Origin of the sequence: Paenibacillus sp. JNUCC-31 (assembly GCF_014844075.1) — a bacterium.
Classification (GTDB): Bacteria; Bacillota; Bacilli; order Paenibacillales; family Paenibacillaceae; genus Paenibacillus.
In genome coordinates, this window is record NZ_CP062165.1 from 4,150,216 (window position 1) to 4,265,558 (window position 115,343).

Here is a 115,343-nt window from a genome sequence, read left to right on the forward strand (position 1 = left end):
TTGAATATACATAGATATCTATGTATAATGAACTCATGCCAAATTACAACGCAATTGCACTGATCGCAAGAATCAGAGATCACATTCACAAACAGATTGTTCAGCAGTTGGAGCAACAAGATGTTACAGGGATAGTTCCGTCCCACGGTGATATCCTGATGTTCCTGTACCGTGAAGATGCACTATCCATCAAGATGCTGGCGGAGCGAGTACATCGGACCCAACCAACTGTAACAGTACTGGTGAACAAGTTGGAGAAGTTGGGATATGTAGAACGCAGTAAGAGTGCCGAAGACAGCCGAGTGACGATGATTCGTTTGACAGAACAGGGCCGGCAACTTGAACCTGTATTCCAACAGGTATCACAACAGATTAATGGAATGGTATATGGTCATTTGACAGACGATCAGGCAGATCAGCTGGAAAGTTTGTTGACCAGTATCGTTCGCAAGTTATAACCATAAAACCATAAGCATTTTGCATGAATCAACAACCGAGACGATCGGATGATCAAAAATGCAAAATGCTCCAACTCCCTTTTTTTACTCATATACATAGATGTCTATGTATATGAAGAGAATTATTCACGATTTGGCAGCAAAATTTAATATAAACTTGGAGGGATTTATTTATGAAACAGCTAATCGTATATGCGCACCCGCACACAGACAGCTTGAACCATGCTATTTTGAACACCGCAGTGGAAACACTTGAGGCTCAAGGCCACGAAGTCGTTGTACGCGATCTGTACGCACTTGGATTCCAGCCCGTATTGAGCGCGGCGGATAAAGCATCCATGCGTGCAGGACAGACGCCTGAGGATATCGCAACCGAGCAGCAATATGTCACGGATGCAGAGGCCATCACCTTTATTTATCCGATCTGGTGGACAGGTCTTCCTGCTATCATGAAAGGGTATGTCGATCGTGTATTCGCCTACGGTTTCGCTTATGCTTCAGGTGAAGCCGGCATTGAGAAATTGCTGACAGGCAAAAAAGGTCTGATCATTAACACACATGGCACGCCAAGTGAAATTTACGATCAAATCGGCATGATTGCCAGTATGAAAATGACTTCCGATGTGGGTATCTTCGATTTTGTAGGCATTGAAGCGGTAGATCACTTGCTCTTTGGCAGTATCGGATATTTGGAAGCTGCGGATTATCAGTCCATGCTGGAACAAGTAAAAGAAACGGTCAGCACCAAATTCTAAACGTAGATACATGTATTTATTGGCAGGCCGGTTCGTTCGTCGAATCGGTCTGTTTGGTTTGCAAAATGAAAGAAAGGCGGTATAATCTTACCCATGGAACCTATACTCATATTCAAAGCATTATCCAACGAGACACGTCGACAGATTCTGTTGTGGCTCAAAAACCCGGAGCAGCACTTTCCACCACTGGAGTTATCCCAGCATCCGGATGCTGGAAAGAGCGGCATATGTGTTGGAACGATTCAGGTGAAGGCCGGACTGGCTCAATCCGTCATATCCAGCTATCTGCTGACCATGCTCAAAGCCGGGTTGCTGATCTCTGAACGCAGGGGACAGTGGACGTATTATCGCCGCAACGAAGAAACCATTCGTCAATTTGCCGAGTACGTACAGCACGAGCTATAAGCCGGACGCCGAGACGGAAGCAAGAATGCAGGTGCAGGCGGGTATTCCGTCCGGATGTAAACGGCTGAGGAGCAGCTCTGTCACATCATTTTTTTGTGCTTATACATCTATATATCTGGATATACAAAAATAAAAATATAATACAGAGGAGAACTATATATCATGTCTACCGAAAACACAGCGTCATCCCCAAAAAAACATATTAACGATGTTAAATTGTCCATTCTGGACTTGGCTCCTGTCGTTGTGGGTGCCACTCCTGCGGATGCGCTTCGCAACAGTCTGGATCTCGCTCAGCACGCGGAGCGTTGGGGATATCACCGTTACTGGGTAGCGGAACACCATAACATGCCGGGTATCGCTTCTTCCGCGACTTCGGTTGTGATTGGTTACCTCGCGGGTGGAACGAAGACCATTCGTCTCGGTTCAGGCGGAATCATGCTGCCTAACCATGCGCCGCTTGTGATCGCCGAGCAATTTGGTACACTGGAGTCCCTGTATCCTGGCCGTATTGATCTTGGACTGGGCCGTGCACCGGGAAGTGACCGTCGAACATCACTTGCACTACGCAAAGATCTGAACAGTGGTGAAGATTTCCCTGAATTACTGGCCGAGCTCAGAGCATACTTCGATGCTTCTGCTACATCGTACCATGCGCCCGTTCGCGCTGTACCCGGTGAAGGGTTAAATATCCCGATTTACCTGCTCGGGTCCAGTGATTTCAGTGCTCGTCTGGCCGGACAGCTGGGATTGCCGTTTGCTTTTGCCAGCCACTTCTCACCGGATTACACCCGGATTGCACTTGAAACGTATCGCAGCAGCTTCCAGCCATCCGATCATTTGAAAGAGCCCCATGTTATTGTGGGTGTAAATGCAGTCGTTGCGGATACCGACGAAGAAGCTGCATGGTTGGGTACAACGATGCAGCAGCAGTTCCTGAACATTATTCGTGGGACAACCGGATTGGTGCAGCCACCAGCCGATATGGAAGGCAAATGGACGGATCGCGAGAAAGCTGGTGTAGAGCAGACGTTGAAAGCAGCTGTGAACGGTTCTCCGGAGACCGTGCGTGGTCAACTGGAATCGTTTATCGCTCAGACCCAAGCAGATGAGCTGATTATTACGTCGATGATCTATGATCACCAGGCGCGCCTGCACTCGTATGAGCTGATTGCACAACTGGCGGGAAAAGCATAAACAAAAGCATAAGCGCAACAGCGGACGTGAACATAAGGCTCGAATGCCGCTGACATATTAACGGTTGGTCTCTTCGGAGGCGAGCCGTTTTTTGGTAGTCTATTTTTCATAAAAGTTTGTATGAGGCAGATGGTTCTTTTTAGGGTAAAATAATCTTATTGGTCTAATTTGAAACGGTTAAACAGCGCCATACGTATAAATTCAGTGTGTTATACATATGTTGGCTTGTACAAGCCACTTTATGCGCAGTCAAGAAACATGCAGATTTCCAGCTTATTCGTTGAATTAAGGATACATAAGAGAGGAAGACATGCCTATGGAGCAACCCGAGCAACCCCGCATTTGGCCGGATCGGTTTAAACGATTTTTTCTGAATAACAAGTTCGTCCTTTTTCTGTTAATTCTGCTGCTGGTAGGACTGAACGTGATGGTTCTTACCAAGGTATCCTTTGTTCTGCATCCGCTCGCGGTGCTGATCAAGACGATCGTGCTGCCGATTATTCTGTCGGGTATCCTCTATTATCTGCTGAATCCGATTGTGGATGTCATGGAAAAGTGGAAGATCAAGCGTGGCTGGTCCATTCTGATCTTATATCTCGCCATCGGAGGCATCCTGACAGTCGTCGTGCTGGCAGTCATTCCGGTTGTGCGCAACCAGATTACGGGGCTGATCGAAAATTTCCCAACGTACAGTGAGACGGTAAAGCATCAGTTTGAGGAACTTACGGGCAGCCAGCTGTTCAGCCAATTCCAGGAAGCGGTGAATCTGAACTCCCAGGACTGGTGGGGCACGATCTCCCAGAAAGCCACTGAGATTCTGAATTCGACCTGGACCAAACTGGGTGGATTCCTTGGGGCATTCACCGAGACGGTGCTGTCCATTGTAACAGTCCCGTTTATCCTGTTTTATCTGCTCAAAGACGGCAAGAAACTTCCAGCGAAAATTCTGTCTTTCCTGCCAATCAAGAGCCGTACGGGTGCAATGCATGTACTGGAAGATATCAATCACCAGATCAGCTCGTTTATTCGTGGACAGATTATCGTCAGTTTCTGCATCGGCATTCTGCTCTACATCGGTTATATGATTATTGGTCTGGATTACGCGCTGATTCTTGCCATTATCGCATCGTTTACCAGTGTTGTTCCGTACCTGGGACCTGCAATCGCGATAACGCCTGCGTTAATCGTGGCCCTGGTCACTTCTCCGGTGATGCTGCTGAAGATGGTAGCGGTGTGGACGATCGTGCAATTAATTGAGGGTAAATTCATCTCACCTCAGATTATGGGCAAAACGCTCAAGATTCACCCGATCACGATTATCTTCGTCATTCTGACTTCAGGCAATCTGTTCGGTGTAGTGGGCATTCTGTTGGCCGTTCCGGGATACGCTGTGCTGAAAGTATGTGTGTCGCATATCTTCAACTGGTTCAAGGATCGATCCGGTCTATATGATCCGAAGAATAACAATCTACTGTAACCGGAGTGGGCAAGCCCTTAGCTTAACCTGTAATAAACTTCCTTTTTGGCAAAATGGTGCCCTTATTCAACAGAACCCCCGTCCATCGGCGAACAGCCGAGAGGCGGGGGTTCTGTTGTGTGAACAGGCAGGCTCATGCCTAGCCATGTTTAATATGCTGGAGCGTTTGCAGGAAGATCTCCTCAATATGTGCATCATCCAGAGAATAATACACGGTCTTGCCTTCTTTGCGCCGCTTGACGATCCGCATGTTGCGAAGCGACCGCAGCTGGTGCGAAATGGCCGACTGTCCCATATCGAGCAGCACCGTTAGATCGTGCACACATAATTCCTTCTGCAACAGCGCATCAATAATACGAAGCCGTGTCGGGTCGCTGAATGCCTTGAACCAATCCGCCATCTCGGAAGAGGTCTCGCGATCCATGAGAGAAGCACGAATCGTCTGCACGTCAGCCTCTGTTCCGGAGCACGCCGCGTCGCATTCGGCTGGAGCCTTAACCGGTTGTTCCATTTCCTATCACCACCTATATGAACTCAACCTTTGATGAAGTGTTGTTCTTCGATAAGCCTATTATATCCAAAAAACGTCTAAAGCGAAATGATTACTATTAGCATATTCTGTATGGAAAATCAACTGGAATTGTTGACACTCCTGTTTAGGCGTGCATATAATAGGGTTAACTAGACATATGAATGATTGCTCATATATTGATTGAAAAATCAAAAAAATTACGGATAACCATCATGTTTTACGTACTGCAAAGGGGAGAGTTCACATGGGAACCGGACAGGAACAGGTGAAAAGGGAACTGCTGCTGGATGGATTGGATTGCGCCAACTGCGCATTGAAGATTGAGAATGGCGTCAAAAAGATTAAAGGCATTACCGATTGCTCGGTCAATTTTGTAACCAAAACCTTATCCATGCACACCACATCCGATATGGATGAGCAGGTGGTGGAAGAAGCGAAACGCAAAGTGCTCCGACTGGAGCCGCATATTCGCATCTCGGAAAAAGGTAAACCTTCGCACGGAAGTCGTGCTACTGCCGCGCCAGAAGGCTCGACATCCGGCAACATGCACGCACATGCAGGTAGCAGAGTCCACACGCATGAGCATATGTCGAGTGGGCACGATCATGATGGTCATGACCATGACCATCAACATGGAGTGCATGATCATGCCCATGACCACGGCCATCATCATGGCATTCAAGGGCAAGCGCATGATCATGGAAGTCATGCCGGGCACGATCACGGACATGCGGACGGTCACAACCATGACGCGCACGCCGGACACTCACATGAACATGGCGCTGGGCAGACGAAGGTGCTGCTGGCACGTCTGGCGGCGGGTTCCATTCTGGTGGCAGCCGCGATCTGGTCTCCGCTGGAAGGATGGGCGCAGCTTGCTCTCTATGTTGTCGCTTATCTGATCGCAGGGGGAGATATCGTCCTTCAGGCATTCAAAAATATCATTCGCGGTCAGGTATTCGATGAATACTTCCTGATGTCTGTGGCTACCATCGGTGCTTTTGCTATTGGTCAATACCCCGAAGGTGTTGCGGTCATGCTCTTCTATCAGCTCGGTGAGCTGTTTCAGGGAATGGCGGTTAATCGCTCAAGGAAGTCGATTCAGTCGCTTATGGATATTCGCCCGGACTATGCCAATATGCTGATCGGTACGGGAGAAGAGACCAAGCGGGTTACTCCGGAAGAAGTACGTATTGGTGATCGCATTATAGTGAAAGCGGGTGAGCGGGTACCTCTGGACGGGATCGTCAAGGCAGGTCGTTCCATGGTGGATACGTCTGCTCTGACGGGTGAATCGGTGCCTCGTGAACTGGAACCCGGCAGTGATGTGCTGAGTGGATTCGTGAACAAAAACGGGATGTTAACCGTTGAGGTAACGAAGACCTTTGGTGAATCCACGGTATCCAAAATTCTGGACCTGGTGCAGAATGCGAGCAGCCGCAAAGCCAAAACGGAGCATTTTATTAGCAAATTCGCCCGTTATTACACCCCGGTTGTTGTCATTCTGGCCGCATTGATTGCGCTTGTTCCACCGCTGGTGCTCAGTGGAGCAACGTTCGCCGATTGGATCTATCGAGCACTGGTGTTCCTCGTGATCTCTTGTCCGTGTGCGCTGGTCGTTTCTATTCCACTTGGTTTCTTCGGCGGCATCGGAGCTGCCTCACGTAACGGTATACTCATCAAAGGAAGTAACTACCTTGAAGCATTGAACGATGTCAAAGTCGTTGTTTTTGATAAAACGGGTACACTAACCAAAGGTGTTTTCAAAGTAACAGCCATTCGCCCTGAAGGGGGACGCACGGAAGATGAATTGATGGAGCTTGCTGCGATTGCTGAAGCCCATTCAAACCATCCAATTGCTGAATCCATTCGCGCAGCTTGGGCAAAAGATATCCGGACTCAAGGTGTGGACGATTACGATGAGGTAGCCGGACATGGCATCAAGGTCAGTGTAGATGGACGTAAAGTGCTTGCTGGTAACGCCAAATTGATGGAACAGGCGGGTATCTCCTACACGCCTCCACAAACCGTAGGTACGGTGGTGCACGTTGCCGAATCAGGTTCGTATGTCGGTCACCTGATCATTGCCGATGAGGTGAAGGATGACGCAGCGGCAGCCATTCAGGCACTCAAGAAGCTCGGTATCCGCAAAACGGTCATGCTGACAGGGGATGCCAAGGCTGTTGGTGAAGCTGTAGGTCGTGAGCTGGGTGTCGATGAAGTATACGCTGAGCTGCTGCCACAGCATAAAGTCGAACAGCTGGAGCGTCTCGAAGCTTCCAAATCTCCAAAAGAGAAAATGGTGTTTGTCGGTGATGGCATTAACGATACGCCAGTGCTCGCACGCGCCGATGTAGGCGTAGCGATGGGCGGACTCGGTTCGGATGCTGCAATTGAAGCGGCCGACGTGGTCATCATGACGGATGAGCCATCCAGACTGGCAAGTGCGATCCGGATTGCAAAACGAACACGAACTATTGTTTGGCAAAATATCGGTTTTGCATTGGGTGTCAAAGCGATCTTCCTGCTGCTGGGTGTGTTCGGCATTGCGACCATGTGGGAAGCCGTATTCTCTGATGTAGGAGTGACCGTGCTGGCTGTCCTGAACGCCATGCGAGTACTGCGGGTAAAGGACATCTAAGATTTACGAAACGATCCGTACGGCTCTTCGTATATACGTAGAGCCGTTTTTTGTTTTTATATCTGTGGTTTATTTTTAATGGAGTTAGGGGAGGACATGGTGGCAGGAGCAATTGTTGGTCTGATATGTGGCATATGTTATTTCGTACTGGGGTTAATGGTTTACAAAAAACCGCCTAAAAAAATCAATGGCATATATGGATACCGTACCCCGCGCGCGATGAGTAACCCGGAATTGTGGGAAGAAGCACAACGATACAGCGCCAATTTGATGATGCAGTTTGGTGTCATTATCACGGTGTTTGGCATTCTCGGTTTCTGGTTTACCGATGTACAAGCATTGGTTCTGAGTCTTTTCGCTGTCGTGTTCTATACGGTACGGCTGTTTACCAAGGTTGAAGGTCGCTTGAAGGAAATGCAGCGTGTTCAGCAGCAGGGACAGAAGAAGCAAGGCGCTTAGAAGCATGATGTGAATTCGACCTGAACAAGAGATCCGCGAGAGCGGATCTTTTTTGCGTCTTATAGAGGTAGAGAAGAGAGGGAATTACATTTAACAATATATTGGAAAGCTTTTATTGAGATATTCAGTTGATGTTTGAGACATACTATATATTCCGGTCAAAAATCTAACGTTGACGTTAACGTTAATAATATATATAATTATGTACATAACATTACAGACATATAAAAGTGAGGTGAAGGAAATGAGTTTATATAAAATCGACGACGTAGCGAAGGAATGCGGTTTGACCAAGCGTACCATTCGGTATTACGAAGAGATCGGTGTTATGCCTTCACCTCAGCGGACGGACGGCGGTACACGGTTGTACACCCGGGAAGATATCGATTATCTGAAAAAGGTGGTCCGGGCGAAGGAAGTGTTGGGTTTCTCGCTTCAGGAGCTGCATACCTATGTGGCAACGGCCGATGCGCTGAACGAACAGCGTTTTGATTATCAGCAGACCACTGAAGTGAGGGAACGGATCGAGAAGCTCACCAAGATAGAAGCGACGCTGGATGACCAACTGCAACTCATTGAGCAGAAACTTCAGAGCATTCATGCCGTACAGGAGGAACTGGAGCAATTGCGTGAACGGGTTCAGAACGGCATTCGACGGTTGGAAGGGCACGAGGATGACACATAAATGAGCATTTTGCATAAATCCAAAGAGCGTGTTCCAATCAGCATGATATAGATCGAAATGCTTTTATCCGTCTATATCATGTACCCGAAGCGAATGCATCGAATGATGCAAAATGCTCAATAAGTATTCCACAACAAGCACCGGGAGATCCGGTGTCATTTGTGCCGTTTTGTTTCCTTTATTTCTGAAAATAAAGATGATTATTTCACTATTTTCACAACGTTTCACAATTTGTTTCACAACATAAATCATGAACCAGGAGGAATTACGTATGAAAAGAGAACCCTCATTACCTGACGAATTGCCGTCATCCCGTGGTGGTCTATTATCCCAGCCCAGAGCGGTATGGGCAGTAGCCTTCGCCTGTATCATCTCCTTTATGGGACTGGGATTGGTTGACCCTATTCTGCCTGCCATTGCGGATCAACTGCATGCTTCCAAAAGCCAGGTATCTTTATTGTTTACAAGTTATAACGCAGTTACCGGGGTAGCCATGCTGATTACCGGGGTAGTATCCAGCCGGATTGGTGTGAAGTGGACACTGCTCAGCGGGATATTGCTGATCATTGTTTTCTCTTTCCTGGGCGGAACCTCTGATACCGTAGGTGCACTGGTCGGTTACCGTGGCGGTTGGGGACTGGGGAATGCCCTGTTCATCGCAACTGCATTATCCGCTATTGTAGGACTGTCCACTTCGGGGACAGCCAAAGCGATTATTTTGTACGAAGCAGCGCTTGGTCTGGGGATTGCCGTGGGTCCATTGCTCGGTGGTGAACTGGGTTCCATCTCATGGCGTGGTCCGTTCTATGGGGTAGCTGTTCTGATGGCGATTGCTTTTATCAGTATTACGTTTATGCTGCCTAAGATGGCCAAACCCAAAACTCGCAGTTCCTTGTCCGATCCGTTCAAGGCTCTGGGTTATCCTTCATTGAAAACATTGGCGATTACGGCATTCCTGTATAACTTTGGTTTCTTTACCTTGATGGCTTATTCACCTTATGTCATGAATCTGGATGAACACGGACTCGGTTATGTATTCTTCGGTTGGGGTCTGATGCTGGCAATTACGTCTGTATTTGTCGCTCCAAGACTGCAACGTCGATTCGGATCGGTTCCTTCCATGAGCGTTATGCTGACCCTGTTCGCCATTGATTTGCTGGTGATGGCTGTCGGTACGGTGATGGGATCATCCACAACGGTTATTGTGGCCGTTATCGTGGCCGGGGTTTTCCTTGGGATCAACAACACGTTAATTACAACGGCAGTCATGGAAGCTGCGCCCGTGGAACGTTCTGTGGCATCGGCTGCATACAGCTTTGTCCGCTTCCTTGGAGGTGCGCTGGCACCTTGGCTTGCTGGTAAATTGTCCGAGTGGTTCCTGCCGGAGACACCGTTTTATTTTGGCGCATTGATGGTTCTGATCGGGGTCGTTGTGCTTCTGGTACGCCGCAGACATCTACGCGATATCGATGCTGCTATTACGAACCATTAATGAACAGGAGGAATGGAACATGCTGAAACAAATATTGGTTGCGGTCGATGGGTCGGATCATGCACATAAGGCTCTGGAGCAAGCTGTTGATCTGGCAGAAAGTTTGAAACAACCGGCTTCCTTGATTATCATACATGTCAATCCTTCGATCTCGCTGAATGAGCCCGCACTGGGTGTGGACCTGGAAGCAAGGATCGCTGAAGAAGGACAGCATATCATACAACCTGTTAATGACTTGTTATCCGGTCGTTCGGTTCATTCTGAAACTTTGCTGATTGCCGGTGATCCTGTGAATGAGATCTGCCGGGTAGCGAAGGATAGGGACTGTGATCTCATTGTGATGGGTACGGCCGGGAAAAGCATGCTCGCCGAAATTGTGGTGGGAAGTGTCAGCCACGGTGTCCTGAAACAGGCAGGATGTCCGGTGATGACTGTGAAATAGTGGTATGACCTTCTTGTGTGGATGTTGCTAAAGTAGTGTATAAATAGGTATAGGGAAACTCTGCGGTAAACATGAATGGAGGATACAGCAATGAAAAAACAACATCTGTTCATCTGGGGCAAGCCCACCGAATCAGTAGACTATAAAGCACTTCAAGCACCATACTCTGGAGAAACGCTGGCAGAAGTATCCACAGCGTCGCCTGAGGAAGTCGAAGCGGCGATTGCCGCTGCAATTCAGGCGGGTCAAGAGATGCGCAGAATGCCTGCCCATCAGCGTGCGGACATCCTTTACAAGCTGTCAGCCATGCTGGAAGAACGGAAGGAAGAAGCGGCACGGATTATTGCGTTGGAGGCAGCGAAGCCGATTACGGCGGCGCTCGCGGAGGTTGATCGTACGGTGGAAACGTATCGTTTCGCCGCAGAGGAAGCCAAGAGGCTCACTGGAGAGACGGTCCCCATGGACGCAGCAAAAGGCGGAGAAGGACGGATCGGGTATACGATGCGACAGCCCTTGGGCGTTATCGGAGCCATTACACCGTTTAATTTTCCGATGAACCTGGTGGCTCACAAGGTAGGCCCAGCACTGGCGGCAGGCAACACAATTGTGCTGAAACCGGCGGAACAGACGCCGCTGTCTGCCTATTATATCGCCAGCTTGCTTCGGGAAGCCGGATTACCGGATGGAGCATTGAATATCGTGAGTGGTGACGGCAAAACGATTGGTGATGTGCTTGTAGAGCATCCCGATGTGGCTCATATTACATTTACAGGCAGCCCTGCTGTAGGCCGAAGCATTCGCAGCAAAGCCGGGCTGAAACGGGTAACATTGGAGCTTGGGTCCAATGCGGCAGTTATTATAGACCGGGATGCCAATCTGGACAGTGTGGTGCCGAGATGTGTGACCGGAGCTTTTACGTACCAAGGACAGGTGTGCATTTCATTGCAGCGGATTTATGTGCACAGCGAGATTGCGGATGAGTTTATTCGCCGCTTCGCTGAAGCCGCAAAACAAGTCGTAGTAGGAGATCCGCTGAACCCGGAAACTGTCGTCTCTGCGCTCATTACATCCAAAGACGTGCAGCGTACAATGGATTGGATTGATGAAGCGAAGCAGGCAGGCGCTGAGGTTGCAGCAGGCGGCGTAGCCGAGGGAGGCATATTGCGTCCAACGGTGCTGGTTAACGTTCCTCGGGATGCCAAGGTATCTTGTCAGGAGGTATTCGCCCCCATCGTTGTCATTGATACAGTGGAATCGGTTGAAGAAGGCATCGAACATGTGAATGATTCCATCTATGGGCTTCAGGCGGGTGTGTTCACGAATAATATTCATACCGCATTGCATGCAGCGGACCACATTGAAGCAGGCGGCGTGATGATTAACGATATTCCCACATTCCGTGTGGACCATATGCCTTATGGCGGTGTGAAGCAGAGCGGCATGGGACGTGAAGGGGTCAAGTATGCCGTGGAGGAAATGACGGAATTGAAGTTTGTCATGTTTAACAAGAACTGAAGACATTTTAGGGCGAGCGGATAATTTGAGGTGAAAACAAAATAGGTAATCCTGTGCCCAAGTTAACGGGTGCAGGATTTTTTTGCTTTTTCTGCATCGATCCATTCCGTCAAAAAAATACATAGCCTTTCTTCAATGACCCAGGGTTCACATCTGATGAGAAGGGTATAAATACTTATCATACCGCAAATCTACCCATTAGATGCCTATCATATCACCGAAACATTTTGTATCCATTCAGAGAAATGAACGGAATTTTGGGGTACAGAATGGTTGGAAGTCTTATAATCTCACACTTGAATTTAAATACAATGCAGTATGAATAAGCCTGAACCTAGAAGTTACAGGCCAGACAGGAGGTGTATTCAAATGGCATATTCCATGGCTGATGTATCCGGGATGTCCGGTGTAAGTCTGAGTGAATTGGGACAGTACGCTGAGACGGGGCTGCTGAATCCTGCCTTCGTGGGTCCAGATGAGGATATTTACTATGAGGAACCCGAGTTGCTGAGACTGCAGCAGATTCTCTTCTGTAAAGAAGTAGGCATGGAGGAAGAAGAGATAGGACCCATGCTCAGGGACACCCCTCGAGACATGATCCGTATTATGCAGCAGCATCGGATCGAGATACTGGAGAAGGCACTTCATTTGCATGGATTGATTCAGACACTGGACAAAACCATCTCCTATTTACGTGGCGAGCAGGAACTGAGTCAGGACGAACTGTATGCTGGGTTTTCGAATAAGGGGCGTCATCGGCTTTTGAATGAAGCGGCCTCTGACCATGCAACCAAGAATTATTCTGAACAGAAGCAGACAGAGGCCAGTCAGAAGTACAACATTTCCCCGGAGCCATCCACCCTGCCTGAGGTTCAGGAGATGAAGTCGAAGGAAGATTTTCTCGATTCCCAGGCGAAGCTTGACCGCATTCATCTGGATTTGCAGAGGGCTATCGAGAATGGGTTAGAACCCGGAAGCCCCGAAGTGCAACAGATTATCGGCAGACATCTCGAATGGATCAAGGATTATTACACCCCTACGGCAGAGATCTACCGGGATCTGGGCAATCTGTACGTCGAACACAAAAACTTTCGTCAGATGTATGATGGGTACCACCCCAAGTTGGCCGAGTTTTTGCGAGACGGGATGATGATAAAAGCGGAACAGGATTTATCCTAGATGCATAAAGTATCATGGGCGAGCGGAACATGGGTGTGAGATAAGAATGATAACAAAGAGCGCAGTCCTTTGGGAGGATGCGCTCTTTGTTATGGACATCATCGTAAGGCCGATGAACTCTCCATCGGCTTATTTGCCGTACTTGAGGTCCTTAGGATAATTCCAACTGCTCTGTAATCAGGCTTACCGCCTTTTCCAGGAAAATGCGGTCTTCATCGTCAAAACGGTTCTTGAGCGGACTGTCGATGTCGAGCACGCCGTACAATTCGCCGTTTTTGATAATCGGCACAACAATTTCACTGTTCGATGCGGCATCACAGGCGATATGGCCTGGAAAAGCATGAACATCTTCAACGACCAGTGTACGTCTTTCCGCAGCAGATGTGCCGCACACACCGCGTCCAAGCGGAATACGGATGCAGGCAGGCAACCCCTGAAAGGGACCGAGTACAAGTTCTTTTCCATCATACAGATAGAAGCCGACCCAGTTGGTATCGGTCAAAAATACATTGAGCAGCGCCGCAGCGTTTGCCAGATTGGCAATGGCGCTAGGTTCATCACGGATCAGAGCACTTAACTGTCCCAGGACGGCGGTGTGCTGCTCGCTTCGTGTTCCTTCATAGGAAACAGCTTGAAACATGGTAAATCACCCTCCCGAGCAAAAATGGTACTTATTTTCAAGATAGTGCAGAGCCTCCGGTTAGTCAAGCGGAGGATTTCGGAAAAGGAGGCCAATCCCCGAGTATCCCCCTGTTTCTCATCTTCCTGCGTGGGGTAATTACTTAGCAATCACGGAGGGCTACAACCCGGGAAGGAGCTTGGCTTATGCATGCAGAGGTACAGAATCTTTTTGTACGAATTCATCTTTTATATTTCGCTCAGAATCAGGACTTAACCATTGGCGACGCGTTGCCTCTATTGGAAGAACGGGGATATCGTGTTGGAGAGCGAGAGATCAAGCAGGAGCTTGAGCATCTGACACAGGAGAACTTCCTGACTGCCCATGGAGATCAATGGAGCCTCACGGGGACAGGCATTGAGGAGTTTAAAGAAATCATAGCTGTCTTTGGCCGAGTAAGCGAAGAATTACTTGCGACAGGCAAGAAAACGTCTAACGTCTGAACTTGAATTGGACAGGCATGCCCGGGCATACTTCAAACTGGAATGGATTCATACGTAACAACAAGACCGGGGGCGGAAGAGACCCGGTTTTTTTGATGTGATTATGATGACTGAACAGTTGCCATTCAGCGCAGGTTATGGTTAGATGGCTATTGAATCTTATGGTCTTAGAGATAGTTCGGATCGGAGTGTCTTTATATGTATAAATGCAAAGGGAGAATTCCCGAACTAGAGACAGGGCGTCTGCGCCTGCGCAAAATGCGTCGTAGGGACGCAGCCCAGATGTTCGCTTGCTGGTCAGACCGGGACGTGACCCGTTATATGAATTTGGCGCCCATGATTGGGACAAGCGAAGCTGCGGACATGATTGGGCTGCTGAACCACATGGCAGGAGAGGAGGAGGCGATTCGCTGGGGAATCGAACTCAAGGAGACGGGACAGCTTATCGGCAGCTGTGGTTATAACACATGGCAGCTTGAAGGTGCATTCCGGGGCGAAATCGGATATGAGTTGGGCCGTGAACACTGGCGTCACGGGTACATGACGGAGGCATTTTCGGTCTTGCTGCCTTTCGGGTATGAAACGATGGGTCTCAATCGGATCGAGGCGCTGGTAGACCCGCGTAATTTGGCTTCCGGTGAGTTTCTGACGAACTGCGGCTTCACGCGGGAAGGCCTGTTGCGTCAAGTGCAGCATACGTCCACCGGATATAAGGACATGGTGATGTATTCCCTGCTGTACGATGAGTTTTTGCGTAAGAGAGATAAATAAAAGAAAGCAATATATAATTTTTCACATTGAAATTTACACAATAACGAAGGGGCAGAACAAAGCTGGAGAAGCGGAGCGTTCGCATTTATCACCGGATTTCCCCTTTTGGAGGGGATGGAAAAAATCTGGGGATAACAGCGATCGAAAGATTGTTCTGGTCCGTAGTGGGCTGTGTAAATCAATGTTCCAATTATATAGAGAATTGAAGAGAGAAGGGTTTGAGTGAATACAACCGGAGGTTTGAACCGCAGTTTCATCTTGGCAGGATTACTGCTGGCAACCTTTTTGTCAGCGATTGAAGGTACGGTGATTGGACCAGCCGGACCAACCATTGTTAGTGAATTAGGTAGTGTGCAGCTTCTCAGCTGGATCTTTACCGCATATCTTCTGACGATGGCTGTGAGTACGCCGATCTTTGGCAAAATCAGTGACCTGTACGGGCGTAAGCCGGTATTTCTGATTGGCTGTGCCTTATTTTTACTGGGTTCACTTCTGTGCTGCCTTTCGCAGAACATGGAGCAACTGATTATTTTTCGCGCGATTCAAGGGATTGGCGCAGGTGCGGTGGTCCCCGTTACGTTTACAATCATTGGTGACATTTACCGGATTGAAGAACGAGGCAAAATACAAGGCTGGATCAGCTCGGTGTGGGGCATTTCATCTTTGGCCGGACCGCTGCTGGGCGGTTACTTTGTAGATAATCTGGGCTGGCAGTGGATTTTTGGATTCAATGTGCCGTTCGGGCTGCTGGCGATGTGGTTTGTGTTTCGTTATTTGAAGGAAGAAATGTCTCCGCGTACCGCCAAAATTGACTATATGGGTGCATTGACCTTTACCGTTGGTATTACCGCATTGCTCTTTGTATTGTCCGCAGGTGGACAGTATTATGCCTGGAGTTCTCCGATTATTGTGGGACTGAGCATTGTGGCTGTTGTTTTTATGATTTTATTTTTTGTGGTGGAAAAAAGGGCCCAGGCCCCGATGGTTCCTCTCCATCTCTTCCGTATTCGGGACATTCGGGTGGCGAATATCGCCGGACTGTTAACCAGTACCCTGATGATTGGCCTGACCAGTTATTTGCCTCTTTGGGTGCAGGGGGTTCGGGGCGGTAATGCGACTGAATCGGGGTTGCTGCTTGCACCGATGTCGGTTGGTTGGCTGATCGGTAGTGTTCTTGCTGGCCGTCTGTTGATGAAGATTGGATCACGCTTAACAGCGGTGATTGGATTAACCGGGATCGCCATTGGATCGGGAGGACTCTTCCTGGTCGGTGGAACGTCTCCTCAGGCGGTACTGTTTATATTAACCTTTATTTACGGACTCGGCTTCGGATTTGCTTTTACCATATTCACCATTATTGCGCAGTCGTCGGTCGGCTATAAGGAACGTGGATCTTCTACGGCGCTGCATACCTTCATGCGTACGCTGGGACAGACCATCGGGGCTGCAGCGTTTGGTACATGGTTGAATTACCGAATTTCAACGTTGTCGGACGAACAGCATCTTGCAGATGCAGGCATTTCGGAAGGGGATCTGAATCAGCTGCTTGCTCCACATACAGAAGCTGCGCTGTCGGATGACAAATGGGCGCTTCTTCGTAACGTATTGGAAGGAAGTCTGCATTCCTTGTTTGTCATCATGTTTGTCATTGCCATTATCTCATGGATAACGACACTGGCCTTGCGCAAACGGCTAATCGTTCCTGAGAAAGCAGCAGATGCTCCGCCAAAGGCCCAAGCTTCCGGGCAGTGACGGGAAAAGAATTAAGGCAGCTGTTCCTCGGCGGCCTTTTTTGGTTTATTATTTTCTAAAAGGAGCTTGCAATAAATGGGAGGCAGGTTGAAATGACAAATCAATGGACCAGATCGATCTGGGTAGTACCTTTCCCAATCAAATGTCTGGCAGCCATATTGACCAGCACTTCAATTTCTCTGATTGTCGGGATCATGGAATATGTCCCCTTGGCGGAACGAGCGGAACATACATATTACTATCCCTTCTGGTATACATTGATCATAAGCGTTCTTATCAGCTCGGCTATTCTTCTGTTTCTGATACTGCCTTTATCGTTATTTGCGGATCATGTGCTTGCTTCCCGAAGAATGAATAGAATTGTAACCAAGGTGATATTTGCAATCTTAACGTATTTGCTCCTTGGAGTGGGGAGTGGAGTGTTGTTCTCGATCTTTGTATTCAAGTTGGATGCCTTTGAGTATACAGGTCATTATCAGTACATCGTTATAATGACCTTTGTCTTTCTGTTGTGGCAACTAGGGCTGAGCGGGTTATTAAGCAGGGGCCGTGATGAGAACAGATCAGATAGCATCATTGATAAATAGCCAACTCATGCTGAATGGAGGCGCGGATGATGTTTCCCAATAATCTAAATTCGTCCAAGGAAGATGAAGCCAAACGCAAGTACGAAGAGAATCAAAGAGAGATTGAGGGTCACAGCCGCTCGGGTCTGTCCAGTTACATTGTCGATTTGCTGATTGCAGGTGGGTTGGTCGTCGCTGCCCTAACGTTATTGATGTGGATTCTGTATCTTTGATGAACAACTACGAACAACCGGTACTGCCTCTATAGGCAAACCGGTTATTTGTAGTGGAACAGGTGATACAGTTCTGGTCGTCTTAGCCGTTTGCAGATAAACGATCCGCACCGTGTGCAAGCCTTTCCAACAGCTCAGAGAGCAATGTTTTATCATCCTCGCTAAGGCCGCTGACCGCACGATCTATTTTGTGTGCGTAACCCGGATAGATGTCATCCATCGTACGCTGGCCTTCCTCGGTCAATTCTACGAAAATAATGCGTCTGTCCTGCGGACAGTGTTTTCGAAGTAAAAGTCCCTTTTGCTCCAGCTTGTCAATGACATAGGTGACATTTCCGCTTTGCAGCAGAAGCTGCGCACCGACTTGTTGAATGGGCTGTGCTCCTTTCATATATAACACTTCGAGCACCCCGTAAGCGGTGGGGTTGAAGCCATGCGCTTTGCTTCCGGATACAGCGTGTTCATTCACGCTCTTGAATGTCTGGGCCAAGGTGCGGTACAGATGAAGAGAACGTTCGGTTCCGATTTCCTGTAATTCCAGCATGCTGATCCCGCCTTTTCAGATTATTGGAGTTGATGTGAATTTACATTTGACGATTCAGAGGTTCGCCATGTTTTTATTGTAAGTGTCTGTTTCCACGAAAAACATGCGATATGTCACAAGATTTGCATTTTTAGCAATTAAAATTTAATCATTTTCCATCTTTTCTGCTCTCAGGCATTATTTTGCTATGGATTCCTGGAGCACGGGTGAATTCATTATACAAATGCCCCAAATGATCAAACATTTCCTCATTAACTCGATTACAATAACAATAATGAATCAAACAAGCACCTGACAGGACAGGGAGTGAATGATATGCAAATCGAAAACAAAGATACAGTCGGACAGGAGTCCATATTGGACGTACATATTACGGAAGCAGGGTATACTGCGGGGCAATCGATAATACGAAACATCCGAATTCATGTGGCGCCGGGGGAACTGGTGGGCATTATCGGACCGAACGGGGCTGGTAAAAGCACCACTATCAAAACGTTGCTTGGCCTGATGGAGCATGCCCAGTACGAAGTAACTATTGGAGGAGACGGGCGCTATGCCTATATCCCGGAACAACCTGTTTTTTACGAATATATGACGCTGTGGGAACATCTCGATCTGGCTGCAGCTGCTTATGAGATGGAAGATGACATCTTTATAACCAGAGCGGAGGAGCTGCTGGTTCGTTTCGGAATGGACCATGTGCGCAACGATCTTCCGGCGAGTTTTTCCAAAGGCATGCGGCAGAAAATGATGCTGATGATCGGTTTTCTGTCCTCGCCGGATGTATATATTGTGGACGAGCCTTTCATCGGTCTGGACCCGCGGGCAACCAAGGATTTTCTGAAATTGCTGGATGATGAACGCCGCCGTGGTGCAGGTGTGCTCATGTCTACGCATGTATTGGATACTGCTGAGCGAATCTGTGATCGCTTTATACTCATTCACTCTGGACGTTCTGCTGCCGAGGGAACGCTGGACGAAATTCGTGCAGCCGCAGATTTGCCGGAAGCCTCGTTATTTGACTGTTTTGATACACTGACATCCTGACCGGAAAGGGGGAAGATGAGATGGAAACCTTCCAGCGTTACACACCACTTGGTTTATACCGACGCAGACGCAGAGAGCACTTCAAAGAACAGTTGAAAAACCTGAAACTGGTGGTCGATTGGACGGTATGGGTATACCTGCTTGTTCCCGGTCTGTTATATCTTGGTGGGTGGTATGTGAGTTCATGGACCAAACCGCTGCCCTCATGGGCGACTGGCATAACGCTGCCTACACTGACCGGATTGATCGACATCGTTATACTTACAGGCGGCGTGCTGATATTTGTAGAGGAAGCGGACGTGTTATTCCTGAAATCGAGGCCGTTGTGGATGCGAACATTGATGAAACAGGGGATGTACCGGGCTTGTTTGCAGCATCTGGGCAAAATGATTGCGATTATGGCTCTGACGGCACCACTTTGGTCCCGTGTCTATGACATGTCTTTTATCCAGATGGCTCTTATAGCAGTCTGGTTCGGGGCAGTTGCTTCATTTCAGGCTATTGTCCTGCATATGACGAAAGTGCGTCATACCGGGTGGAGACGCTGGATTCGAATGATCCCTTTGGCTGCTGCAATGGGCATCATGACGGTGATTGCAACATCATGGATGCATACACAGACCTGGAGAATGATGCTGGGTACTGTGCTGGTAATGCTTCTAGTAATTACGGTTGGCCAGATGAGGCTGATCATGAAGGGAACATTTGAAGGCGATGTGCGTGAGGATCTACGAGGAAGACTAAAGCTCACGGCACTTTTACTTAGTCGATCTGTGACCAAGCCCAAAGCACCGCGCACACGGACGATGATCTTTCGCAAGCCGCGCAAGTTGCTGCGTAATCGTTCCATCGCTAATCGGACAGCAGAGACGGCATTCAAGGCATTTTTTCGGAACTCATCAACCATGAAGTTGTATTTGCAGCTTGGTGGCTTATCGATCGTTGCCGTTGCGCTGCCGCCTTTTCCGGTCAATGCGATTGTGTGTGTATTGTTGATGATCATGCTGAGTGTACTCTTTTACCGTTCATGGGATGTATTTGCTACCTCCGATTATATTCAGCTCGTATCATACGATACCGAGGCGTTGAACCAGGCAGCGCAGACCATGGTAAGGATGTTGTTCATACCACTGGGGATTCTGATGGGATTTTCATTGGGAGCAGCATGGTTGGGCTGGTTGGAGGGCGTTGTTACAGCTGCTGCTGTCGTGGCATTGGGGTTATTTATCCTGTCTATAACGGGCTGGATTCGTTCTCTCCGTTCCGATTGATTGATATTCTTCCTCGCATCGTAGCATATCCGGTCGTGTAACTGACCATGCTATATAAGGGCAGCTCCTAACGTTTTGAAGGTAAGAGATGAGCTAGCAAGGAGGAAGAGATTATGTTGGAAGATCGTGAACTTCAGGTTCATTTCTCAGACCGTACAGATCTGCTTGCCGCTCAGGCGACACTGGAGGAACTGGGTTATAAGCCGTATCAATCAGGTCCGCTGGAATTGTACATTCCTACAGATCGTCAGGACCCGCAGTCTGCTGTGGAAATCGTACAATCCCATGGAGGGAGTGCGGTGTTTGCATCTTCTGTAGAGGATCTGGATCAGTTTCAGAATATATCCATACCGGCTCATCTTGTGAACGAAGATTGGGATGAAGCATATACGAACGGAAGCCAGACAGAGAGTCCCGAGAAGGGTCTGCATAACCGGGACGATGACCCGACATATGATGATTCCGTTGATGGATTTTCCGGTAGTGTCAAAGCGTAAGGATCACTTAAGCGATACCCTCGCTGCTGAAAAAACCTCGAACACCACAGATCGTGGAATGTCGAGGTTTTTCATGTTTTTATTACGGAATTCGTACGGGATTTTGTTATACATCATGAAATGTTTGCATCATACACGAGCGTTTTTATACGCTGCTGCATGCATACCAGCCGTGTATCCTGTAGAGAAGGCAGCGGTAATATTATAGCCTCCTGTGTATCCGTGAATGTCCAGAACTTCGCCGCAAAAGAATAGTCCCGGCAGCAGCTTGGATTCCATGGTTTTTGGGTATATCTCCTTTAAGTGGATCCCTCCACCAGTTACAAAGGCTTCTTTGAGAGAGCGTGTTCCGTCTGCGCGGAAGGTAAAAGCCTTCATTAGCCCAACCAATGTAGTTAACATACCTTTGGGAAAATGGTGGAATGTGAGGTCTTCGCTAATCTCCGCACGTTTCATCAATAATGGAATCATGCGTTCAGGAACCCATGTTTTCAGTATGTTTTTAACCGCTTTGCGGGATTCGTGTTCCAGCACCTGCTGAACCTGGTTTTCCAGTGCACCAGCGGACAGATCCGGGAACAGATCAATACTCATCGTGACCTGAGGATTTCCTGATTTCATCTGTACCTTGCGAATGAACTGGCTGCAACGCAGCGCGATGGGTCCTGACACGCCAAAATGGGTAAAGATCATATCTCCGCGATGGGAAATGACCGATTTTCCTTTGGCATCCAGAACAGATAACCCAACATCACGCAAGGAGAGGCCTTGCAGTTCTTTGGATTGAATCCAGCTCTCGCCAGACACAATCGGTACTTCCGTCGGATACAGCTCTGTAATCGTATGTCCAGCTGCTTCCGCCCAAGGATAGCCATCTCCGGTTGATCCGGTTTGAGGAACGGATTTGCCTCCTGTAGCGATGATGACAGATCGCCCAAGCACTGTTGTACCGGAAGCCAGTTTAACGCCCTGCACATGTTGACCGTTCTGAATTAAATCCTTAACCGGCTGTTTGGTGCGGATCTCTACCCCGAGGGAAACGATTTTGCCTACCAACGCATCAACGACCGTTTTCGCTTTATCGGTGACCGGGAACATTCTTCCGTTATCCTCTTCTTTCAGGGCAATACCGAGATTCTCAAAGAAACGCATAATACCCTGATTGTCCAGATTCTGAAATGAACTATATAAAAAGCGTCCATTGCCTGGAATATGTCTGATCAGTTCATCCGTCTCCTTGGCATTGGTCACATTACAGCGACCTCCCCCAGAGATTCCAAGCTTGCGGCCGAGTTGATCTCCTTTATCCAACAGAAGTACGGAGGCTCCATACTCGGCAGCAGCCACACAAGCCATTAAGCCCGCCGACCCGCCGCCAATTACAATGACATCATACATATTTTATTACCCTCTTTTTTTATTAATTTTATCGGTATACCGCATTTGTATCCAATCTGGGGATTGAAAATCAATCATCTATATATAGATTGGGGTTTTTATTTTAATCTATATATAGTGTGTTCAAGCATTTATTATCGAATTATGCAGGATTATGTTTAAATGGTACATATTTTTGACCATTTATGGGAAATCAATCGTTCTATTATGCTGTCTTAAGGGATATATTGTAATATACTGTCGCCTATGTTTTAATCAGAAATACATAAGGGATGTGCAGGCGAGGAGGGAGATGGCATTGTGGTTGCGTTAAAGGATATTCTTATACAGGTTCTGCTTGCAGGATCTGCAGTATTCCTGATTCCCTTATTCCATCTGGGGCTCACAAGACAGGCTGCCGCCAAGTTGGAACGTGCTGGAATGACGCAGATCAGTTTTGCTGCAACCAGCATGGTAAGCATGCTGCTGTGTTTGCTTTTTGCCTACTATGCGAGTTCAGTGTCCGTCCCCATTTCCATGGGTATTGTGCCTTTGACCCTCGTCATATTGTATTGCAAACCCCGCATCGGTATCATGTTGTCTCTTCTCCACATATTCTTCTATTTTCTCTTTGCGCATCCCTATAATCTGTTCGAATTTCTACTTCAAACGGGCGTTCTTCTGTATCCTATTGTATGGTTGTCAGCCAAACGATTCAAGCATTATACACGTTCACGCAAAATGGGAACGATTATCGCCTTGATTACGGCTGAACTGGCTGTGGCCAGTGTACTGTACATCCTATCAGTTGAAAGCGAGCCCATCTTCTTCACAGTGGAGTGGGTGATGATCTTCCTGGGATACTTGATAGGCGCAATCATTGCCGGCAGTCTTAGTATGCTCTGGATTGAACATATGCAGCATCATCGGGGACTGGAGCAGCATCTATCCGAAGTTCATCACAGATACATAGCAGAAACGGAAAAGCTTAACCAAATTCTGAATGCCGTGCCTTTATCTATCGCTACTGTAGATAAGGAAGGGACCGTACAGTTTGTCAACGACACCATGGAGCAAACAGCACGGGATCAATTGCCCTGCACCACGACACCGGATTTGATAGGACATCCGGCAAGTCAGTTTGTCGAACAAGCTCAGGCAGACAAGATGGAGAGCGGTATTCAAAAAGCCATTGTTCATGGAGAAGTGAGCGGACTGACTGTACGATACGGCTCCCATGTGTTCCAGTCCCGAACAGTGCCTCTTTATTCTTTTTCCAAAGAGTTTCCAAGAGAGGTTACAGGAGCCATGTTGATCATTCAGGATATCACTGAGCTTGAAATGCTGCGAAGTGAGCTGGATAATGTGGATCGCCTCAGTCTGGTGGGCCAAATGGCCGCAAGCATTACCCATGAAGTAAGGAATCCGATGGCGGTTGTGCGTGGTTTTCTTCAATTAATGCAGGAAAAAAGCCCGCAGTCCCTGGATCATTATTACCGGATCGTTCTGGAAGAGCTGGATCGCGCCAACAGCATTATTAATGATTTTCTTTCATTGGCACAAAATCGGATTGCCGAGAAAGAAGAATCCCAGCTGCATGACATTATTCATGAATTAAGTCCATTGTTATGGGCGGATGCAAATTTGCGCGGTCAAAGTATCGAATTCAATCTTGCTCATAATGTACCCAAGCTGCATCTGAATTCCAAAGAAATCAAGCAAGTCGTCCTTAATCTGGCCCGTAACGGAATGGAGGCCATGAATGAAAAGGGGGTACTTACGCTGGAGACCCGATTGGTGGATGACACTGTAGAGCTCTGTGTACGAGACACAGGGCCGGGTATACCTCCAGGAAAACATGAGAAGCTATTCGAACCTTTTTTTACAACCAAGGCAAAAGGAACCGGATTGGGTCTATCCATGTGTCTGAGCATTGTGGAGAGGCATAACGGAAGCATCACTGTAGAATCGGAGGAGAATCAAGGGACGACGTTCAAGGTGACATTTCAACGCTGAAGCCTTAAGCATATTTTGCCAAGAATGAAGACATCATATTGAAGAAGAAGCCTTTCCGCAGGCGGTGTCTGATCCTTGCTTTCATTGCTTAGGGATGTATAATAGGAATAGCATAAAAGCATTTAATTTTTGAAATAATAGAACCTACATGTTTAAGGAGTGAAACTGAATGTCGATGTCATTTGATCAATACATGAAAGATATGGTTCAGCCAATGCGGGATGAGTTGACTCGTTTGGGAATTCAGGAGCTTCGTACACCGGAAGAAGTTGAAGCAAGTTTGCCGGATGCGAAAGGTACTGCTCTGGTTGTCATTAACTCTGTCTGCGGATGTGCGGCAGGTCAGTGCCGTCCGGGTGTATCTCAGGCACTTCAGCATGACATTACGCCAGACCACCTGTACACGGTATTTGCTGGTCAGGATAAGGAAGCTACCGCAAAAGCACGTGAATTCTTTGCACCGTACCCTCCATCTTCACCGTCTATCGCCTTGATGAAAGACGGAGAACTCGTTCACTTTATCGAGCGTCACCAAGTGGAAGACCGTTCTGCGGAGGAAATTGCGGCTGAACTTACAAGTGCGTTTGACCGTTACTGCCGTTAATCAGCTCCAACAGCGCCCCGCCCTTCGGATGACCGATGCCGGGGCGTTTCATTTTGAGTGGATAAGGTTATTGAACCATTCAGACCTTTCAAAGTGGACATCAAATTTCATTATTGTAGAAACGGGGTGTGTGAACGATGAGTTTGCAACAACAGATCATCGCTGAATTGAAGGTTAAACCAAGCATTAATGAAGAAGAGGAAGTGCGCAAACGCGTTGATTTTCTCAAAACGTATGTAAAAAACGCAGGTTCCAAAGGATTGTTGATTGCGATTAGTGGGGGTATAGACAGCGCTGTAGCTGCTGCGCTCTGCAAAAAAGCGACGGACGAGCTGACTGCCGAGAACAATCAGGAATACAAGACGCTGGGTGTGTTCCAGCCTTACGGGGAGCAATCGGATATCGGCGATAGCTATGCTGTTGCGAAAGCTTTTGACCTGAAGCATGTCGTGGAAACAAACATTGAAGATGCCGTTAACGAGATTGCTCTTGAAGTGGAGCAAGGCTTCAAATCCATGGGCAGTCCGCGTCATATGACTCACCAGGGCAAAGGGAACGTGAAAGCGAGAACCCGCATGGTGATGCAATATGCTCTGTCTTTTGAGGAAAATTTGCTGGTGGTAGGTACAGACCATGCTTCCGAAGCCATTACGGGCTTTTACACCAAATGGGGTGACGGTGCTGTCGATATCACACCATTGAGCAGTCTGAACAAACGTCAGGTGCGTCAGCTGGCTGCCTACCTTAACGTACCGCAGTCCATTTTGGACAAAGCTCCTTCGGCGGGATTATGGGAAGGCCAGACAGATGAGGATGAACTGGGTATTTCGTATGAAGCGAACAGTGACTATCTGGAAGGCAAACCAATCGACCCGGCTGCACAGGAACGTCTTGAAGCATTCTACAAGCGTACACATCACAAACGCAATGCCATTCCTGGCATCTAATAACGATGCAGGCGTGCCAGCCGTGAATGGTTAAGACCCGTATCTGAACAGGGTGAACAAGCAAAGAGTCTCTGCATAAGCAGCGACTCTTTTTTGTTATGTGGATAGGATGTACTCGCTTCTGCGCCCCCCTCCTGCTACAATAGAATACGTGTTCGGAGAGTTACGGATAATGCGACGGAATGGAGATCTTTTACAATGCATTTTCAAAAAGGGGTTTTCAGTACCAAGAAGATGGGATGAAGGTAGAAATGGAGTAGCGGAGCGTAGGGAAAACTACGTGAGCAACTACAATGTTTCCGAAGGAAACATCCTTCGTAAGCATATGCTTATTCGGCTGAATTCCATGTTCGAAGCTGATGATGCCATTAGGCATCCTTCGTAATCAAAAGCGGACTTTTGAACAACCTCTTACAGTATGAAAGATTAAGCGGGTGAAGCGTTAATGATATATGGCATTGGTAACGATGTGCTGGAGATAGGACGGATGCGCAAGCTGTTGTCCGGTCGCCATGCGGAAGCATTTATGAATCGGATTTTAACATCTGCAGAGCGGGAGATTGCCAATCATCGGGGGAAGCGGATGACAGAGTTTGTATCCGGTCGATTTGCAGCAAAAGAAGCGGTGTCCAAGGCATTTGGCTGCGGCATCGGGAGCAAGATGAGTTTTACCGACATTGAGGTGCTGCCTGATGAGAAAGGGCGCCCCGTTGCCACACTGTCCGCTCAGGCATGGGAACGACTTCAGTTGCCTTACGGCAAACAATATGACATTCATCTGAGTATTACGCATCAGACAGAATTGGCTGCGGCCTTTGCTATTGTGGAGCAGATGGAGAAGTCGTTGCCCGGGCTGGAATAGTAACAATGAGGGAATGAAAAGTGGGAATAACGTTAGCACGGTAACAGGAGAGGACGAAATATGGGTTTAATGGAACAGAAACGACATTTCAGCGTCCATTTGCTGGATTGGTATATGGTTAACAGACGGGATTTGCCGTGGCGTCGCCACAACAATCCGTATTTTACATGGGTATCGGAAATTATGCTTCAACAGACTCGGGTGGATACGGTGATCCCGTATTTCAATCGGTTTATCGGTAATTTCCCGACCGTACAGGCGCTGGCTGAAGCACCGGAAGAAGAGGTCTTGAAAAATTGGGAGGGACTCGGCTATTATTCCCGTGCCCGTAATCTCCAGGCAGCTGCCAGACAAGTGATGGAACTGCACGGAGGAGAGATGCCGCAGGACAAGCAATCCGTCTTTGCGTTAAAAGGCGTCGGCCCGTATACAGCCGGGGCCATTCTCAGCATTGCCTACAACCAGCCGCAGCCAGCGGTGGATGGCAATGTCATGCGGGTACTGTCCCGCTACTTCCTCATTGATGAGGACATTATGAAGGGCAGCACCCGGGTGTTGATGGAAGAGCTCGCAGGAGAGCTCATTCCGGAAGGGCGGGCGCGTGATTTCAATCAGGCGCTGATGGAACTTGGTGCGCTGGTGTGCACACCCAAAGCGCCGCACTGCCTGACTTGCCCGGTCATGGAGCAATGTTCCGGCCGCATCGCCGGACGGGAGCTCACACTGCCGGTCAAGACCAAGGCGAAGCCGCCGCGTCCTGAGCAGCGGCTGGTCGCCATTGTGGAGGGCCGCGGCGCTCATCGCGGCCAAGTGCTTGTGCGCCAGCGCCCAGCAACGGGCCTATTGGCCCGCATGTGGGAGCTGCCGCATGTGCTGGCGGCGCCCGCCGCAGCCGGCAAGGCGGCGGGGCCGCTGGCAGATGAGCCGGCCATGGCTTTGCTGGCCGGCAGTCTATGGGCGGAAGGCTTCGCTGCCCGCCCGGAAGGGCTGGCTACCCATGCGGAGCATGTGTTCAGCCATATTGTCTGGGGCCTGCAGGTGTACAAGTGCACCGAGCAGGACCAGAATGGCGAGCTTCCGCTGATCGCCGCGGAAGCCAGAGCCGCCTACGACGCACAGGCGGCCGCCAAGGACAACTCCTCCTCAGCTTCAGCTGCATTTGAGTCGGCAGCGAATCACTCGGAGCAGCTCAGTACAAAAGCACTCCAAATTGCGAACTTACTGGACGATCCGAGTCTGCGAACTGAATCACCACAGGCAGATAACGCAAGCGCGCAGCTCATGCTGACAGGGAAGGGCGATGGCCTGACCTATCGTTGGATCGGACCGGAAGATATGGACAAGATGGCCTTCCCGAACATCTTTCTGAAGCTGATCAGCAGTTATTTTGCAGGGGCTTATGATCAAGCGAACGAATAGGGCTAAACTTAACTTTTAACTCCTCACGAAAAGTGAAGAACGCATCTTATGGATGTCAGACTACGTTCATACGCATGCAAGAGGCTGTTCCCAAACAAGGTTGTTGGAAGGGGTAGCCTGCTAACGAATCCTAAAGATCTTATTAAGCGAATAAATTTGAAATATAAATTTTAAAGAACCTGAGTGGCGTTATTTAAGCTGAAACGACTAAAAAGGCGTACCTGAGTCAACACATGGGATAATAACGTCTCTGTGATTCGTTAGATTTTCCATGCAATGGAATACGAAGCAATAGCGTGTCCCCAGTTCGTTAGTAGAAACGCTCATGAGGGTTCCGGTTTTCTACCGAAATAAAGAAACATACGTATTTCTTATGTATTGCCTAACTAAAAAGAGCCTGATCCGGTCGCAATGACCGAATCAGGCTCTTCTATTATGCTAACAGTCTTATTTCGCTGCAGCGTAACGTTTGTTTACTTCGTCCCAGTTGATTACATTCCAGAAAGCACCGATGTAGTCAGGGCGTTTGTTTTGATATTTCAGGTAGTAAGCATGCTCCCATACGTCCAGACCCAGAACTGGAGTCAGACCTTCGAAGAGAGGGCTATCTTGGTTAGGTGTGCTAGTGATGGACAATTTGCCATCTTTGCCAACTACGAGCCAAGCCCAGCCGGAACCAAAACGAGTTGTAGCTGCTTTTGCAAAGTCTTCTTTGAATTTGTCAAAGCCACCCAGTTCGCTATCGATTGCTGCTGCGATGTCGCCAGTAGGAGCGCCGCCGCCGTTAGGTCCGATGATTTCCCAGAACAGGCTGTGGTTCGCATGTCCGCCACCATTGTTGCGAACGGCTGTGCGGATACCTTCAGGTACGCTGTCCAGGTTAGCGATCAGATCTTCCAGGCTTTTTCCTTGCAGTTCAGGAGCGCTTTCCAGAGCTGCGTTCAAGTTCGTTACGTAAGTATTGTGATGGCGATCGTGGTGGATTTCCATCGTTTGTGCATCAATATGTGGTTCCAGTGCGTCGTTAGCGTAAGGAAGTGCTGGTAATTGAAAAGTCATAGTGAAATACCTCCTGAGATTTTTGGATTTTGTTAAGGTCAGCATTTTGCATAATTCAATTCGAATCGCTTCCGGGACAAGTTTTAGACGAATAGGTTCACTTCGATCTATATCTTGCTGAATGAAAGTCGCTCATAGGATTTATGCAAATTGCCCAGGTACCTATGTAATAATACCCTTGTCACTAATATTAAACCGCATCCGGGCTAATTAAGCAACATTTTTGTTTATTAAGTCCCCCCAAATGTTAATCCATTCATGGGTTAGAGATAACAAACATATTTTACCCATTATGAAACTATTTATGTGATTTTCGGGGTTTAAATAGAGAAAAAGTTTAATATTCGGATGTAAACGATTACAATTAAGCGCTTTCAAAAGAAAATGCGTGTTTTATGGCGTAAAGTATGGTTTAATTGACGAAGAAGCGGTATTTTCTCGTTTTTTGTCATTATATGAACATTGGGTTTTTGGTAAAAAGGGGAGCCCCTTTTTGTAAAACCTCATCTAAGCTAACGAAAAGGGAGATTTAAGACATGCACGTTCGTTCCTTTCAGTTGAGTGATGCAAGCCAGATGACGGAGCTTCTCCAGGTTGCACTATCGGAAGAGTGTTATGAGAACACGATGGGCCCGTTTGCCCGTCAATTGTCATGGGATTCTGACCTGATCATGGTTGCAGAAGAAGAGGGAGACCTCGTCGGCGCTTTGATCGGTACGATTGATCACAACCAGGGATGCATCTACCGTATTGCGGTCCATCCAGACTATCGTCGCCGCGGAGTCGGCAAAAAACTTGTCGAGACCATGGAACAACGGTTCCAGCAGCGTAAAGTCAGTCAAATATGGGTGGCAGGTGATGAGCACAACAAAGTAGCCATGCCTCTGTATGAAGCAATGGGTTATGGTGCCAATCAGATTATGAGTGCTTTCCAGAAACTTAGTATCTTGTCCAAAGCTTAGTTTGTATGGTTAAAAAGAAAAAAAACAGATTTTGATTTCATATTAGGCGTATCTCTTCAGCGTGTAACAACGTGAGGGATACGCCTTTCTATTTATATGTGCGCTATTCACCGATTATTCCTGTTTTCGCATCGCATCTTCTGCCGGATATTGGTGCTCATAACCAATTGTTTCACACTTCCAAATGAAGTAGACTTAAAGAGAGTATGATGCATCGAATTAGACGATAACTGAACGTATATACCTATAGAGCACCGAATTATTGTTATTGGATGAGCAACGTCTTTATGTGTGGACAACGTGCTGAGAGTCCGGAAATAGACGTTTTTAACAAAATTGATAAACGAGGTGTCCCTGTGAATTCCAACAACTTTTCTACGGAGCATATGGCTCCAGAGGAACGAAACGGGTCGGCAATGCCTGATCAGCCGGAAAAATCCTGGGCTGCAGAGCTGTGGGATTGGGTGAAAACGATTGTGATTGCTTTTGTAATCATGATGCTTCTCAATCTGTTTGTATTCAATCTCTCGATGGTCAAAGGGCAATCGATGCAGCCAACGCTGGTCGAGCGGGACCGTTTATTTGTGAATAAAATTGTATATGATTTTGGGACACCATCCCGTTCGGATGTCATCGTACTTCGTGATCCAAGCGAAGGCGTCGAGAAGAAGGATTTTCTGGTCAAACGGGTTGTCGGACTTCCCGGAGATACGATTGAAGTACGGGATCATCATTTGTACGTGAATGGCGAGCAGCAAGCGGAAACGTATACGGATACGGAGGTTCAGGACCCTGATTTTGGACCGGTTACGCTGGAAGCAGACCATTACTTCGTGATGGGGGATAACCGTCATGAAGGCAAGAGCAAGGATAGCCGTGTGTTTGGAAGTATTACATCCAGTGAAATTGTAGGCCGGGCAGAGTTTATCTTTTGGCCGTTCTCGGAGATCAGAAAACTGTAAAATGTTAGCAGGACAACAACTTCACAACGCATTTTGCGTAAATTATATAGACTCGGTTTCATATTCAAATACGTTATGCAAGATTTGCATATCGAAATCAGCGCCTGTCCTCCCCCGTGAGGCGGGCGTTCCCTGTTTACGGAATACGAGCTGGAAGAAGCGAGGGAAGAGACATGACAAGCGTACAGACCGGGGCAGCACAGGCAGCCGCTGTATGGGAGAAGTTAAAACAGGAGATTAAGGCTGCTGCCCCAGGACTGGGCATTGATGATATTGGATTTGCTTCGGCAGAACCGTTTGTGACATTGAAATCCATACTGGAACAGCATCGGGCTAAAGGCTATGAGTCCGGATTTGAGGAGCCTGATATTGAGAAAAGGGTACGTCCTGAACTGAAAGATGGCGAGCCCGCTTCGCTCATTGCCATTGCCGTGGCTTATCCGTCGAAGATGGTCAATCCGCCGAAGTCGGAGCCAGGCGCATATCGCGGTATTCTGGCCCGTTCCGCCTGGGGGCAGGATTATCATCAGGTCCTGCGGGCAGCAATGGACAAGCTGGTTCATTTTATACGTGAGCGCGTACCTGAAGCCATGATCGAAAGTATGGTAGACACCGGGGCGTTGGTAGATCGTGCAGTCTCTCAGCGTGCAGGGATTGGTTTCAGCGCCAAGAACTGTGCCATTATATCGCCCAAATTCGGTTCATGGATCTTTCTCGGTGAACTGGTCACGAATATTCCGTTTCAGCCGGATACACCGGTGACGGAGGATTGTGGTGAATGTACGAAGTGTATTGATGCCTGTCCAACAGGAGCATTGGTGGGACCTGGACAGCTGAATGCACAGCGCTGTATTTCATTTGTGACCCAGACGAAAGGGTTCGTGGATGAAGAGTTTATGCTGAAAATTGGTAACCGTCTGTACGGTTGCGATACTTGTCAGATCGTCTGTCCGAAGAATCGTGGCAAGAACTGGGATCATCATCCCGAGTTTCATCCCGATCCGGAGATTGTGAAGCCTTTGCTGTTACCGCTGCTGGACATTGGCAACCGTGAATTCAAAGAGCGTTTCGGCCAAAGCTCCGCCGCCTGGCGGGGCAAGAAGCCGATTCAGCGCAACGCCGTGATTGCCCTGGGCAATTTCAAAGACAAAACCGCTGTACCGAAACTAACCGAGGTACTGAAGCGAGATCCGCGTCCTGAGCTGCGGGGAACCGCAGCCTGGGCGCTGAGCAGAATTGGAGGAGAAGACGCAATGAGAGCGATTGGGGAAGCTGCCGCTAACGAACAAGATGGGAACGTGCTAAGCATGCTGCAGAAGGCCAAGGAACGACTGAGTGCGTCCATGACCTTACCCGATAAGACGAAGGCAAAGCAAGTAAGCCATGTTAAGCTTGAGGAACAGAAGGAGCAGAAGGAACAAAACAAGCAGAACAACCCGTTGGACATGCAACTGTCGATTCAGAAAACGGAAGATGCACCCGAACAGGAAAGCGGGCAAACTACAAAGTCAGCCAAACCGGAAGCGGCAGCATGGAAACCTTCGGCCGTAACGGGCCTGCATGGTACGCCGGTCTATTACGATGAGGTGCTGACACCAATTGGTACGCTTACGCTCTGTGCTACGGATAAAGGCCTGTGTCACATCGATTTTGGGGCTTTCCACGTGCGTGAAGCGCATCTGCAACAATGGGCCCGTACCTGGATTGGCGAGTATCGATATGAGAGAAATGAAGAGAAGCTTAGTGAAGCTGCAAAGCAGGTACAAGCGTATTTTGCTGGAGAACGAAAAGGGTTTGATCTGAAGCTCGATTTGTTTGGAACACCGTTTCAGCTACAGGTATGGCAAGTCCTGTCCGATATATCTTATGGAGAGGCCTCATCACACCAACAGGTTGCGGAAGTCATCGGGAGACCCAAAGCGGTTCGTGCCGTTCTGGATGCGATTAGCAAAAATCCGATTCCGATCATTATTCCCTGTCACCGCATCAGCGGCAAGGACGGAACCCTGGTGGGTTATGTAGGCGGTCTGCAAACCAAAGAGCAATTGCTCACATTGGAGCAGCAATCGTAAGAGCGGGGGACGTTCATGAAGTATGTTAACGTGGAGAGCGTGGAAGCGGGGGAGCTTCTGGGCAAAACAGTATATTCCGGTAACGGTACAGTATTGCTGTCTGCCGGAGTCCAACTCACCGTATTTATGGTTAATACGCTGAAGCGTATTGGCGTTACCATGCTGTACATCCAGGATGAAGCGTATAAAGATGTGGATACAGAAGACATTCTGGATGAAGCCACGAAAAAGGCAGTAATTAATGAAATGAGTGTCACGCTTGACTCTATCCGTTCCGGGAAGGATTGGAGCCCGAAAAAGGTTGCAATCAGCATAGACAAACTGCTGAACGATGTCCTGAATGGACGTGAACTGCTAGTTCAGCTCACCGATATTCGGACCAAGGATAACGCACAGTATGTTCATGCCATGAATGTATGCCTGCTGTCGTCTGTCATAGGCCTGAATCTGGGGCTGAATTATGTGCAGCTTAAGGATCTCGCTATTGGAGCCTTGCTGCATGATATCGGCAAAGTGGGCGAGTCATCCGGCAGCGGTTCGGCAGCAAATTCTTCCTTGCACCACACGTGGAGGGGATTTGAGCTGATCAAATCCAAACGGGAGTTCAATCTGCTCGTGGCACATACGTCTCTGCAGCATCATGAGCATGTGGATGGCACAGGGCTGCCAAGAGGCATTAAGGGAAAAGACATTCATCTGTTTGCCAAAATCGTCAGTGCAGCTAACACGTATGATAATCTGATTAACGGTTTGTCGGGTCGCAGCATGCTGCCACACGAAGCATGTGAAGAGATGATGGCCATGTCCGGCACGAGGCTGGACCGTGATATTCTGATTGAATTTAACCGAAGTGTGTCCGTTTATCCGAATGGAACAGCTGTTCGATTGTCTACCAAAGAGACTGGAGTTATTGTACGTCAGCATCGGGGGTTGCCCGGCAGGCCGGTCATTCGGGTTGCTCGTGGCAGTACACGTTATGATCTGGATGTGATAGAAGTGGATCTGGCTCAGCAAACAACCGTTTTCATAGAATCAGTGCTTGCGTAGCTGATTCGGATCTGCCTGAGTAGTTTTAGGCACCGTTTTCTGTTCGTTTGCTGGGTGACAAATTCAGAAACCAACTGGAAAATCCGTTTGCTCAAGGCGTGCGGAAATGCTATGATAGCTTTCAGGAAATCCGGTTCGTGACATGTTTATATCTTGAGTGTTTAACATCAAGTGCTGACACGGATCATCAGGCTTTTTAGATTGCATACAGAGGTGTCTAAGAGATGGATATTGTAATACCGATTATTACATTGATCGTAGGTCTGGTCGGGGGATTTTTCATCGGGGTGTACTACTTGCGTAAACAACTCGAGAAAATGCAAAGTGATCCCGACATGCTCCAGAAGATGGCGAAGCAAATGGGTTATAACCTGAACGGCAAGCAAATGCAGCGCGCCCAGCAGATGATGAAGAACCAGCAGCCTGGCGCGAAGATGCCTCAGCCTGGGCAACATCCTGCGCGTAAAAACTCGGGCCGCCGAAAATAAAAGCTGTTTTTTGAATCGAATTATGCATAATGCTGAAGTGAATGACTGCTTACAGCATGTGGTTCGAAAGGAGGCGTTCGGCAGTGGCTGGCGTTAAAGATTATTTGAATTCAAAAGTATCCGACAATCGGGAGAAGATCGAGTACCATGTGGAACAGATCCTCAAACTGATCGGAGAAGATAGTACACGGGAAGGGCTGCTTGAAACGCCTGCACGTGTGACCCGGATGTACGAAGAGATTTTTGGCGGATATGAAGTGGACCCGCGTGATGTACTGGGAGTTACTTTTGACGAGAATCATGAAGAACTGGTCATTGTGAAGGACATTGTCTATTACAGCCAATGTGAACACCATATGGCACCTTTCTTTGGCAAGGTGCACATTGGATATGTACCGAGTGGCAAGATTGTGGGATTGAGCAAAATGGCCCGTCTGGTTGAAGCGGTTACCCGCCGCCTGCAGGTTCAGGAGCGTATTACCTCACAGATTGCCGATATTCTGACTGAAGCGGTAGAGCCGAACGGTGTCATGGTTGTTGTGGAAGGTGAGCACTTGTGCATGTGTTCCCGCGGCGTGAAGAAACCTGGCAGCAAGACGGTAACGTCGGCTGTACGTGGTTCTTTCCGTGACAATCCGGCACAGCGTGCCGAGTTCCTGTCGCTCGTGAAAGATTAAGATCGGGCTCAGTCCACTCGTTGGACAAGCCGAAGTATTGATCCGTTGGCAATGGCAGAATAGATGCTAGTGCCCATGGAAGATTTCATAAAATAAGCCGTGTTCCCTGGGGAACCGGCTTATTTATATATTACTTTTGCATGCACACCAGGTGCTACATAAGGATCACGCTATTACTTCAATTTATCCAGATTAGTTTAGTCGGAGGCTATCATTATATGAGTGTACCGTCCAATTCAGATCAACCCGGATCGCCGGGAGCAGAGCAACCAATGCCGCTTCACCCGTCCTTGCGTCTACAGATTTGGGAGACACCATTGCTGCGCCACGGAAGCAGCGTTCTTGAAGCATTTGCCTGGGAAGAAGTGATGTGCCGCCGAGTGGGGGAGGGGCAGTTACCTGTTGCTCATATTTGGCGGCATCCAGATGCCTTTGTAGCGGGGCTGCGGGATCGGAGGCTGCCACATGCCGTAGAAGCCATGGAACGCATTAGAGACATGGGAACGGCGGTCTGTGTTCGTCCATCCGGTGGTGCAGCAGTTCCGCTGAATCCAGGGGTGGTTAACGTGTCTTTAATTTTGCCCAATCCGGGCCGTGCGATCAATATTCATGATGATTTCCGGGAGATGGCTTCACTGATCGCCGAATCGCTAACACCATGGTCGAGTCAGGCACAGACGGGTGAAATCCAAGGTGCTTTCTGTCCTGGTGATTATGATGTCAGTGTGGGAGGTCTGAAATTCTGTGGAATTGCCCAGCGCAGACAGGCCAAGGCTTATATTATTACTGCTTTTATCATCGTGGAAGGACAAGGAGACCAACTGGCAGCAGACGTTCGCAAGTTCTATCAGGACGCAGCAGGCGATGCAAGCGAAGGGTATCCCGATGTCCGGCCTGGAACGATGGCGAGTCTGCAGGAACTGGCAGGTGTCCCTTCTGCTGCGGCGTATACCGCATCGCTGGTGCGCACACTGCGGCAGCGGTATCCCCTGGCAGAGACAAACCGAGTGTTGACCGTGGAGCAGGAAGCCGTAAGACTCACAGCCGAGCAGATGAAGCTGCGCTACGATTAGGTTCACAAGCTTGGACTTGGAATTGGGTAATAGAGATGATATGATGTGATTTCGAAAGGAGAGTGTCTACATGGAAACATTAAGATATACGTATTTATATGAGGTCATTTCCACAGGCGAAAAGTCTGAATTCAGCCAAATGGCAACAAGCAAGGAAGAAGCAGCTGCCCTGATCGTTGCCCGTATCGCGGATCTTGAATTTACAGGTGAAGAAGATATCAAGCTGGGCGATCTGATCGCGATTAGCAAACAGGTTGGCGACAACTATGTGGCCTGTGAGGGTTGCGCCTCTTAATGGCGTGAAGTTCATAGAATTATCCTGATACAAGCAAGTCTTCTTGGATCAAGAGGCTTGCTTTTTTTTGCGAGTTTCAATATAAGAGATACCTTTCAGTCATCCGGCTGAAAGATATCTCTTTTTTGGCATATTTCCGAATGTTTAATTCTCAGTAAGGCGGCCACAACAGCTTGCGTGCGGTCTCGTAACGTTCTGCCACAGCAGGCCAGTACACGACATTCCACCAGTTCTCAATATATTTTTTTCGTTCATTTTGGTGTTTCAGGTAATAGGCATGCTCCCATACATCGAGTGGTAAGAGTGGGACGATGTCGGATTGGGACAGGTTCTGGTGTTTCTCCGCCTGCAGAATCTCCAATCTGTGCGCCCGTGGGCTCCAGACCAGCATGGCCCAGCCACCGCCTTCCACTTTGTTGGCAGCTTCGGTGAATTGATTTTTGAACGCTTCATAGCTGCCGAAATCCCGCTTGATCTGCTCTGAGAGCATACCGGAGGGTTTGCCTCCACCCTTGGGATTCATGACCGTCCAGAAGATCGTATGCAGGTAGTGGCCTGCACCATTAAAGGCGAGTTCACGTTCCCAATGTTTGATGAGTTCGAAGTTATTCTTTTTCCGCGATTCCGCCAGTTTTTTCTCTGCGGTGTTCAGTCCGTCCACGTAGGATTGATGGTGCTTGTCATGGTGAATGCGCATCGTCATCTCATCAATATGGGGCTCAAGGGCGTTATAAGCATAGGGCAGGGGAGGGAGAGTGTGTCCACCGATGGGAACAGGCTTCTCCTTGACCGGCGCTGTCGAAGAGGTGGATGAACCCTCTGTAGTTGGAAGACCAGACTGAACAGCCGCAGATGATTGTGCCTGCTCCGATGGATGAGGGTTCAATTTTCCAACGGTAGGCGAAGGATCTTCCGTTGCTTCACGATTGGACTGCCCAGACTCGTATGGCGGGAACTTCTGTAGATTGGGTTCTGACGGGTACCCCGAGGTTTGAAGAATCTGATCCAGTGAAAAAGATGGGTCAGCCGCCAAATCCCGCATAACTCCAGGCTGCTTCAGCGTATCGAGCACCCCCAGGAAATACTCGGATTCGCGAATGAAATGCAGGAGAACCACTTTGGCGAGTGGCACAGCCTGCACGGCGGTACTTTGCTCCAGCAGGACATACAACTGTCTAATGAACTCCCGTGACTGTGAGCAGGAGGCGGCGATCAGTTGTTCGATGCAGCGGATGATGTAGGGGGCTGGAGGGTGAGTTCCTGGCAGGAGCTGCTTCAGCAGTTGATTTGCCGTTCGCTCACTATTTGCAAAGGTAGCCTCCCATTCTTCAAGCAGCTTGACATAAGAGGACTCAAGCTCAGGAACCAGTGCTCGCAAAACGATCGTATGCTCCTTCTCCTGCTCTTTCCAGAAACGGATCTCTTCGAGTACCCGCAGAGGCAGCAGATGCCCATATCCATACCAATTCATATACGGTGAACCTCCATTCAAATTGAATTCAAATTCAGACCCAACAGCAGAAATAAAATTGGCTAGCCCGGTTCGCTCCATTTTAATGTACAAGCTAGAGCTGTCTTTAATTACGTCCCAAGAGTATATTCTCCCGGCATGTTGTCCTATGTGTACATAAAAAAAAGAGCCCCTAAGGGCTCTTCAATTACCGAATCATCACGATTCTCCGCTATTGGTATTATCCACATCATCGCTGCTTGTCTTCGTCACATGACTCAGGAATGTGGAGACACGGCGCAGATATTCCTTCGGATGCTCCCGGAAGATCAGCTCATGATGCGCATCGTCCACAATCCACTCATCGGAATACGGATTGGTCTGGTTGGCAGCGAGCAGCTCCGCAATAGGGTAAGGGGCTTTCTCGTCCTCGGTACCATGGATGAAGAAGATCGGGAAAGGATAATCTTCTTTTTTCACTTCCTGATACGGAATTTGCTGCAATCCGGTTCCGTTCAGAATCGGGAACAGCAGGTTCATAATCTCCAGCGTAGGCTGACGCGGCAGATCAATCTGATTATGGATGTTGTGGTACAGTGTATCCGGCTCCAGCAGGAATGTGCTGTCCAGAATCATCGCATCCACATCTTTGGTAATAAGTCCAGTCTGGAGGGCCGTACCGGCACCCATGGAGAAGCCCCATACGACAAGTTCCTGAGCTCCGCGCTGCTTGGCAAATTGAATGGCACCAAGCAGCTGCTGGGACTCGGCTTTACCTCCTGTAGCGACGGCCTTGTTCACCTGGGAGGCGAAGCCATAATCGAACATCACCACATTAAATCCGAGCTGGTGAGCATAATGGGCCAGATCATACATCGGAACCCAGGTTTCCTCACGATTCGCACCATATCCATGGCTGAATATGATCGTTTTGTTCGCATTATTGTCAGCTGGGATATACCAGCCCTGCATCGTTCGACTGCCGTCAGCTGCCGGGAACGTGATGTCTTGATACTTCATGTTCTTGGCCTGCATGGGATTGGAGAAGACGGGCGCCACAGTTGGATTGGATAATACCCAGGCAATATACCCGTGTAGTGCAATGAAACAAAAGAGCAGAAAAAATACAACGGAGAGCAATAACGCCACGACAATATGTTTGAACCGGATCAGCCTCGGTGATAACGAAGAGGGCAGATCGGACACTTTCGTTTGCAGCGGGGCTTCGCTCTGGGATGTCTGATACATGATTGCCCCTCCTTTTAAAATCAAATGAAGATAACAACGAGACGAACAGAGCGGATAAATGATAATGATAAATGATTTTTCTGACTACTTATGAAGCAAAATCTGAATTTAATATATCTTTATCGTATGTTCCAATATAGTCAAAGTCAATTGATTGGAGGCATTTGTTACGCAATTGTTATATAGTTCTGAAGATATATGGTTAACATTTCCTAAGGGTGCAAATTGCAGGGGATTTATATTTATAAAAAGAAAATATTTACACTTCTCCCTATTCCATATTGGCGCTTTTGGTTTACAGATGAGACCGTTTCTCATATAATTTATGTAACCGAGTTTCATGTGATGAAACATGAGGAGGATAACATCCATGGAAGACCGCAAGTTAACCGTCCGGGCTGTAGAACGGGCGCTGGATATATTATTATGTTTTACAACCCGTAGTGATCTGGGACTCACGGAAATTGCCAGCCAGATCGGTCTGCACAAAAGTACAGTCCACCGTCTGATGGCAACTTTGGAGGAACGAGGATTCGTCATCCGTGATGCAGCAACCGAGAAGTATCGACTCGGCATACGTATATGGGAGCTGTCTGCACATATGTCTCGAAGCGATGATCCAGCCATTCTGCTCCTTCCTGCGATGGAGCGGCTAAGAGATCGGCTGGGCGAAACGGTGAGTTTGTATTTGCGTGATGGCAGTGAGCGGATTCGGATTCAAGCCGTGCAGAGTGATCAAGCGATTCGCCGTGTGGCTCCGGTGGGAGTGAGGCTGCCGCTATCCGTGGGAGCGTCCAGCAAAGTGCTGATGGCTTTTGCGACCGAAGAGGACCGTGAAGATCTGATGAATGGGCCGGAATGGCCTGTATTTATCGATCCCAAAGTGTATCTTGCACAGATGGGTGACATTCGTGAACATGGATACGCAACGAGTTATGAGGAACGTGAGCCGGGAGCAGCAGCCGTATCTGTCCCTATTATGGACCGCAGAGGTAATATCGCTGCCGCCTTGTCGTTATCCGGCCCAGTTAGCCGCCTGTCCCAGAAGACCTTGCACGAATATGCACCTGTGTTGAAGGAAGCTGCCACACAGATGGGACTTATGCTGTCCTGATTTCAGATTTCTGGAATATAAAGGTTGTCTTTTTTATTTCGATACGCTACTCTGTAATGGACGGCCTCACAGGCCAGCATAACTGAATATGGATCTGCAGCGTATATGCTGCAACTTGTTAACGTTACTGGGGGAGTCCGAATTGTCCGGACTGAGACGGAATCGCATGAGATTCCGGACCCTTTGCACCTGATCTGGATCATACCAGCGTAGGGAAGTAATCGGCGATACGACCACGAACACCACATATGTGACTTATGGATGGACTCCGCTCTGGAGCCTGAATGAGTTGCATGAGTGGTGATGGACATAGGCCGGTTCCCTTGGGAACCGGCTTTTTTATATACCGTATACAGGCGGAAGACGATACCAGAGCTGCTTTTTGGACAAGTGCCAAGAGTGGTTGGCGAGCGTTGGGGAGGAAGTTTTTTTTGCCCCGAATGTCTGTATTACTTGGAATGTGATGTCCTTATCTTCTGGTGTATGACCGCTCTTTCTTTTTCTGTGTTGTGGATGATCCAGGACTGTGCGCAGAGCTATCAATCCAGTCGATTACCAATGAGGAGGAGACAAGAGCGATGAGTACAGAGAACAGAACGATGGGACAAGACGAGCAGGATCAGCCGTTGGAAAAGAGTACAGGTGCGGCCGGACGGGTTCAGCCCTTCCCGGGCAGCCGCAAAGTGTACATTCAGGGCTCACGACCGGACATTGCTGTACCGGAGCGTGAAATAGCCCTTCATGACACGAATACTCCCCAAGGGGTGGAGCATAACGAGCCGCTGCGTGTCTACGATACGAGCGGACCAATGACTGATCCCGGATTTCATGCCGATATCCGGGCAGGGTTGCCCGCGCTGCGTACCCGCTGGATTACGGAGCGTCAAGATGTTGAGGCCTACCAGGGACGAATGGTAAAACCGGAGGATAACGGATTGAAACCGGGCGGGAAGCGAGCTGGAGCCGAGGAGTATCCGGGCTTGCGTGGTAAACCGCTGCGGGGACAGGCTGGGCGCTGCGTGACCCAGATGCATTATGCAAGGCAGGGAATGATCACCCCTGAGATGGAGTTCGCCGCCATTCGTGAAGGGGTGGAGCCGGAGTTTGTGCGGCAGGAGCTGGCGAGTGGCAGGGCCATCCTGCCGTCGAACATCAATCATCCGGAGAGTGAGCCGATGCTGATCGGGCGTCATTTTCACGTGAAGATCAACGCTAACATCGGAAATTCTGCTGTATCCTCCTCCATCGAGGAAGAGGTGGAGAAGATGACATGGGCCGTGCGCTGGGGCTCGGACACGGTGATGGACCTGTCCACAGGTCGAGACATTCACACTACCCGGGAATGGATCATCCGCAATTCACCTGTGCCGATTGGCACGGTGCCGCTCTATCAAGCGCTGGAGAAGGTCAATGGCGAAGCTGAAGCACTGACCTGGGAGTTGTATCGAGACACGCTCATCGAGCAGGCAGAGCAGGGCGTGGACTATTTTACGATTCATGCCGGCGTGCTGCTGCGATATATTCCAATGACCGCCAAACGGATGACCGGCATTGTGTCACGGGGTGGGTCCATTATGGCAGCATGGTGCCTTGCGCATCATCAGGAGAATTTTTTGTATACCCACTTTGAAGAAATCTGTGAAATTATGAAAAGGTATGACGTGGCGTTCTCTCTAGGGGACGGACTGCGCCCGGGAAGCATCTACGATGCCAATGATGAAGCCCAGATGGCTGAACTGGCTACGCTTGGTGAACTCACGCAGGTTGCCTGGAAGCATGATGTGCAGGTGATGATCGAAGGTCCGGGACATGTGCCGATGCACAAGATTAAGGAGAATGTCGATCTGCAAATGGAGATCTGCAAGGAGGCGCCGTTCTATACGCTGGGACCGCTGACGACCGATATTGCACCAGGATATGACCACATTACCTCAGCGATTGGTGCAGCGATGATCGGCTGGTTCGGCACATCGATGCTCTGTTATGTTACGCCAAAAGAACATCTGGGCCTGCCCAACAAGGATGATGTACGGGAAGGGGTTATTGCCTACAAGATCGCTGCTCATGCCGCCGATCTCGCGAAAGGCCACCCGCGTGCCCAGCGTCGGGACGATGCGCTGTCCAAGGCACGGTTTGAGTTCCGCTGGCGGGATCAGTTCAACCTGTCACTGGACCCGGAACGAGCGCTGTCCTATCATGATGAGACGCTGCCAGCCGAAGGGGCCAAGGAAGCCCATTTCTGCTCCATGTGCGGGCCAAAATTTTGCAGCATGCGTATAACGCAAGATATTCGTGCCTTTGCCGTGGACAAGGGACTGTCCGAGAATGAGGCCGTGGTTGCGGGCATGCAGGAAAAGGCAGAGGAATACCGGACACGCTCCTAGGCGTCGTTACAACGCAATCTGGACAGCCTGACATAGTGAAAAGCCGTTCCTCTCCGTGATCGCGGAGAAGAGCGGCTTTAACTTGGGTACGTGGTGCGCACACTTACTCTTAAAGAACAAGAAGTGCGACTCAATATATGTTTATCAGTTATAGGTTGATTGTCTAACAGATGCATAATAATATGAATATAAGTAAAAACAAATAAGAGTAGTCAGGCCAATGGCTACTCCTGCACAGCATTTGCGATGGGTATTCCTCCAATTACAGCATCTTAAGACGAAGTGACCCGTCAGGCCCTCAACCTGTGGCGGGTCACTTCTTTTTTACGGTCTATGTATGTCAGGAGTGCAATAATTAACATTGCGAACAGGCAGCCCCTAACGAACCGAGCACACGCTATTTGCCGTAATTTCAACAGATCTGCGATTTAACGAGTCACAGAAACGTTATTTCTTGAGATGCACGTCCTGCTGTACTGAAATCGCATGTCTGGACCCCATTAAGGTGGCTCAGGTTCGTTAAACTTAGCAGATCACGATAATTCTGCTAATAAGACGGGCTGGTTTCGTTAGAGTTTTTGCTCCAATCTAGAGCAAGAGAACTTCTGGAACAAGTTCTTCAGATGAGATGTCGCATCACTGACTGATCTTTGGCGTGGCGTTACCGATATAAGCAGTCTGGAAAATCAGTTTTTATATCGACGCACCGCTCATACGCACTTACCGCTCAACATTAACGCCGAATTATGTTCAAATTCTTCTCCAAATACGCCGCAAGCGAAGTCAATGGACTATAGATCAACATGCCTGCGTCTGCGGTGACACGCGCCGCTGCGGGAGCCATGGACAGTTGAGCAGCGATTACCCTTTTAGTAGGGAACTGCTCAGCAATTTGCTGTAATCCAGCACTCACCGCCGCTAGATAGCCTTCCTTATCGCCTCGCATAATTAACTCAAATGTCCCTGGGATCAGCACCGCTTCAGTCCCCATGGTCACGGCCTCGTGCAGCTGCTCATGTTCATCATTTTGCTGCAATGCCTGATTCACCCGCGCCATCGTTCCTTCAATCGTTGCAGGGTTGGTAAACGCCAATATGAATCTCCCCGGTACCCGTTTCATTTCCTGAAGTAATGGATCATCAATGCCAACCACGAGGACGGGAACATGCTGTGCCTCCTGCCCAAGTACGGCCGCAAACAGGGTGCAAGTGACGAGGATGGCGTCGGCATGACAGTGTGCGATCCATTGCAGCGTCTGTGATACTTTCTCATGTGTAACTGCCTCAGTGAAATCAGCGTCATGTTTGAGGCGATCCAGACCCGGATCGACATAGTGTACGAGTTCAACCTCATAAGGAGCGAGTGCCTCTTCAATCAGAGCAATGTTGGAATAATGAGCGTGAAAACAGGCGATGGTCATCATCGTATTTTCCCCCTGAAATGGATTATGTTGTCTCAATAAGTGCCGCAAATATTTAACCCATTATAGAGGTTTATAGAGATGTGACAATAGACTGTACATATGTACAATGCAGATGTAACAGCAATTAAACTGAAAACGCGAATAACCGTTCATCCGCAACTTCGCAGAAGAACGGTGAATATACAGGAAGCGAGTATGAATTCGCTCCTCATTTCATTTATCGCAGTGAAGGGGAAGCATTCTTTTTAGCCATTTTTTGCTGCAGAATTTCATGAAAGGATAGACCTTGAGTGTTCTCATTCTCCTTTTTGGGAGCAGTGGTCGCCGTGTTGCGCGGATACTGGTGGTGGTACGGGATCATTTGCTGAATAGGCATGCGGATCATCTTGGTTCCTCCTTTAATGCATTCTCGAATATGCATATGTGATTTTTGATAGATTATGTATTCTGGCGAGTTATCGTCCCTTTTACGCAAATAGGTATATGTGACTTGTTAGACGAAACAGGCAACTTAAGGTGTAATTCCAATTGGATTGTAGTGATTTTACCCCGTATTGGTGAGATGTAAACGTTTTTGGGGAAATTCAGGAGGAAAGGACTGCATATGTGAGGTTTCTTATGGGAGGATAGAAGCGGTTGTTAAGTGAATAGACCCAGTTTTGATAATGCCAATGGTGTCGAAATTAAGACCTATTGTCTGGCTGCATAGGTACGACGCAAGCTAACTAACTTGGTACCATGGTCGGTTGTCGGGTGCATAATTAGGGCAATTTTCGAAGGGGAGATCACGTAGTATGGCAAAAAGCCGCCAGGAAAACCTGACAGCCTAACAACATTTTGCATAAATCCAGTGAACGGTATTCAATTGCTGAAATATAGATTGAAACGGTCCAATTGGAATGAAGAAATGAACATAATCACTTTTTTCTTATTGTTCTTGCCGAACAGCAATATACAGATCTACTTGTACGTTCTCAGGATCGAGACTCCGCTCATCATACAATTCGAAATCGCCGGTAAACGTGCGCTCCCCCTGATTGTTCCAGGCCCAGACCGCACCCCAGGCTTCACCTACAACTTCGGCCATCGGTCCCTTTCTGGAGGTGAACACTGCATACGTCGCAGGCGGCAGCTCAACGGAATTCACTCCCTCAGGCAATGTTTCTTCCGGATCTACCTCATGCCCCACCAATATGGTGTATTCTCCATTTATACCATCCGTATAGTCTGCGTAACAGCCATAACGGGCCGCTTCAGGGGCTGGCTGATGATCTGAAGCGAAGTAGCTGTTCCAGAGTCCCTGAATACAGCCTTTACCACTCATCTCAATGGCATTGGTTGTTCTCGCGGACACACCTGCAAGGCGTTTCCCTGGCAGTGTGACATACCTCACTGGTTGGGCAGATAGAGTGTTATCGCCATCTAGCCGACCGGGATGAGCAGGCTCATTTGAATTTTCTGCCGAAAATGCATTCTGTTCAGAGGCAGACGTATTCCATCTTTTCAAAAAAGGGAGTTGGTTGCGCAGCATTGACCTTGCGGATTCCTCGTCCATACCTTCCTGGTCCAGAATGGCGGTGCACATTTCAATCATGCCCTCCAGCGTAATATCGGGCTGCTCGAACTTGCCCTCTTTGTAACAATAGATACAGTATTCGCGGGTTGCATTACCATCCGCTTCTGTTCCGAATTGGGCGGGGGTAGTAAGCGGCATTCCGCAGCTTTGGCATACGGTGACGTTCATCATCAATTCCTCCTCGTTATGTACAGCTTGGATATAGTAAAAGTATAACGGGAGGAACTGGACATCTGTCTGTCAGGTTAGGGGAGGAACTTTATAATTTTGCACAATCTGTTCAGCGATTCTACGAATCTCCTCTCGAATATGCAGAGGCTCCAGTACTTCGACATCTGCACCAAATCCAAGAATGAACCCATACAGCCAGTTGTCCTCCGGAAATGCGACCTGGCTGATATAATATCCCTCACCATCTGAAACGACGTTTTCTATGCCAAACCATTCCTCTGCGATGTGGCGGATACGGGCATGGAATCTCAGGCTCAGGGCCACCTTATTACACGGAGTAGCCCAATCCTGCTGCCAAGGCTTGTCCTGCAGGTTAATCGGCTTGCGTTCGAAGCTCCCTTGTGCAAGGGTAACGTCTCGCATACGGACCAGCTTGAACATGCGGAACTCGTTGCGGTCGTGACAGAACGCATAGAGGTACCAGGAATGTTTTTTGAGCACAAGGGTATGCGGATCGGTCGTTCGATGGGTCTGGGTACCCTCGGCACTGCAATAGGTAAATGTGATAGGCCGCAGTTGATCCATGCCCTGCTCAATGAGCTGAAGCTTGATTTGCAGCGCTTCGGGATGCGTCCACATCGAATAATCCACAATGAAGCGGCTGGTATTGGCCTGAAAATCCTCATTCTTGGCTTCAGGCACGATACTGCTGAGTTTCTCCATCAACAAGTCCCGTGCCACATTCGTATGGGAAGTGGAGACACTGCGTAACGCAGTGACAATAGAGGCCAGATCCTTGTCGGTCAGTACATTCCGGTCAAGCCGGTAGCCTTCTGCAAGGCCAATACCGCCGCTTGCACCCTGATAGGTGACGACAGGAATACCCGCCTGACCCAGTGTGTCTATATCCCGGTAGATGGTGCGGATGGATACTTCAAACGTGTCCGCCAAATCCTTGGCTTGTACCCGACCACGATTGATCAGCAGCACGACGATAGCTAATAAACGGTCCAGTTTCATATATTGGATTCCTTTCAATCATTTATAAGTTGGATTCAGATATGTTATATTGTTGAGCATCACATATAGGAGTGGAATAAGCAATGAAGCGTATTACGATTTTGATCGCAGATGATGAAATTGAGATCGCAGATCTGGTTGCGTTGCACTTGCAAAAAGAAGGATATCACATCATTAAGGCATTCGATGGGAAAGCGGCGGTCCAAGCTGTGCAGACACAAGCGATAGATTTAGCCATTTTGGATATCATGATGCCTGGTATGGATGGTTATGAGGTCACCCGTAAAATTCGGGAGCACTACCACTTGCCTATCATTTTTCTGAGTGCCAAAACTTCCGATATGGATAAGATCACCGGACTCGTGATGGGTGCGGATGATTATATGACCAAGCCATTCAACCCGATGGAACTGGTTGCCCGGGTGAATTCCCAGCTGCGCCGTTCACTTCAATTCAGCCAGTCTGCACCGGTCCAACGCTCTATTCTGGAAAAAGGCGGGCTTATTATCTCTCCAGATCAGCATAGTGTCACCCTGTACAGCAAACCAGTAGAGTTAACACCGAAGGAGTTCGACATCCTGTATCTGCTCGCGAGCCATCCCAAACAGGTGTTCAGTGCGGAGAGCATCTTTGAACAGGTATGGGGAGAGGCTTATTACGAGAGCGGTAATACCGTTATGGTTCATATTCGGACCCTGCGCAAGAAGCTGGGGGAAGATGTGGACAAGAACAAGTTTATCAAAACGATCTGGGGTGTGGGGTACACGTTCAATGAATAAACGCAGAAGTTTCCGAACGACCATGATTCTGTTGCTTGGTTTAAGCATGCTGGCGTCTGGCGCGATTACCTTTGGTGTATATAAGCTGATGCAATACTATTACATGGGTGTTCGCGCAGAAGATCCGCTCGCAGAGTATCGCCATTTTATGAGAAGTATAGGGGATATCTACTTTTTCCTCATCTTGTTCATTCCGCTTGCCATCCTATTTTTCTTCTGGTTTACCAAGCCTTATGTCACTTATTTCAAAGACATTTCTACGGGGATTCGGCATCTCGCCAGTGGGGACTTCCAGCACCGCGTGCAGATTTCGACGAAGGATGAGCTGGGCGCTATTGCGGAGGATATAAATCTGGCGAGTCAGAAACTGAGGGAAGCAGTAGAACGAGGAGATTTTGCCGAGAACAGCAAGGACCAGCTGGTAGTAAACCTGGCGCATGATCTGCGAACCCCGTTAACTTCCGTATTGGGTTATCTGGATCTGCTAGTGAAAGATGATCAACTAACGGAGGAGCAGGTTAGGCACTTCACATCCATTGCGTTTACCAAATCCCAGCGTTTGGAGAAACTGATTGATGATTTGTTTGAAATTACCAGAATGAACTATGGCATGTTGCCGATTGAGAAAAAGAGACTTGATCTTAGTGAACTGCTGAGGCAGATGAACGAAGAGCTGTACCCCGTTTTTGAAAAAAATCGCCTGGTCACCCGTCTTCATATCGATTCCGAACTAACCATTTCCGGGGATGGAGAGCTGCTTGCGCGCGTGTTTGAGAACCTGTTAATCAATGCAGCCCGTCACGGCAAGGACGGTCTCTATGTAGATATCCATGGTCATCGTGATGCAGGACAGGTTATCATTCAGGTCATGAACTATGGCGGACATATTCATCCAGAGGATCTGCCCCATATCTTCGATATGTACTATACCGGGGATCGTGCCCGGACACCTCAGGAGGGTGGAACAGGTCTGGGCCTGTTTATCGCCAAAAATATCGTGGAGCAGCATGATGGGTCTATCTCGGCCCAAAGTGATGTGGTACGGACCGTATTTGAAGTTCGTTTGCCTACATTAGAATGAAGTAACAGGCTATATAAATTGAACTAAACATTTACACGAGAACGGAGAGGACAGAAATAACCTGAAGAAGCGGAGCTAAAAGCTTTCTGAAGGAAAGCTGCATCGGAAGCATACACTGCGCCTTTATCCCCGGATTTTCTCCTTTGAATAAGGGAACCCAAAAAAATCTGGGGATAACCGTGATCGGAAGGTTGTTCTGTCATCGGAGTGGTAAGTGTAAATATTATTTAGTTCAATTTATATAATTTAAGAAAAACTTTAGAAATGCCCTGCTTTTTTTTAACTAGTTTTCTCTATCCTTGATCATACGAGGTAAAGGAGGAACATGGAATGAAAAAGTGGGGATTTCTGATATGTATCATTGTATTGGGATATTTTCTGATCAAGTCACCTGCATGGCTTCAACAGCCAAAAGAAGCGAATGTGGAAATTCAGAATACGGTTGAAATTCCAGCGGGGTACACCGAAACAATCAGCGTGGATATGAAGAATGAAGTACATAAAGGGAATCTTTTACTGGTCAATTCGGAATATCCTGTACATGCGGATGGTATTAGAACCGACATTGTCAATTTGGCTGAACAACAAGAGCTGGTCCGTGGATATGGCTTACTGGATCAAAATATCATGTTGTCACGGTATGTAGCACAAGCGTTCCAGAAGATGATTGAAGCTGCTGGGGAAGAAGAAGTACGATATTTTATCATTAGCAGTGGCTATCGGGATTTTAAGAAACAGGAGCAGCTTTATGAGGAAAAGGGATCGGATTATGCGCTTCCTGCGGGTCACAGTGAACATAATCTGGGCTTGTCCATGGATATAGGCTCCACTCTGGCTGCCATGAGTGAGGCACCAGAAGGAGCTTGGTTAGAGAAAAATGCATGGAAATACGGTTTTGTTTTGCGTTATCCAAAGGATAAAGTGGACATCACCGGAATTCAATACGAACCATGGCATTTCCGGTATGTAGGACTGCCGCATAGTGCCATCATGTACCATAATAATCTGGTGTTGGAGCAGTACCTGGAATTGCTGCAGCAGAAAAAGAGCATTTCCGCTGAAGTTGAAGGCGAGCACTATCTTGTACGATATTATGAAGCATCCAAAGATAAGACCATCAACATACCTGAGCACGGTCAATATGAGATATCGGGAGACAACATGAAGGGAGTAATCGTGACAGTGGAGGAGTAAACAACAAGAAATACACGGAGGTTCATTATGAAACCTAAGGGGTTAAATATTAAGATCGTTTGGGTGGCCGCATTAATTATATATCTATATCTGTTAACCAAACTGATCCTGTTCAAGTGGCATACGATGGATTGGGACTTCGTTTGGATTCAACTTATGACGATCGCGCAACAGCCGGAATTGATTCATACGCGAACCGTTAACCTGACGCCATTTCAGGAAATTTTAAGAGACTGGCATAGCCTGACTTTGCATCGTCCGGGTACTACGATCCATTTGCTCGGCAATGTCATGGCTTTTATCCCACTGGGCATCTTCATTCCTGTACTTATGGGGAACAAGCTGTTGTCTGGGGCAAAAGTACTTGTACTTTCCTTGCTTTTGAGTTTTGCTTTTGAAGTAACACAGCTATTGACGGGCATGGGCATATTCGATGTGGATGATCTGATGCTGAACACCTTTGGTGGCATGATTGGGTATGTTCTGTATACGATGCTTATCGGCATCAAGCGGTTGATTGTGGGTGGAACCACTCCTGCCGCGAAAAAAGAGTATAATTCTAACCAGAGTCGCGTGTAAGGAGGGGAGCATTTGATTTTATTGGCTGCTTTAATGATTGGCACAGGTATTGTGTTTATCGTTCGTCCGCGCTACGTTACTCATTCTTCTTCGAAGGATGGAATCAACAACAATCAAATCACCGCCAGATGGATTGGGTACTCATTAATCATAATGTCCTGTCTGTTTCTGGTCATGGCCGCACTTCAAACACTGGATCAAGCTTCACATTACATTGGACATTAAAGGGAAGTTGGCATCAAACATCATTAAGCATGCCCATATTCATTCTATTAAAAAAGCTCCTCGTCACGTGCAGAACGCACGTGACGAAGAGCTTTTCTGTATAACTTAATTGCATTAAATATAAAGGCAATTAAGATTTTTTCATCATTTGACGCAATACGGTTTGCAGGATACCACCGTTATGGTAGTAGTCTACGTCAACCATGCTGTCCAGACGAGCGATAACAGGGAAGTCGAACTTGGTACCATCCTCACGAGTTACGGTAACCGTCAGCTCTTGACCCGGTTTCACATCATTGCTCAGACCTGTGATGTCGTACGTTTCACGTCCGTTCAGACCGAGGCTGGACCAGCCATGACCTTCCTGGAATTGCAATGGCATTACGCCCATGCCTACCAGGTTACTGCGGTGAATACGCTCGAAGCTTTCTGCGATAACGGCTTTGACGCCAAGCAGGAATGTTCCTTTTGCCGCCCAGTCACGTGAGCTTCCTGTACCATACTCTTTACCAGCGATAACGATCAGGTTCTGTCCTTCATCCTGATACTTCATGGAAGCATCGTAGATGGACATTTCTTCGTCCGTTGGCAGGTATTTCGTAATACCACCTTCGGTACCTGGAGCCACTTGGTTACGAATACGAATGTTGGCAAACGTACCGCGCATCATGACTTCATGGTTACCACGACGGGAGCCGTAAGAGTTGAAGTCTTTGCGTTCTACGCCATGTTCTTTCAGGTACAGTCCAGCCGGACTGGATGGTGCGATATTACCCGCTGGCGAGATGTGATCCGTTGTTACGGAATCAGCAAGCAATGCCATGACACGTGCGGAACGAATATCTGCAATATCCGTCAACTTGTCGCCAAGCTCCTGGAAGAATGGTGGATTCTGAATGTACGTGGAGTTTGGATCCCATTCATACAATTCGCCTTCCGGTACAGGAATCGTATTCCAACGTTCGTTAGCTGTAAATACGTTCTCGTATTTGTTGCGGAACATTTGGGCGTTCAGGGAGCTTGCAATGGTATCCTTGATTTCCTCGGAGCTAGGCCAGAGGTCTTTCAGGAATACAGGCTCGTTGTTGGTATCATAACCAATTGGATCGGTTGCAAAATCAATATTAACGGTACCCGCCAGAGCATACGCCACAACGAGTGGCGGAGATGCCAGGTAGTTGGCTTTGACCTGTGCATGCACACGGCCTTCAAAGTTACGGTTACCGGACAATACAGCCGCTACCGTCATGTCGTTCTCGGCGATTGCTTCGCTTACTTCGTCTGGCAGTGGGCCAGAGTTACCGATGCAAGTTGCGCAACCATAGCCGGCAACGTTGAATCCGAGTTTGTCGAGGTATTCGATCAGACCTGCTTTTTCGAGATATTCGGTAACCACGAGGGAACCTGGAGTCAAGCTGCTTTTCACGTAACCAGGCTTAGTCAGACCACGTTCAACGGCTTTTTTCGCAAGCAGACCCGCTCCGACCATAACGCTAGGGTTAGATGTGTTAGTGCAGCTTGTGATTGCCGCGATAACGACAGCACCAGCAGTCAGTTCGCTAGTGGAACCGTCCGGGTGTTTCACAGGCACTTTCTCAGCGATTTTCTCGTCGCTCAGTCCATAACCGCCTTTGTCGATTGGCGTACGGATGATGCTGTTGAAGCTTTCTTTCATTTGAGTCAGTTCGATGCGATCCTGTGGACGCTTAGGTCCTGCGAGACTTGGTACTACGGAAGCCAGGTCCAGTTCAATCACATCTGTAAATTCAGGATCAACCGTGCTGGAAGTCCGGAACATGCCTTGAGCCTTGTAATAAGCTTCAACCAGATCCACTTGTTCGTCGGTACGGCCCGTATTACGCATATAGTTCAGTGTTTCGCTATCAACAGGGAAAAAGCCGATGGTTGCGCCGTATTCCGGTGCCATGTTGGCAACTGTTGCACGGTCAGCCAGACTGATGTTGGCAAGGCCTGGTCCGTAGAACTCGACGAATTTACCAACAACGCCTTTTTTACGCAGCATTTGCGTCACTGTGAGTGCCAGATCCGTTGCGGTTGCACCTTCGCTCAGGCTTCCTGTCAATTTGAAACCGATAACGTCAGGTGTTACAAAATAAAGCGGTTGGCCCAGCATGCCTGCTTCAGCCTCGATCCCGCCAACACCCCAGCCAACAACGCCGAGTCCGTTGATCATGGTGGTGTGGGAGTCTGTACCTACGAGGGAATCCGGGAATACAACGGTCTCGCCATCAATCGTTTTGGTGGCAGCCACGGAAGCCAGATACTCCAGGTTAACCTGGTGAACGATCCCTGTGGATGGTGGAACGGCACGGAAGTTGTTGAATGCCGTTTGCGCCCAGCGCAGGAAGCGATAACGCTCTTCGTTACGCTCGAATTCAACCTTGATGTTGTAGTCCAGTGCGTCATTGGTTCCGAATGCATCGACCATGACGGAGTGGTCAATTACGAGATCAACCGGTACAAGCGGATTGATCTGTTTTGGATCGCCGCCTGCTTTTTTTACCGTATCGCGCATTGCTGCAAGGTCAACGACAACGGGTACACCGGTGAAATCCTGCAGAACGATACGAGCAGGAATGAATGGAATTTCCTTGTTATTGTCACGGCCTTCTGCCCAGCCGGTCAGTTGTTTCACATGTTCTTCAGTAATGGCACGTCCGTCGAATTGACGAACTGCTGCTTCGAGCAGCACTTTAATGGAGAAAGGAAGCTTGGAAAGGTCGCCGTAGCCGCCTTCCTGAAGAGCATCGAGACTGTAGTAGCGGTAAGACTTGCCTCCGACCTCAAGACTGCGGGCGGCGGAAAAATGATTCTTGGCTGACATACATGTACCTCCTTAAAATGTGTCGGTGAGATGAAGAAAACGTTCATTTAGGTGAAGAACAGGCCTTCATCGTTCCGTGTCCCTGTTTGTGAGTTTCATTAGGTGAAACGTAATTTCATAATTGTAACTTTAGTATTAAGTATACCGTTTTCAACATCGTACGTAAAGGGCTTTTTGCCTTCCCAGTCAAGCCATTGGAACTATGAATGCGTTTTCCCGAAGAGATGAAGGACATGACCCCTTCCGTTCGCATTATACCCTTTTGTAAGGCCTCAAACTCAACCGGACACATACAACCGAAAATTCCCTCATATAAGTAGAAAGAGTATTCATGTAATGGATTATTCCAGACAGAACGGATGCCAAAGGGGGACACAGGCTTGGAACGCGAATGGAAGAGTGCCTTATATACCTACGTGAACCAGTATAACCGCTGTGAGATCGATTACCGTCCACAGACGAGTGAACGGATCGTCACCGATCCGGAATTTGTGCTGGAACGGGGAGAACGGATGGCCAGACTGGACCAATGGTACCGTAAGCGGCGGGCCGTTCCTCTTCGCAGCGAGACCAGTGCCAAGCTTGTGCGGACACTTATGGATGGGGCGGATGAATCGGTGGTGGATGTGCAATTGTACAGCAGGCTGTTCTATGAGAAGAGCGGCCTGACCCATCGGGAGGACCGGATTGAGCGGGAACGTCTGACCTTTCTTAGGCAAGGTGGAGTCTGGACCATTGCACGTGTGGAACGTGAAGTGCCGGAGCGTCGTCCGGTAGGGGAAGGACGTCCTTTTCAACAAGCGGATTTTGTACAGGCGATGAATCGGCCGCTCCTTAACCGGGAAGTACTGGGACAGGGCAGAAGATCAAGACAGCAAAGTTATCGCAGGGATCTGGCTGTCGCCTACGCAGATCGGTGGTGGAATGCGGGAAACCCGGCATTTGAGGAATTCGAGGTAGACTGCACCAATTATGTGTCCCAATGTATCTTTGCAGGGGGAGCACCCATCCACTATACTGGTAAAAGAGAAGCAGGCTGGTGGTATAAAGGGTATGTAAATGGCTCGGAAATGTGGAGTTACAGCTGGGCAGTGTCCAATAGTCTGGAGCGTTATTTATCCGGCAGCAGTTGGGGCTTATCTGCCACAGAAGTGGATCGTCCCGAGCAATTGATGCTCGGAGATGTAATTTTCTACGACTGGGACGGCGATGGCAGGTTTCAGCATAGTACCGTTGTGACCGCCTTTGATGCGGGGGGCATGCCGCTTGTGAATGCACATACGGTCAGCAGCCGCCACCGTTTTTGGGATTACCGGGATTCTTACGCTTGGAACGAGCGGACGGTGTACCGGCTTTTTCACATTGCAGATGAGTTTTGAGAGCCAAAGATTTTACGGGATTCGGTGACGTGGGCATCCGCTTCCGTGTAAAATAAGTCTAGATAGCAGAATAAAAGTGGTGCTGAGCATGCAGAGATGACAGCATCATGCACAGATAATCGGAGGTTACGCATGAGTATGGATAAATTAAAAGTAGGCGTCGTTTACGGCGGCAAGTCAGGCGAGCATGAGGTATCGCTGCAAACGGCGTTTGCTGTAACAAATGCATTTGATTATGAAAAGTATGAACTGGTTCCTTTTTTCATCTCCAAGCAGGGTACGTGGAAAAAAGGATCCGTAATGCATGCGCCATTCGCGCAGATTGAAGATTTGAAGCTGGAGCAGGCGTCGGGTGGAACCCAGGAAGCGCTGAACGCGCTGTTTGGCCGTTTATATGGCGGAGAAGAGGCGATGGACGTGATGTTCCCGCTGCTGCACGGTACGTTTGGTGAGGATGGTACCATTCAGGGCATGTTCGAGATGGCGGATATGCCTTATGTTGGGGCAGGTGTACTGGCTTCGGCAGGCGGCATGGACAAAGTGGTCATGAAAAAGCTGTTCGCACAGGCCGGAATCGACCAATGTGCCTTTACCTATTTTAACGCAACACAGTGGAAGCAGTCCGAATATGAAATGATTGTACAGGTGGAGGATGAACTTGGTTATCCTTGTTTCATTAAGCCGGCCAATCTTGGCTCCAGCGTAGGGATCTCGAAAGCGCGCAATCGGGATGAGCTGAAGACGGCAGTGGAGTTCGCACTTCGTTATGATACGAAGGTTGTCATTGAGGAGTTTGTAGAAGCGCGTGAAGTTGAAGTCAGTGTGCTTGGCAATGACGAACCGATGGCATCCGTACCAGGAGAAATCGTATCTTCCGGTGAATATTATGACTATGCAGCCAAATATATTGATGGGCAGTCACAGATGCTGATTCCTGCTCCGCTCGACCCGGAAGCCGCAGATCGCATCCGTGAGGCCGCATTGCAGGCATTTCGCGCGATTGAAGGCAATGGTATCTCCCGTGCAGACTTTTTCATTCGCAAATCGGATGGGGCATTGCTTATTAATGAAGTAAACACCATGCCAGGTTTCACTCCATACAGCATGTATCCGCTCTTGTGGCGTGAGACAGGTGTATCGTATGCCGAACTGCTGGATCGCATGATTGAGCTGGCCTTGGAACGCTACAACCGCAAGCAGGCGCTGAACTATGAGAACGGCGTACAGGCATAGCCTGAGGACGATAATACAAGGAGGGGTATGAATGGGATTTCAGACTGAATTCAATTCCGTATGCAAATTCAAGAATGAACAAGAGTTGTTCGAATTGCTTGAATACGGCCGTGGCAAAATGGTCAAACAAGGCTTTCGTGTATTTCCTACCGGACAGAAAGTCATTGCGTACACACCGGATAACGTGGCCGTAGCCATCGTAAAAATTGTAGTCTCCATTGCAGAGATTAACTTCCAGGGTCAGGAAGTGACCGAAGTGGAGATGCAATTGATCCGCAAACTGAACGAGGAAGAATCACGCATTCAGACCGCGCTCGCAGATGAGATGTTCTTTGGTGAGCAGGCCCAGGGATAGATTGTTACATTTGAAGTGAAACGGTGGACGGATTTGCTCAAATAACGATTATGGTCACTCTTTTAGGGTAAAACTTGGTTATATACAGTGAAGGGAAGACTGTCGGCTTTATATGCCGGAAGGAATCCCGCCTTAATAGAGAGGAAGAAATTCATGCTCGTACGTTTTGGCTATGTAGCGATGTCTGTGCTTGTGGAGAATGCTTCACCTTCCCGGACGATGACCATGTCCAGTTTTAAAAAAATCGATGACAGGGAAGCGGCGATTCGCAAGCTGGAACGGATTGCGGCCGAGAACTTGCATAATACATTACGTTTGCTCAGACACAACAAAGGTAGCCATATTCATGTATATCGTTTCTCTTCCAAATTAATTCCGCTGGCAACTCATGAGGATTTGAGTGATTGGGACCCTTTTCCCGCGCTCAAGCAGGACTTTGCTGCAATTGGTGATTTTGTGAAGGCGAACGAGATGCGTGTATCCTTCCATCCGGATCATTTTACCGTACTCAGTACGCCAAGGGAGGAAGTGTTGCGCAACTCCATGCGGGACCTTCGGCATCATGTACGGATGCTGGATGCCATGGGCCTGAATGCCACTGCCAAGAACAATATACATATTGGTGGTGCATACGGGGATAAGCCTAGTGCAGCGCTGCGCTTTGAAGAAAATTTTCTGAAGCTGGATCGGGATATTCAGGAGCGGATGACGCTTGAAAATGACGACAAAACGTTCAATGCATCCGAGACCCTTGCGGTATGTCAGCGTTTGGGACTGCCCATGGTATTGGATATCCATCATCAATGGGTAAACAATGAAGGCGAACAGCCGTGGGAGCTCTGGCCTGATATATTGAAGACCTGGGAGTCCCCGCTTGCCCAAGCGGATTCACCGGCAGACAAGCCGCTGCCACCCAAAATTCACGTCTCCAGTCCAAAGAGTGAGAAGGACCTTCGTGGTCATGCTGATAGTGTAGAGGTGGAGCCGTTGCTCGATTTCTTACGTCATATTGCAGCAGGTACGCCGGCTCTTGATGTGATGATTGAGGCCAAGCGCAAGGATGAAGCTCTGGTGCAGTTGATGCAGAAGCTAGCATTCTATCACAAAGAGGGTGTGGAATGGGTGGACGAGTCGACGGTTATCATTCATCCGTAGAGCCAAAAGGGGCCTGGGCAGCGGGAAACTTTACGACCCTTGGGGCGTATACTTTTAACAAGTATTTCAACTTTTCGTAGATTGATATAGAAAGTAGAGTGAACGCTTTGAATGAGAAGGAAAAAACACCTTATGTCGTGACAAGCAAAAGCTATACTGCCGTTGCCATTAATGCAGCTTCCAAAGCTGGAGAGTGGATCAAGAGCCGTCTCGGAACGGTGGGGGAACCCGGAACCAAGTATTCACCGCAGGATCTCGTTACCGAAGTCGATAAAGGAGCGGAACAGATGATCCGCCGCCTGATTCTGACGCATTTTCCCCATCATGCCATCCTGGGTGAAGAAGGCGTTGAACCGGGACCGGAAGCTTCGGCGAAAGCGCTGAAAGAAGCGGAGGAAGAAGAGTTCCTCTGGATTGTGGACCCGGTGGACGGAACGACGAACTTTGTACACGGTTTTCCGTTCTATTCGGTATCCATTGCTTTGGCCCATAACGGTGAGGTGATTGTGGGGGTAATTTACGATCCTTCCCGTGACGAAATGTTTGTTGCAGAAAAAGGAAAAGGCGCCTACGTCCACGGAAACCGCATGGTTGTGTCTGGTGAACAGGAACTGGCCCAGAGCCTGATCGCGGTTGGCTTCCCAGCGGATACGACCTACGCGTTGCCGATTAATATGGCCGCTGTCCAGGCACTTGCGCCGCAAGTGCGCAGTCTGCGGGCAGGCGGTTCTGCCGCCCTGCATTTGGCATATGTTGCAGCGGGTCGCCTCAGCGCTTATACCGAAGTTGGTCTGAAGCCATGGGATATCGCCGCAGGTGCACTGCTGGTTGAGGAATCCGGCGGCAAGGTTACCGATACCGTGGGGACGCCTTACCAGCTGTCCGTGAGTCATGTGGTTGCCAGCAATGGCAAGATTCATGATGCATTGACTGATGTGCTGAAGGAAGCAAACGCAACCGGTTTGGAGTGAGTGAGTTTATTCAACTCATCAATGCTTGAAAAATTTGAAATTGTACATTAAACGGAGGGGACTGAACAAATCTGAAGAAGCGGAGCGCTAGCCTTTATCACCGGATTTCTCCCTTGGAAAAGGGAATCAAGGAAATCTGGGGATAACAGCGATCGGGAGATTGTTCTGTCAACGAAGTGAAAGTACAATAGTAAGGTTAGTGCATATGTGACTTTAATTTAAGGAGCGAACAACAATGGATGAATCCAAAGAACTGGAACGACGTTTGAGTGATATGCTGACTGAAGGGGACATGGAGGAGTCCGGCGATGCTGACAAGCGTGAACGCCAGCTGATTCCTCCCAAGTACGAGGTGCGCATCCAGACAGAACGGGACCCGATTGTCGAGGAAACGTTGAAGTTCCGGGATATGGCCCGAGAAGTGGATGATCGTTATGATCGTTATATCGAACGTTCTGCCGGGAACAAGCCGGATACAGACACGATTGATTCAGATCCAGAAGACTTGGAGAAACCGAAATCTTGACAGATTAGCTTTTGATCTGTGGTAAACGAAGGGGCTTTCCAATCGTCATGAATATGACGGGAAGCCCCTTTTAGGTGAGCGCCTCCTTTTTCGTACAGACGACAGCGCCCCTTTAATAATGTTAGAATAGAGTTACACGAACTTCTGTCATCAGAGTGAACAGTGTATGTCATTTTATTTTATAGATACGAGAATAAGGAGTGTTCCAAGAATGAAGCGTAAACGTATATGGAGCAATACAGCGGCAGGTTTAACAGCCAGCATGCTGGCGGGTATGTTGTTGCTGGCATCTTCCGCACAGCCTGCGCAAGCCGCAGATAACAGCTCTATCGCATTGCCAGCTGGTAAAACCGAAGCATCCCTGTCTGCAAAGAAAGATGCAATCGCGTTAACCAAAGAATTCCGCATTGTCACTTTGGGGGATTCTATTACCGTCGGCTATGAGCCTAACCTGAAAGAACTGCCTTATGGTTATGTAGAACGGTTGCAACAACAAGGCCTGCTTCATGGACGTACCAAGGTGGACAACTATGGGATTGCGGGCTTGAAGAGCACGGGTCTGAAAAATTTTGCAGATGCGATGAAGGAAATTAAAGCAATCACATCCGAAGCGATCCAACCTTCTCTTCCTGATCCAAGAGCAGGACAAGTAGGTGCCAATATTGCTGCCATTCGGGAGAATGTAGCCGGGGCTAATCTCGTTGCAATCACGATTGGAGGTAATGATGTATCCGAGTTGCTCGGTACAGCAGATAAACTAAGTGATGCGGAAATGGAAGCAAAAGTAAAGGAATTACTATCTTCCTATACAGCAAATGTTAGCGCTGTGATTAATGATATTCATGAGATTAATCCCAATGCCAAAATCGTAATCGCAGATCAATACCAACCTATGCCAGAAGTAGCTGGTAAGGAGCTTTATGCGAAACTGATGGAAGCCTCTCAGGGATTCACTGCAACCATTGATCGTATTGCGACTGAATTTTCCACTAAAGGGATCGACGTAAAAGTGGCTCATGTTGCAAAGGAATTTGTAGGCGGTGAAGGCACGATGACTCACATGATTAAGGATCGCGATTTCCATCCGAATCAGTTGGGTTATGAAGCGATTGCCAAAGTGTTTGCAGAAACCATCTGGGGCGATTACACCAAGCTGGCTGCTCCTGCAGCAGGTCAACCGATGAATATTATCGTCAGTGGCAAAACGCTGGATACACCGTACAAACCAATCATCCGCAATGGCAAAAACTTTGTGGCGATCCAGGATATCGTGAACGCTGTTGGCGCAACCACGGTATGGGATAATAAAACCTCAACTGCAACCATTACATACGGAGACCGGAAGGTTGCCGTGAAGATCGGTGCCACGGCCGTTCAGGTGAATGGCGCATCCGTAGCTGTGGATACACCTGCATTCCTGAATAAGGTTGGTAAAGAGTCCAAAACCTATGTACCTCTTGCTATGGTAGCCGAGGGTCTTGGTTTTGATGTACAGTATGTAGCCAAGCTGAAAACCGTTTTTGTGAATCCGTAAAACGTATGTATTAATTAAATAAGGTTTGTGAATACGAAACGATGTTAAAATGAGAATGCCAGTCCCTTCCTTTATGATCAGGAAGGGACTGGCATTCTTGTTTATTGGAACTAAATAAAACTATAAGGTCGTACTATTTTTCCTCTTTTTGTAAATATGGTGAATCCAAGTGAATATCCATTCCATAATATGATATAAAACTGAAATGGATAGAGCTGACCAGAAATCTTGGATATATACCCCTTCAAAGATGGACCCCAAAAAATAAATAATGATACCGTCGATTATTATGGTGACAGAGTTTCTGGTATAAACTGAAACCCGTCTTTGTATACCATAGTTCAGGGCAGCAATGATAATAGGATGGAAAAGTGTTTCAAATAATATAAAGCCAATTAAAATAAATACAGAAAATATAATCCCATCACCAATCTGTTCAAAATATAACGAATTACTCATTCCACCAAAAGTATAAAAAAACAAACTATATAATATTGTGAAAAAAGCAACAGGAACAATGATCAATAGAGATAACAAAGGAACAAGCCAAAGTCTTACGTTTACTGGCGGGGGCGATTCTTTATCTTTGCGAGCTATAAACTTAATGATTTCATTTAGTGATAGGAAAAGAAAAAGTAGCAAAATAAAGAGAATAAGCAAATGGGTAGAATTCATAATTTCTCCTTAAGGAGCATTTTAATTAAAATTACTATAATTCCCATGGGAATGAAATACGCTACCCTTCGAAAATGACTCACATGTTGCATAAATATGGCTTGTCATCTGACCATGGATGTGTAAATATGAAAATAACTTACAGCAGATCGAAAACCATTTCGAATAACAGCACCCTTCGCAAGCCAAAGGAGCGCTTTGGATGAGAAAAATTAAGAACGCTTTCACGACATTGCCCATTCATCACAAAACCATTCTTCTCATCGGACTTTTGATGTTGATCAGTTTCACGTTCTATGTATCTGTCCTCGGATATGTGTTCAGAATCTATGATCGACAGATCTATGAGAAATCGTCACAGGTACTTAATATGTCTTCCGTAGGCATTGAGAATCAGCTGCGCGAAATCTCTAATCTATCCTTTAAAGTCATGTCTGATGAGCCGCTCCAGCAATACCTTCTCCAGTTAGGAAAAGCCGAGACGGGATATGAGCAAAATGGGCTGCGTAAAAAAATTACCAATAGGTTAGTGGCTTATGCCGGCTCAGAGAAATATGTCTATTCCATGATTTTTATCGATAATGATAATAATATTATGGCGGCTGGGAACCGGGAGGGAATCTCTGGGGCACAGCAAAAGGAATTGGTTGCCCTAGGGCAGGAATATTCAGGTTCCAACGTCTGGTACACGAGTGGAGATCAACAAGCGAGACTGCTGTCTGTGAGACAGGTGAAGTCCTTTACCGGTGGAGCATTCACGCTGGAGAAGCTTGGTACACTCGTTATTCGTGTACGACTGGATCGGATTGTTCAGGACCAGATGCAGCACCCGGCAGAGGATTCACAGCTATTAATTACAGATGGCCGGGAAGTGATCTATCCCACGCAATCCACGGTAAGTGAAGAAGAGCTCAATTCGGAATTGAAGCGTACCCAGCCTTACGGGATTGCGATGTTTGAGAAGGGGAGAAATTTCGTTGCCCGTGCGCATTCATCCTATACGGATTGGGTGTATCTGTACATGACCCCCTTTGATCAGATGTTTAAACAGATCCAGTTTGTCAAACAGTTGGTGACGGTTATTTTTATCATGATTTTCCTAGCGGCACTTGTATTTGGGGCGAAGTTGTCCAGAAGCATTACCCAGCCCATCGCCCAGTTGATCAAGAAAATGCGCAATATTGAAAAAGGGGACCTCGACAAACTGGAAGAAGCTGCACTTGGCAACGTTCCGGAATCTTCACAAAATGAGGTCGGATTGCTGCATCGCACGTTCAAGATGATGTTACAGCGGATACGTGAACTCATTGATGAGAATTATGCAAAGCAACTGGTGATTCGTGAAACAGAATTGAAAGCGCTTCAGGCACAGATTAATCCACATTTTCTATATAACACACTGGAATCGATCAATTGGCTGGCCAAAGTACAGAAACAGCACCAGATTTCCGAAATGGTTGAAGCTCTCGGATTTTTGCTGCGCAGCTCGGTGAACATGTCCGAGAAGTGGATCACGCTGGAAAGAGAGCTTGATATCGTCCGCAGTTATGTGACCATCCAACGCACGCGATTTGAGGAAAGACTTGATTTTGAGATGGACATTGCTCCTGAAGTGGGGACGGCCCGCATTCCGAAATTAACTTTGCAGCCATTGGTTGAGAACGCAATTCATTATGCATTGGAGCCAAGTATTGACCCATGCCGGATTCGGATCAGGGCCAGAGCGGATGGAGACAACGTTGTTATTGAAGTGGAAGACGATGGTCCAGGCATGACTCCGGAATTTCTGGAGCAGTTGCAAGAAGGACGAATACAGACGAGGGGACAGGGGATCGGGCTGTCGAACATCAAGGAACGGATCAGATTGACCTTTGGCGACGAAGGCGAAATGATCATGAGCAGCAATCCCGGCTCAGGGACCGTAGTATCGATCAGAATACCTTGGATTAGAGAGGACGATGACGATGTACAAAGTGATGCTCGTAGATGATGAACGTGTCATTCTGGAGGGAATTTCGCAAGTCGTGGACTGGGCCGCAGCGGGAACAGAGCTGGTGGATACCGCGAGAAACGGAATTGAGGCACTGGACAAAATCAGTCAGTCCAGACCGGATATTATCATTACGGATATATCCATGCCGGGTCTGGATGGTCTTGGACTAATTGAAAAGGCGTCCGAAGCTTATCCTGGACTTCGCTTTATCATGTTATCCGGTTATAAGGAGTTCGAATATGCCCGCCGGGCCATGCAATATGGGGTAAAGCATTATCTGCTCAAACCGTGTAATGAGAACCAGATTCATGATGCTTTGGCTGAACTGCTTCAGGAACAGCAGGATGCTCAGGTGAAGGAACATGTGGCAGGAGAAATGAAACAACGGCTGCAGCGTGTGCTTCCACATGTGAAGGAGCAGTTCCTGCTGGAGTTTATGACCAACCGGACCTATGGTCCGGTCGACTTGGAGTATTACCAGGAGCTGTTTGATCTTGAACTTGAGGCTAACGAAGTTCGACTGCTGCTGTTCCGGATTGCGGATGAACATGATTATAGTCACCTGTTTGCGATCAAAAATATTGCCAGTGATCTGCTGCCTCATGTTCTGTTAAGCACCACTATTGAAGGCAAGCTGTTAATTCTGCTAGCTGACGCTGCCGATCCTGCGAGGCTGAAGGCGAGCATCGAGGAAGTGCGGGCTGCCTTTACGAGACTGTACAAGTTGGAAGTCACGGCTGCACTCAGTGAAGCGGATCGAATGATTCAGTCCCGGCGTTTGTTTCGGGAGGCGCTGCAATGTCTGAATCACCGCTTTTTTATCGGTGAAGGCAAGTTGATTACCAAAAGTGATCTGGAGCTGGCCGGGGAATGCGACGGGGTGCATGTTGAGCAGGATGCAGAGCAGCTGTGCCAGTTAATTAAGTCAGGCAACACAGAGGAAGCCGCAGCTGAAGTGGATCGTTTGTTTGATCTTCTGTCCGGCCAACAGCTTGAAATTGGGATTACCCGTTCTTATGTGGTGCAGCTGTATTCCGCCATGATCCATGTCTGTCCACCTGAGGAGGCGGCGGAGTTCACGCAGCGCATGGCAGATTTGTCTCATATTGATACGTTGTCTGGCTTGAAGTCCTTTGTCGCCAGCAGTGCAGCCCGATTAACCTCCGGTTATTACAAAAACCATATTAGCCGCCAGTCTTCTGCTGTGGAGAAGATGATGGATATCGTGGATCGTCATTATGGGGAAGCGGATCTTTCCCTGAATGGAGTCGCTCACCAGATGTTGTATATGAATCCAGATTATCTCGGTAAAATTTTTAAAAAAGTGACGGGCGAGAACTTCTCCAACTATGTCAATCGTTTGCGTATTGAACGAGCCTGCGATCATATTCGCAGAGGTGGGGATGTGAAGGTATTTGAGCTTGCCGAACTGTTTGGTTTCGGGGGCAACTCGCAATATTTTAGCCAAGTGTTCAAAAAATGGACCGGTATGACACCGACCGAATTCCGTAGAATCGGCATATAACAATTGACTACCGATCATGTAGTCGATATGGGGGAGGACGAACAGCACCATATAGGGTGCAGTTGTCCTCCTCTGTTTTTTGAACCAACAAGACGGTTTTGTGTATTCAACTCTGATCGTACATTTGCGAAAATGACAATATAAAGTTTGTGAAAGCGTTATCAGAAGTTAAAGGGTAACTCGTTCACACAACCATTTCAACATAAAAGGGGAGATTGGCATGGTGAAAAAGGCAATATTCCTGATGATGGCGGCATTGCTGGTATTAACGACGGCATGCAGCAGCAGCGGAGAATCGGGCGGAACGTCTGCGGATGATTCGGTAACACTTCGTATCGCGTGGTGGGGATCGGATGCAAGGCACGAATACACACAGAAGGTCATTGACTTGTACAAAGAAAAAAATCCGAATGTCAAAATTGATGTGGAATATGCCTCATTCGACGACTACTGGAAAAAGCTTGCTCCACAAGCTGCCGCGAATCAGCTGCCGGACATTGTCCAAATGGATATTTCCTACATCAGCCAATACGCGCAGAATGGTCAGCTTGAGGATTTAGCGCCTTACCTGGGCAACCAGATCAAAGTGGACGACGTATCCGAAAACGTCATCAGCACTGGAGTAATCAATGATAAACAATACGGTGTACCTGCAGGGGTTAACGTATTGGGCTTCCAATATGACCCGGCTTTGCTGAAAAAAGCAGGAGTGGATACATTCCCGGAAAATTTGACTTGGGAAACTTACGAAGCACTGGGTAAGGAAACAGCCGCCAAAGGACTGTTTCTGGATGGGGGCGTTGCCCCGGATATTTTCTTCCACTATTTCCTGCGGACCAAAGGATTGTCTCTTTACAATGCAGAAGGAACCGGTCTTGGCTATGACGACGATAAACTGTTTGTTGAGTTCTTCGGATTAATGCGTCGGATGATCGAGCAGGGTGCAGCACCTTCACCGGATGTGGCTAACCAGACGAAAGGCATTATTGAAGAATCGGATTTAGTCAAAGAAAAAGGAATTGGTGTATGGCAGTGGTCGAACCAATTTGTAGCCTTGCAGCAGGTAGCCAACCGTCCATTGGAGATTGCTCCAATGCCAGGACCGGATATGGAAAAAGGACTCTATATGCAGCCAAGTATGTATTGGGCTGTAACATCCAATTCGAAAGTGAAGGAAGAAGCGGCCAAATTCATTGATTTCTGGGTGAATGATGTGGAAGCAAACAAACTGATCAAAGGTGAGCGTGGTGTGCCGATCTCCGGCAAAATCAAGGAAGCTATTGCGCCTGAGTTGAGTGAATCAACGAAACAGGTATTTGACTTTGTAGCGGCCATGGAGCCAAAGGCCTCTCCAATGAGCCCACCTCCACCTGTGGGTTCACCTGAAGTTATCGCTTCTCTGGCGGATGTCGTAGAGGAACTGAACTTTGGCAAGATTACACCGGAACAAGCAGCAGCGACATTCCGCAAAAACGCCGAATCTGTTCTTGCCAACAATAAATAACAGTTGAATGATTGCTTGCTCATCCCACTTCCGGGATGGATGGGAATAGGGCTACTCGTTTACCGCGAGGGCCTTTCCCCGTCCAGTGATTTGAATTCAGGCAGCGGGGAGCAAGCGGATCAATAAAGGAGGTTCGTTCCGTTGAGGCAGTATTCGTCGTTGCGCAGAAATTTAACCGGGTATGCATTTATAAGTCCGTTTATTATCGGTTTTCTGGGCTTTACACTCATCCCGATGTTTGTATCCCTGTACATGTCGTTTACGAGTTATAACCTGTTCACTTCCCCGCGCTGGATCGGGATGGACAACTACACCAAAATGTTTTTTGATGATCCGAAGTATTGGAACTCGGTGAAGGTAACGTTCCTGTACGTGTTCATTGGTGTACCGCTGAGGCTGGTCTTTGCGCTCTTTGTAGCCATGATCCTGAATACGGGGTCTCGTATGGTCGGAACGTATCGTACCTTGTACTACCTGCCATCGATTATTGGTGGTAGTGTGGCCGTATCGATTATGTGGCGTAATCTTTTTAGTAATGAAGGTGTCATCAACAGTGCATTAACGGCAATCGGAATTGGACCAATCAGTTGGTTTGGTGATCCGAATGCATCCTTGGTTATGCTGATCTCTCTATCTGTTTGGCAGTTCGGATCTTCCATGCTCATCTTTCTGGCGGGTCTGAAAAATATCTCACCCGAGATGTATGAGGCGGCAGGTGTGGACGGGGCAAACCCAATTCGCAAATTCTTCGGTATCACCCTACCGCTGCTCAGTCCAATCATCCTGTTCAACCTGATTATGCAAACGATTGGTGCATTCATGACCTTCGTACCTGCATATATCATTTCCAAAGGAGAGGGCGGTCCAATGGACGGTACCATGCTCTACTCGCTGTATTTGTTCCGTCAGGCCTTTATGTTTAACAACATGGGTTATGCTTCGGCCATGGCTTGGATCATGCTTATTATGATCGGTATACTCACAGTCGCGGTGTTCCTGACATCCAAGTTTTGGGTGTTTTATGAATCCGAAGGAGGGAAGTAACGATGGTTTGGAGAAATGTAAAATGGCCCATTTATCATCTGTTCGTTGCAGCTTTGGCCCTCCTGATGCTCTATCCGGTGCTTTGGATGCTGTTCAGCTCCTTCAAGGAAAGCCGCACCATCTTCGTGACTGCTGAGTCCCTGTTTCCCACGGAATGGATTTGGAGTAACTATGTGGATGGTTGGAAAGGTGCAGGCGGAAGACCGTTTATGGATTACATTACCAACTCTTTAGTTATCGTGGTCATTTCCACGATTGGTGCCGTGTTATCCTCGTCGTTGATCGCTTTCGGTTTTGCACGGCTCAACTTCAAGGGGCGTAACTTCTGGTTCTCCCTGATGATGCTGACCCTGATGTTGCCGCATGATGTTGTACTTGTACCTCAATATATTATCTTTACAAAGCTTGGATGGCTAAATACCATTCTGCCGATTGTTGTACCGACCTTTTTCGGGATGCCGTTCTTCATCTTCCTGATGGTTCAGTTCATTCGTACCATTCCGAAAGAGTTGGATGAGGCAGCTACGATTGATGGATGTAATAAGTTCAGGTTATATGTGCAGATTATTATGCCGCTTATCAAGTCATCTCTCGCAACAGCTGCAATCTTTTCCTTCTACTGGAGATGGGAAGATTTGCTCGGTCCGGTGCTGTATCTGAATTCGCCTGAGAAATATACTGTATCCATGGCGTTGAAAATGTTCCTGGATAGCGAATCTGCCTCCAACTGGGGAGCGATGTTTGCGATGTCCATCGTTAGTCTCGTACCTGTGGTGGCCGTATTCTTCATCTTCCAGAAACAAATTGTACAGGGCATGAGCACCAGCGGTTTGAAAGGTTAATAGAAAATCGTGGATCAAACCCATGGCCGGATGCTGAACAAGGAGGTTGTTTCTATTGGATAGAGCCCAGGATGATCAGGCCGCTGCCGAACAGGCAGCGGCAAAGGGCGTGAAAGAGGCGGTTACCGCCTGGAGGTTCAATTTTGGACCGGACTTGGGAATAGAGAACTACCCTGCGGGTTATCTGAACATATCCGCTGGCACAGTTTATGAAGAACAAGGTGGATATGGATTTGAAACCGGTTCTCTTGTGTATGAGAAACAACGGATTAGTGAAGACGAAGGGACGAATACCAGCAAGGTAAATTACGGAACTCAGGGAAAGACCACCGGGTTTGCACGATTGCGATCAGGCTTCTGCATTCCGCTTAAGGCATCTTTCATCGTTGACGTACCCGATGGAACCTATCAAGTATTACTTATAGCAGGAGATGAACTGGCGGAAACAATCACCCGAGTGAAGGCGGGTGAAGGCAGATTAATGCTGCCAACCATTCGCACGCTTCCCGGGCAATGGGCAGAGGTCCGGTTCTCGGTTGTGGTTCATGGCGGGAAGCTTAGACTGTCGTTCTCGGGGCCCGCTCCGCGGGTTAATGCATTGGAGATCACGCTTGCGAATCAAACCATGACTGTATTCCTCGCCGGTGATTCCACGGTGACTGACCAGCCAGAGAGTGGGTATCCGTACTGTGGATGGGGCCAGTTGTTGCCTGCGCAGTTCAAGCATGATGTGGCTGTAGATAATCATGCCCAGTCGGGCCGAAGTTCCCGCAGCTTTATTAATGAAGGCAGGCTGGACGCCATGATGGAGCACATCAAGCCGGAAGATTTTCTGTTTATTCAATTTGGACATAACGATGAGAAGCCGGGCCCTGAGCGGGGAACGGAGCCTTTCACAACATATAAGCAATATCTGAAAAAGTATATTGATGCTGCCCGCGAAGCCAAGGCCCATCCGGTGCTCGTGACCCCTGTGCATCGGCGATATTTCGCCGATGACGGAACATTGACCGACACCCATGGTGATTATATCGTCGCTGTGCGTGAGCTGGCCGAGGAAGAAGGGGTGCCGCTGATCGATCTGGCTGAGCGCAGCCGTCTTCTGTTCGAGCAGGCGGGAGTTGAAGGCAGCAAGGAAGATTTTATGTGGGTGCTGCCGGGTGAGTTTGTGAACTTCCCAGCAGGCGTGGAGGATAACACGCATTTTCAGGAGCGCGGTGCCCACCGCCTCGCTGCCCAGGTGGCGGAAGCCATCCGCGAGCTGCGATTGCAGCCGCTGCAAATGTATTTGAGGTAAGCCTTTAAAAAGCTGTGGCGAGCGTTGCAGCGAAGGAGGGAATCGGAGCAGGGGGAGCGAAGCGCCCGCACCGCGAGCCTCCCGCGTGTTTAACCTAATTATTGCATTAGCAAAGGAGGACATTCATTGACAAAGGATCAGACGAATGCTTCAGCACATAAAACACCTTCCACAGGGACAGGCCACACCTACTGGGTGATTCCCGATGGGTACATTCCGCCAGACAGCATGGGCAGACTGGAGAGTCACGAGAGCATCTGTGTTTTAAATACAGGTACAGCGGATGCACAACTGCAAATAACGATATACTTCGAAGACAGGGAACCGCTCGAAGACATCGTAAGTGAGGTGCCTGCACGGAGAACAAAGCATATCCGGACAGCGTCGCTGAGATCTGGTGAGCAACTTATCCCGGTAGGAGTACCCTATGCAATTACGGTCTCCAGCAATGTTCCTGTTATCATTCAATACAGTCGTTTGGATACAACCCAGCCCGAACTGGCACTGATGAGTGTCATGGCGTTTCCACTAGACAACCAATAGGAGAAAGCAAAGACGACCAGTAACCTTGTATTCCATTACAAGCGGCTGGTCGTCTTTGTGCATTACTCATTGTATTTATACGTGCTGGCATTGAGGATGTCCACTTTGACCTCCACCTTCCCAAGCTTGAACCGCTCAATAGGATTAGCCCTTTTGGACACCTGTCTCCATAAGGCGAGATCATGACGATAGAGGTGTTCTACAAGACCGTACGAATCAATCTTGCGTGATTTAGTTTTCTCAAACGTATCGCGGATTTCGGACTCGATTTGTTTTTCGGCATCTCTTTCCATGGAATGAAGAGACCAGGGGGGCCCATGCTCCTCAACAATGGAACTTTTTACAGAAGTTTGCAGGTCGAATATAACACCATCTCTTTCTTTCCTTGCCTTTATCGTAGTTTTCGGGTTATTAAGTCTCAGGGTCAGCTCCGGAGTCTTTGCTCCATTTTTGTAAATGTACAACGGGTACTGATAAACGTGATCATAATTAACGAATCGTGTACCGTCTGCTTCCTTACCTGCCACTTTGCCCTGATTCTTGCCGTTTGAAATCACATAAAATCCATCCATTTTAACAAGTGGGGGGGCTTTCTTCCCGTTGAACCAGGTCTGGTTTTTGTTCGAAATGGACGGCAAAAGAATAACTGACGCTGGCTCCCGAAATCCGTCAAGAAGCTGATGAAGCCGAATGGGTTCGAAGGTGGATTGTTGCTTATACAGCTTGATCGGTTCAAACAGTTCGATGGTCTGAGGAGATTGGTTCAGCAATGCAGAGGAAGAGAGCACTTCAGGAATGTTATGGTCCGTACCGTAAATCCAAGGTGTATATCTCATCTGGCCTGAATGAAGCAGTGTATTAAAAATATCCTCCAGGCGCCCGTCCAGGGCGTTTTTCGATAAAACGATCGCTTTTACATGGGTCCATAATGTTTGCTGTTGTGATGTTTGATATAGGTCATTAATAGCCATGCTCAGCGTCGTGCCCTCGCCGCGTCCCACCCAGATATCACTTGCTTCCCGGGAAGTCGGACCCTCCTGCTTGGCAATACTGGAGAAATCAATCAATTGGGCATAAGCAATGTAGTGGTTATCCGCATAATCTATCCCTATTCCCGTGATAAAGTTAATGCTCTGAACCTCTTTGGAATCCCAACACCCGGTCAGCAGGATGAAGCAGCTCATAAGCAAGCACCCCTTAGTCATCCATCTTGTCACGGGCGTTTCCTCCGGCGGGTGGAATCCTGTGTATGGAGTGCTGCTGGACGCTTGGTCCGTTTCATGGAAGGGTGCATGGATATGGTTTGGGTGAAATCGCCAGGAATATAGGGAGATACGGGTGACAGATATGATACGCCATAACACTCCAAGGAGACGAGGTGCACCAGTAGAGCAAATAACCCAATCATGAAACCGAAAAGTCCTAGGATGGAGGAGATCGCAAGCATCCCGATGCGGACATGGGCAGTAACCCCGCTTAGCACGGTATTTACCAGAATATAGCTCGAGATGACTGAGATGGCTACCGTTACAATGATGGTGGGAGAAGTAATCCCTGCGCGAATAGCGGCATCCCCGATAATAAGACCGCCAACCACGCTGACAGTCTGTCCCAGTGCCCGAGGGAGTCGCCGACCAGCTTCATTGAACAGCTCGAACATAAAAATCATCAGAAATGCTTCCAGCGTGACCGGCAAGGGCAGACCCAGCCTCGTGCCGGCAATCGTCGCCAGAAAAGGCAGCGGAATCTGCTCCACATTGAAACTGGTCAAACCGATATAGAATCCGGGAAAGAAACAAGCGATCAGCAACCCGGCAATGCGCAAAATCCGTTCAAAAGTTACAATGAAAAACGGCGTACTCTCGTCTTCCGGTGATTTCAACTGATTGAACAGGGTAGTTGGAGCAATGACTGCGACTGGTGAACCTTCAATTAAAACGGCAAAACGCCCATTTAATAGGGAATCGACAACATAATCAGGACGCTCTGTATTATCCGTGAGCGGGAAAATGCTGCGAATGCCTCCCATCACGGCCCGTTCCATAATGGAGGTACCAAGAATGCCATCGATTTCAATCTTGTCGAGATTTTGGCGTGCTTCTTTCAGAATATCCGGATTAATGATGTCTTTTACATACAACAGACCAATGGAGGTCTGTGTTCGACCGCCTTTAACGTATTTTTCATAACACATCGAAGAGGTTTTCATGCGTTTACGAATGAGTGCGATATTTACGCTCAACTCTTCGGTGAATCCATCGCGAGGCCCTTTTACGGATGATTCGATGGCTGATTCCTCAGGGTTTCTGCCTGGTATGCTCGCGATATCGAGACTCCAGGACTGATCACCATTTCCGAAAATGAGAAGTAATTGTCCACTGAAAATCAGAAGGTTTACATTCTCTGCATCGGCGAGATCTTCTATTGGATTCAATGTTAATCCCAATTCTTGGGGATGTGCTTCTTCTATAAGTAGAGAATGCTGCTCCAGCCGGGGGATAATAAATTGGTTGAGTTGTTTGCCATCGATCAAGCCGTCGCAATAGAGCATAATCACCGACATATCAGTTTCATCTTTGGCAGGAAAGGTATGAATAACAACATCTGCGCAGGGGTTGAACTGATCCTTCAAAGAGGCAAGCAATGTTTCATGGGACGTGGTGTCAATCGGATGGTGCTCCATGATGTTTCCTCCTCTGATGGCGTGAACTGATGAATGCAATTGTCGTTGCAATAACCGCTAGTCCACTAAGATACATGAGATTGAACGGGAATATGTAGCCGACAAGCAGCTTCTCGAACGTCATGTCATCCAGACGGTACATCATGGTGAAAATAAAGAAGACAGCTAACGCGACACAGCTGATGAGCCTTCTGGTGGCGCTCTTAATATTCCAAATTTCTACCATAATATACATGGCAAGACTAATTCGGGTGAAAGATCCAGCAAGCCACTGATAGATCGAAAAGAAATCTGTCTGGGCGATGTATTTACCCAAGGAGGCAATTCGCCATTCCTCAAAAGCGGGATATCGCATTTTGGCAGCCTCAAAAGGGTCAAATTCCACGATAGCCCCAATGAGGGGGCCAAGTGTCAGCCCAAGAATAATCAACGCGAGCATCAGATACTGCCACACGCGTATCCTTTTGGAGAGGTGGGGCTGTATGTACCAGATGAAAAGCAGCTCAAACATGCCTGAAAGACTGTAGACCATGCCTTGAAGCACGGGGTGCCAGCCATGTTCAAGCACAGGTAGCAGACGGCTGTAATCCTTGTATTGTGTATTTACAATGGCGACATAGAATCCAAGCAGGACAACCAGAGGCAGGATCAGCCCTGCTGTAAATGCCAGAGAACGTATTCCTTTATAAGCAGCGTATGCACAGAGAGACATGATGGCAATGCTTGTAACCAATACCGGTGTCTCTGTCAGATAGTTGGTTTTGGCCCAGGTGGTCGTATCGTGCAGGGTGAGATAGATCACGGACAGAAAAAAGAGACTGTTTCCCATCCGAAACAGCAGGCCAAGGGGTTTGCCCAGATGGGAAGTCAGCCATTCATGGAGAGTTTGATGCTGGAGAAAACGGGAGACATAGGCAAGCATCAGGGTGAATAAAAGATACGGGCCTGCAGACAACAGAACGGATATCCACGCATCTCTTTTGGCCGAGGACAGAAGGGCAGGGATAATCAGGACATGGCTGATCAGGCCGACGGATAACATAATTAACATCATGGCTTGCAAAAAAGAAGGCTGTGTTCGTTTCATGCTGAGGGGACCTCTTTTCCCAATAGACTGTTCTCAGCAGTGTTAACGTGATTGGAGCGCTTCATACAAGACAGCCTGAATACTAAAGGTTAAAATAACGAATACCCATGGCTTCTCGCACCTCAAGCATTGTTTCCCGCGCGACTTTCCGAGCTTGACGGGTGCCCTCGATAAGAATCTCTTTCACCTCATCTTCCCGTTGCTCATAGTCTTGTCGCCGTGCACGGAACGGGGCAAGCAACTCATTAATTGCATTGCCAGCCAGCTGCTTGCAGTCTCTGCATCCAATCGTCCCCTGGCTGCAATTGGCATGGATTTCTTCTGCATTTTCATTGCGAAATAACTGATGATAAGCGAATACCGGGCAGATATTCGGGTTTCCCGGATCGGATCGATGAATACGCGCCGGATCTGTCTTGGCCTTGGTCAGCTTGGCATGTACATCATCAGGACGGGCATTCAAGGAGATCGCATTGCCCATACTTTTGCTCATTTTCCCGATGCCATCAAGTCCACCCAGACGCTCTCCGGTCAGAATGCGTGGCTCAGGCAGCACCGGAGCATATAACTCATTAAACCGACGTACCAGTTTCCTCGCTGTTTCGATATGAGGAATCTGATCTTCGCCTGCCGGAACAAGGGTTGCTTTGCAGAATGCAATATCCGCTGCCTGGCTGACAGGATAACCGAGAAATCCGTAATATAGATCCGTATAACCCCGGTCACGTGCTTCATTTTTAATCGTGGGATTATGACGAAGATTGTTAACAGTGATAAACATGGAGAAAATGACAGTCAGCTCGGCAATTTCCGGAATCATGGACTGGATGAACAGAGTAGCTTTATTGGGATCGATACCTACGGCAAGGTAATCGAGTGTCACTTGATGCACGCTGTCTGCAATCAGTTCGGGCTGGTCGTAATGGGTAGTTAACGCTTGGATGTCTGCCAGCAAAATGTACGTTTTATATTCGTTCTGCAATTGCACCCGGCTGCGCAGGCTGCCCACGTAATGGCCGAGATGAAGCTGTCCGGTTGTCCGGTCTCCGGTTAAAATAATGTCTTTGTTCATGTTCATGGTTTAGTCTCCTTTGAATTTGTGATGTTCCGATTATAGGTTGCTGACGCCACCAGCCGTCTTCCACGACCATCACCTCCTTTCAGCCTGCCACAGTTTTGGGCTCCAATAAAAAAAGCTTCGTCCTTCATCCTGTTTCCCAGACGGGAACAGAATAGAAGGACGAAGCTTATGCCTCGCGGTGCCACCTTAATTGGCCGCTGGTTGCACGGCCCACTTGAAAGATACGGAATAACAATATATGCGGAAAGCCCGGTTGTGGGAAGTCCACATATACCTTATCGATATCCTGTTCATGGATAACGGCTGAACATGCCGCCTTGCCTACTGACGATCCACGCTCCTGACTACAGGTGCAGACCGGGTTCAACTCGGAACTCCGAAGCCCATTTCCACATGACTGATGCACCTGCTCACACCATCCGCCGGCTCTCTGAACCATCCTGTCCTGTGTACTTCTCTTCATCATTGTCAATAACGTCCGTTTACAATTTTTCACATTGTATCACGCTTTGGCTTGGTTGACCAGTCTGCGCTTTCTTCCACTCATATTGGTGCCAAGTACACCAGCGATGATGAGCAAGGCACCCACAAAGTGGTAGCCGTGTACTGGCTCAAGCAATATCCACGCCCCGCCGGCAATGGATATCAGTGTGGACAAGTTGCTGAACACACTCATCTTGGAAGCTTCCAAATGAGTTAGCGCATAACTTGCCAGCAGCGTGGAGATCATCGTGGAAAGGATGGCGAGATAGGCTAGTGCTCCCAGATACGATGCATCTCCGAGTGGTTTCACATAGTCCACCAGGGTTCCGCTCGACGCATGACGAATCAGGGATGCCGCGTTAAAGACGATAAATCCAACCATCAGGGTCACCCAGGTCAATTCCATTGGTTTATATTTTTGAGCCAAGGGCCGTGCCAGCACACCATAACCTGCAAAACAAACAGTGGAGAGCAGCAGTAAAGCAATCCCTTTAAAGTTGCCTGTGGACATTCCGCTGCCTTTCATTACGAAAATAAAGACTACACCCGCCACAGACAGCAGCAGGAACAATTTTTGCAGGGTGGACGTACGCTCCTTGAGAAAGATGGAGGCGAGAACAAGGGTGAATACAGGGGCAGTGGCCTGGATAATACCTGCTTCCGAAGAATTGGACGAGACGAGTCCGAATGCCTGAAAAGCAAAGAATAAAACAGGAGAGAGCAGCCCCAAAGGAATGATACGCCACAGGTCACGCAGGGTTAGCTTAATCCTGATCCATCCGAAAATGACAGGGATGCTGACTGCGAGTAACGACAAAGCAAAACGATGGGCCAGTACATCGATAGGATGTGCAACACTAACCGTCATTTTGACAAATAAAAAAGATAAACCAATAATGGCTGCATATAAAACAGCTGCTACATATGCATATGTTCGAGTTCGGGTACTGTTCATGAGGTTTCCTCCAAATATTACGGTTTTTCTTTTCAACTACTACTGTTGCATATGTTGCTGTATGGTCTGGCCTTATTCAATATACTGCCAGACCAATAGTGGTACAATAGACAAAAACATTTACTGTGCCGGTACAATTAAGAGTATGGATGTCAGAGGAAGGGTAGATTTCAATGAGAAAGTATGAAATGATCGCCGAATCACTAAAGCGCTGGATTCAGGAGCAATTGCAGCAGCAGAACAGTGGACAATGGCAGGACAAAGGTATCAAGCTCCCGGCTGTGCGTGTTTTGGCCGAGCAATATCAATGCAGTGTGAGTACAGCCATCCGTGCATATGAGTGGCTGGAAGAGCGACATCTGGTCTACGCAGTGCCTCAGTCCGGGTATTATGCGGTACAGAATGGAGCCGATGTCGATGATCGGGAGTTGCAGGGACCGTTGAATTTTGCCTCGGCAGCACCTGATCCACGGGTATTTCCCTATTCCGATTTTCGTCATTGTGTGGATCAGGCGATGGAGAAGAAACAGGCGGAGCTGTTTTTGTACGGAACGGAGAGGGGCTTGCCTTCATTGATTGAATTGCTGCAGAAGCAATTCGCCGATTATCAGGTCTTTGCCCGGCAAGAACAGTTTTTTATTACGTCAGGGGTGCAGCAAGCGCTGGCTGTATTGGCCTTAATGCCTTTTCCGAATGGTAAAAAGCAGGTGATGCTGGAACTTCCGGGTTATCATAATATGCCCTCGCTTTTGAAGGGACTGAATGTACCGATTGCTGGCGTCAGACGCTCTCTGGACGGCCTGGATTGGGAAGCGCTTGAACGACAGTTCCGTGAAGGAGATATCAAATTTTTCTATGTCATGCCGCGTTTTCATAACCCGATTGGCACTTCCCTGACGGCAGCAGAGAAGAAGAGATTAATTCGGCTGGCTCAGCGTTACGATGTCTATCTGGTAGAGGATGATTATCTGGCTGATCTGGAAGAGAACACGAAGCAGGACCCGTTATGGTCCTATGATACAGAGGGGCGGGTCATTTATCTGAAAAGTTACTCCAAAATCCTGTTTCCCGGCTTGCGGATTGGCGTAGCTGTTCTGCCTGCAAGTCTTATGGCATCGTTTAGTACATACAAAAAAATGCTCGACATTGACACCGCTGTTTTGTCCCAGGCTGCACTTGAGGTTTACATTCGTAACGGGATGTTTGCTCATCACGGCAAAGTCATCCGCAGCCGTTATGCTGCCCGAATGAACAAGTTATATCAAGAGTTTAACGCCTTTTCGGACTTTGCTCCATTTGCGAATGCGCCGCGTACAGGAGGGGAGCATACAGTTCTGCCACTCGCTAAGGATATGCCGCTGAGGGTCTTGCTGTCCCGTTTGGATCAACGGGGAGTCATTGCCGATACAACAGAACGATACTATCCAGAAGGTACACAAGAGATTCATCAGGAGAAAATGCTGCGGTTGAACATATCCAATGTACCCAAGCAGCGGATCAAGGAAGGGTTGCGAATTATCCGTGAGGAAATAGCGAAGCTGCAAAAGGCGTCCACACAAGCGGAATAATCGCTAGTGTGGACGCCTGATTTCATGAGATCATTTTCAATGATAACTTTATTATGGTGCAGTGCATGAATAGTTTGATAACGGTTTACGCCTGAGCCATGGCCTTGAAGGAAGCTTCCGCGGCTTCGAGTGTTTCCTGAACATCCTTGTCCGTATGTGCAGTCGTCAGGAACCAGGCTTCATATTTGGACGGAGCCAGGTTAATGCCACGGTTCAGCATGTGACGGAAGAAGGAAGCGAAGAGCTCTCCGTCGGTATCCTGGGCCTGATCATAGTTCGTAACCGGGTGGTCACAGAAGTGCGTGGAGAAGGCACCACGAATCTGGTTGATCGTCAGGGCAATACCATGACGGTCAGCGGAAGCCTGAATTCCTGTCGTCAGGTCGATCGCAAGACGTTCCATCTCTTCATACACCCCTTGGCCTTGCAGCACTTCCAGACATGCAATGCCCGCTGAGATGGATGCCGGATTGCCCGCCATCGTACCTGCCTGATATGCAGGGCCTAGCGGAGCAACCTGCTCCATCACCTGTTTCCGACCGCCGTAAGCACCAATGGGCAGGCCGCCGCCAATGATTTTGCCAAGCGCAGTCAGATCCGGTTCGATCTCAGCATGGTTTTCCAGCCCAGCGTATGTCTGGGTAGAACCATAATGGAAGCGGAAAGCGGTGATAACCTCGTCGTAGATTACAAGCGATCCGTTGCTCCGAGTCATGGCACAGAGTCCTTCCAGGAAGCCGGGTTCCGGCATGACCATACCGAAATTACCGACAATCGGTTCAACCATGACAGCAGCGACATCATCGCCCCAACGCTCCAGAGCCGCTTTCAGGCTTTCCAGATCGTTGAAAGGCACCGTGATGACTTCGTGTGCAATACTGGTTGGGATGCCTGCACTATCGGGAATTCCCAGCGTGGATGGGCCTGAGCCAGCAGCAACAAGCACCAGATCGGAGTGACCGTGGTAACATCCGGCGAATTTCACGATTTTGTTGCGTTTCGTATATGCACGGGCAACCCGGATGGTGGTCATGACCGATTCTGTACCGGAGTTCACAAAACGAACCTTATCCATCGAAGGAATGGCTTCTTTCAGCATTTTGGCGAGTTTGATTTCAAGTTCCGTCGGCGTGCCGTACAGTACGCCATTTGCTGCTGCCTCGGTAATCGCCTGGGTAATATGGGGGTGAGCATGTCCTGTAACAATTGGGCCGTACGCTGCGAGATAATCGATATAACGGTTATCATCGACATCCCAGAAGTGCGCACCCTGCGCCTTTTTCATAAATACAGGTGCACCGCCACCGACGGCTTTGAACGAGCGGGAGGGGCTGTTAACACCTCCTACAATATGTTGAAGGGCTTCTTCGTATAAAAGTTCGGAACGGGAACGTGATGGATTCATAAGATAACTTCCTTTCGTATTTAATATTAATATCTATACAGAACACAGCGAAAGGGCAGCGTAATGGCTGCCCTCTGCATGTTTCACTTCGTTACTGTGCCGGTTGCTCCGAATTTTTTTCGTCCGCGCTGGCTGTTTTGTCGTCTGCTCCGGTCTTGGTATCTTCCGACTGGGCAGGGGGATGAATGATATCCTGAATAAGCTGTTTCAACTTCTCTTCATTGGTAACAGTCAATACTTGAGCTCCGCCTGGGGTACGTTCTTCCTTAAGCATATTCATTGGCGGAATTTGCTCGCTGCCGTTCATGCTGCTCTGGTAGCCAAGTCCACCCAGTTTCCACATGTCAGAGAGGGTCAGGTTGGTATCCACATAAGGATTGACCTGTTCCAGAATGGAAGGCAGTTTGGCAATCGTAGTCGTTGATTGCATTTTCGCTGCTACTGCTTTCAGGAATTCACGCTGACGTTCGGAACGTGCAAAATCCGACATGGCATCATGGCGAAAACGTACGTACATCAGAGCTGTTTCACCATCCAGATGCTGGTAACCTTTTTTCAGATCAATATCGTATTCATTTTTGTCCGCTTTGCTTGTATAGTGCATGTCCTTCTCTACGTCAAAATCCACACCGCCAACAGCATCCACCAATTTGATGAATCCTTGAAAATCGGTATACACATAATACTGTACAGGGATTCCCAGCAGATCTCCGGCAGCTTTCATCGCTGCATTGGGACCGTGGGTAATCGCTGTATTAATGCGTTCTTTGCCATATCCATCGATATTGACGTATGTGTCTCGCAGAATCGAGAACAGATTGATTTTTTTGGTAGTTGGGTCAAGGGATACGACCATCATGCTGTCGGAGCGGGGAACTTCCCCTTCCTTCAGTCCGCGGGCATCAACGCCCATAACCAGGATGTTCACTGTTTCGGTGCCTTCCCATTTGGGAGGGTCCGGGGTGTTTACTTTTTCAACATTATCGATACCGGCAAACGGGGATTCGTCGCCTTCCTTTTGCAAGCCATTCAACTGATTAAGAATAGAACCAAAATAAAATGCCGCTGCGCCTCCAACGATCAACACGAAGGTGGCAAGAGAGATCCAGATGGTTCTCTTCGTCTTTCTGGTCATGCTAGCTCTCCTTTGTATTCAGAATGAAATTAAAAACGAGTTCGGGCAATCCACTATTCCGAAGCTGTCCGAACACATCATCCATCCTTTCGGCAGAGGATGCGGCTTCAGAGTATTTTAAAGCTTGCTGAATTTTGACTGATACCATTATAATTTCTTTTTGGGCTACAAGCAATTTCAACAAAATCCAAGTGAGGTATAATCATGCTGGCGATTGATGTCAAAGATTTACGCAAGTCGTTTAGTGTCCAGAAAAGTCGAGGTGGACTTAAGGGCGCATTCCAGGACCTGTTTGCACGTCAATACCAGGAGGTATTGGCTGTAAATGATATTTCATTTCAGATTCCGCAAGGCGAAATATGCGGATATATCGGGGAGAACGGTGCCGGTAAATCAACTACGATCAAGATGTTGACCGGCATTTTGGTGCCTACTTCAGGGCAAATATCGGTTGGTGGATATGTACCGTATCAGGAACGTGAGAAGTTTGTACAGAATATTGGTGTCGTTTTTGGTCAACGCAGTCAACTATGGTGGGATATCGGTGTCATTGAGTCCTTCCATCTGTTGCGCAAGGTATATCGGGTAGGTGAGGTCGATTTCCGTAAACGGCTGGATGAGCTGGTTGAGCGGTTGCAGCTCACGGAACTGCTGAACCGTCCGGTACGGAAGCTCAGCCTGGGACAGCGTATGCGCTGTGAGCTGGTTGCTGCGCTGCTGCACAATCCGGATATCGTTTTCCTGGATGAGCCGACCATAGGTCTGGATATTGTTGTGAAGTCGGAAATTCGCGAATTCCTGAAAGACATGAATAAGGAACACGGAACAACCATCTTGCTGACGACCCACGATCTGCAGGACATCGAAGCGCTATGCTCCAGAGTCATTATGCTTGATGCAGGCCATATCATCTATGATGGCGGTTTGGATCACCTGAAGTCCCAATGGGGCAAGGAAAGGGAAATCCGATTCAAGTTCGGCACGGGTCATACCATGGAGCAGATGCTGGAATGGACTGCTGGGCTGCCTGTTCGCTGGACGGTAGAGAACGAACTGTCCGCATCGGTCTGGATTCCACTTGAACTCAATGTATCGGATGTGCTGGGACGCGTAGTGGGACAGGCGGATATTACCGATATTCAGATTATTGAGATTAACACGGATGAGATTGTGCGCAGTATTTATCAATCCGGTTCTGCCGAGCGTCCCGAGATTGTGGGAGCAGGGAACGAAGCGGTGGGTGTATCCTAGATGAATAGTGCATTTTTTGATTTTATGCGCATCCGGTTTCTGACGATGCTTGCATACCGGGTGAATTATTATTCCGGCATTTTGATATATACGCTGAATATCGGCGTGTATTACTTTACCTGGCAGGCGATTTACGGCAGCAGTGGTGAACTGGGCGGTTTTACGGCAGCTCAGATGACGACATATGTGGCGGTATCGTGGATGGCGCGTGCGTTTTATTTTAACAATCTGGATCGGGAGATCGCTGCGGACATTCGCGATGGCTCCATTGCCATTCAATTTATAAGGCCGATCAACTATGTCATGGTCAAAATGATGCAGGGGCTGGGCGAAGGCATTTTCCGTTTCCTGCTGCTGATGATTCCGGGGATGCTCATTGCCATTCTGCTGTTCCCGGTGGAACTGCCTACGGCGCCGTCTGCGTGGATTGGCTTTCTGGTCATGCTGTTCTTCAGTTTTCTCATTAACTCGCAGATTAATGTCATTACCGGACTGGCGGCCTTCTTTGTGGAAAATAATGAAGGCATGATGCGCATGAAGCGCGTTGTGGTCGATTTATTCTCTGGTCTGATTATCCCGATCAGCCTGTATCCAGGGTGGATGTCTGCAGTGATGAAGGTATTGCCTTTTCAGGCCATTACGTATCTGCCCGGCTCGGTTTTCACCGGAAGAGTAGAGGGCACCGGCATCTGGAGCGTACTCGGCATCCAGGTGTTCTGGTTTGTCATACTGCTCGTTCCGATGATGCTGATCTGGCGTCAGGCGCGCAAGCGTCTGTTCGTGCAAGGAGGGTAATGCGATGTACTATATAGGTTTGATCTGGGAATATTTGAAGAATTATATGAAAACCAGGCTCACGTACCGTGCCGACTTCTGGGTGGAAATCCTTTCAGATCTGTTGTTCCAGGCAACAAACCTGATCTTTATCTTTGTTGTTTTCCGGCATACGGATAATCTGGGCGGGTGGAGTGAGAGCGAAGTCCTTTTTGTTTATGGGTATTTTATGGTGCCTTATGGCATCTTCAGTTGTTTTATCAATCTGTGGGGGTTCAGCGAGCGGTATATTGTCAAAGGTGAGATGGATCGCATATTGACCCGTCCGGCGCATAACCTGTTCCAGATTTTACTTGAAAATGTGGACCCGCCTGCGCTTGTGGGATCGTTTATCGGCCTGGTCATCATGGGCATCAGCGGTGCGGAGATGGGACTCATGCTGGAGTGGTGGCATATCCCGGCCCTCATTATTCTTGCCCTTAGCTCCGTTTTAATCTATGCGGGCATCTACATCACCTTGACATCGTTGTCTTTTTATTCGGACGCGCCTACAGGTATCCTGCCATTAATGTACAACATTCAGGGATACGGACGTTATCCGGTAACGATCTATAACCGTGCGATTCAGGTCCTGTTAACATGGGTCATTCCGTTTGCCTTCGTGGGCATTTATCCGGCAGCACTGTTCCTGGAGCGATCGGAGATGCACCGCATGGCTATGCTGACACCAGTGGTGGGATTGGTGTTTGGCTCCATCGGCCTTCTGCTGTGGAATTATGGTGTGAAGAAGTATCGCGGAGCAGGATCATAACAGAAATCCTTGTGAAAGGAAGATGAGGTAGAGGAGGAATGGAGATGACATTAACCGAAGGCCAGCTTGCTCCAGGTTTTGAGCTTCCATCGAGTACGGGAGATACTGTGAAGCTGTCGGATTACCGCGGACAGCGGGTACTGCTTTATTTTTATCCTAAAGATATGACTTCTTCCTGCACGCAGCAGGCATGTGACTTTCGTGATCGGCATGAGGCGTTCAAGGGATTAAATGCTGTTATTTTGGGCGTCAGCACCGATCCGATGAAACGGCATGACCAATTCATTGCCAAATACGGCTTGCCCTTTATTCTGCTGTCAGACGAAGATCATCAGGTAGCCGAGCAATACGGCGTATGGCAGCTCAAGAAATTGTATGGCAAGGAATATATGGGGCTGGTACGCTCCACGTTTCTCATTGACGAGGAAGGTGTTCTGCTGAAGTCGTGGTTGAAGGTACGAGTCAAAGGACATATCGAAGCAGCGCTTGAGGCTGTAAAGGAATTGTAAAAAAGGGAATGTTCCTGTTCTCTCCATAAAGGAATATGTTCATTTCTTATGAAGGGCTGTGCTCGCGGAACTTACCGTGGAGCACAGCCTTTTTATGTCTTACTTTTTCCTTTTGTAATATGGCATGTTTGATCTATTTCTCGCTGATCGTAGGAGGCTCCATGGATTGATGCAAAATGTTCATGTGTGTAACCGTTCTGGGCTGGTTTGGCTTTTTTTGTTCTTGCCAAAGCGTATGCGATGAACCAGCAAAAGGAACAGGGGGATGATGAAACTTACGGTGATGTCCCAATCCACCCAGGCAGGCATGATGGTATTAGTGTAGAAGATGACATTGGGTGAAATCAGAATAGACAATGCAAACATAAGCAAGGCTGAAGGTAATATAAGGGGTTTATATGCTTTTAACTGAAACAGTTGAGCTAGTCCGATAACAAAAGCGAACATATACAGAAGGCTTTTGAAATAGGTTGCAATTAACCATGAGATAGCCATAAAGGCTTCGATACGCTCAAAGAAGTTACCAATATTAATCTTTTGGGCCAGGGCATACGAGGTATAGATGTTATGCTGTGTCATGAATGTCCCGACAACGAGCAGTGAGAACAGTAACAGTGCACTCAGAAGCATACCTCCCAACAACGTGGCAAGCAGCATATCGCGTTTGACATGTGGACCTGTCATTACATAAGGAAGAATCATGGTAAGTACGATGAGTTCACCAAAGGAAGTAAAGGCTGCCCGAACCACTGCTTCGATCAGATGAATCCACTTGATGCTCATGAAAGGTTGCAGATGTGAACCGTCTATTTTGGGCAAAAGCCCCATGAACAGGAGAAGCATAAAGATAACAACAACGGGGGTTAGCAGTTCAATGCTTGCTGCCATGGGCTGCAGACCTTTCATAAGGCCCCAGATCAGAGAACACAAGAGCATAATCAAAATGACACGAATGGGAGTTTTGAGGTAAATCTGGGTGGTCATAAAGTCTCCAACCTCACGGATACAGACGGCAGCACCTATGGCAAAATAGAACAGGTAACCAACGGATAAGACCGATCCTGCCCAGAGACCAAGCAATTTTCTGTTGATTTCAATTAGGGAAAGATCCGGAAACGTTTGATGGAGTTTGTACAGAATCCATATGAGGAACAGACCAATGGGCTGCCCGAGGATAGAGCAGAGCCATGCATCATTTTTACCCAAAGCGGAGACCAAGGGTGGATAGATCAGAATCATATCCCCTACCATGACAAGAAAGGTAAGCAAGGTGAATTGCCGAATACTGATTTTATCTTGAATGGTCATGATCTCTATCCTCCTTTCTGAACGATACGTATACTTATCCGGAAGACTTGGTCATCCAGCGCTTTTTGAACATATGCACCAACAATAACAACCCAGGCAAAATAATGCTTAAGGTGGTGTCCCAATCTACCCAGTACGGAACGACGGTAATGACGATGAAAGTCAAACTGGGCGAGACCAAATTGGCAAGGCCAAAGACCAGCAGGGATGTCGGCAGGATCAGCATGCGATACTGCTTGAGCTTGAACAGCTCGGCGGTTCCCAAAACAAATGCATACATATACACCATGGCTTTGACATATGTGGAGATAAGCCAGGAAGAAGCCATAATCGCTTCAATGCGCTCGAAAAACCCGCCGATATTAATCTTCTGAGATAAAGTAAAGGAAGCATAAATATTATGCTGTGTAAGGAAAGCACCCAGAACCAGCAGAGAGATGGTAACGAGTGCTGCCAGGATCAGGTTGCCGAGCCCTGCAGCAGCAAGAACATCCCGGGTACGGTGTGTCTGATTCAACGTGTAGGGGATAATCATCATGATGGGAATCACTTCACCTACCGGGTATATGATACTAACGAGAATCCCTTGCAGGATAGAGACCACACCCGTATCTGTAGCAGGCTTCAAATGACTAGGGTCAACCTGGGGCAGTAGACAGAATGTAAGCACAAGAATAAACACAATAAGGATAGGCATGAGCAATTCACTGCTTCGTCCCATCGTTTCCAGCCCATGGTATACTCCCCAGCCAAGCGCAACAACAAACATCAGGGCAATGACGCGAAGCGGAGTGTACTGAAAAATTTGGGAGGTGATGAAATCTCCGACTTCCCGGATGTGGGTGGAGGTGCCTATCACAAAAAAGAAAAGATAAAAAATGGAGACAAGCGTGCCTGGCCAAAATCCCAGAATACTTCGTGAAATCTGTATCAGATTTTTCTCCGGATAAAGACTGCATAGCTTTAGAAACATGAGCATAAGGCACATTCCGAGTGGAACCCCGACAAGAGCGCATATCCAGGCATCTTGTTTGGCATAGGAAGTGATAACCGAGGGATAGATGATCATCATATCCCCGACCACCATCATGAAAATGAGAGTGGACAATTGTCGTGTTCCAATGCGGCCCTGCTCCAGCATAGTATCCCTCTCCTTTTTCCTAAGTTCCAGTCAGATGTGCCAGAAATTGATTTACGGGTTCATAGATCCATATGATGAGATATAGTGGACTCGGGAATTCCCACAAGTTTGCTGCAATGACACTTAAGAAGGTAGCCAGCAGAAGCAAGGTACTGTATACAGCCGTTTCTTTCCATTCCTTGCTTCGTATGAGGGCAGGAAGATCGAACCACCCGATCAGCCCAGCAATTACAATGACGCTAAGTGTAAGCAACATCCTGTTCACTCCCTAATTTCGTCTTTGAACGAATTATCCAGTGTCCCTACACGTTTGATTTGCACATTGACATCATAATGCACATCCAGATTTTCAAGATAGTCATCCCAGTCTTTCTCCACTTTTTTGAAAAATGTAGGATCTGCGTGATATACCTCTTGTCCAAATCCGAAAATATCAACATGGAACTTGCGCTGCACCGACTTGATGGATTCTTGCATCAGATCCACAAGCCGCTCCTCACTGTCCCGCTCCAGTTCCTTGATGACGTCCATGGAACCAATCTTGATTCCGCATTCCACAGCACCGATGGAGGATACATTTTTGATTTTGATGCTGATGACAGGATGACCGGCAACGACTTTTGCTTTGCGTTTGGTTGTTGAGCGCAGGGTTTTGAAGGTCACGTTCCCACCTTTTCGGCAAGGAAGATGTCCAATGGTAGATTTCACATTGTTTCGGATATAGTTATATCCCTTGGACTCATCCTCCGTTAGCCAGCCAATCAGCTTGTCCTTTTTGAATACGGAAAGTCCGGTTGATTTCAGGCTGGCGGGAGAATGGATGGTTGAAATGTTATCCTTACTTCCGCTTTTCTCCTGTGGACCAACAATCTCCACGCCGGTTATGACAGGCTGTATGCCGGGAGCAATCATATATTCCATTAACTGATCTCCGGTAACGGTTGTCGTGGGTGACCAGATTTTGGAGGATACATCCAGTGAATTAAACAACTTCTCTGCCGGCAAGTTCTCAAGTGGAGTTAACACATCCAGTACTTTGGCAGCCGTTGTATTTCGGGCCACCATGACATAGTAGTCAGGGCGTACCGTAGGTTCCCGCATTAGAGCTTCAGTTACATCATATATACCGGCTTTCCGGGCATATTCTTCACCAATGACCATTACGCGAATATGCGCCATAAAGATACGGCGGGGACTAGATTGAGTTAATTTTTGCATCGCTTCAAACAATGTTGGGGCAGAAGCTTGGTACTGCGTCACAGGTGTCCCTTTGCCTCCTCCTGATTTGGAAGATACTTCATTGGGCACAACCACTTGAGCGGTCACCTTAATCATTTCGCCATCCTTGTCCACACCCAGTCCCAGCATGATGCCGAGCTCATTGAGTTCCTGTCGATCCCAGCATCCGGTAAGGAGAGGGAGCAGAACAGCAACAGACAGAATCAATTGTAGGCATTTGTTCATACACGTTCTCCTTACCGATTATCGTTTTGTTTTTTGGTTTGCCTGTCTGGTTTCGTTTGGCGTTCCGGTAGAAAGAGGACGGGTCTTCATCCGGGTCCAAGGCACGCGGAAAAGGGTGTCTTTGATATCTTTCCCGATATAAGGTGCAAACGGGGACATATATGACACGCCAAAAGACCTTAAACTGCATAGATGAGTTACAGTGATCAGCAGAACGATCAGAATGCCGTAGAATCCGAAGGCAGCAGCCAAGATCATCAGAACAAAACGCAGAATTCGCACAGAGATGGACAATCCATTTTCCGGAATGACATAACTGGATATCGCTGTAATGGATACGATAATAACCATGGCAGCCGATACAACGCCTGCATCTACTGCGGCCTGACCAATAACAAGGGTACCCACAATGGAAACGGCCTGACCGACAGTCTTTGGAATCCGAATGCCCGCTTCCCGCAATATTTCATAGGTCAATTCCATTAAGATGGCTTCAATGAATGCCGGAAATGGAACCCCTTCACGCTGAGCTGCCAGACTAATGAGCAGATTGGTAGGAAGCATCTCCTGATGAAAGGTAGTAATAGCAATATAAAAGGATGGGGCAAGTAACGCGATAAAGAAGGCCAGATAACGAATCATTCGAATCAATGAACTAATATCGGCCCGCTGGTAGTAATCTTCGGGAGACTGAAAGAAATGAACAAACAGGGCTGGCACCAGCAGTACGAAAGGGGTGCCGTCTATAATAATGGCCACCCGGCCTTCAAGCAGGGCTGCACAGACGGCGTCTGGCCGCTCACTATTATAGACTGTTGGGAAGATTGTACCTGTCTTGTCCTGCACGAGCTCCTCGATATATCCGCTTTCCAGAATGGAGTCAATATCAATCTCATCCAGCCTGCGCCGAAGTTCCTGGACCACCTCTTGATCAACGATATGCTCCAGATAGACTACCGCTACCCTGGTGTTGGTGACACGACCAATCTCCCTTTCTTCGATCCACAGATGGGGGTCTCGAATTCGTTTGCGTATCAAGCTGGTATTCGTGCGCAAATTTTCATTAAAGCCTTCCATGGGACCACGAACAACCGTCTGGGATATGGGCTCACCAACGGCGCGGTCTTCCCAGCCTGCTGCTGCAATTTTCAAGCCCTGATTCGATCCTTCAAGGAGCACAACGACAAAGCCTGCCAAGAGAGCATCGAGGACGTCTTTCATCTCATCGATCAATAGAACGTTGCTGGCCACCAGAACGTCATTCTGGAGATAGTGCAGATGCTCATTTTCCGCCGAAAAGTCAGGCAACTCACGGATCTGTAATAAGGATTGCAGGATGGAAAGATTAACAATCTGTACATCTACCATTCCATCAATGTACAACATGGCAGAAGGCCATTTGTGAAGACATTGCAGAGGACGAATCATCAGGTCTTTGCTGTTTCCCATCACCTCCTTGCAGTAATCGGTATTCTCTGTAAGATCCGGAGATATTTTTTTCGGACTTTGACTCGGATTGTGCTGCTCTGCTGTACTCATTCCTTCATCCCCCCTTTACACCCTATATTTGCAAATTAGTATGACCTGGATGAATCCGGATTATCACAAAAGTGTTATTGAATATCCTCGTGCAAAAAAAAAGAAGATTGCCAATGGTTGTATATTAGAATAATATCTAATTAGATTGTTATCTAATATATTGAAAAGAGGATTGTTCATGTTATTCAGGTTTTCAATTCTGTCTTTACTGCAAAAGGAGTCGGGGTACCGCAGGATTTTCATTGCAGGAATGGTGAACGGCATAGGTGATCGGTTTTCCCAGATCGCCATGCTTTCATTAATTCTGAGTATCACAGGATCTGGACTGGCCGTAGGACTTGTGCTTGGACTTCGTGTGCTTCCGTTTCTGGTGCTTGCCCCTGCAGGGGGCTTGTTGACCATGCATTTTTCTCGGCGAACGATTATGCTAATTACCAATTTGTTGAGAATTCCTCTTGTCTTGAGCTATTTATTTGTCAATCATGCGGATGATTTGTGGATTCTGTACACCGTGAGTACTTTACTTGCTTGTGCAGAGGCCCTCTATTCACCGGTTCGCAAATCAGGAATACCGCTGCTTGTACAGCCGGGTAATCTGCTCCAGATTAATGGGCTTGAACAGGTGATGAATGGTACGGTGCTGATTGCAGGTGCTTTAATTGGAGGAATCACTTCATCGATGATGGGACCGCAGGCCGCTTTTATAACTAATGCATTGTGTTTCCTGGCAGCAGCTATTGTGATCCGTAAAGTCTCATTTCCAGCAGAAAGGGATGCTGAATCCGGTGAGATTTCAATTGAAAATGTAGAGAGTTCAGCCAGTACAGCCAGTGTGACATCTGATCATACTTCAGGGATTACTCGCGACCAGGGTACAGTTCATGTTTCTTCTGTAATATGGCGCCTGGTTCGGTCTTCTGTAGTATTACAGATGATCATCCTGTTTGAGTTATGGGTTCCGGTCATAAACGGAATCGATAATGTATTGATCAGTGTGTACGCAATTGAGGTGTTTGGGCTGGGGGATTGGGGAGTAGGCATGTTCTATGCTGCTCTGGGAACAGGCCTCGTATTGAGCAATTGGTGTTCTCGTTATTTTCAGCGCTGGTTACTTCCTGGTGTACTCATATGCCTGCTGGTCGAAGGGGGACTGCTTATGCTGCTGAGTACTGCGACTCAACCATTGCTTGCTTCCCTGATCTATGCTCTGCTGGCTCTCATGTCAGGCGTAGGCAATACCTGTCTGGATACATTATTGATGCGTGAAACGCCTGAGAAGTACCGTGGACTCATCTTTGGATTAGTGACGGCATGCAGCAGTTGTATGCTGGGATTGTCCATGTTTGGTACGGGTTTATTATTGGAGGTAGTGGAACCGCGAACGCTAGGATTTGCAGGAGGTATGGGTTTCGCAGCGATTGCTGTATTACTGACATGGTATGGAGGGTTACGAGCACGTGGGGGTTTAAATATCAGAAGCTAAGGCAAATGAATATGGAAAAAAGGAGCCGCGACTTGTGCGCTGCTCCTTGCTTATCCTATCTACAATAGGAACATCTCCCAAGTAGGAACATCAAACGTTCTTAAGCCTGGCTTCTGGTTTACTTTTGTCTTTGACGAACAGGAGCTGGCTTGCGCAGGGATCTCGCTGTCCAGGCTTTTCGATAACGGTATAATACCGCTGCAATTAGCAGCAGTCCAATACCCGCCGCGATGTACGCGGCATATTGATGTGCAAGGTGGAACACGGCGTTCCACTGGGGTCCGAATATTTTGCCAATACCCAGAAATAACAACACCCAGAACAGCGCGCCAGAATAGGCGTATAATGCGAATTTCCGAAAGGGAACAGCAGCCATTCCGGCGAAATATCCGGTGAAATGCCTTACACCAGGAATGAAATAACCAATGAAAATCAGGGCATTGCCATACTTGGCAAACCACTTTTGTGTCTTATCGAGCTTGTCCTGTTTCATCAGAAACCATTTTCCATACCGTGTAATAAACGGCAGACCAGCTTTGGCTCCAATAAAATAGGTGATGGTCATGCCAATCGTTGTTCCCAGAAAAGCCAGGATAGCGAGTATGCCAAAGTCCAGATGTCCCTTGTAGGACAGGAAACCTGCGTAAGCCATCGTTGTTTCTCCCGGAAAGGGAAGGGCGATGAATTCAAGCAACAAGCCAAAAAACAAAACGCTGTATCCGTAGGACCCAAACAGATGCTGGACCTTCTCAAGCAATTCCAATAGATTTCACTCTCCTGCAGACAGGGTGGGAGCATAACTACTCTCCATAGTGTTTTGTTCACGATCCTACCTGTCCATTATGCTACCTAATCTGAGGCGAAGAATCAATCGCAGGCCATCCCAAATTGTGAAAAATATAAAACAAAATCGCGTCTTTTTTCGGCGACTCCTCCATATAATTCTAACAATCTGCTGAAGTCTATCAGCAAATTTCACTAGAGACGTTGGAGGTTGATTTATACATGGTGACACCAATACAACCATTTTTATCGGGTAAAAGGTCTGCTCTCATTCTTCGCATTATGGTATTGCTGTGTGTATTTGCTACATATGCAGGCACATCTTACGCTTCTTCTGTGTCAGGCTTTGTTGTGTCTGCCTCCAAAGAAGAGAATCTCCAGGACAAAGTAGTCTATTTGAGTTTTGACGATGGGCCGGGGAAACATACCCATGAAGTATTGGATATTTTGCGTACAGAGCAGGTTCAGGCTACATTTTTCGTGTTGGGTGAGCAGGCAGAACGTTATCCGGAGATGATCCGTTCAGTTGTAGAGGACGGGCATGCTCTGGGCAATCATACATTTAATCATCAGTATGAACAGTTATACAGTGATTTCAAAGTGTTCTGGAAGCAGATCAAACAGACAGAGGACGTGGTGGAACGCATTGCTGGTTTTCGTCCGAATCTGGTCCGGGCTCCGGGGGGGACCTACGGGCATTTTGACCAGAGCTATTTTGATCTGTTGAAATTGGGCGGGTATACCGTTATGGATTGGAACGTAGACAGTGGCGACTCCAGACGCAAAGGCGTTCCAGCCAAAGAAATTCTAACGAACGCAACGAAGGTGCCTGCCGGGGCACGTTCTGTTATTGTACTGATGCACGATGGGGGCGCTCATGCCGAGACGGTAAAAGCACTGCCAGGTATCATCAAGTATTACCGTGATCAAGGCTATCGATTTGACACGATGAAAGCCTCGGATCAGCCTGTTCAATTCCGCGTACATCCCGCTGAGAAATACAAGTTCCGCAAAGCTCCGGGAAAGTCGTGGATTGCTGAGCATGTGCAGGAGAACAGCAACCTTTGGCTAGCAGGCAAGGAACTAAAGGTGGAAATGGGTCTGGCGGCCGCCACGTTGAAACCAGGGGAGTTTCGCGTGGAAGATCAGCGGATTATGGTGCCTTTGCGGACCTTTATGAAAAAGTTCGGAAGCAGCGCTCGCTGGGATGCAGAGACCAGAACCGCTAATGCGGTATGGAAAGATCGAATCATCCGTGCAGATAGTATCAGCGGAGACCTGATAACGAAGCGTGCAGGCCAGGTGGATGACATGAGGACAGTGGGGGCCGTACAAACCCAAGGGGGAACAATATGGGTTCCGCTGCGAGAGCTGATGGAGCACATGGGGGTTAACGTACAATCCCTGAAGGTGAACGAAAATGAATGGATTGTTAAAACCGGTATGCCTCTGGCAGCTGCAAACAGCATGTACATCCATAAAATGATCTGAAGAAAGTCGTTCTTGCAGGACTATTCTCTCTACTTCCGGGCAACACTGAATCATAGATTACTATGGCTCAGGAATGCCGATGGATGGAAGGATGGAGATCAAGAAAATGACTTATATCCGAATGGAACATGAGCATGCCGTTGAATTGCTGAATAGAGTTATGAAGCGAGTTGAAAGTGTGATCGTTGGTAAAAAACAAGAGATTCGTTATGTGCTGACTGCGATGCTCAGTGGAGGTCATGTGCTTCTGGAAGATGTACCGGGTACAGGCAAAACGATGCTGGTTCGCGCCGTCGCTTCCGCGCTGGATTGCTCCCTGGGGCGTATTCAGTTCACGTCGGACGTGATGCCGGCAGATGTGACAGGCACATCGATGTATCATCCGCATACTGGCGAATTCAAGTTTCGACCTGGACCTGTTATGTCCAACATCGTTCTGGCTGATGAAATCAACCGTGCTTCTCCCCGGACCCAGTCGGCACTTCTGGAAGCGATGGAGGAACGACGCATTACGGTGGATGGCACCACCTATGCTTTGCCGCGCCCGTTCTTTTTGCTGGCAACGCAAAATCCGTTGCAATTTGAGGGTACCTACCGTCTGCCTGAAGCGCAGCTGGATCGATTTATCATGAAAATCGGGCTGGGGTATCCTGAACCGGAGCAGGAAGTGGAACTGTTAACCCGGATGTACAGCAGAGAATTATTGGATGAGCTTCGTCCGGTCATGCTTTCGGAAGAGATCGCAGCCATGCAGCGTGAAGTGAAACAAGTACATGTCGACCCTGTCGTCAAGCAGTATCTGGTTGCTGTTGCCGTGGCCTCCAGAAGTCATCCGGCAGTCAGGCTGGGAATCAGCCCCCGTGGAACGTTGGCCTGGATGGTTGCAGCCCAATCGTTCGCATACCTCCAGGGACGAAGTTACGTTATTCCCGATGACGTCAAAGAGATGGCGATACCTGTCCTTTCCCATCGTATTCAATTGAAAGCCCAGAACAGAGGGGAGGCATGGGGCCAGGCGCAAGTCATTCAGGAAGCTCTCTCAACGGTCCCTGTACCTGTACAGATGGCGTCCCAGGGAAGGGGACGGCGTCAATGACTGCGTTGGGTCAACGGATGCTGGGTGCTGTCCTTGTGGCAGCTTTTGCTTCCTTGTATGTATGGCATGGCGGTAAAGCCGCCCTGTTTCTGTCCATTCTGGCAGCCTTGATGCTTGCAAGCGGGATGCTTATCCACTTCTTCGGCCCGCACAATATTATTATTCGGCGGCAGATGCAAGCGAACCGGATTGCAGCAGGTGAAAAGGCGCGGGTGCAGGTGGAAGTGGAATTCGATTGCAGGATGCCGTTGTTATGGATCATTTTGTATGAGAATACTCCTGCCGGGATACACCGCAAATTAATCTTCCCTGGAGCCCGGCGTCAATTTACGTATCAATATGAACTATCGGGTCTGCGCAGAGGTGTGTACAGATGGGAGACAGGCAAGCTGTACTGGGGTGATGTTTTCGGTTGGAATACCGTTTCCGCAGAGATAACGGTTCATACTCCTCTGATTGTTGTCCCCCAAGCGGCGGGATGGAGCGAGAGTGATTCCGGTGAATACTCGGCTCTGGGCGAAGATTCGTTGTCAGAGCGAAGAAGCAGTCAGGGAAACCGCAGTCCGGATTATCGTGAATATCAGCAAGGAGACCCGCTCGGGCGTATTCATTGGAAGAGCACAGCCAAAACAGGCCGACTCCAAACCTTTTTGCCTGAAACCTCGGATTCAACCTCGCTGGGTATAATGGTGTATGAAGGTGCATCGGGATATGAAATGAGACAGTCGGGAAAGGGGGATACCCCTGCATTTGAACATGCGGTTCGTGCAGCTGCCGGCTGGGTTTATACTGCAGAACGAGACAATATTGCTTATCAACTGTGGATGGAAGGCAGGAGTAGTACCTCTGATCAACAAGAGAAGTGGCAAGAAAACTTCTTGCATTTGACGGAGGATACTCATGCACTGGACAAACTGGCTCAGGCACAAATTTCCAAGGTTCAGCCTGTCTCTCCATCGCTTCGCACAGATATGTTGGATAGGATGGCTCCTGGGTCGCGAATTGTAGTTCTCACAGGGAAAATGGATGAATCTCTGGTGGACTGGGTAACTTGTGCAACCGGGTTGGGTTATCGGGTAGAGATACAGCTAACCGGGCTCGCGGCTGGAGAAGAATCACCGCACACACGTTTGAAGCCTTTAGGAAGCACTGTGGAAGAGAATCGGTTACATCATGTGGACGATCCGGTTGCTAACGTAGTCTCAAAGTCGGCGCAGTTTTCATCATCAGGCCCGTCCTTTCACAGTTCTGACTATGGTTTTAACCGGGAGAACCTGGAACAACTCCATCACAGAGGCGTGCAGATCCAGTGGATCACAGACGGCTCTCTACCTTCCATGGGAAAGGCGGAGGTAACCGATGTGGGAGCCTAATGGAAAATATCAAGCGAATTCCACTGTGGCAGGCAGAGAACACATCATCGGTTCGAGATTGGAATCTGTTCATTCCCCATATATAGCTGAGCCCAAGACAGCTGGCGCAGATATGAAGAATATTGGACAAGGCTCGGAACCTGTCCTGTATAAATTTTTCATTTCTGTCATTTTGCTTATCTTGTCCCTGGAGTGGATTTATCCTGTTACGTCATCAGGCCAGCAGGGCAGTGAACGGTTCTTGTCCGTGATGGCTGGGTTGACAGGAGCTCTCCTGCTGGCAGGGTTGCTTCGAACGGGCTGGATCGCGGGGATTCTGATCAGGCTCTTCATTGCTCTGGCAGCCTTAGGCTGGATGTATGGAGGAAGTGATCCTGCGGGATGGGCGGTTACATACCCTTCAACACTTGCAGCGGATATGGGCAGTTTTATCCATACCTGGCGTTTTCACTCGATCAGTGTAGAAACCAGAGGTTTGCTTATGATGTGCGGTTGGAGCATGTTGATTACTTCCGTGCAATCGCTTGTACTGCTGCGGCGAAGTGTGATGTTGTTTGGCAGTGCAACATTGGTGTACTTGCTGTTGCTCGAATCCTTTGCCGGACTGGATGTATATGCCTCGGTGGTGCGCTCTGTGTTATGGATCTTACTCATTCAGGCCATGCTGCAGCTGCTCCGCCTCAATGGTGGAGTGACAACCCCGATCTACAGACGCAGTCCCTATGTGCTCTGGTCTGCGGTAACTCTTGCGGTGTCGGCATTCATGGTCCTTTTCTCGGCGATCCCTGGTCAACTGGCTTCCATTCCTCCACCGGAACGTATATCCCTTGAGCAGATGGGTATGCGGCTGGCCCGCTGGGCAGGCTATACACAGGACGCAAGCATTCCTGCCGCAACTGCCGTTACTGGGTATAGTACAGCGGATGCACCAATGGGAGCCCCATTGGTACAGGGAGACAGCATCTTTTTTGAGGCGAAAAGCCCAGAAGCTACGTATTGGCGGGGAGAGACACGTTCATATTATAATGGAAGTACCTGGAGTGATCCGGCTCAGCGCTTTGAGACGGCGAGTCCATCCGGATTGGTGCGTACCGATGGTTGGGAAAACCCGACCTATTGGCAACGTATTCGTCAAACCGTGACAATGAAGCGGGAATGGAGAGGACCGAATCCCCTCTTTACAGGTGGAATGCCGCTCAATCTATCATTACTGGATAAGAACAACGATAATCAGAAGAACAAACGTTTACTGTTGTCGAATGAAGATTCTGCAACGTTATGGCTCGCGGGTAGCTCTGACAATCGACCGGTCAAAAGTTATACGGCTGACGTCATGATTCCCGTGGCAACGGCCGAACAGCTCCGTCTTCTGGGGAAGTCGTCCAGAATGAAAGATCCGGCTGCTATTCGCAGAACGTATCTTCAACTTCCGACTACGCTCCCTGGGCGGGTGCAGGTTCTTGCGAAGGAAATCATTCAGGGAAGTGAATCCCGTTATGATGCTGTGCAGGCCGTAAAAACGTACCTTGCTGATCACGCGGAATATACGCTGGATACCCGTATGCCGCCGCGAGGAACTGATTTTGTGGACGATTTTCTGTTCGTCACACGGCAGGGATACTGCAATCATTTCTCAACAGCGATGATTGTGCTGCTGCGTGCAGAGGGGATTCCGGCACGCTGGGTTAAGGGGTTTGGCCCCGGAGAAGTAGATCCGACCGTCTCCGGGCGATACATCGTGACCCAGGGAGATGCACACTCCTGGGTGGAAGTGTATTTCCCCGGCGCGGGCTGGATGCCATTCGAGGCTACGCCTGGCTTCACTATGACGCAGGGTGAAGGCCAAGATGCTGCTGCGCTCAGCGGGCAGCATCCCGTTGCCGTTACCCCGCCGCTGACGGACGGCGGGGCGGCTCACGCGGGCGCATGGCTGCTCGCCCGCGCACGGGCTCTTGCCGCGCACCCATGGCTCGCGGCAGCCCTTGCAGCGGCGGCACTGCTATGCGCCGCCGTGGCCCTGCGCATGCGGCGGCTTCGCCCCGCGCTGCGGCTCAGGCTGCTGCTGGCGTGGCCGCGCAGCAGCTTTCCGGACCGCGAGCGGCTGCTCAGCGCCGCCGCTCCGGTCTGGGCCGCGCTCGCGCGCCGCTACGGCCCGCGGCCGCCGGGGATGACGCTGCGTGAATATGCAGCGTCCCCCGCTGTGGCCGCAGGCACGGACGGCGCGGACATCGCGCGGTTTGCAGCCGACTGGGAACGGCTGCTGTACGGGCCGGACCGTCCGCTGCGCGCGGACAGTCTGGACTTCCTGCGCCGGGCGCTTCACTTGGCCCGGCGAATGCAGGCGCTGTAACACGAAGTACAGCGCAGCGCTTAACAGAGACGCCTCTCTCGCTCCGTCAAGCGAACGAGGCGTCTTTCCACGAGCATATACTATGAGCATCATGCGGAAGCACTTTTTTATGAAAATGCGCGTCAATCCTTTTCTTATATTTCCGATCGGAAATGAATAGAATCAAAGCGGGAAATTCGACCCAATACCGTATTCTCAGGCATGGGATATGCCATGTTTTGAGATGTCGAAAAAAGGAGTTTCGCCTTTCCTTGACGGTATGTTTTGTCGTTGCGTATAATTAGTTTCATTAATTGAGGGAGGCACGGTAATGAATAAGCAAAATGAAATAGTGGTTGTCCTTGACTTTGGGGGCCAATACAACCAGTTAATCGCCAGAAGAATCCGGGATCTCGGCGTATACAGCGAGCTTTTGCCGTATAACACACCGGCAGAGAAAATTGCGGAATTATCACCGAAGGGGATCGTTTTCTCAGGAGGCCCATCCAGTGTTTACGCCGAGAATGCTCCGCACGTGGACCCGGCTATATATAATCTGGGACTTCCTATCTTCGGAATCTGCTACGGTATGCAGCTTATGGCGCAGCAGCTCGAAGGTAAGGTAGAACGTGCTGAGAAGCGTGAGTACGGTAAGGCTGATATCGCGTTTGCTCCAGGTGCTGCTCTTGCACAAGGTATCGAAGGTGATCATACGGTATGGATGAGTCATGGTGACCACGTGGTTACTCTTCCTCCGGGTTTCAAACTGGATGCAGGCACGGAAAGTGCGCCAATCGCAGCGATGAGCAACGATGAGCGCAAATTGTATGCTGTTCAGTTCCATCCGGAAGTGCGCCACTCCGTTCGTGGTAACGATATGATTCGGAATTTCCTGTACGAAATTTGTGGTTGCGAAGGCAACTGGAGCATGGAGACGTTCATCGAAGATACGATCAAGGATATTCGTGAAAAAGTGGGCGACGGTAAAGTATTGTGCGCACTGAGCGGCGGTGTGGATTCTTCCGTTGTAGCTGCATTGCTACACAAAGCCATCGGCGACCAACTGACATGTATGTTTATCGACCATGGTCTGCTGCGCAAAGGCGAAGCGGAGAGCGTAATGGAGACGTTCGTCGGCAAATTCGACATGAAAGTAGTCAAAATCGATGCACAGGAGCGTTTCCTGTCCAAATTGGCAGGCGTGGATGATCCGGAGCAAAAACGTAAAATTATCGGAAACGAGTTTATTTACGTATTTGACGAAGAGTCCAAGCAGTTTGATGATTTTGAATTCCTGGCACAAGGTACACTGTACACAGATATCGTGGAAAGTGGCACAGCGACAGCTCAAACCATCAAATCCCACCACAATGTGGGCGGATTGCCTGAGGACATGAACTTCAAGCTGATCGAACCACTGAGTGCCTTGTTCAAGGACGAGGTGCGTAAAGTCGGCGAAGAGTGCGGTCTGCCAGAAGCAATCGTATGGCGTCAACCATTCCCTGGTCCGGGTCTGGCGATCCGTGTACTTGGCGAAGTAACAGAGGACAAGCTCAAAATCGTTCGTGATTCGGATTACATCCTGCGCGAAGAAATTATCAAAGCCGGTCTTGACCGCGAAATCTGGCAATACTTTACGGCTCTGCCGAACATGAAGAGTGTTGGTGTTATGGGTGACGCGCGTACGTATTCCTACACGGTAGGTATTCGCGCCGTAACATCCATCGACGGTATGACTGCGGACTGGGCACGTATCCCTTGGGATGTGCTGGAGAAAATCTCCGTGCGGATCGTTAACGAAGTAGATAACGTAAACCGTATCGTGTATGACGTAACTTCCAAACCACCAGCAACAATTGAGTGGGAATAGAAGTTATCTATACAGATTTAATAACAAGAGATCGGAGTTCCCTCTAAGGAGCTTCGGTCTCTTTTTTCTTTTCATTTGTTGTTGTACAAGATGTTATTTATACTTTTAATTAAGATAATCAATGGACTGTCTCTGTCTGATAGCTATTACGAGAGAATACTCTGCGAGGAGGAACTACAACAATGAACGGAAGAATCGAACTCAACCCGGGATGGACTCATGAAGAGGTTGCCGCACTTACAGCTCATCCTGAGCTAAAGATTGTTCAATACAGCGAGCACAACATCCCGGATGTAAACGTGATGCAGATATTGAATGAGGAGCTGTTTGCCAACAGACCCGATGTTACTTTTCGCATATATGGCTTTCATTCGCAATCTGGCGACCTGTCTGTTCTAAAATATATGAAACATGTAGAAAAGCTAGTGATTGATTGCAACAGTAGCGTTCACGGGATTGAGGCCATAGGCGCATTGCCAGGGCTGAACGAGTTTGCTTTTGACGTATTTGAAGCGGACTCCCTTGATGTACTAGCCCTTGTACCTACCACTTTACAACAGCTCCGCATCGGCAAAACCCAAACGAAGAAAACGGATATGTCTGTACTTAGCCGCTTCAACGAGCTTAAAACGCTGATTGTGAATGGGCATACGAGGAACATCGAAACGATTGGAACATTGCTATCACTCCGGTCCCTCTATATTTCGGGAATGCCATTAAAGGAATTGGGATACTTAAATGATTTAACAAATTTGCGTGAACTTCATCTCAGTTTTGGTGGAGCAGAGAATTTGGATAGCCTTGCAGGCATGGAATCCTTGGAATTGTTGAAGCTCCTAAGAGTGAAAGGTTTATCCGACCTATCTGTATTGCCTGAACTGAAGGGGGTGCGCTTATTAGCGATAGAGGACCAGCCGCAACTAACAAGCCTGCCGTCTCTTGAAAATCTGACTGAATTACAGCGTATTTACCTGAACAATGTAAACGTAGAAAATACCGCTTGGGCAGAGACCTCTGAAAGCCTGAAAGAGCTCGCTCTTCTGCAAATGAAATATATTACCGCTGAAGATATCGAATCCCTGATTCACCATAAATCCTTAGCAAGAATGATCGTTCATTTGAAAAGTGCCAAACAGCAAAAAGTGGCGAAGCAGGCGATAATGGCAGCAGGCATGTGGGATGAGAGCGGATGGTGGTATAACGATGAATCTTTGAATATTTAATTCCTTTTTTAGGTTCGTTTCAGATTATTTTCATGTGGGGCTTGTACACTGAGTACAGAATATGGCTATACGGCAACTGAAAGGAGAATTGAATGTATGCGTAAAACCGACAATATGAGCAAATGGAAGATGGGCATTGGAAGTGCGTTTCTGATGGTGATGCTGGCAGGATGCGGCTCGGGTATGCAGGACTTGGCTCTTGGTGCGGGGGAATCTTCATTTGTAAATTTAGAGGCAGCAGATTCGTCTTCCGATCAGGCCCAGAATCAGGAGTTTTCTGAGGGAGCGACCGATAATACAGTTCAGGAACAACTGCAGGTACAGGCCGATGATGTGCCTCAAACAGAGTTTTAGAATTATGGCATTGGACCTATCATGTAAAAAAGTGAACTCGTAACCGTAGTGGTTCGCTCCCTATACCTAATCTTTCTCATGTCCAAATACATTATCCTCATCACATAACCATCTTCTCGGTAATCCATGGAGCTACCGCAATCAAAGTGTGTATGACACCTTTGACCGCGGTAGCTTTTAATCTTTTAATATAGTGCAATTGATGGGAAACACCCTTTGCCAGGATCGACATATAATCGAAAAATCCACCGGAAACCTCATTTTAATTTGGGTTGTAAACCGCTGAACTGGTTCATTTTGTTAAATAATACGAACGATATATATAGTGATTGTCAAAAACATTCGTTTTTTTTCATTGACAAACTAGAGGTAACCCTCCTAAAATAGTGATTGGAAACACACAAATAGCGCATACTACTTCGTATAATCCTGGGGATTGGCCCGGGAGTCTCTACGAGATCACCCTAATGATCTGGCTACGAAGAGGAGAAGGCTGAGCACCTGAATTCTATATGATTGCGTCGGGCATAACATTACGCACATTAGAATTTTTTTTGTTCTCCGTAATTGGCACGGTGCCACTCCTCGTCAGCGATAACCCTGGGTGAAGCATTCATCTTCAGGGTATTTGTCGTTTTTCAATATGGCTTCAACATCTCTAAGGAGGAATTAGTGAATTATGGATCGTTTCTTTAAATTAAAAGAAAATGGAACGAACGTTAGAACGGAGATTGTTGCGGGTCTTACTACCTTTATGACAATGGCGTACATTCTTTTCGTCAACACATTGTTCTTGGGATCGAACGGAGCCGGTATGTCGGACAATGCTGTATTTTTTGCAACAGCCGTCGGTGCCGGATTGATGACCATCATTATGGGATTGTTTGTTAACATTCCGATCGCCCTTGCTCCAGGTATGGGGTTGAACGCATACTTCATGACGGTGGTCCTGAGTTCCAACGGTGCGATTTCCTGGCAGGCCGCTCTGGGAGCTGTGTTCCTCTCGGGTATTGTGTTCATTATTTTGACTGTGACCAAAATTCGTCAAATGCTGCTCGTTGCAGTTCCAGATTCATTAAAAATGGCAATCACAGTTGGTATTGGTCTCTTTATTACCATTGTCGGCTTCAAACTGGCTAATCTGGTCGCTGTAACAGTCAATGTTGCACCTGATGCGGATCTGAGCCAACCGATTCCAGGCAGCAGTTTTAATCTGTCTTTGGGCAATTTCGTAACGCATCATGATGCATTACTGGCTTTGATTGGACTACTCATTATTGCTGTACTGATGGTTATGCGTGTCAAAGGTGCATTGTTGATCGGTATCATTGCCACAACGTTGATTGGTATCCCGATGGGCGTTACGAATCTTAGTGGTTTGTCCGGTGCAAGCTGGTTGCCTAACTTCAGCGATCTGGCGGTTGGACAACTGGATTTGAAAGGTGCAATCAGTCTTGGATTGTTTGAAATCATCTTTATCTTCACCTTTGTAGAGCTGTTTGACACATTCGGAACGATGGTAGGTACAGCAACTCGAATGGGGATTATGAAGGATAAGAAAAAAGGCGAGAAAACGATCGGTAAAGCAATGCTCGTCGATGCTGTAGGTGTAAGTGCAGGTGCTGCACTGGGTACGAGTACAATTACTGCTTTCGTTGAAAGTGCCTCTGGCGTCGAAGCTGGTGGACGTACGGGTCTGACTTCTGTAACGACAGGTATCCTGTTCATTCTGGCCCTGTTTATTGCTCCGCTGGCACTGGTTGTTCCATCGGCTGCAACAGCTCCGGCATTGATCATCGTAGGTGTCTTAATGATGAGTCAGGTTCGCAGCATTGAGTGGGATGACTTCCTGCAAGCTTTCCCGGCGTTCCTTACCATTGTATTGATGCCTTTCACTGGAGGAATTGCAAACGGGATCTCTGCAGGGATTATATCCTATGTAATCCTGGCCGTATTCAGTAACCTGGTTACTGAACGCAAAGTGAAGATACACTGGCTCATGTGGATTTTGGCTATCATTGTTGTGTGTCGGTATGTATTTATCGGTGGAGAATAACAAGTTTGACTGATTGAAATAGGCCAATGACTTGCCATGGGTTCGTCATTATACAAGCGAAGATGCGGAAGCCTTGGTGCGATATCGGGCTTTCGCTTTTTTTTGTTTTCTTCTATTAGGTAACATGAAGCCTGAAAGAGGGGACAGGAGACACTTTGAAATGTTACCGTAGTGGGATATTCTTGATTTGTGGGATAAACGGGAATCAACTTTCTTCTATATATAAAGGGGGAACAAACATGAGTTACGATTTGATGGTTTTTGATCCAGTCAAAGCTCCAGGTGACAAAGCGTCGTTCATGAATTGGTATGGCGAGCAGACCAAGTGGTCGGAGGATCATTCCTACTCGGACATTAAGGTGAGCTCAGAGTCGTTACAACGTTTTTATGAGGAGCTTGTTCTGACATTTCCTTCTATGAATGTGGACGATGATGTGTTTGAAGCGATGGAAGAGGCAGGAACAGATAATCGATTAACAGAATACTCGCTTGGAAAAGACGTGATTTATGCTGCATTCGCATGGTCTGTTGCGGAGGAGGCCTATACAATGATGCGTGAGTTGGCTAAAAAGCATAACGTTGGATTTTTTGATGTAAGCGGCTCGGATGGTGAGATTATCAGACCCTAATCCATATACTTAAATAGACATCTATAACTCAGGAAAACGGGAGCAAAGATACTCTACTATATAATAATAGATGCGGGTGTAATAAATGAGAGTTGCTATTCTCCCAATTTGGAATGATAGTCGCTGATATGAAATGAATTAATCTATTTTATATGCGATAGTACAGGATTAGATCATTACGTGTCGTACTAAGAAGCGTTGCGTAAGGATAATAGGGAGTGCAATAATATGTAGGAAATACGGCCCTGGAAAATTTGAAAATAAAGCTTGCAATCATAATTCGTACATGATATATTATTAATCCGGCCAAGAAAACACGAGAAACACGGTGTGGCAAGCAAATGAAATAAGCTTCGAAAGAAACTTAAAAAAAGAGCTTGCAAAGTTGGTTGGGACGTGATAATATATAAGAGTTGCTGAAGAGAACAACGACGGCAGCGTAAATAAGTTTGATCTTTGAAAACTGAACAACGAGTGAGTAACGATCTTGCTTGCAAGATCGACGCTGAGAAATCAGTATTCGTCTTCGGACAGTACGATTTCAAAGCATAAATGAGATTTTAATCTCGTCAGATTCAAATTGAGCTAATCGCTCTTTTCAATACTTTATTGGAGAGTTTGATCCTGGCTCAGGACGAACGCTGGCGGCATGCCTAATACATGCAAGTCGAGCGGACTTGATGAGAAGCTTGCTTCTCGGATAGTTAGCGGCGGACGGGTGAGTAACACGTAGGCAACCTGCCCTCAAGTTTGGGACAACTACCGGAAACGGTAGCTAATTCCGAATAATTGTTTTCTTCGCCTGAAGGAAACTGGAAAGACGGAGCAATCTGTCACTTGGGGATGGGCCTGCGGCGCATTAGCTAGTTGGTGGGGTAACGGCTCACCAAGGCGACGATGCGTAGCCGACCTGAGAGGGTGATCGGCCACACTGGGACTGAGACACGGCCCAGACTCCTACGGGAGGCAGCAGTAGGGAATCTTCCGCAATGGGCGAAAGCCTGACGGAGCAATGCCGCGTGAGTGATGAAGGTTTTCGGATCGTAAAGCTCTGTTGCCAGGGAAGAACGCTTGGGAGAGTAACTGCTCTCAAGGTGACGGTACCTGAGAAGAAAGCCCCGGCTAACTACGTGCCAGCAGCCGCGGTAATACGTAGGGGGCAAGCGTTGTCCGGAATTATTGGGCGTAAAGCGCGCGCAGGCGGTCATTTAAGTCTGGTGTTTAATCCCGGGGCTCAACCCCGGATCGCACTGGAAACTGGGTGACTTGAGTGCAGAAGAGGAGAGTGGAATTCCACGTGTAGCGGTGAAATGCGTAGATATGTGGAGGAACACCAGTGGCGAAGGCGACTCTCTGGGCTGTAACTGACGCTGAGGCGCGAAAGCGTGGGGAGCAAACAGGATTAGATACCCTGGTAGTCCACGCCGTAAACGATGAGTGCTAGGTGTTAGGGGTTTCGATACCCTTGGTGCCGAAGTTAACACATTAAGCACTCCGCCTGGGGAGTACGGTCGCAAGACTGAAACTCAAAGGAATTGACGGGGACCCGCACAAGCAGTGGAGTATGTGGTTTAATTCGAAGCAACGCGAAGAACCTTACCAGGTCTTGACATCCCTCTGACCGGTACAGAGATGTACCTTTCCTTCGGGACAGAGGAGACAGGTGGTGCATGGTTGTCGTCAGCTCGTGTCGTGAGATGTTGGGTTAAGTCCCGCAACGAGCGCAACCCTTGATCTTAGTTGCCAGCACTTCGGGTGGGCACTCTAAGGTGACTGCCGGTGACAAACCGGAGGAAGGTGGGGATGACGTCAAATCATCATGCCCCTTATGACCTGGGCTACACACGTACTACAATGGCCGGTACAACGGGCTGTGAAGCCGCGAGGTGGAACGAATCCTAAAAAGCCGGTCTCAGTTCGGATTGCAGGCTGCAACTCGCCTGCATGAAGTCGGAATTGCTAGTAATCGCGGATCAGCATGCCGCGGTGAATACGTTCCCGGGTCTTGTACACACCGCCCGTCACACCACGAGAGTTTATAACACCCGAAGTCGGTGGGGTAACCGCAAGGAGCCAGCCGCCGAAGGTGGGATAGATGATTGGGGTGAAGTCGTAACAAGGTAGCCGTATCGGAAGGTGCGGCTGGATCACCTCCTTTCTATGGAGAATCGTTTCCTGTAACGGAAACATTCAAATACAAGTCTTCAGGAAGCATGCTTCCGAAGCGAGCTTTACTTCGTAAAGCTTTTCACTCACTCGTTGCTCAGTTTTGAGAGCTCAAACTCTCAAACAGCTTGCTATTGCATGGAGCTTGTTCTTTGAAAACTAGATATCGAAACGAAAAATGCGAATTAGAACATTCCTTTTTAGCTGAACTTGTGTAAACAAGTTTCAATAAATAGTGAAAACTGCATTGCGATGGTATCGGATGGGAGCGACTTTTGGCTTTGCGTAAGCAAAACAAGGGAAGCGAGCAGTCGAAACCGGAGCAAATATGGTTAAGCTACTAAGAGCACACGGAGGATGCCTAGGCGCTAGGAGCCGATGAAGGACGTGGCGAACAACGAAACTGCCTCGGGGAGCTGTAAGCAAGCTTTGATCCGGGGGTGTCCGAATGGGGAAACCCAGCTGGGGTAATTTCCAGTTACTCACAACTGAATACATAGGTTGTGTAGAGGCATACCAGGGGAACTGAAACATCTAAGTACCCTGAGGAAGAGAAAACAATAGTGATTCCGTCAGTAGCGGCGAGCGAACGCGGAGAAGCCCAAACCAGAGAGCTTGCTCTTTGGGGTTGTGGGACGTCTCACATGGAGTTACAAAGGAGCCGGTTAAACGAAGAGGTCTGGAAAGGCCCGCCAAAGAAGGTAAAAGCCCTGTAATTGAAAGTCTGCTCCCTCCGAGACGGATCCCGAGTAGTGCGGGGCACGTGAAACCCCGTATGAATCCGGCAGGACCATCTGCCAAGGCTAAATACTTCCTAGCGACCGATAGTGAAGCAGTACCGTGAGGGAAAGGTGAAAAGCACCCCGGAAGGGGAGTGAAATAGAACCTGAAACCGTGTGCTTACAAAAAGTCAGAGCCCGTTTTAGGGGTGATGGCGTGCCTTTTGTAGAATGAACCGGCGAGTTACGTTCCCGTGCAAGGTTAAGGTGAAGAGCCGGAGCCGCAGCGAAAGCGAGTCTGAATAGGGCGAATGAGTACGTGGACGTAGACCCGAAACCGGGTGATCTACCCCTGTCCAGGGTGAAGGTGCGGTAACACGCACTGGAGGCCCGAACCCACGCACGTTGAAAAGTGCGGGGATGAGGTGGGGGTAGCGGAGAAATTCCAATCGAACTCGGAGATAGCTGGTTCTCCCCGAAATAGCTTTAGGGCTAGCCTCGGAAAACAGAGTCGTGGAGGTAGAGCACTGATTGGGTGCGGGGCCCGCAAGGGTTACCAAGCTCAGTCAAACTCCGAATGCCATAGACTTACTTCCGGGAGTCAGACAGTGAGTGCTAAGATCCATTGTCAAAAGGGAAACAGCCCAGACCATCAGCTAAGGTCCCCAAGTGTGTGTTAAGTGGGAAAGGATGTGGAGTTGCACAGACAACCAGGATGTTGGCTTAGAAGCAGCCACCATTGAAAGAGTGCGTAATAGCTCACTGGTCGAGTGACTCTGCGCCGAAAATGTAACGGGGCTAAACACACCACCGAAGCTATGGCTTGGATCGACTTCACTGCTTCTTTGAGGCGGTGTTTACCACAAGGACATTTTTGTCTGACAAGAGATGATATCTTGGATGACCAAATGCTTCTCAGGGGATAAACACAGGACTTCGAAGCTGGAGTGAAGTCGATCCAGGGGTAGGGGAGCGTTGTATAAGGGTTGAAGGTGTACCGTAAGGAGCGCTGGACATTATACAAGTGAGAATGCCGGTATGAGTAACGAAAAGATCAGTGAGAATCTGATCCGCCGAAAGCCTAAGGGTTCCTGAGGAAGGCTCGTCCGCTCAGGGTAAGTCGGGACCTAAGGCGAGGCCGAAAGGCGTAGTCGAAGGACAACAGGTCGAAATTCCTGTACCACCGTAAGCCGTTATGAGCAATGGGGGGACGCAGCAGGGTAGTGACGCGGACTGATGGATGTCCGTCTAAGCAGTGAGGCTGATGTGTAGGCAAATCCGCACATCGTTAAGGCTGGACTGTGATGGGGAGCGAAAATTACAGTAGCGAAGGTCATGATCTCACACTGCCAAGAAAAGCCTCTAGCCAGGTGATGGTGCCCGTACCGCAAACCGACACAGGTAGGCGAGAAGAGAATTCTAAGGCGCGCGGAAGAACTCTCGTTAAGGAACTCGGCAAAATGACCCCGTAACTTCGGGAGAAGGGGTGCCCCGGTAGTGTGAATAGCACGAGGGGGCCGCAGTGAAAAGGCCCAAGCGACTGTTTAGCAAAAACACAGGTCTGTGCGAAGCCGTAAGGCGAAGTATACGGGCTGACGCCTGCCCGGTGCTGGAAGGTTAAGGGGAGCGGTTAGGAGCAATCCGAAGCTGTGAACCGAAGCCCCAGTAAACGGCGGCCGTAACTATAACGGTCCTAAGGTAGCGAAATTCCTTGTCAGGTAAATTCTGACCCGCACGAATGGCGTAACGACTTGGGCGCTGTCTCAACGAGAGATCCGGTGAAATTTTAATACCTGTGAAGATGCAGGTTACCCGCGACAAGACGGAAAGACCCCATGGAGCTTTACTGCAGCTTGATATTGAATTTGGGTACGATCTGTACAGGATAGGTGGGAGCCTTTGAAACGTGAGCGCCAGCTTGCGTGGAGGCACCGTTGGGATACCACCCTGATCGTATCTAGGTTCTAACCTGGTACCGTAATCCGGTGCGGGGACAGTGTCAGGTGGGCAGTTTGACTGGGGCGGTCGCCTCCTAAAGAGTAACGGAGGCGCCCAAAGGTTCCCTCAGAATGGTTGGAAATCATTCGAAGAGTGCAAAGGCATAAGGGAGCTTGACTGCGAGACCTACAAGTCGAGCAGGGACGAAAGTCGGGCTTAGTGATCCGGTGGTACCGCATGGAAGGGCCATCGCTCAACGGATAAAAGCTACCCTGGGGATAACAGGCTTATCTCCCCCAAGAGTCCACATCGACGGGGAGGTTTGGCACCTCGATGTCGGCTCATCGCATCCTGGGGCTGAAGTAGGTCCCAAGGGTTGGGCTGTTCGCCCATTAAAGCGGTACGCGAGCTGGGTTCAGAACGTCGTGAGACAGTTCGGTCCCTATCTGTCGTGGGCGTAGGAAATTTGAGAGGAGCTGTCCTTAGTACGAGAGGACCGGGATGGACGTACCGCTGGTGTACCAGTTGTTCCGCCAGGAGCACCGCTGGGTAGCTATGTACGGAAGGGATAAGCGCTGAAAGCATCTAAGCGTGAAGCCCCCCTCAAGATGAGATTTCCCAGTATGTAAGACCCCTTGAAGACGACGAGGTAGATAGGCTGGGGGTGGAAGTGCAGCAATGCATGGAGCTGACCAGTACTAATCGGTCGAGGGCTTATCCAAATATGCAGGTTGTAATCGCAAGTTTCGTTTCGGATCTAGTTTTCAGGGAATAAACTCTGAAATGAAAATAGGTACATCACAGAATGTGTGTATGATTTTCAGCTCCACAATGGATTTCAAGAAGCGCTGCTTCGACAAATCGCGTTTGGTGGCGATGGCGGAGGGGTTCCACACGTACCCATCCCGAACACGACCGTTAAGCCCTCTAGCGCCGATGGTACTTGGACCGCAGGGTCCTGGGAGAGTAGGACGCCGCCAAGCAAAGAACCACTGCCGATGTTATTCGGTGGTGGTTTTTATTTGTTTATAAGAAATATCATATATAAACCTTAGCAGCCCTGGATATTCACCGGGCTGTTTTTTTAGTTCAATATATGTGAATATGTCAAACCTTCTAAGGTTGTTCATTTCTTTATAGTACATCGAACTAAGCATCCTCTATCTATCTATCTATCTATCTATCTATCTATCTATCCATGGATTCATTCATTCATTCATTCATTTGCTCGCAAGCATCTCCTAGACTTATAAGGGAGTTCTGCAATGCATGCTGGGTTTCCGAATCTATGATGACCCCTTGTTTATTCATTTTCAATGTAATATGAGGAATGGTTAGTGAGGCCTCATGTAAGACTCGGGCATTAATCATGTTTAACGTCAGCAATAGTGAGTCGTGGGCTTTGTCACCGCCCATGGGGCTTGGAGAAGCAGCGATGGCAACGGTGGGTTTATTAAGCCATTCTCCAGAAGATACAACCCAATCTAATGCATTTTTTAAGGCTCCGGGAACTCCGTTTCCATACTCGGGTGTGCAGATCAGTACTCCATCCGAGTGCTTGAGTTGGGCTCTCAAATTTTGCACGGACTCTGGGCCTTCCTCGACATCGAGGTCAGGGTTAAAATGTGGTAGATCGTTTAATCGATTGTATACGTCAAACTTAAGTTTAGGAGGAGCCAGCTTAATTATGGCATGCATTAGTAACGTATTAGAGGACTGATTGCGCAGACTTCCGGAAATCGCAAGAATATTTAATTCTTTCTTCAATGTAACATCATCTCTCTTCTTTAGTAATGTAGGCGATTTAATTATTTTCCTCCTCTAGGAGTGGACTGTCTATAAAAAACAAATTTAATTAAGGTATTCTTCATGTTTCTCAGGGAGTATCCACATTTCTTCATCAAAAATGCATATTATTCTTTGCATGGCTCTGGGTAATAGGTTGTAAAAGGGCACTATAAATAACTGCAGATAAAGATGAGCATAAATATTTTAAAAAAAATTAGTACCAAGTACTAATACTTAGTGCTATAATGATAAAAAACAAACGAGGTGACTACCGGTATGAATCAATCAAAGGCAACCATTACGGCAATGGGTACGTATGTACCGGATCGAATATTAAGTAATGCTGATTTGGAGAAGCTGGTCGACACGAGTGATGAATGGATTGTACAGCGTACAGGGATGAGAGAACGGAGGATTGCAGCTGCTGATCAATTTGTATCTGATTTAGCCACAAGGGCTGTAGAAGATATGATGCGTCGTTATCATGTTAGCGTAGAAGATGTGGATATGATTTTGTTGGCTACCAGCACACCGGAATATTCATTTCCGAGCTCAGCATCCAGAGTACAGGCCAATCTCAAGATCCCACACACGGGAGTTCTTGATTTGAATGCAGCATGTGCAGGGTTCACGTATGGATTGCAGTTGGCTGACAGTTTGGTAAGCAGTGGCATGTATCATAAAGTGTTGGTTGTTGGAGCAGAGACGTTGTCCAAAATTACCGATTATACAGACCGTACGACATGTGTATTGTTCGGGGATGGGGCAGGTGCATTTTTGGTAGAAAGATCTCCTGAGAAAGGCGATTTTATGGCAGCCATCTCAGGTACGAGTGGAGAAGGAGGTATTCACCTCTATAAGAGCGGTCTATCTTCGGAGATGAATGGCGTTCCTCTGCAGGGTGAGGGATGCCTTGTGCAGAATGGCAGAGAGGTCTATAAGTGGGCAGTACGCATGATTCCGGAACAATTGGGTGGACTTATAACCAAAGCAGGGATGAAACCGGAGGAGATCGATTGGTTTGTACCCCATAGTGCTAATCTTAGAATGATTGAAGCTGTTTGTGAACGTGGCCCTATTCCGTTGGAACGCACTTTAACAAGTGTGGAGTATCGGGGAAATACCTCCGCGGCTTCCATTCCGCTCGCTTTGCAGCTTGCAGTAGACGAAGGTAAATTAAAGAATGGGCATCAAGTAGCACTATTTGGTTTTGGAGGCGGACTGACCTATGCTGGTCTGGTGCTGAGATGGAGCGTACCTGATACCAATTAAAAAACGGATGTAACTCTTTTCATGCTTGAATTGAGAGAACACAAAAAAAGTACACCCTTTTCATGAACCCATGAAGTGGGTGTACTTTTTTGTTTAGCAAATCGATTAGCAATTGATACCACGCAATTCCTATGGAGCCGTATATTTATCCTGAATGCTTATACTATTCCAAGCGTAGTTTATTTAACCTAATAAAAAGTTTATGGCGTAAGCTTAGGTGCTTGACGGTGATGAGTCCCTTGCTCGTAGCTGTAAGCTAACTTGATCAAGGTTCCTTCGTCAAAGGCGCGGCCCAGGAATTCCATACCTACTGGGAGACCTTCAGTTGTAAATCCAGCTGGTACGGTAATTGCCGGGAAGCCGGAGAATGGACTCAATCGGTTGTTACCACCAGAGTTTTGTCCTTCGCCAATAACACCTGCAGCTTGCGTGGATGTAGGATAGATGATGGCATCCAAGTTGTTGTCCGCCATAACTTTCAGCAAGGACTCACGTGTAACTTTGGTGCGTTTCAACACAATGTCCTTGTATTCTGTAGTTTCCAGCGTTTCCCGCGCATCACGAGCCTTCATCGACTGTTCTTGTGACTTGTCGAACTGCCCGGAAGCAATAATCTCGGACAAGCTGTGATAAGGGGCTTCGTCACCAAGAGACTCCAGATAGTCATTCAATTGGAATTTGAATTCGTATCCACTCAAGCTTGGGTATTTGTTGATTTCAGCTAGGTTCGGAATGCTGATTGGGACTGCCGTAGCTCCTAGAGTTTTGAGTTCTTCTACAGCGTTGTTGATCACGTCAGCGACGGCTTTTTCCTCCATTTTCGTACTTGGGATGAGTTCGGTGGCCACACCGATCCGTGCACCCTTCAGCCCGTTTACATCCAGGAAATCTGTATAGCTGGAAGGGATTTTGCCTACGGCATAGGCTGTAGCAACATCGTTTTTGTCATAACCTGCTGTGGCATCCAGCAAGATCGCGGCATCACTCACGGTACGAGCCATAGGGCCACCGACATCCTGTGTCAACGCAAGAGGTATGATTCCTTCACGGCTGGACAGCCCGATCGTTGGACGAATACCGACAAGGCTGTTGAAGCTGGAAGGGATACGGATGGATCCGCCCGTGTCAGTACCCATGCCTGCGGCTGCAAAGTTTGAAGCGATGGCGGCACCTGTACCACCGCTTGACCCGCCTGGATAGTGATCCAGCGCGTAAGGGTTCAGTGTTTGTCCACCCAGTGAGCTGGAAGTGGTAATGCCAAATGCGAATTCATGCAGGTTTGTTTTGCCCAAAATAATGGCCCCGGCTGCTTTGAGCTTCTTCACTTGCTCGGCATCGTGAGCAGGCACAGAATCTTTCAAACAGATACAACCTGCGGTTGTAGGCATATCGTTTGTATCAAAGTTATCTTTGACCAAAACCGGAATACCATGTAAAGGCCCACGGGCGCCTTGAGCAACACGTTCCTCGTCCAAAGCTTCAGCGATTTGAAGTGCATCCGGGTTCAACGTCAGGACTGCGTTAATACTCACACCCTGATCATCGTATTTTTCAATCCGATCCAGATACTTCTGTACAAGTTCTTTGGATGTCAGCTTTCCTTGCGTCATGGCAGCCTGGATATCCATGATGCTTGCTTCCTCCAGAACAAATGGCTTTATGTAGTTATAAATGCGGTCTTTCAGTATGGCGACATCATTTTGGGTAAGTACTGCATTAGGAAGGAAGAGGGTGTCGGTATATCCTTTCATCAACCCAGCGGTGTTCAGGGCACCAACGGCTCCGGCAAAGCTCGCCTGATCCGGAATATCCGTGAACGACTCTGGTGTGGACTCCAGCTTCAGCCAGGTTTGCAGGGCTACAGCAGCGTCTTTACGCTGTACCGTTGTGCCGGAAAGCTTGTCCATGGAAAAAGGAACACCTGCAAGTGTAGCGGCTTCCTCCATAGCTTGAACAAATGCTTTTGCAGTAACAGGCGCCTTACCAGTTGTTACGGCTGCAACCGTAGCTTTGCTCGAAGGCGTTGCTACTGCAGCTGACGCTGAGGGAACCGTTCCTCCCCATGTTGTGGCAACAACTGCTCCAGCAAGTAACAAAGCCCCACCTTTTTTCAATACAGATCCATGATAAGTCATGCATCCACGCTCCCTTCCTGTGTATCAATGATGTGTGTGCTAGCAGATTCTGATATAGATGCTTTTGTCACATTTTAAGTAGATGTAAGGTATTCTTACAACACTCGTATTTATCCATGAAAACGTATACAGATTGTCTTTTCAATGTTTTTCCTGCCAAATCCTACGTATCTCATGCATAGAAGAAAATTGTCGAAGATTATTGTGTTATATTATCTAACATTAATTTGATAGAAAGATACATAAGAAGCGAGTAACGAGAGAGGAAGCAGCAAAGCTTTACCGTGAAATGTTATAATGAGAAGATGAGCTGATCAGGAAGAGAAGAGTCATAGGCTTGAAGAAGAGAGGAAGAGATAAAGTGAAAACATTGGTACTCGCAGAAAAACCATCTGTAGCACGCGAAATAGCCAGAGTGATGGGCGCGCGTGATAAACATAAAAGCTATATGGAAGGCCCAAAATATATCGTGACCTGGGCGCTTGGACATTTGGTTGGATTGGCTGAGCCAGAGGATTATGACAAGAAGTATGCAACGTGGAATCTGGAGGATTTGCCGATTCTGCCCGATCGTACCAAACTGAAGGTGCTCAAGGAGACAAACCACCAATACAAAGCGGTACAGCAGCTGATGAAACGTCAGGATGTTGGTGAACTGGTCATTGCAACGGATGCAGCGCGAGAGGGAGAATTGCTGGCTCGGTGGATTATGCAGATGGTGCAGTGGAAAAAGCCGTTCAAACGGCTGTGGATATCATCCCAGACGGACAAGGCAATCAAGGATGGGTTTGCATCGCTGAAGCCAGGCAGCCAGTTTGATCGTCTGTATGAATCGGCACGCTGCCGGGCAGAAGCGGATTGGATGATCGGGCTTAACGT

99 protein-coding genes, 3 rRNA genes, 2 riboswitches and 1 other annotated feature (1 of these 105 running past the window's edge) are annotated in these 115,343 nt (G+C 48.2%); of the genes, 74 read left to right on the forward strand and 28 right to left on the reverse strand.

Features of this window, described 5'->3' with window-relative positions; all coding sequences use genetic code 11:
• Window positions 1–35: 35 nt before the first annotated feature.
• From JNUCC31_RS18080 to JNUCC31_RS18100, 5 genes are all read left to right on the forward strand, one after another.
• Window positions 36–458 carry a MarR family winged helix-turn-helix transcriptional regulator gene (locus tag JNUCC31_RS18080; RefSeq protein ID WP_192263036.1) on the forward strand — a complete coding sequence of 141 codons (423 nt, stop codon included), beginning with the start codon at window positions 36–38 and terminating at the stop codon, window positions 456–458.
• Window positions 459–631: 173 nt separating this feature from the next.
• Window positions 632–1,213, forward strand: coding sequence for an NAD(P)H-dependent oxidoreductase (locus JNUCC31_RS18085; protein ID WP_192263038.1), 582 nt, complete (start codon window positions 632–634; stop codon window positions 1,211–1,213).
• A 93-nt stretch (window positions 1,214–1,306) separates the two neighbouring features.
• Window positions 1,307–1,618, forward strand: a complete 312-nt coding sequence (locus JNUCC31_RS18090) for an ArsR/SmtB family transcription factor (protein WP_063567799.1) — start codon at window positions 1,307–1,309, stop codon at window positions 1,616–1,618.
• A 162-nt stretch (window positions 1,619–1,780) separates the two neighbouring features.
• Complete coding sequence (locus JNUCC31_RS18095; protein ID WP_192263040.1) at window positions 1,781–2,815, forward strand: LLM class flavin-dependent oxidoreductase; 1,035 nt, start codon at window positions 1,781–1,783, stop codon at window positions 2,813–2,815.
• A 316-nt stretch (window positions 2,816–3,131) separates the two neighbouring features.
• Window positions 3,132–4,292, forward strand: coding sequence for an AI-2E family transporter (locus tag JNUCC31_RS18100; RefSeq protein ID WP_192263042.1), 1,161 nt, complete (start codon window positions 3,132–3,134; stop codon window positions 4,290–4,292).
• 139 nt (window positions 4,293–4,431) lie between these two features.
• On the opposite strand, the gene JNUCC31_RS18105 is transcribed toward JNUCC31_RS18100, so the two are convergent.
• Window positions 4,432–4,803 (reverse strand): ArsR/SmtB family transcription factor, encoded by a 372-nt coding sequence (locus JNUCC31_RS18105; protein ID WP_192263044.1) that lies wholly within the window; start codon window positions 4,801–4,803, stop codon window positions 4,432–4,434.
• 265 nt (window positions 4,804–5,068) lie between these two features.
• On the opposite strand from JNUCC31_RS18105, the gene JNUCC31_RS18110 reads away from it, so the two are divergent.
• The 7 genes from JNUCC31_RS18110 to JNUCC31_RS18140 all read left to right on the forward strand — a co-directional run bounded on the left by JNUCC31_RS18110 (window position 5,069) and on the right by JNUCC31_RS18140 (window position 13,237).
• On the forward strand, window positions 5,069–7,465 hold the full coding sequence (locus JNUCC31_RS18110; protein WP_192263046.1) for a heavy metal translocating P-type ATPase: 2,397 nt from the start codon (window positions 5,069–5,071) through the stop codon (window positions 7,463–7,465).
• Window positions 7,466–7,561: 96 nt separating this feature from the next.
• Window positions 7,562–7,924, forward strand: coding sequence for an SdpI family protein (locus JNUCC31_RS18115; RefSeq protein WP_192263047.1), 363 nt, complete (start codon window positions 7,562–7,564; stop codon window positions 7,922–7,924).
• Between the two features lie 244 nt (window positions 7,925–8,168).
• On the forward strand, window positions 8,169–8,609 hold the full coding sequence (locus tag JNUCC31_RS18120; protein WP_192263048.1) for a MerR family transcriptional regulator: 441 nt from the start codon (window positions 8,169–8,171) through the stop codon (window positions 8,607–8,609).
• Between the two features lie 271 nt (window positions 8,610–8,880).
• Entirely contained in the window at window positions 8,881–10,101 is a 1,221-nt protein-coding gene (locus JNUCC31_RS18125; RefSeq protein ID WP_192263049.1) for an MFS transporter, read from the forward strand.
• A 19-nt stretch (window positions 10,102–10,120) separates the two neighbouring features.
• Complete coding sequence (locus tag JNUCC31_RS18130; protein WP_192263050.1) at window positions 10,121–10,543, forward strand: universal stress protein; 423 nt, start codon at window positions 10,121–10,123, stop codon at window positions 10,541–10,543.
• 90 nt (window positions 10,544–10,633) lie between these two features.
• Entirely contained in the window at window positions 10,634–12,058 is a 1,425-nt protein-coding gene (locus JNUCC31_RS18135) for an aldehyde dehydrogenase family protein (RefSeq protein WP_192263051.1), read from the forward strand.
• A 369-nt stretch (window positions 12,059–12,427) separates the two neighbouring features.
• Window positions 12,428–13,237, forward strand: coding sequence for a MerR family transcriptional regulator (locus tag JNUCC31_RS18140; protein ID WP_192263052.1), 810 nt, complete (start codon window positions 12,428–12,430; stop codon window positions 13,235–13,237).
• A 151-nt stretch (window positions 13,238–13,388) separates the two neighbouring features.
• Here the strand turns inward: JNUCC31_RS18140 and JNUCC31_RS18145 are convergent, their stop codons facing one another.
• On the reverse strand, window positions 13,389–13,877 hold the full coding sequence (locus JNUCC31_RS18145) for a GAF domain-containing protein (RefSeq protein WP_192263054.1): 489 nt from the start codon (window positions 13,875–13,877) through the stop codon (window positions 13,389–13,391).
• Window positions 13,878–14,062: 185 nt separating this feature from the next.
• Here JNUCC31_RS18145 and JNUCC31_RS18150 point away from each other — a divergent pair, with 185 nt between their 5' ends.
• The 5 genes from JNUCC31_RS18150 (at window position 14,063) to JNUCC31_RS18170 (ending at window position 17,681) form a co-directional block, all read left to right on the forward strand.
• Entirely contained in the window at window positions 14,063–14,359 is a 297-nt protein-coding gene (locus JNUCC31_RS18150; RefSeq protein WP_192263056.1) for a hypothetical protein, read from the forward strand.
• A 198-nt stretch (window positions 14,360–14,557) separates the two neighbouring features.
• Window positions 14,558–15,130, forward strand: coding sequence for a GNAT family N-acetyltransferase (locus JNUCC31_RS18155; RefSeq protein WP_192263058.1), 573 nt, complete (start codon window positions 14,558–14,560; stop codon window positions 15,128–15,130).
• 240 nt (window positions 15,131–15,370) lie between these two features.
• Complete coding sequence (locus JNUCC31_RS18160) at window positions 15,371–16,882, forward strand: MDR family MFS transporter (protein WP_228469746.1); 1,512 nt, start codon at window positions 15,371–15,373, stop codon at window positions 16,880–16,882.
• A 92-nt stretch (window positions 16,883–16,974) separates the two neighbouring features.
• Window positions 16,975–17,469, forward strand: a complete 495-nt coding sequence (locus tag JNUCC31_RS18165) for a hypothetical protein (RefSeq protein ID WP_192263062.1) — start codon at window positions 16,975–16,977, stop codon at window positions 17,467–17,469.
• Between the two features lie 26 nt (window positions 17,470–17,495).
• Window positions 17,496–17,681, forward strand: coding sequence for a hypothetical protein (locus JNUCC31_RS18170; protein ID WP_192263064.1), 186 nt, complete (start codon window positions 17,496–17,498; stop codon window positions 17,679–17,681).
• An 82-nt stretch (window positions 17,682–17,763) separates the two neighbouring features.
• Here the strand turns inward: JNUCC31_RS18170 and JNUCC31_RS18175 are convergent, their stop codons facing one another.
• The gene (locus JNUCC31_RS18175; protein WP_192263066.1) at window positions 17,764–18,225 is read right to left on the reverse strand and encodes a MarR family winged helix-turn-helix transcriptional regulator; all 462 of its coding nucleotides are present in this window, start codon (window positions 18,223–18,225) and stop codon (window positions 17,764–17,766) included.
• A gap of 315 nt (window positions 18,226–18,540) precedes the next feature.
• On the opposite strand from JNUCC31_RS18175, the gene JNUCC31_RS18180 reads away from it, so the two are divergent.
• The 3 genes from JNUCC31_RS18180 (at window position 18,541) to JNUCC31_RS18190 (ending at window position 21,040) form a co-directional block, all read left to right on the forward strand.
• The gene (locus JNUCC31_RS18180) at window positions 18,541–19,272 is read left to right on the forward strand and encodes an ABC transporter ATP-binding protein (RefSeq protein ID WP_192263069.1); all 732 of its coding nucleotides are present in this window, start codon (window positions 18,541–18,543) and stop codon (window positions 19,270–19,272) included.
• Window positions 19,273–19,292: 20 nt separating this feature from the next.
• Window positions 19,293–20,543, forward strand: coding sequence for an ABC transporter permease (locus JNUCC31_RS18185; protein ID WP_192263071.1), 1,251 nt, complete (start codon window positions 19,293–19,295; stop codon window positions 20,541–20,543).
• Between the two features lie 113 nt (window positions 20,544–20,656).
• A complete protein-coding gene (locus tag JNUCC31_RS18190) occupies window positions 20,657–21,040 on the forward strand; it encodes a hypothetical protein (protein WP_192263073.1) in 384 nt (127 codons plus the stop codon).
• A 129-nt stretch (window positions 21,041–21,169) separates the two neighbouring features.
• Here the strand turns inward: JNUCC31_RS18190 and JNUCC31_RS18195 are convergent, their stop codons facing one another.
• Window positions 21,170–22,438, reverse strand: a complete 1,269-nt coding sequence (locus tag JNUCC31_RS18195) for a BaiN/RdsA family NAD(P)/FAD-dependent oxidoreductase (RefSeq protein ID WP_192263075.1) — start codon at window positions 22,436–22,438, stop codon at window positions 21,170–21,172.
• Between the two features lie 300 nt (window positions 22,439–22,738).
• Here JNUCC31_RS18195 and JNUCC31_RS18200 point away from each other — a divergent pair, with 300 nt between their 5' ends.
• The 5 genes from JNUCC31_RS18200 (at window position 22,739) to mutY (ending at window position 28,265) form a co-directional block, all read left to right on the forward strand.
• Window positions 22,739–24,433, forward strand: a complete 1,695-nt coding sequence (locus JNUCC31_RS18200) for a two-component system sensor histidine kinase NtrB (protein WP_192263077.1) — start codon at window positions 22,739–22,741, stop codon at window positions 24,431–24,433.
• A 169-nt stretch (window positions 24,434–24,602) separates the two neighbouring features.
• On the forward strand, window positions 24,603–25,037 hold the full coding sequence (locus tag JNUCC31_RS18205) for a BrxA/BrxB family bacilliredoxin (protein ID WP_192263080.1): 435 nt from the start codon (window positions 24,603–24,605) through the stop codon (window positions 25,035–25,037).
• Window positions 25,038–25,174: 137 nt separating this feature from the next.
• Window positions 25,175–25,984, forward strand: a complete 810-nt coding sequence (gene nadE, locus JNUCC31_RS18210; protein WP_192263087.1) for an NAD(+) synthase — start codon at window positions 25,175–25,177, stop codon at window positions 25,982–25,984.
• Window positions 25,985–26,429: 445 nt separating this feature from the next.
• Window positions 26,430–26,846, forward strand: a complete 417-nt coding sequence (gene acpS, locus JNUCC31_RS18215) for a holo-ACP synthase (protein ID WP_192263089.1) — start codon at window positions 26,430–26,432, stop codon at window positions 26,844–26,846.
• A 60-nt stretch (window positions 26,847–26,906) separates the two neighbouring features.
• Window positions 26,907–28,265, forward strand: coding sequence for an A/G-specific adenine glycosylase (mutY, locus tag JNUCC31_RS18220; protein ID WP_192263091.1), 1,359 nt, complete (start codon window positions 26,907–26,909; stop codon window positions 28,263–28,265).
• A 447-nt stretch (window positions 28,266–28,712) separates the two neighbouring features.
• Here the strand turns inward: mutY and JNUCC31_RS18225 are convergent, their stop codons facing one another.
• Window positions 28,713–29,324: a superoxide dismutase gene (locus JNUCC31_RS18225; RefSeq protein ID WP_024632995.1), complete on the reverse strand. Its 612-nt coding sequence runs from the start codon at window positions 29,322–29,324 to the stop codon at window positions 28,713–28,715.
• A 536-nt stretch (window positions 29,325–29,860) separates the two neighbouring features.
• Here JNUCC31_RS18225 and JNUCC31_RS18230 point away from each other — a divergent pair.
• The 8 genes from JNUCC31_RS18230 to JNUCC31_RS18265 all read left to right on the forward strand — a co-directional run bounded on the left by JNUCC31_RS18230 (window position 29,861) and on the right by JNUCC31_RS18265 (window position 36,900).
• Window positions 29,861–30,286, forward strand: a complete 426-nt coding sequence (locus tag JNUCC31_RS18230) for a GNAT family N-acetyltransferase (protein WP_192263093.1) — start codon at window positions 29,861–29,863, stop codon at window positions 30,284–30,286.
• A 386-nt stretch (window positions 30,287–30,672) separates the two neighbouring features.
• Window positions 30,673–31,248, forward strand: coding sequence for a signal peptidase I (lepB, locus tag JNUCC31_RS18235; protein ID WP_192273121.1), 576 nt, complete (start codon window positions 30,673–30,675; stop codon window positions 31,246–31,248).
• A gap of 173 nt (window positions 31,249–31,421) precedes the next feature.
• The gene (queG, locus tag JNUCC31_RS18240; protein WP_192263095.1) at window positions 31,422–33,320 is read left to right on the forward strand and encodes a tRNA epoxyqueuosine(34) reductase QueG; all 1,899 of its coding nucleotides are present in this window, start codon (window positions 31,422–31,424) and stop codon (window positions 33,318–33,320) included.
• Window positions 33,321–33,335: 15 nt separating this feature from the next.
• Window positions 33,336–34,367 carry an HD domain-containing phosphohydrolase gene (locus JNUCC31_RS18245; RefSeq protein WP_062326241.1) on the forward strand — a complete coding sequence of 344 codons (1,032 nt, stop codon included), beginning with the start codon at window positions 33,336–33,338 and terminating at the stop codon, window positions 34,365–34,367.
• A 224-nt stretch (window positions 34,368–34,591) separates the two neighbouring features.
• Window positions 34,592–34,855, forward strand: a complete 264-nt coding sequence (locus JNUCC31_RS18250) for a YneF family protein (protein WP_192263097.1) — start codon at window positions 34,592–34,594, stop codon at window positions 34,853–34,855.
• 83 nt (window positions 34,856–34,938) lie between these two features.
• Window positions 34,939–35,532: a GTP cyclohydrolase I FolE gene (folE, locus tag JNUCC31_RS18255; protein WP_024633001.1), complete on the forward strand. Its 594-nt coding sequence runs from the start codon at window positions 34,939–34,941 to the stop codon at window positions 35,530–35,532.
• A 272-nt stretch (window positions 35,533–35,804) separates the two neighbouring features.
• The gene (locus JNUCC31_RS18260; protein WP_416234448.1) at window positions 35,805–36,605 is read left to right on the forward strand and encodes a lipoate--protein ligase family protein; all 801 of its coding nucleotides are present in this window, start codon (window positions 35,805–35,807) and stop codon (window positions 36,603–36,605) included.
• A gap of 70 nt (window positions 36,606–36,675) precedes the next feature.
• Window positions 36,676–36,900, forward strand: a complete 225-nt coding sequence (locus JNUCC31_RS18265) for a hypothetical protein (RefSeq protein ID WP_053779639.1) — start codon at window positions 36,676–36,678, stop codon at window positions 36,898–36,900.
• A 151-nt stretch (window positions 36,901–37,051) separates the two neighbouring features.
• Here JNUCC31_RS18265 and JNUCC31_RS18270 read toward each other — a convergent pair whose 3' ends face one another.
• Window positions 37,052–38,371 (reverse strand): Fe-Mn family superoxide dismutase, encoded by a 1,320-nt coding sequence (locus JNUCC31_RS18270; protein ID WP_192263101.1) that lies wholly within the window; start codon window positions 38,369–38,371, stop codon window positions 37,052–37,054.
• A gap of 198 nt (window positions 38,372–38,569) precedes the next feature.
• Complete coding sequence (locus JNUCC31_RS18275) at window positions 38,570–39,598, reverse strand: alpha/beta hydrolase (RefSeq protein WP_192263103.1); 1,029 nt, start codon at window positions 39,596–39,598, stop codon at window positions 38,570–38,572.
• A gap of 370 nt (window positions 39,599–39,968) precedes the next feature.
• On the opposite strand from JNUCC31_RS18275, the gene JNUCC31_RS18280 reads away from it, so the two are divergent.
• A complete protein-coding gene (locus JNUCC31_RS18280) occupies window positions 39,969–40,712 on the forward strand; it encodes an IclR family transcriptional regulator (RefSeq protein ID WP_192263105.1) in 744 nt (247 codons plus the stop codon).
• Window positions 40,713–40,831: 119 nt separating this feature from the next.
• A riboswitch (TPP riboswitch) is annotated at window positions 40,832–40,945 on the forward strand.
• A 366-nt stretch (window positions 40,946–41,311) separates the two neighbouring features.
• On the forward strand, window positions 41,312–43,096 hold the full coding sequence (thiC, locus tag JNUCC31_RS18285; RefSeq protein WP_228469748.1) for a phosphomethylpyrimidine synthase ThiC: 1,785 nt from the start codon (window positions 41,312–41,314) through the stop codon (window positions 43,094–43,096).
• Window positions 43,097–43,829: 733 nt separating this feature from the next.
• Here thiC and JNUCC31_RS18290 read toward each other — a convergent pair.
• The 4 genes from JNUCC31_RS18290 to JNUCC31_RS18305 all read right to left on the reverse strand — a co-directional run bounded on the left by JNUCC31_RS18290 (window position 43,830) and on the right by JNUCC31_RS18305 (window position 47,286).
• Window positions 43,830–44,519 (reverse strand): hypothetical protein, encoded by a 690-nt coding sequence (locus JNUCC31_RS18290; RefSeq protein WP_192263107.1) that lies wholly within the window; start codon window positions 44,517–44,519, stop codon window positions 43,830–43,832.
• Window positions 44,520–44,736: 217 nt separating this feature from the next.
• Window positions 44,737–44,904 (reverse strand): hypothetical protein, encoded by a 168-nt coding sequence (locus JNUCC31_RS18295; RefSeq protein WP_017690769.1) that lies wholly within the window; start codon window positions 44,902–44,904, stop codon window positions 44,737–44,739.
• 543 nt (window positions 44,905–45,447) lie between these two features.
• Window positions 45,448–46,266: a zinc ribbon domain-containing protein gene (locus tag JNUCC31_RS18300; RefSeq protein ID WP_192263109.1), complete on the reverse strand. Its 819-nt coding sequence runs from the start codon at window positions 46,264–46,266 to the stop codon at window positions 45,448–45,450.
• 69 nt (window positions 46,267–46,335) lie between these two features.
• The gene (locus tag JNUCC31_RS18305; protein ID WP_192263111.1) at window positions 46,336–47,286 is read right to left on the reverse strand and encodes a helix-turn-helix transcriptional regulator; all 951 of its coding nucleotides are present in this window, start codon (window positions 47,284–47,286) and stop codon (window positions 46,336–46,338) included.
• Between the two features lie 83 nt (window positions 47,287–47,369).
• Between JNUCC31_RS18305 and JNUCC31_RS18310 the strand changes: the two genes are divergently transcribed.
• The 5 genes from JNUCC31_RS18310 (at window position 47,370) to JNUCC31_RS18330 (ending at window position 51,144) form a co-directional block, all read left to right on the forward strand.
• A complete protein-coding gene (locus JNUCC31_RS18310) occupies window positions 47,370–48,065 on the forward strand; it encodes a response regulator transcription factor (protein WP_192263113.1) in 696 nt (231 codons plus the stop codon).
• Complete coding sequence (locus tag JNUCC31_RS18315; protein WP_192263115.1) at window positions 48,058–49,146, forward strand: HAMP domain-containing sensor histidine kinase; 1,089 nt, start codon at window positions 48,058–48,060, stop codon at window positions 49,144–49,146. The genes JNUCC31_RS18310 and JNUCC31_RS18315 overlap by 8 nt, the downstream gene beginning before the upstream one ends.
• Window positions 49,147–49,476: 330 nt before the next feature.
• On the forward strand, window positions 49,477–50,340 hold the full coding sequence (locus JNUCC31_RS18320) for a M15 family metallopeptidase (RefSeq protein WP_192263117.1): 864 nt from the start codon (window positions 49,477–49,479) through the stop codon (window positions 50,338–50,340).
• A 27-nt stretch (window positions 50,341–50,367) separates the two neighbouring features.
• Window positions 50,368–50,919 carry a VanZ family protein gene (locus JNUCC31_RS18325; protein ID WP_192263119.1) on the forward strand — a complete coding sequence of 184 codons (552 nt, stop codon included), beginning with the start codon at window positions 50,368–50,370 and terminating at the stop codon, window positions 50,917–50,919.
• Window positions 50,920–50,931: 12 nt separating this feature from the next.
• Window positions 50,932–51,144 (forward strand): hypothetical protein, encoded by a 213-nt coding sequence (locus JNUCC31_RS18330; protein WP_192263121.1) that lies wholly within the window; start codon window positions 50,932–50,934, stop codon window positions 51,142–51,144.
• A 130-nt stretch (window positions 51,145–51,274) separates the two neighbouring features.
• Here the strand turns inward: JNUCC31_RS18330 and acnA are convergent, their stop codons facing one another.
• Window positions 51,275–53,989, reverse strand: a complete 2,715-nt coding sequence (gene acnA / locus JNUCC31_RS18335) for an aconitate hydratase AcnA (protein ID WP_192263123.1) — start codon at window positions 53,987–53,989, stop codon at window positions 51,275–51,277.
• Window positions 53,990–54,348: 359 nt separating this feature from the next.
• On the opposite strand from acnA, the gene JNUCC31_RS18340 reads away from it, so the two are divergent.
• From JNUCC31_RS18340 to JNUCC31_RS18370, 7 genes are all read left to right on the forward strand, one after another.
• The gene (locus JNUCC31_RS18340) at window positions 54,349–55,368 is read left to right on the forward strand and encodes an amidase domain-containing protein (RefSeq protein ID WP_192263125.1); all 1,020 of its coding nucleotides are present in this window, start codon (window positions 54,349–54,351) and stop codon (window positions 55,366–55,368) included.
• Window positions 55,369–55,500: 132 nt separating this feature from the next.
• Window positions 55,501–56,601: a D-alanine--D-alanine ligase gene (locus tag JNUCC31_RS18345; protein WP_192263127.1), complete on the forward strand. Its 1,101-nt coding sequence runs from the start codon at window positions 55,501–55,503 to the stop codon at window positions 56,599–56,601.
• 31 nt (window positions 56,602–56,632) lie between these two features.
• Window positions 56,633–56,956, forward strand: a complete 324-nt coding sequence (locus tag JNUCC31_RS18350; RefSeq protein ID WP_053779624.1) for a hypothetical protein — start codon at window positions 56,633–56,635, stop codon at window positions 56,954–56,956.
• 153 nt (window positions 56,957–57,109) lie between these two features.
• Window positions 57,110–58,111, forward strand: a complete 1,002-nt coding sequence (gene uvsE / locus JNUCC31_RS18355) for a UV DNA damage repair endonuclease UvsE (RefSeq protein WP_192263129.1) — start codon at window positions 57,110–57,112, stop codon at window positions 58,109–58,111.
• Window positions 58,112–58,218: 107 nt separating this feature from the next.
• Window positions 58,219–59,082 (forward strand): inositol monophosphatase family protein, encoded by an 864-nt coding sequence (locus tag JNUCC31_RS18360; protein ID WP_416234318.1) that lies wholly within the window; start codon window positions 58,219–58,221, stop codon window positions 59,080–59,082.
• 235 nt (window positions 59,083–59,317) lie between these two features.
• The gene (locus JNUCC31_RS18365) at window positions 59,318–59,608 is read left to right on the forward strand and encodes a hypothetical protein (protein ID WP_192263133.1); all 291 of its coding nucleotides are present in this window, start codon (window positions 59,318–59,320) and stop codon (window positions 59,606–59,608) included.
• A gap of 211 nt (window positions 59,609–59,819) precedes the next feature.
• Window positions 59,820–61,142: an SGNH/GDSL hydrolase family protein gene (locus JNUCC31_RS18370; RefSeq protein WP_192263134.1), complete on the forward strand. Its 1,323-nt coding sequence runs from the start codon at window positions 59,820–59,822 to the stop codon at window positions 61,140–61,142.
• A 120-nt stretch (window positions 61,143–61,262) separates the two neighbouring features.
• Here JNUCC31_RS18370 and JNUCC31_RS18375 read toward each other — a convergent pair whose 3' ends face one another.
• Complete coding sequence (locus tag JNUCC31_RS18375; protein ID WP_192263136.1) at window positions 61,263–61,817, reverse strand: hypothetical protein; 555 nt, start codon at window positions 61,815–61,817, stop codon at window positions 61,263–61,265.
• A gap of 202 nt (window positions 61,818–62,019) precedes the next feature.
• Here JNUCC31_RS18375 and JNUCC31_RS18380 point away from each other — a divergent pair, with 202 nt between their 5' ends.
• The 7 genes from JNUCC31_RS18380 to JNUCC31_RS18410 all read left to right on the forward strand — a co-directional run bounded on the left by JNUCC31_RS18380 (window position 62,020) and on the right by JNUCC31_RS18410 (window position 70,565).
• A complete protein-coding gene (locus JNUCC31_RS18380; RefSeq protein ID WP_192263138.1) occupies window positions 62,020–63,807 on the forward strand; it encodes a sensor histidine kinase in 1,788 nt (595 codons plus the stop codon).
• The gene (locus tag JNUCC31_RS18385; RefSeq protein WP_192263140.1) at window positions 63,782–65,335 is read left to right on the forward strand and encodes a response regulator transcription factor; all 1,554 of its coding nucleotides are present in this window, start codon (window positions 63,782–63,784) and stop codon (window positions 65,333–65,335) included. The genes JNUCC31_RS18380 and JNUCC31_RS18385 overlap by 26 nt, the downstream gene beginning before the upstream one ends.
• A 220-nt stretch (window positions 65,336–65,555) precedes the next feature.
• The gene (locus tag JNUCC31_RS18390) at window positions 65,556–66,839 is read left to right on the forward strand and encodes an ABC transporter substrate-binding protein (RefSeq protein ID WP_192263142.1); all 1,284 of its coding nucleotides are present in this window, start codon (window positions 65,556–65,558) and stop codon (window positions 66,837–66,839) included.
• A gap of 141 nt (window positions 66,840–66,980) precedes the next feature.
• The gene (locus tag JNUCC31_RS18395) at window positions 66,981–67,883 is read left to right on the forward strand and encodes a carbohydrate ABC transporter permease (RefSeq protein ID WP_062326210.1); all 903 of its coding nucleotides are present in this window, start codon (window positions 66,981–66,983) and stop codon (window positions 67,881–67,883) included.
• A gap of 2 nt (window positions 67,884–67,885) precedes the next feature.
• On the forward strand, window positions 67,886–68,725 hold the full coding sequence (locus JNUCC31_RS18400) for a carbohydrate ABC transporter permease (RefSeq protein ID WP_192263144.1): 840 nt from the start codon (window positions 67,886–67,888) through the stop codon (window positions 68,723–68,725).
• Between the two features lie 109 nt (window positions 68,726–68,834).
• Window positions 68,835–70,022: a rhamnogalacturonan acetylesterase gene (locus JNUCC31_RS18405; RefSeq protein ID WP_416234449.1), complete on the forward strand. Its 1,188-nt coding sequence runs from the start codon at window positions 68,835–68,837 to the stop codon at window positions 70,020–70,022.
• A 126-nt stretch (window positions 70,023–70,148) separates the two neighbouring features.
• A complete protein-coding gene (locus tag JNUCC31_RS18410) occupies window positions 70,149–70,565 on the forward strand; it encodes a sensory rhodopsin transducer (protein WP_192263148.1) in 417 nt (138 codons plus the stop codon).
• Window positions 70,566–70,627: 62 nt separating this feature from the next.
• Here the strand turns inward: JNUCC31_RS18410 and JNUCC31_RS18415 are convergent, their stop codons facing one another.
• From JNUCC31_RS18415 to JNUCC31_RS18435, 5 genes are all read right to left on the reverse strand, one after another.
• On the reverse strand, window positions 70,628–71,770 hold the full coding sequence (locus tag JNUCC31_RS18415) for a Ger(x)C family spore germination protein (RefSeq protein WP_228469753.1): 1,143 nt from the start codon (window positions 71,768–71,770) through the stop codon (window positions 70,628–70,630).
• An 8-nt stretch (window positions 71,771–71,778) separates the two neighbouring features.
• A complete protein-coding gene (locus JNUCC31_RS18420; RefSeq protein ID WP_192263152.1) occupies window positions 71,779–73,248 on the reverse strand; it encodes a spore germination protein in 1,470 nt (489 codons plus the stop codon).
• Window positions 73,229–74,335: a GerAB/ArcD/ProY family transporter gene (locus tag JNUCC31_RS18425; RefSeq protein WP_192263154.1), complete on the reverse strand. Its 1,107-nt coding sequence runs from the start codon at window positions 74,333–74,335 to the stop codon at window positions 73,229–73,231. Before JNUCC31_RS18425 ends, JNUCC31_RS18420 begins: the two co-directional genes overlap by 20 nt.
• An 82-nt stretch (window positions 74,336–74,417) precedes the next feature.
• Window positions 74,418–75,413, reverse strand: a complete 996-nt coding sequence (gene trpS / locus JNUCC31_RS18430; protein ID WP_192263156.1) for a tryptophan--tRNA ligase — start codon at window positions 75,411–75,413, stop codon at window positions 74,418–74,420.
• A 155-nt stretch (window positions 75,414–75,568) separates the two neighbouring features.
• Window positions 75,569–75,891 (reverse strand) — a binding site (T-box leader).
• A gap of 27 nt (window positions 75,892–75,918) precedes the next feature.
• Complete coding sequence (locus tag JNUCC31_RS18435; protein WP_192263158.1) at window positions 75,919–76,854, reverse strand: DMT family transporter; 936 nt, start codon at window positions 76,852–76,854, stop codon at window positions 75,919–75,921.
• Between the two features lie 173 nt (window positions 76,855–77,027).
• On the opposite strand from JNUCC31_RS18435, the gene JNUCC31_RS18440 reads away from it, so the two are divergent.
• Window positions 77,028–78,422, forward strand: coding sequence for an aminotransferase-like domain-containing protein (locus tag JNUCC31_RS18440; RefSeq protein ID WP_228469087.1), 1,395 nt, complete (start codon window positions 77,028–77,030; stop codon window positions 78,420–78,422).
• 85 nt (window positions 78,423–78,507) lie between these two features.
• Here JNUCC31_RS18440 and JNUCC31_RS18445 read toward each other — a convergent pair whose 3' ends face one another.
• A complete protein-coding gene (locus JNUCC31_RS18445) occupies window positions 78,508–79,827 on the reverse strand; it encodes a glutamate-1-semialdehyde 2,1-aminomutase (protein WP_192263161.1) in 1,320 nt (439 codons plus the stop codon).
• A gap of 91 nt (window positions 79,828–79,918) precedes the next feature.
• Window positions 79,919–80,962 (reverse strand): LCP family protein, encoded by a 1,044-nt coding sequence (locus JNUCC31_RS18450; protein ID WP_192263163.1) that lies wholly within the window; start codon window positions 80,960–80,962, stop codon window positions 79,919–79,921.
• Window positions 80,963–81,166: 204 nt separating this feature from the next.
• On the opposite strand from JNUCC31_RS18450, the gene JNUCC31_RS18455 reads away from it, so the two are divergent.
• Genes JNUCC31_RS18455 through bcp form a run of 4 tightly spaced genes read left to right on the forward strand, consistent with a single transcriptional unit; the run spans window position 81,167 to window position 84,307 of the window.
• Window positions 81,167–82,213 carry an ABC transporter ATP-binding protein gene (locus tag JNUCC31_RS18455; RefSeq protein ID WP_192263164.1) on the forward strand — a complete coding sequence of 349 codons (1,047 nt, stop codon included), beginning with the start codon at window positions 81,167–81,169 and terminating at the stop codon, window positions 82,211–82,213.
• Window positions 82,214–83,008 carry an ABC transporter permease gene (locus JNUCC31_RS18460; protein WP_062326197.1) on the forward strand — a complete coding sequence of 265 codons (795 nt, stop codon included), beginning with the start codon at window positions 82,214–82,216 and terminating at the stop codon, window positions 83,006–83,008.
• A gap of 4 nt (window positions 83,009–83,012) precedes the next feature.
• Window positions 83,013–83,798, forward strand: a complete 786-nt coding sequence (locus JNUCC31_RS18465; protein WP_192263165.1) for an ABC transporter permease — start codon at window positions 83,013–83,015, stop codon at window positions 83,796–83,798.
• A gap of 38 nt (window positions 83,799–83,836) precedes the next feature.
• A complete protein-coding gene (gene bcp, locus JNUCC31_RS18470) occupies window positions 83,837–84,307 on the forward strand; it encodes a thioredoxin-dependent thiol peroxidase (RefSeq protein WP_192263166.1) in 471 nt (156 codons plus the stop codon).
• A gap of 180 nt (window positions 84,308–84,487) precedes the next feature.
• On the opposite strand, the gene JNUCC31_RS18475 is transcribed toward bcp, so the two are convergent.
• Genes JNUCC31_RS18475 through JNUCC31_RS18495 form a run of 5 tightly spaced genes read right to left on the reverse strand, consistent with a single transcriptional unit; the run spans window position 84,488 to window position 89,759 of the window.
• On the reverse strand, window positions 84,488–85,615 hold the full coding sequence (locus JNUCC31_RS18475; RefSeq protein ID WP_192263167.1) for a GerAB/ArcD/ProY family transporter: 1,128 nt from the start codon (window positions 85,613–85,615) through the stop codon (window positions 84,488–84,490).
• Between the two features lie 34 nt (window positions 85,616–85,649).
• On the reverse strand, window positions 85,650–86,756 hold the full coding sequence (locus tag JNUCC31_RS18480) for a GerAB/ArcD/ProY family transporter (RefSeq protein ID WP_192263168.1): 1,107 nt from the start codon (window positions 86,754–86,756) through the stop codon (window positions 85,650–85,652).
• Window positions 86,757–86,775: 19 nt separating this feature from the next.
• Complete coding sequence (locus JNUCC31_RS18485) at window positions 86,776–87,012, reverse strand: hypothetical protein (RefSeq protein ID WP_192263169.1); 237 nt, start codon at window positions 87,010–87,012, stop codon at window positions 86,776–86,778.
• 5 nt (window positions 87,013–87,017) lie between these two features.
• Window positions 87,018–88,220, reverse strand: a complete 1,203-nt coding sequence (locus JNUCC31_RS18490) for a Ger(x)C family spore germination protein (RefSeq protein WP_192263170.1) — start codon at window positions 88,218–88,220, stop codon at window positions 87,018–87,020.
• An 18-nt stretch (window positions 88,221–88,238) separates the two neighbouring features.
• Window positions 88,239–89,759, reverse strand: coding sequence for a spore germination protein (locus tag JNUCC31_RS18495; protein WP_192263171.1), 1,521 nt, complete (start codon window positions 89,757–89,759; stop codon window positions 88,239–88,241).
• Window positions 89,760–89,937: 178 nt separating this feature from the next.
• Here JNUCC31_RS18495 and JNUCC31_RS18500 point away from each other — a divergent pair, with 178 nt between their 5' ends.
• Window positions 89,938–91,242, forward strand: coding sequence for an MFS transporter (locus JNUCC31_RS18500; RefSeq protein ID WP_192263172.1), 1,305 nt, complete (start codon window positions 89,938–89,940; stop codon window positions 91,240–91,242).
• A 118-nt stretch (window positions 91,243–91,360) separates the two neighbouring features.
• On the opposite strand, the gene JNUCC31_RS18505 is transcribed toward JNUCC31_RS18500, so the two are convergent.
• Window positions 91,361–92,005, reverse strand: a complete 645-nt coding sequence (locus JNUCC31_RS18505) for a DedA family protein (protein WP_192263173.1) — start codon at window positions 92,003–92,005, stop codon at window positions 91,361–91,363.
• Window positions 92,006–92,247: 242 nt separating this feature from the next.
• Between JNUCC31_RS18505 and JNUCC31_RS18510 the strand changes: the two genes are divergently transcribed.
• The 12 genes from JNUCC31_RS18510 to rrf all read left to right on the forward strand — a co-directional run bounded on the left by JNUCC31_RS18510 (window position 92,248) and on the right by rrf (window position 110,252).
• Complete coding sequence (locus tag JNUCC31_RS18510; protein WP_192263174.1) at window positions 92,248–93,516, forward strand: polysaccharide deacetylase family protein; 1,269 nt, start codon at window positions 92,248–92,250, stop codon at window positions 93,514–93,516.
• Between the two features lie 106 nt (window positions 93,517–93,622).
• On the forward strand, window positions 93,623–94,612 hold the full coding sequence (locus tag JNUCC31_RS18515) for an AAA family ATPase (RefSeq protein WP_192263175.1): 990 nt from the start codon (window positions 93,623–93,625) through the stop codon (window positions 94,610–94,612).
• On the forward strand, window positions 94,609–95,985 hold the full coding sequence (locus tag JNUCC31_RS18520; RefSeq protein WP_192263176.1) for a DUF58 domain-containing protein: 1,377 nt from the start codon (window positions 94,609–94,611) through the stop codon (window positions 95,983–95,985). The genes JNUCC31_RS18515 and JNUCC31_RS18520 overlap by 4 nt, the downstream gene beginning before the upstream one ends.
• Window positions 95,972–98,335, forward strand: coding sequence for a transglutaminase TgpA family protein (locus tag JNUCC31_RS18525; protein ID WP_192263177.1), 2,364 nt, complete (start codon window positions 95,972–95,974; stop codon window positions 98,333–98,335). Before JNUCC31_RS18520 ends, JNUCC31_RS18525 begins: the two co-directional genes overlap by 14 nt.
• Before the next feature lie 310 nt (window positions 98,336–98,645).
• A complete protein-coding gene (gene guaA / locus JNUCC31_RS18530; protein WP_192263191.1) occupies window positions 98,646–100,184 on the forward strand; it encodes a glutamine-hydrolyzing GMP synthase in 1,539 nt (512 codons plus the stop codon).
• Between the two features lie 182 nt (window positions 100,185–100,366).
• Window positions 100,367–101,407: a leucine-rich repeat domain-containing protein gene (locus tag JNUCC31_RS18535; RefSeq protein WP_192263193.1), complete on the forward strand. Its 1,041-nt coding sequence runs from the start codon at window positions 100,367–100,369 to the stop codon at window positions 101,405–101,407.
• Between the two features lie 96 nt (window positions 101,408–101,503).
• Entirely contained in the window at window positions 101,504–101,761 is a 258-nt protein-coding gene (locus JNUCC31_RS18540; RefSeq protein ID WP_192263195.1) for a hypothetical protein, read from the forward strand.
• Between the two features lie 399 nt (window positions 101,762–102,160).
• Window positions 102,161–102,260: riboswitch (purine riboswitch) on the forward strand.
• A 180-nt stretch (window positions 102,261–102,440) separates the two neighbouring features.
• Complete coding sequence (locus JNUCC31_RS18545; protein ID WP_192263197.1) at window positions 102,441–103,817, forward strand: NCS2 family permease; 1,377 nt, start codon at window positions 102,441–102,443, stop codon at window positions 103,815–103,817.
• Between the two features lie 239 nt (window positions 103,818–104,056).
• Entirely contained in the window at window positions 104,057–104,446 is a 390-nt protein-coding gene (locus tag JNUCC31_RS18550) for a hypothetical protein (RefSeq protein ID WP_192263199.1), read from the forward strand.
• A 606-nt stretch (window positions 104,447–105,052) separates the two neighbouring features.
• Window positions 105,053–106,604, forward strand: a 16S ribosomal RNA gene (locus tag JNUCC31_RS18555).
• A 338-nt stretch (window positions 106,605–106,942) separates the two neighbouring features.
• A 23S ribosomal RNA gene (locus JNUCC31_RS18560) occupies window positions 106,943–109,991 on the forward strand.
• Between the two features lie 144 nt (window positions 109,992–110,135).
• Window positions 110,136–110,252, forward strand: a 5S ribosomal RNA gene (gene rrf / locus JNUCC31_RS18565).
• The 16S, 23S and 5S rRNA genes sit together here, the layout of an rRNA operon.
• A 229-nt stretch (window positions 110,253–110,481) precedes the next feature.
• Here rrf and JNUCC31_RS18570 read toward each other — a convergent pair.
• A complete protein-coding gene (locus tag JNUCC31_RS18570; RefSeq protein WP_192263201.1) occupies window positions 110,482–111,036 on the reverse strand; it encodes an NADPH-dependent FMN reductase in 555 nt (184 codons plus the stop codon).
• Between the two features lie 297 nt (window positions 111,037–111,333).
• On the opposite strand from JNUCC31_RS18570, the gene JNUCC31_RS18575 reads away from it, so the two are divergent.
• Entirely contained in the window at window positions 111,334–112,329 is a 996-nt protein-coding gene (locus JNUCC31_RS18575; RefSeq protein ID WP_192263203.1) for a ketoacyl-ACP synthase III, read from the forward strand.
• Window positions 112,330–112,529: 200 nt separating this feature from the next.
• Here JNUCC31_RS18575 and JNUCC31_RS18580 read toward each other — a convergent pair whose 3' ends face one another.
• Window positions 112,530–114,464 (reverse strand): amidase family protein, encoded by a 1,935-nt coding sequence (locus JNUCC31_RS18580; protein WP_192263205.1) that lies wholly within the window; start codon window positions 114,462–114,464, stop codon window positions 112,530–112,532.
• A gap of 361 nt (window positions 114,465–114,825) precedes the next feature.
• Here JNUCC31_RS18580 and JNUCC31_RS18585 point away from each other — a divergent pair, with 361 nt between their 5' ends.
• Window positions 114,826–115,343 carry the start of a DNA topoisomerase III gene (locus JNUCC31_RS18585; protein ID WP_192263207.1) on the forward strand. Its footprint extends 1,612 nt past the window's final position, so only the first 518 of its 2,130 coding nucleotides appear in the window; its start codon is at window positions 114,826–114,828; its stop codon lies off the right edge, out of view.

Coding starts and splice junctions, on each gene's coding strand:
- JNUCC31_RS18290 (WP_192263107.1), bottom strand. CDS start 44,519: ATGATGACCATCGCCTGTTTTCACGCTCATTATTCCAACATTGCTCTG.
- JNUCC31_RS18305 (WP_192263111.1), bottom strand. CDS start 47,286: ATGAAACTGGACCGTTTATTAGCTATCGTCGTGCTGCTGATCAATCGT.
- JNUCC31_RS18325 (WP_192263119.1), top strand. CDS start 50,368: ATGAAACCTAAGGGGTTAAATATTAAGATCGTTTGGGTGGCCGCATTA.
- JNUCC31_RS18100 (WP_192263042.1), top strand. CDS start 3,132: ATGGAGCAACCCGAGCAACCCCGCATTTGGCCGGATCGGTTTAAACGA.
- JNUCC31_RS18350 (WP_053779624.1), top strand. CDS start 56,633: ATGGGATTTCAGACTGAATTCAATTCCGTATGCAAATTCAAGAATGAA.
- JNUCC31_RS18495 (WP_192263171.1), bottom strand. CDS start 89,759: ATGAGTACAGCAGAGCAGCACAATCCGAGTCAAAGTCCGAAAAAAATA.
- JNUCC31_RS18460 (WP_062326197.1), top strand. CDS start 82,214: ATGAATAGTGCATTTTTTGATTTTATGCGCATCCGGTTTCTGACGATG.
- JNUCC31_RS18435 (WP_192263158.1), bottom strand. CDS start 76,854: ATGAACAGTACCCGAACTCGAACATATGCATATGTAGCAGCTGTTTTA.
- queG (WP_192263095.1), top strand. CDS start 31,422: ATGACAAGCGTACAGACCGGGGCAGCACAGGCAGCCGCTGTATGGGAG.
- JNUCC31_RS18455 (WP_192263164.1), top strand. CDS start 81,167: ATGCTGGCGATTGATGTCAAAGATTTACGCAAGTCGTTTAGTGTCCAG.
- JNUCC31_RS18265 (WP_053779639.1), top strand. CDS start 36,676: ATGGAAACATTAAGATATACGTATTTATATGAGGTCATTTCCACAGGC.
- JNUCC31_RS18090 (WP_063567799.1), top strand. CDS start 1,307: ATGGAACCTATACTCATATTCAAAGCATTATCCAACGAGACACGTCGA.
- JNUCC31_RS18320 (WP_192263117.1), top strand. CDS start 49,477: ATGAAAAAGTGGGGATTTCTGATATGTATCATTGTATTGGGATATTTT.
- JNUCC31_RS18480 (WP_192263168.1), bottom strand. CDS start 86,756: ATGCTGGAGCAGGGCCGCATTGGAACACGACAATTGTCCACTCTCATT.
- JNUCC31_RS18135 (WP_192263051.1), top strand. CDS start 10,634: ATGAAAAAACAACATCTGTTCATCTGGGGCAAGCCCACCGAATCAGTA.
- JNUCC31_RS18500 (WP_192263172.1), top strand. CDS start 89,938: ATGTTATTCAGGTTTTCAATTCTGTCTTTACTGCAAAAGGAGTCGGGG.
- JNUCC31_RS18385 (WP_192263140.1), top strand. CDS start 63,782: ATGTACAAAGTGATGCTCGTAGATGATGAACGTGTCATTCTGGAGGGA.
- JNUCC31_RS18575 (WP_192263203.1), top strand. CDS start 111,334: ATGAATCAATCAAAGGCAACCATTACGGCAATGGGTACGTATGTACCG.
- JNUCC31_RS18280 (WP_192263105.1), top strand. CDS start 39,969: ATGGAAGACCGCAAGTTAACCGTCCGGGCTGTAGAACGGGCGCTGGAT.
- JNUCC31_RS18080 (WP_192263036.1), top strand. CDS start 36: ATGCCAAATTACAACGCAATTGCACTGATCGCAAGAATCAGAGATCAC.
- JNUCC31_RS18365 (WP_192263133.1), top strand. CDS start 59,318: ATGGATGAATCCAAAGAACTGGAACGACGTTTGAGTGATATGCTGACT.
- JNUCC31_RS18375 (WP_192263136.1), bottom strand. CDS start 61,817: ATGAATTCTACCCATTTGCTTATTCTCTTTATTTTGCTACTTTTTCTT.
- JNUCC31_RS18450 (WP_192263163.1), bottom strand. CDS start 80,962: ATGACCAGAAAGACGAAGAGAACCATCTGGATCTCTCTTGCCACCTTC.
- JNUCC31_RS18420 (WP_192263152.1), bottom strand. CDS start 73,248: ATGGAGCACCATCCGATTGACACCACGTCCCATGAAACATTGCTTGCC.
- JNUCC31_RS18415 (WP_228469753.1), bottom strand. CDS start 71,770: ATGACTAAGGGGTGCTTGCTTATGAGCTGCTTCATCCTGCTGACCGGG.
- JNUCC31_RS18275 (WP_192263103.1), bottom strand. CDS start 39,598: ATGTATCAGACATCCCAGAGCGAAGCCCCGCTGCAAACGAAAGTGTCC.
- JNUCC31_RS18205 (WP_192263080.1), top strand. CDS start 24,603: ATGTCGATGTCATTTGATCAATACATGAAAGATATGGTTCAGCCAATG.
- JNUCC31_RS18550 (WP_192263199.1), top strand. CDS start 104,057: ATGAGTTACGATTTGATGGTTTTTGATCCAGTCAAAGCTCCAGGTGAC.
- acnA (WP_192263123.1), bottom strand. CDS start 53,989: ATGTCAGCCAAGAATCATTTTTCCGCCGCCCGCAGTCTTGAGGTCGGA.
- JNUCC31_RS18165 (WP_192263062.1), top strand. CDS start 16,975: ATGACAAATCAATGGACCAGATCGATCTGGGTAGTACCTTTCCCAATC.
- JNUCC31_RS18345 (WP_192263127.1), top strand. CDS start 55,501: ATGAGTATGGATAAATTAAAAGTAGGCGTCGTTTACGGCGGCAAGTCA.
- JNUCC31_RS18150 (WP_192263056.1), top strand. CDS start 14,063: ATGCATGCAGAGGTACAGAATCTTTTTGTACGAATTCATCTTTTATAT.
- JNUCC31_RS18115 (WP_192263047.1), top strand. CDS start 7,562: ATGGTGGCAGGAGCAATTGTTGGTCTGATATGTGGCATATGTTATTTC.
- acpS (WP_192263089.1), top strand. CDS start 26,430: ATGATATATGGCATTGGTAACGATGTGCTGGAGATAGGACGGATGCGC.
- JNUCC31_RS18390 (WP_192263142.1), top strand. CDS start 65,556: ATGGTGAAAAAGGCAATATTCCTGATGATGGCGGCATTGCTGGTATTA.
- JNUCC31_RS18110 (WP_192263046.1), top strand. CDS start 5,069: ATGGGAACCGGACAGGAACAGGTGAAAAGGGAACTGCTGCTGGATGGA.
- JNUCC31_RS18310 (WP_192263113.1), top strand. CDS start 47,370: ATGAAGCGTATTACGATTTTGATCGCAGATGATGAAATTGAGATCGCA.
- mutY (WP_192263091.1), top strand. CDS start 26,907: ATGGGTTTAATGGAACAGAAACGACATTTCAGCGTCCATTTGCTGGAT.
- JNUCC31_RS18180 (WP_192263069.1), top strand. CDS start 18,541: ATGCAAATCGAAAACAAAGATACAGTCGGACAGGAGTCCATATTGGAC.
- JNUCC31_RS18185 (WP_192263071.1), top strand. CDS start 19,293: ATGGAAACCTTCCAGCGTTACACACCACTTGGTTTATACCGACGCAGA.
- JNUCC31_RS18445 (WP_192263161.1), bottom strand. CDS start 79,827: ATGAATCCATCACGTTCCCGTTCCGAACTTTTATACGAAGAAGCCCTT.
- thiC (WP_228469748.1), top strand. CDS start 41,312: ATGGGACAAGACGAGCAGGATCAGCCGTTGGAAAAGAGTACAGGTGCG.
- JNUCC31_RS18270 (WP_192263101.1), bottom strand. CDS start 38,371: ATGAATTGGTATGGATATGGGCATCTGCTGCCTCTGCGGGTACTCGAA.
- JNUCC31_RS18370 (WP_192263134.1), top strand. CDS start 59,820: ATGAAGCGTAAACGTATATGGAGCAATACAGCGGCAGGTTTAACAGCC.
- JNUCC31_RS18490 (WP_192263170.1), bottom strand. CDS start 88,220: ATGAACAAATGCCTACAATTGATTCTGTCTGTTGCTGTTCTGCTCCCT.
- lepB (WP_192273121.1), top strand. CDS start 30,673: ATGGCTCCAGAGGAACGAAACGGGTCGGCAATGCCTGATCAGCCGGAA.
- JNUCC31_RS18130 (WP_192263050.1), top strand. CDS start 10,121: ATGCTGAAACAAATATTGGTTGCGGTCGATGGGTCGGATCATGCACAT.
- JNUCC31_RS18195 (WP_192263075.1), bottom strand. CDS start 22,438: ATGTATGATGTCATTGTAATTGGCGGCGGGTCGGCGGGCTTAATGGCT.
- JNUCC31_RS18465 (WP_192263165.1), top strand. CDS start 83,013: ATGTACTATATAGGTTTGATCTGGGAATATTTGAAGAATTATATGAAA.
- JNUCC31_RS18545 (WP_192263197.1), top strand. CDS start 102,441: ATGGATCGTTTCTTTAAATTAAAAGAAAATGGAACGAACGTTAGAACG.
- JNUCC31_RS18250 (WP_192263097.1), top strand. CDS start 34,592: ATGGATATTGTAATACCGATTATTACATTGATCGTAGGTCTGGTCGGG.
- JNUCC31_RS18300 (WP_192263109.1), bottom strand. CDS start 46,266: ATGATGAACGTCACCGTATGCCAAAGCTGCGGAATGCCGCTTACTACC.
- bcp (WP_192263166.1), top strand. CDS start 83,837: ATGGAGATGACATTAACCGAAGGCCAGCTTGCTCCAGGTTTTGAGCTT.
- guaA (WP_192263191.1), top strand. CDS start 98,646: ATGAATAAGCAAAATGAAATAGTGGTTGTCCTTGACTTTGGGGGCCAA.
- JNUCC31_RS18105 (WP_192263044.1), bottom strand. CDS start 4,803: ATGGAACAACCGGTTAAGGCTCCAGCCGAATGCGACGCGGCGTGCTCC.
- JNUCC31_RS18580 (WP_192263205.1), bottom strand. CDS start 114,464: ATGACTTATCATGGATCTGTATTGAAAAAAGGTGGGGCTTTGTTACTT.
- JNUCC31_RS18245 (WP_062326241.1), top strand. CDS start 33,336: ATGAAGTATGTTAACGTGGAGAGCGTGGAAGCGGGGGAGCTTCTGGGC.
- JNUCC31_RS18120 (WP_192263048.1), top strand. CDS start 8,169: ATGAGTTTATATAAAATCGACGACGTAGCGAAGGAATGCGGTTTGACC.
- JNUCC31_RS18190 (WP_192263073.1), top strand. CDS start 20,657: ATGTTGGAAGATCGTGAACTTCAGGTTCATTTCTCAGACCGTACAGAT.
- JNUCC31_RS18400 (WP_192263144.1), top strand. CDS start 67,886: ATGGTTTGGAGAAATGTAAAATGGCCCATTTATCATCTGTTCGTTGCA.
- JNUCC31_RS18230 (WP_192263093.1), top strand. CDS start 29,861: ATGCACGTTCGTTCCTTTCAGTTGAGTGATGCAAGCCAGATGACGGAG.
- JNUCC31_RS18170 (WP_192263064.1), top strand. CDS start 17,496: ATGATGTTTCCCAATAATCTAAATTCGTCCAAGGAAGATGAAGCCAAA.
- JNUCC31_RS18260 (WP_416234448.1), top strand. CDS start 35,805: ATGCCGCTTCACCCGTCCTTGCGTCTACAGATTTGGGAGACACCATTG.
- JNUCC31_RS18515 (WP_192263175.1), top strand. CDS start 93,623: ATGACTTATATCCGAATGGAACATGAGCATGCCGTTGAATTGCTGAAT.
- JNUCC31_RS18175 (WP_192263066.1), bottom strand. CDS start 18,225: ATGCTGGAATTACAGGAAATCGGAACCGAACGTTCTCTTCATCTGTAC.
- JNUCC31_RS18095 (WP_192263040.1), top strand. CDS start 1,781: ATGTCTACCGAAAACACAGCGTCATCCCCAAAAAAACATATTAACGAT.
- JNUCC31_RS18315 (WP_192263115.1), top strand. CDS start 48,058: ATGAATAAACGCAGAAGTTTCCGAACGACCATGATTCTGTTGCTTGGT.
- trpS (WP_192263156.1), bottom strand. CDS start 75,413: ATGAACATGAACAAAGACATTATTTTAACCGGAGACCGGACAACCGGA.
- JNUCC31_RS18145 (WP_192263054.1), bottom strand. CDS start 13,877: ATGTTTCAAGCTGTTTCCTATGAAGGAACACGAAGCGAGCAGCACACC.
- JNUCC31_RS18535 (WP_192263193.1), top strand. CDS start 100,367: ATGAACGGAAGAATCGAACTCAACCCGGGATGGACTCATGAAGAGGTT.
- uvsE (WP_192263129.1), top strand. CDS start 57,110: ATGCTCGTACGTTTTGGCTATGTAGCGATGTCTGTGCTTGTGGAGAAT.
- JNUCC31_RS18140 (WP_192263052.1), top strand. CDS start 12,428: ATGGCATATTCCATGGCTGATGTATCCGGGATGTCCGGTGTAAGTCTG.
- JNUCC31_RS18485 (WP_192263169.1), bottom strand. CDS start 87,012: ATGTTGCTTACACTTAGCGTCATTGTAATTGCTGGGCTGATCGGGTGG.
- JNUCC31_RS18340 (WP_192263125.1), top strand. CDS start 54,349: ATGCCAAAGGGGGACACAGGCTTGGAACGCGAATGGAAGAGTGCCTTA.
- JNUCC31_RS18525 (WP_192263177.1), top strand. CDS start 95,972: ATGTGGGAGCCTAATGGAAAATATCAAGCGAATTCCACTGTGGCAGGC.
- JNUCC31_RS18295 (WP_017690769.1), bottom strand. CDS start 44,904: ATGATCCGCATGCCTATTCAGCAAATGATCCCGTACCACCACCAGTAT.
- JNUCC31_RS18440 (WP_228469087.1), top strand. CDS start 77,028: ATGAGAAAGTATGAAATGATCGCCGAATCACTAAAGCGCTGGATTCAG.
- JNUCC31_RS18510 (WP_192263174.1), top strand. CDS start 92,248: ATGGTGACACCAATACAACCATTTTTATCGGGTAAAAGGTCTGCTCTC.
- JNUCC31_RS18125 (WP_192263049.1), top strand. CDS start 8,881: ATGAAAAGAGAACCCTCATTACCTGACGAATTGCCGTCATCCCGTGGT.
- JNUCC31_RS18425 (WP_192263154.1), bottom strand. CDS start 74,335: ATGAAACGAACACAGCCTTCTTTTTTGCAAGCCATGATGTTAATTATG.
- JNUCC31_RS18380 (WP_192263138.1), top strand. CDS start 62,020: ATGAGAAAAATTAAGAACGCTTTCACGACATTGCCCATTCATCACAAA.
- JNUCC31_RS18475 (WP_192263167.1), bottom strand. CDS start 85,615: ATGACCATTCAAGATAAAATCAGTATTCGGCAATTCACCTTGCTTACC.
- JNUCC31_RS18155 (WP_192263058.1), top strand. CDS start 14,558: ATGTATAAATGCAAAGGGAGAATTCCCGAACTAGAGACAGGGCGTCTG.
- JNUCC31_RS18520 (WP_192263176.1), top strand. CDS start 94,609: ATGACTGCGTTGGGTCAACGGATGCTGGGTGCTGTCCTTGTGGCAGCT.
- nadE (WP_192263087.1), top strand. CDS start 25,175: ATGAGTTTGCAACAACAGATCATCGCTGAATTGAAGGTTAAACCAAGC.
- JNUCC31_RS18085 (WP_192263038.1), top strand. CDS start 632: ATGAAACAGCTAATCGTATATGCGCACCCGCACACAGACAGCTTGAAC.
- JNUCC31_RS18540 (WP_192263195.1), top strand. CDS start 101,504: ATGCGTAAAACCGACAATATGAGCAAATGGAAGATGGGCATTGGAAGT.
- JNUCC31_RS18225 (WP_024632995.1), bottom strand. CDS start 29,324: ATGACTTTTCAATTACCAGCACTTCCTTACGCTAACGACGCACTGGAA.